This is a genomic window from Novipirellula artificiosorum (assembly GCF_007860135.1).
Taxonomy (GTDB): Bacteria; Planctomycetota; Planctomycetia; order Pirellulales; family Pirellulaceae; genus Novipirellula_A; species Novipirellula_A artificiosorum.
Genome location: NZ_SJPV01000004.1, coordinates 115,343 through 230,685, shown reverse-complemented (window position 1 = coordinate 230,685; position 115,343 = coordinate 115,343). Strand labels below are relative to the sequence as shown.

Sequence of the window (115,343 nt, the reverse complement as noted above, 5' to 3'; positions counted from 1 at the left end):
GCGTTTGAAGGCCACGGAGGTGATGTCATTACGCATGGCATCCCAGACTTCGGGGAACCCGTCGGCAGTGACCTTCAAGCGGAACGTCTTGGCCTCGTTCTGGTGGTCCTGGTTGCAGATCAAAAAGACGTCCTTCCCCTCCTTCACGCGGTGCAGAACATGCAGCCAGTTGTTGGTTTCGCCTTCGAGGACCTCGACGACCGGTGGGATGCCGGCATCTTGGTGGAGAGCCGCGGAAATCGAGTTCACGTCTGGTTTTTCTGGCAGAAAATAGGACCTACCACCGGCGTCGTTTGTACGACAGGCCGTCGTACCCGGTTGCGTATCGCTTCCCCAGATGGCGCGGCGGAGTTTCATGATCTCTGATGAGGGTTGGCCGACGCTGCCCGATTTCGTCGGCAGCTGACCATAGCCGATGACCACGCCGCCCTGGTCGAAGAACGCCTTCGCCTTCGCCAAGGTGGCGTAGGGAATGACTTCCGTTGGCGGCACGATCAGGACCTGGTAACGTTCCTGGTGCAGGTTGACATGCTTGCCGTCCAAGGTGGCATCCGCCTCGAACGCTTCAAATGGCAACCAGTCGCAATCGTAGAGCGCGTCTTGCAGGACCGTGGTCATGTCTTCGGGCGTCACATAGTTGCCGACACGCTTCGCGTTGCCGCTGAACAAGATGGCAACGGGGCAAACGTGCCTACCGCCGGTCAGCATTAGACTCAGCCGGCTCGTGTAGTCGGCATAGACACGATAGAGTGGCCATCGTGGTTCCTGTCCGTCGTTGTAGAAGTAGGGGGGGTAGTCGCGATCGTTCGGTGCTTTCGGATTAAACGAATGCGGGATCATGAAGTTGATGCCGCGGATTTGGTGCTGGTCCGTCAGCCATTTCATCTGCGGATAGGTCAGGACTTGATTGTATCCACCGAAGATCTCGCACATGGCAACATCATCCTGCTTGCCGTAGACGTGTGAGATGGAGCTACCGAGTTTGGGCGTTTGGTAGATGTCGTGTGGCCGCTGGCCAGGATACATTTGCCGAACCACCAGATCGATTCCGCCCATGTCGCTGTATTTCTGCAACCGCATCATATCGCCGGCACAATAGTCCGGGCGCAGATAGAGGTACCCTTGCTCCATGAAGTGGCCGATCGAGACGACATCATGTTCATGGCACCACTGGGTCATGCCGCCATACATGACACGGCCCCAAGCCTCGGCAATGGCCTCCATGTATTGGTAGCGGGCTGCAAGATCGTCGTCGCCGGCAAGTTTGAACTTGTAGGCCACGTAAGCCTTCTTCCAATCAACACCCCATTCGTGAAGGATCACATTGAGCTCGCTTCCCCAATCCCCCTTCGTCTCCGGTTCGTCATAGAAGAACCCAGGAATGGCCTTGCCGAAGTCGCCCTTGAAGTGATCGTAATGCGGCTGATAGACCGTTTGGAGGAACCAGTCGGTGCAATCCCGGCTCGCCCCGTCCACACTGAGTTCCTTGCCGCCGCGTTGTCCAAGACCAGGCGCCTGTTGGTGCGTGAACTTGATCATTTTCCAATTGCCGGCCGGCGCGTTCCAAGTGAGCTTGCCGTCGGTGATGAAGGGAGCCAAGTCAAGCAGACTTTCACCTTCGATTTCCTGTTTCGCATTCCGACGCCCGGCCACCGCCGCGATGTAGCGTTCGCCGTTGTATCCGTCGGCCTCGAATACCATGGGGCCTGTGATGTCCACGGCCTCGGCCACCAGGGTTTTTGCCGCATAACGGGGTGGGACCGTGCCACCGATCGATTGGCTAGGCCACCACTTCTCGTCAAAGATCCACATCTTTAGATCGAGCTGCTTGGCTTTCTGTAAACAGACATCAAGGTCCTTGTACCAGCGGGGTCCCAGCCAATCGCTATGCGGACGTGACTCCGCGGTGAAGCAGCCGTTGCCCCCCTCGGCGACCTTTTCGACGTACGCTTCGAGTCGCTGTGGTGTCTCGTTGTCGTCGCCATGCATCCAGAACAGGGGGCCGGTCAGCCGCCGTGCTTCCATGGGCAGTTCTCGGAACTGCCGCTCTAAAGGATCATCGGCACCGAATACGGACAACGCGGATTGCAGCACCAGGATACTGATCATGGCTCTCATCATCGTCATTTGTCTTGCTCCTCTCGGATGCTTAACCGGAAAAGGTGTTTCATCACTTTGTGAATGGATCGATCTCGGATGGTTTGCTCAAGTCGTCTCGGATGAAATGGCGACGGTGTCGAAGGGGATCTCCATCATCGTTGCAACTCGGCTCAGGTCTGCCATGTTGTGACCCACACTCATGGCGGCATGGTGTGTGGGAGCCATGGCAAACCACTGGTTCATCGTCTGCGTCGGACCTTGGGCGAACTTGACGTGCGTCATCGTATTGCCGATTTTCAAGATGGGCGCTTCGATGGCCTCGCCTTGATTGGCAATCAAACGCAACTTGCCGTCGCCGGTTTGAGTCAAGTTTAATAGCGTGACCGGACCTTTGCGGACGGTTGCTTCGACGCTGACGCCCGTCCCCCATTTGCCGTGGTACAGTCCCATCCCACGCAAGATCGGCTTGCCGTCGGCGATGGCGATATGGAACGGTCCGTCGTGGCCGAGGATCAGGGTGCCGCGGTCATAGTCCGCTGCGACCATTTCGCTGTAGCTACCGCCAACGCCTAAGATGTCGCAAATCTTCATCGCGATGGCCGTCTTCATGTCACCTTCGCCACTGCAGGGGATTCCTTGTGCGGTCAGTAGGGAGTGCCCCAAAATGAACGCTTCCTGGAGTTGCTCGTACGGGTTACCGTCGCGGCCGCGGTAGTAGTAGGTCAGGGCGTCCAGGTCGAACTCGCGAACCATCTTCTCTTGCGCGACCGCGACCCGACATGCAACGTCCAATTGTTCCGGCTGCGGCTTCCGCGCGAGAGGATCCGACGGTGAGTCTTCACTGACCAGGAACATCTCCTTCACCTGATCTCGTTTCTCGCGTATCTCGGCCTCCGTCACCGACTCGGCCAGTTTCGCCAGATCGCACATTTCCAAGATTTCGACGTGCATGCCGGTCTGGGCCGTGATCATCGTGAAGTCGCTGTACATGTCCAACATCCCCGGATAGGTGTGGCCGAGAAAACCCATTCGACCTTCACGCAACGTACGCGCCACACCCGCTGCCTTGATCCAGCGATGAATCTCTTTCCATGCTGCGATCGCTTCGGGATGACCGGCTGTTTCCTCACAGGCCAACGAAATGGCGGGTGTCTGTTCTAGTCCCAAGAGCCCCGACACCAGGTGGAAATCGATACCATTTCGATTGAAAGCATTCGAGATTTCCGGAACACAACATCCAACACAATGTGCCAACCATTCACCGGTGGTTGTCTGTTCGTAGTTCATGGACGCTGCCGGTTGCAGATTCAACACGACCACGGGCCGGCCGCAGTGTTTCGCGATCTGCAGATGCGAGGCGCTCATTGCGTAGGTTGCGGCATGACAAAAGATCAGATCGACATTTGCCGCACGCAAATCCTCAGCTGCCCCCCGCGCATGGCTCTCGCCGTCGATCATTCCGACGTTACAAACCTCACCCCAGGCTGACATCCGCTGAGCCACAAAACGGTTGTAGCCCAGCAGCCGATCCCGCAGCCCCTTGAACTGATCCCAATAATGGGCGTGCCCCACCGAGTACAATCCGATGCGCGGGCGTATGGAATTCTTGATGGGCTCTTGAGTTGTCATCTGTCCCTCACTCAATCCGCTAAGGGTTTCCCGAATCAATGCTTGACGACCAATGCGGATTCTAAACGACACGGCGTAGGCGCAGGGATTTAATTAGCCCTTGTTTTGCGGCATTCTCTGCTTAGAATGCCGTTTGCGATCGATCCCATCAAGCCGCGTAAGGAGTCACGGACCATGGCCGACTACGATGGCTACTATCACTATCTGCCTGTCAACGATGACGTCATGCGTTGGGGCCTTTACGTCACCGGGGCGGGCCGCGGTGTGATCCCTGCCGGTCAGGACTATCCTTGTGAGGGTCACCCGGGGCTGTATGATTTTCAGTGGTCACGCGGCCGTGTGTTGCCCGAGTTTCAGATCATCTTGATTAGCGAGGGCCAGGGCATCTTCGAGTCAGAGCCGACCGGAGAGGTCGCCGTCACGTCCGACAGTTTGCTGTTCCTGTTTCCCGGCGTTTGGCATCGGTATCGTCCCGATCGATCGACAGGCTGGACGGAGCGTTGGATTTCGTTCCATGGCGAGTTGACTCACCGCTTGCTCGAACTTCACGTCTTGCGACCGGAGGCCGCGGTGCGTCGCGCGAGAACGCCCAAGATGCTTTCCAAGGCATTTGACCGACTGCTTCAACGCATCCATCGAGATGCGAACCAAAACTCGATCCTGCTGTCGATGCAGACGCTGTCGCTGATTGGAACGGTCGTTGAAAACGCTGCGGCGCGGGACGAGTTGCCAGGGGGGCATCGGACCGTTCGCAGCAAAGACGTTCGCGACCCGCTGGTCCGGGACGCCTTGGACCTGATTTGGACACATAGCCATCGTTCGCTCTCGGTCCAGAAAATTGCGGATCGATTGGCATCCAGCCGACGCGCGCTTGAACGCCACTTCCGTCAGGAACTGGGGCACACCGTGTTGGACGAAATCGGGGCCTGCCGGATCAGCCGGGCAAAGCGTCTGCTTCGCGAGACCGAGTTGGGTGTCAAGACCGTGGCGCTTTTGGCGGGCTTCCCAAGCGAAGAGCGGATGCGGGTTTCCTTCATTCAAGTCGAGAAAACCTCCCCCACCGAGTATCGCCGCAATTCGCTGCAGAGCCGAAAACCTCGCCCAGGCCGACCCGCAAGTGCGGAAATCTGAAGGGGCGGCCACCGTGCTCGCCTCCGGTCTTTGAACAGACGGCGTTTAAACACATCCCCAAATTCACGGTAAGATAGCGGAACCTCTTCCCACCGTATCCAACGAAATATCAGGCTGACCTCGAATGAATACCAAGCCCCTATTGCACCGAACGACCGGCTTTCTGCTACTGCTTTTTTGTTTGCAAATCGTCATGATCCTCACCACGGGGCAACGGATAAAAGGTGAGGAATCGATTCCGAAGTACAATGTGTTGTTCGTGGCCATCGATGATTTGAACGATTGGGTCGGGTGCTTGGGAGGGAATCCTCAGGTGAAGACACCGAATCTGGATCGTTTTGCCCGCGAGGGAGGTATCGTCTTCACCCAAGCGTATTGCCCATCCACGGTTTGCTGCCCTTCCCGTTCGGCGCTGCTAACCGGCAAGCACGCTACTCATACCGGCGTCTATGGGAATGGACAGAATCTGAAGCACGCGTCCAAGGCAAAGGATCTTGAAACATTGCCCGAGTATTTTGGCAACCGAGGCTACCACACGCTTTCGGCCGGCAAGATATTTCACAAGCATGGTGACCCTGCTGGGATGGACGAAGGTCAGTGGGCGTTTCATGAACACGTTCATCCGGGCGGCGGCAACAAAGGGTTTTCATGGGAAGAAGAACCCAAGATCGATGGCATCAAGGCCGGAGGGACCAAATTTGCATGGGGCGCCACCAAGGCTGCGACCGAAGAAACCAAAGACTTCATGGCCTGCAAGTGGGCGGCGGATCAACTCGATCGCGATTTTGATGGCAAGCCTTTTTTCCTCGCGCTCGGTCTCTCCAAACCGCATCTTCCCTGGTACGTGCCCCAGGAGTTCTTCGATCTGTATCCGCTGGATCAAGTCGTACCGGCTCCGTTTCGACGCGACGATCTCGATGACATCGTTCGAGACAACAGCAGGCCGATCTTCGGACCCGGCGATCGCTTCCGGTTGGCCGATGGCACTAAGATGCACGCACAAGCCAACCGTGCCTATCTCGCGAATGTTAGCTACGCTGATCATTGCATCGGAGTGACATTGGATGCCCTTGATCAGAGTGATTATGCGGACAATACGATCGTCATGATCTGGGGAGACCACGGATGGCATCTCAGCGAAAAATTACAGTATGGAAAAACGAACCTATGGGAAGAATCTGCGAGAGTTCCTTTCCTCGTTCGAGTTCCAGGCTCCGTGCACAAAGACATCCAATGCAACGGCGTCGTCAACCTGATCGACATCTATCCCACACTCCTAGAATTGTGTGGTCTACCGCCCAACAACAAAAACGATGGCCGTAGTTTCGCAGCATTGCTGGCCGATCCGGCTAAGGAGTGGACCTACCCGACGCTCACAACCTACCAATACAAGAACCACTCCATCACCGACGGGCGTTACCGGTACACGTGGTACGGCGGTAGAGCCGAGGGTGCCGAGGAATTGTATGATCACACCGACGACCCGCTGGAGTACACGAATCTGGCTTCCAACCCTGAATATGAGAATGTCCTTGTTCGGCTGAGAACTCATCTGCCCTCGCACCACGAACCCGACAGCCCAAGCAACCCGTACAACGAACTCAAGAAGTCAAACACCAAAGGAAACTCATCGGACCTGTAAAGGATCGCATGGGACGCATCGCGGACGATCACTCGTAGAGTTCGAGTTCACGGATCGCTGGCGAACCGCCGTAGCATGCGGTGATGCGCAGGGAGAAGCGACTGCAGCGAATCGTTGGAAAGCGGAGGATGAGTTGGTTTTCAGCATAGACTGCATCCCTCACTTTGCCGATCGGTTTGCCGTCAGCGAGCAGCGTGAAATCGCAGGGCGAGAAATCTTCGTGACGCCAACCTGTCATGCTCAGAACCGACAACGATGTCGGCTCCGTAAAGGTGACACTCAGATCATACTCAGCTGCGCCGTCGCGGTCGTCCCAATACGTTTGTGGGTTTCCATCGATTGCTTTGTCGGGTGTATCGGACGCTTGTTGAGCGGGAACATCGTCGTCGCTGGTGGCCCGAGAAGCTCGGGCAAGGTTGACGGCTCCCTTGGGAGTGTTCGGCAAGATCGATAGCCCGGCGGAAAGCGCCGGCGATTCCGCTTGCGGCTCGCCGAAGTCGGTGCCGGTGACAAGCGTCCCTCGCACAGCATCCACATGGGTGGGCGGCATGTCCACTCGCGGCCAAGTGTAAAGTCGCGACTGCGCCACCCGCATGCCGCGCAACATCGTCTGGTAGTCGGTATCGCTCGAGTCAGCAAAGACGGGCTTCCCATCAGATTGCTGACACAGCCCCCAACCGCCGGCTTGTTTTGCCAAGGGTGCAAGCAGCATCGCGCTGTTCTCGGGGTGCGTCAAGTTGATCCGAAACTCCGGGCCGTAAAGGATACTTGTGCCATACCGAGCTGTCGCCATGTGGGCGCAGAGCCCGCGGTCTTCCCACAGCCGGCTGGTCACTGGCATTGGCTTGTCCATCGGGCCGCCACCGAAGCCCCAGGTTCCACCGTTGTAAGCCTCACGCACGTGGCAACTCATGCAGCGTTTGTCGAACACCGTCTTCACGCCGTCATAAAACCAGTGTGGTCGCCCCCCCGAAGACCGCCGCCAGCTTTTGGCATCCCAATTGCCATCGGTCTGCCACGAACAACGCGCACCGGGGCCACGTGTGATCAGGTTGCTGCTGGCGTCTGGCAGCTCGGCGTAGTCGTAGGTTCCGTAGTAGGGTACGTTCGCGTCGATCCACGCCCACACGCGTCGGCGCATCTCAGGCGGAATGGTCTTGCCGCAGTGTTCTGGGTCTAGCAAGTAGAGCCGGAGTCGGCTGATGATCGCACCGACGGTCTTGGGCGAGTTCTCGTCGTAGTCGTTCGCGAACGGTTGGAACCAATCCACAAGCGCGCGCTCGACGAGATGATCGTACGATTGGCAGAAAAATCGCGTTCGGTCGCCGCTCAGGTCGATCCCCGCCTCGGGCTGCTGGCCGCTGTGGCAAGAAACGCAATAGGCATCCCAAACCGGTTGCACGACTTTTTGGTAATCGATGATGCCGTCGGTGCCCCAGTCGGCCATGACCGGAGTGACCGGCGGGGACATCGCCGCGAGCGGCTGACGTGCACGTGAAGAGGGTGGCACCCCCCCGCTTCGATTCTCATGGCAACCGATACAGCTTTGCATCTCGCCCGGCATGACGTGCATGTCGGATCCCATCCGCATCAGCGCCATGCCCTCCTCGTCCAGCACGTTGAGCGAAAGGCTTCGAAGTGCGGGGACCGTGAAATGAGCCGACCCGTCGGCCTCGATCGGAACGAGGCCCACTTCGCGGCGAACGTGAACCGTGCCGCGAGAGATGATGGGTGTGTGTCCCCAAGCCTCGCCATCTGCCATACGGCGAGACTTTTGGACCTGCTCCATCACCTGGATCCATTTCGCCTCGCCTCTGGCGACATCGGGTGCAATTCCTTGATAGACATCGTAAAGCAGTAGCGTGCCCGTATCGGAATCGGGGTGGAGGTTCATCTCTTCTGGATCGCGGTATTGCCAGGGAACCGGAGTGCAGGTTTGGGCGATGGTCGGTGGCACCGCCGTCGGAGCGAGACGGATAGGATTCCAGCAGCCCAGTTCGCCCTCTGCCTCATAAAGACACTTACGGTTGCCACGGTCATCCAGCAAGTACAGCCGATTCTTGTGTCCACCGTCGCCACCGTAACTGGCCAAGAAAAGACGCTCGTGGACCGGAAACAGGTCCTGCCAACCGTAGGGAACCGTGGTATCGCCGAAAAAGGGTCGCTCGGTGGTGATGAACCGGAAACCTTCGCCGCGCGGCGCTTCGGGACCGCGCCCATTCCATACCAATCCGGCCATACCGGCGTGGTAGTTATGATGTGGCCCGAAGGCACACACGATTTCGGGTCGCCCCGGAACCGGGCGCGCTTCCCAGAACCCACAAGGGTCCTCGATGGTGTTACCGAAAAACAGCTTCATCTCGGTGCCGTCCGGGTTCATGGTCCACAGCGCGTGGCGCGCATCGACGTTCTTCTCGATGCCATAATCCCAACGGGTGAATAAGATGCGTCCATCGTCCATGATCTGGGGCGAGTGATCGCTGTCGATGTTGCCGGAGAGCCTTCGAATGTCGCTTCCGTCTCTGGCACAGGAATAAAGAAGGGGCGCGGTATGGGCTTGGCACTGGACAAAAGTGCTGGCCCGATCCGAGATGAAGACGATTCGCCCATTGGGCAGCGGCAACGGGCTGATGTCCGAACTCGGTCCCGAAGTGATCTGACGAAGGTTCGATCCGTCCACACCAATCTCGTACACATGCCATCCTCCCTCCACGCCGCTGCGTCGAGCCGAGAAAAAGAGGGTGCGAGCATCGTAAGAGAGGTTCATGTCGAACAAACTCAGCCCCTCTTCCTCAAACACCACACGCGGCGCGTCCTGCGGATGCTCAGGATCCCAGACACAGATTGCAGAGGGCGTTGCACCACCCGACGTGTGCGGAGCGATGGCGTTGATTCGGTAAGGTGGATGTCGCATGAAGAGGATTGGGCCACAAGCACGGCTTTGGGCAATCCAGTGGCTCTCGACCGCCTCGTTCGCATCGCCTAAGGCTGCGTCCGAGGCATTCCGCACCAGGGCTGCGGTAACCTGCGGTCGAAGATCCCGTAGCGAGCGAAGATAAGCCTCGGCTCCGTCCGACGGAGGCAACTCACTGCACATCTGTTCCATCACGGAGTGTTCGGGATCGAACATTGGCTGCTGTTCCACCTCGAAACGGATCTTGCGCAGCCGTGCGGCGTATGCCGCGTCATCGGATGGCTCATCGGCATGCGTCAAGTTCAGTGGACGGTCGGCGGGGCTGAACAGTGGCGGCTGTTTCGGATCCAGTCGGATGTGTTCTTTGTCCCAGTCGGTCGGAAGCAGCGGGTTCGAGACGGTCACACCATCCAGAGCAAAAGCAAATCCATGCGAGCCAAACAGGCAAGTGATCTTGACCAACAGACGGTTTTTACCCGGCAACAGATTCAACGGTTCTACGACAGCACAAGGGCGGTGCTCGGGACCGTAATTGCGAATCGCAGCGCCGACCTTTTTGCCATTCAGCCAGACGGTCACGGCATCCTCGGCATACAGACGCATGGTGACGCTGGTCGACTCTGGAACCGTGAGTGTGCGGTACAGATAAACGGTTTCATGACGTGAGGGGGCGGGACCACGCGGCAGCAAATGACGCCAACCGTCCGACCATTCGGAATGTTTCTGCCACGCGAGTGAAGTCAACTTTTCATAGCCAGGAAACGACGGCAACGCGTACTGCCGCGAAAGGTCGGCAGCGTCGCGACCGCATGACAACACATCCGCTTCGGCGTCGAACAGGTGACGAGAACTCGTAACCAGACTGCCGAACGCCGCGTCCTTGAACGGACCAATGCAATGCCAAGGGTCCATGCGAAGGCTCGCATCCGATTCGGCAGCACGAAGCGAAGCCAGCGGCGCGATCAGCAGCAACGTGATTCCAGCAATAGCGGACCGTGCGTGCGCTCGTTTACAAGGTTTCATTACGGATTCTCCTGTTCGCTGAGCGTGATTTCGATGTGCACCGGTTTCTGTTTCGTCAACGTGAGTTTTTGGCAATTCGGCGGGGTGCTGGTGGGATCCGCCAGCAAGCGGAGACGCTCAGGAAATCGCAGCGTGACGGTTTGGTCCTTGTCACTCAACAAAGTGAGGTTGACCTTGCCGCGTGGGATATCCCAAGTGAGTTGTTGGACTTGGATTTGACCTCGTAAAAGCACGCCGCTGATGGAACCAGTGGGCCACTGTTCCGGAAGTGCTGGAAGAACGTCCACAATGTCATTGCAGGCGAACACCAGCGAGTTGTTGAGCACGTCGGGAATCGTGCCGATGGGATCAAATCCGAAACCTTTCAAATCAGGCCAGTAGGAGATCATGAAACTAGGATAGACGTAGTTTCGCGTCACCATCCTCGACAGGACGTCGTAGACGATATCTCCGCGGCCAAGACGTGCAGCACATTGTCCCTGATTCATCATGCCATGGGTGATGTGATTGCTATTCGGTTTCGGGCCGTTTAGCCAGTGTGTCACTTTCTGCTCGAACGCCAATTCGCTGGCCTTCCAAAGTTCAGGCGTTGAATCGCGGTCAAACTCACAAAACTGGTACAAGGGCAGGAACTGCGAATGATGCCTTTGGTTGTAGTCTTCACCCACGCCTGGCCATGACCATTCCTGCAACTCGCCCGCGTCGTTGGTCAAATAGGGCGGCATCTTGTCGAGCATCGCTTGCCACTTCGGTTGGCTTTGCTGTTCAATGCCGAGCTCTTGACAGGCAGTGAGGAGCGTGGTGAGTACGTTCTTAGCGATGGAGATGTCAAAGGTCGTGTTGGCGTACAAGCGGTGCTCGGGTGAATAGCCCATGTAGAATTGGTACTTCCCACTTTCATCTTCGGTGCCCGAAAGGAAGTCCTCGTAAAACAACGCGATCTCCTTGGCCAGTGGGACGAAACGCTGGGCGAGAAAATCGCGGTCGCCCGTAAACAGATAATAGTCATAGTAGAAATGCAGCATCCAGCCAGCGAGGCCGATCGCCGCCTGCTCGCCCGGCCACTGACTGCCCCAATGCAGCAACAGGCAAGTGTTCGAAGCGCGAGCATTGGAAACGACGCCACGAAATCCATAAATCTTCTTTGCGTTGAGCCGCCACTCGGGGATCCACGAGTCAACCAGATCGAAGTAAGACGCCATTAGCTCCGGCATGTTACAACTCATCATCGATTGCACTTCGAGCTGCAGATTCGAATCGAGTGTATAATCGCCGCTCCATGCTGGGTTCCACGTTCCCGTCCAAATGCCCTGCAAATTTGGCGGTGTGTCGCCGCTGCAGCAAATCGTCAGGTAGCGGCAAGCGTTGTAGAGACGTTCGGCGAGTGCATTGGACATCATGCCCTGCTTCGCGGCACGTGCCAGAAGCTCCTCAGACGTCAGGTTGCGTAACTCCCGATCGCCGCCCAAGTCCAGTTGGATTCGGTTGTAGAGCGAGCCATGTGCTTGAGCGTGAGGAACGAACAGCTTTTCGTAATCAGGCTGCAATCCGGCGAGCGTTTCTTTCATGCCTGGCAAACGGTTCGTCGCATGCGGAAGCTTTAGATCAGGGTGATTTGGCGAATACGCCCACGCCTCGCTTTGCTGTTTTGGTAGCGGCGTTTTCCACGGCTTGACTTGCATGATCAACAACACGCGATCGGCTCCGTCAATCGCCAGTCGATCAGCATGCTGCGACATTCGGCCACCTTGAGGGACAACCCGGATCAGATTGTCGTAGCCACCCTTGCCTTGCAGGTAAGTGTTGTGTGTGCCGAGCCAACCTTCCTCGAGCTTCAATTCCGATTTCACCTGCGGGTGCTCGACTTGCATCGTCAGCTCGCAATTGACCTTGCCTTGTGGTCCGTCGATGGCCATCACGACGACATCATCGGGGCGAGACACGAACAGTCGACGAGACCAGTTGCCCTGATCGTCAGACCAACGGACTCGAAGTTCGCCTGTCGCAAAATCCTCTGTCATCCGATAGTTCGTGACGGTGTCGGGATCACCTTGGGAAGCGATCCGCAACTGAAACGCTGGGTGAAACGGATCGGTATTGATCAACTTGTGATCGGTCTTTTCCAACATCAACTTGTGGACAGTCGCCGGCCCGTCCTTGCCCGCAGCAAGCCCCGCTTTCTTGAATTCATTCTTGAAGTCAGATAGATCTGGCAAGATTTCTTTCGAGCCCAATGGCAGGTAAAGTTTGCCGTTGACAACGAGTTTCTCCTCGTAGGGATCGCCGCTCATGATGACGCCCATATTCCCGTTGCCGGTCAGAAAGCTGGATGTCCAATCGGGGAGCGGCTGAGTGGAAACGGCGCAGTGGGCGGCTGCGGGACCTTCTGCTGCTTCACATTTTGAAAGAGAGCCAGCCACAACGCAAAGCGACGCAATGCAAAGAACCCACAAGGTTAGGGTCCGAAGCGAACCGCATGAAGGAGCCCTGCCAAGGGGCTGAATAAGTACGGGAGTCCACAATGCAGTATGCATCCGTGACCTTAGGGGTGGGAATGATTTGGAGGGAAAGTGACGTAAGCTTCCAGCTTACCGAATCAAGTCTAGTTCATCCGCTGAGTCTTCTGAAGTGCCTGCTGAGAGGCTTAAGGTCGCACCGGAACGAGAGTGAAACTCCATTGGTAACTTCGGTCGGTTTTGATCCGATACGGTTCGTTAACCGGAAGTCCCCAAGAATTGTCGCCTCCGACGCCCATCTGAAGATGATCCAGGTTGACCGTGATGAAGTCTCGCTCAGGCAATTCCGTATTATGTTTTGCGTTGACGAGATCGTCCATAGTGTAAGGCCATGCGCTCACCGAAAGCGGAGAGTCCGTCGGGGCGTCGACATGCAATCCGATTCCACGCTCGTTGGTCAACCGAAGCCAACGCACATCACAGCGGTTACCGTTCTCTTGAGGATGCACATAGGGCGTCACCCATTTCGCGACCGTTGACTCGTAACGACCGATTGGCGCCGAGGTCTTCCGGTCCCAATAGTTCTCATGGGGTCCGCGTCCATACCAGGCGACACGACCGAAGGTACGAGGGATTGCGAACTGGATACCCAGTCTCGGGAGATCGGGTTTCCAAGGCTCGCTGAGAACCTCGAAACCGATTGTTGTCTTCAACCGTCCTTCCGCTGCCACGGTATGCTGGATCGAAATGCGTGTCTTCGGATTCGGCAGCATAACCACAACGTTGATGACCGGTCGATCGTCTTTGTTCTCCGTCAGCTTGATTGACTTGACCACCGCCGCGCTGCCCGCATCCTGCCACGCGCGCATTTTTTCGCCAACCTTCCAGCCATCATCGTTGTCCGTCAATGCGCGCCAGAAATTCCATCGCATTGGCTGCACAAGCAACTCTTGGCCGTTCATCACGTAAGAATCCGGCAAACCGGTGCTCGCAGAGATGCGCACCGAGAACCCTTCGCCTTCGACACGAATTCCGCTTTCCGTCTGCTTTGCGGTTGCGTCGCCCAAGGGCAATGGAGCTTGAAGGATATCTTCGTGCGGCCACGGAAATTGCTCCCATGCCACGACGTGTCCCAACTTCGCCCACAATGCATCCTCGATCAATTTCAGCTTGAATGTGACCATCACCTCTTGGTTTCCCAGAGCATACTTCTCTACAATCGCACTCACGGCGGAAACATCGATCGGCTTTGACGAATGTGGTGGCACCACGACGGCGGGTAGATGCCCTTGTTCCACCCGTTCGCCGTCGCTCTGAATCTCGTAGCACAATTGGCACTCGCTGAGATCGAGAGCCGAATAGCGATTCGTCAACAACAGAATGCCATCGGTGAGCCTCGCACCATCAAAGTGGACCGGTTGATAGACTTTTTGCACTTCGAAGTAGTGAGGATGCGGTTCTCGGTCTGCCCCGATGACTCCGTTCACGCAAAAGTTTGTGTCATTGGGGATGTCACCGAAATCTCCTCCATAGACGAAACCTTGAGTTGGATCCGTACGGTCTCGGTACAACGCCTGATCCACCCAGTCCCAAATGAATCCGCCGCTCAAGATCGGCTCGGAATGAATCAAATCCCAATAGTCTGCGAAATTTCCGATGCTATTGCCCATCGCATGCGCGTACTCGTTCATGACAAAGGGACGTCCGGACGGGTACGGACCATGCTGTTCTTGCGAAGAAATTTTACCCCTTTCCCCCTTTCGCTTTGCCGCTCCTTGAACGTGTTGTTTGAGCCATTCCAGATCGGGATAGGTTTGACTGTCCACGTCTCCAGCGAGGTTCATATCGGCATACTGAATCAGCCGTTGTTCTGGATCGTTTGAACGACACATATCGCTCATCGCCAAAAACGACGTCCCATACCCCGCTTCGTTCCCAAGCGACCACATCACGACACTCGGATGTTGGCGGTCCCGTACGACCATCCGCTTCATTCGTTCGACGACCGCTGCCGACCAATCTGGCTGATCACCAGGGAGCACTCGCTTGTGATAACTCAACCCGTGGGACTCGACGTTCGCCTCATCCATTACCAACATGCCGAGTTCGTCACAGAGCGAGTACCATTGGGGGGCATTTGGATAGTGAGCGGTGCGAACGAAGTTGATATTCGCCTGCTTCATCAATTCCAAATCGCGCCGCATCAAATCGGCCGTCATGACATAACCCGTTTCTGGATCAAATTCGTGTCGGTTGACGCCTCGTATCTTCAGCGGCTTTCCATTCAGCAGCAACTCCGGTCCGGAAACTTCCAATTTGCGAAAGCCCACTGGCAAGCGAAAGACTTGGCCGATTTTTCCGTTTGAGCGAACCTTGACGATCGCGGTGTATCGCCATGGCTGCTCGGGATACCATAAGTCGACATCATTGACTTCGATTCGGTCCGCTCCAGATCCAACCTCGTTACCCTTGCGATCCAGCAACGTAAGCTCAACTTGTGGTTTGGCCCCCTTCGCCACCGCTACGGGCATGGGGGTTGTATGCAAGGTCACGCTCCCTGCACCGGTTGCCAAATCGACCTCCGGTTGCACATACGCATCCCATAAACCGTCCGCAGGCATCGCTGCAAGAAACACATCTCGATAGATGCCACTCAGACGCCAAAAGTCTTGATCTTCGATGTAGGATGCATCACTGAATTTGTAGACCTCCACAGCCAATCGATTCGCGCCACCATGGACGAATTCAGTGACATCAAATTCGGCTGGCAATCGAGAGCCCTGGGAATAGCCCACCTTTTTTCCGTTAACCCAGAGAAACATTGCGGACCGCACGCCGCCGAAGTGCAAGACGATCCGCATCCCCTTCCAATCCTCGGGCAAGTCAAATTCACGAACGTAAGAACCCACAGGGTTACGTTCATGGAAAGAAGTAAAGGATTCGTCCGGTTCCCCCATCACGCGCGGCGGATCAACATGGAACGGATACTTGATGTTCACGTAGAGAGGCGTTCCATAACCCTCTCGTTCCCAGGTCGACGGGACGGGGATCTGAGCCCATTTGCTGGTGTCGAAATCCTGCTCAAAGAACTTCAACGGTCGTTGCTCTGGCCTTGGACTCCAGCAAAATTTCCAGTCTCCGTTGAGTGATTTCACCCACGGCGACTCGCCGTCGATCGAATCCTCGGCACTCTCCAAACTTGGATAAGACCAGGAATTGCCACGAGGTGGTAGTTTGCCCAATTGAGTGATCGCGGGATTTTCAATTTCCTCGGGAACGGGTTGCTGACTTATAGCAGCTGGAACCGTGAGGAACGTGACCACGAGCCAGGGAAGCATTCGTTTCATCTTTACTTTGTTGTGCAAGGAGAGAGGGGAGGAAGGGTTGAGCTTACTCAATCGCCTGGAAAACGTTTTGGTCGAATGCCGACCGCTGGTGAGGGCTCGAGGTGGATTCAAGGAGTTCCATCATAGATGTTTTTCATTTGCCAAGCGTCAAGCGACCGCAACTGCGCATCCTGGCCTTGGGCTCGGAGCGAGACGCCCACACTATCCTCCCGTCCCGGATAGACCCGCAACGCGACACATTGCTTGCCGTTCACGAATACTTCGACGACGCTCTTGTCGATAAACACTCGCAGGTTCACCGGTTCGCCCTTTGCGATCGAAACTTGTGCCATTTCCGGTGGTCTTGAACGTACATCCGGAAGGATGGAGGAACGCGTGTTATCAAGCATGATCACACTCGGCAACGGTGCATTGCGGGAACGGTCGCGATACCCTCGTTCCCTTAGCAGTGCGATTCGCGTGACTTCCTCTGCGCCTGCGGATCGCAAGACATTCAATTCCACCATCGGCGCACCTTTCGGATCGATCTCGGCGATCAGTTCCATGGCGTTGCCACTGACCCCTTCAAGGACGATCTCCTGGTTGGCCGGAAGGGTCAGAGCGTCAAGGTGTGTCCTCTCGCCGCGAACGGATTCGATGTCTCCCGCCGGCTCGATTCCTAATTGGTCCTTGCCAATCAAAGTCAGACGCCGGGGCAACGTCATGATCTGATTCCATTGCTGCGTTGGCTTTCCGGGGTTCATGTTGAAGATCGCGATGACGCCGTCCTTGTCGTCCGGGCAGGCAGATGGCGCATGCACACCGCCCGGTCCACTGGGACCAAAGTTGAAATCGCTGCCGTGCGTGACAACAAACTTATCTCGATCCGTATCGTAGTCGCCGAGAAGATACTTGCCGCCGCTGGTGTGGCTGTAGTGGAGCAAGATATGCCGATCGCCGATGGGCCAGAAATACGGGCAGGCCCCATCGTCGCCGATCAGGCCGTATTGATCATCCTCAAGAAATGGATGCAGGTATTCCCAGTTAGCAAGATCTTTCGACCGATGCAAGAACTCAGCGCGAATCGGCTTTCCACCGGGGCCTTCGTTGACCGTGCCAGCTGTCAATGCGTAATACATCTGATCGCGTTTCCAGATGCACGGGTCAAAGATGTTGTAGGGTAGCGGAGGATCACCCGGATTCGGCAAGGGGATCACGGCGTTGCCCGTAACTTTCTCCCAATTCAATAGCAGTGGATCGGTGGCGACAGCAACCATCGTGCCAGCCGCGATCCCGTGGTAGATGGCGATCACTCGATCTTTTTCAACGAGTGTCGAACCAGAAAAACACTTGTCCTCTGGGTTTGGGTAGAGGGCCAGCGGCAGGTCACGCCAGTGGATCAGATCGTCGCTCACCGCATGGCCCCAGTGCTGGCGAGTGTCTTCCGGCGGATACGCCTGGTAGAACAAGTGCCAGCGACCCTGCCAGTAACAGAGACCATTGGGATCGTTCAGGCGTCCTTCCGGGTTCACGTAATGATAGATGGGCCGATGTGGATCGCCAGCCTGAGCCAACCGCGATGCCGTCATGCGTTGCAGCCATGGATTCGTTCGGAGTTGTGCTTCCTGCGCCTGCAATGTCTCGGCAAAGGTGTATTGTGGAACCCGAGAGGCCTCGCCCGTCTTGGGTCTCGGCTTGACTGCAACCCATTGGGCTACGGAGGGCTTGCGAGGCGTGTCCGACTGCACAATCTGATCGACGTTGATATGGCCCCAACCGTCTGTCGCGTTGTCAACGATCTGGAGGACGGCCTGTTTACCAACCAGTTCTTGGACATCCCACGATTGCCAGTCGAGCACCTCTTGATTGTCCGCTTTGATAGCCGGTCCAACCGCGCTGCGGACGACCTTTCCATCAATCACAAGGTTCATGCAGGTCGTCTCGATAAAATTGCCTGCCCCGATTAGAAAGTTAATGTGACGACGCTCGACCGTGAACGGTGGCGAGGTTAGCGTTCCCGTCGATCGATCGCCGTCCAAGTACGTATTGACCAGCCCTTGGCCCTGATGGCCCGTCACGCGATTTCGTGGTTTCACATTGGCGCGAGCAGGCCTTTCGCCAAACGCATCGCCGGTGGCTGTCCACGAGCCATAAGTCTCACCTTCGAAATCGGCGAGCAAAATGTCATTGTTCGCCAAGACCACGGAAAAGGTAGACAAACTCAATCCGAGCAACAGACAGAGAAATCTCATGGTGGATGTCCTTCTTTCAATGGAGCAGGCAGGTTTTTTTTGCGGGAATCCCTACTATAGAGGATCGGATGTCTCTTGTGGCTGCGGTCGAAGATTGACGAACGAGTACGATTGGAGCGACGCTGGCCGTCACCTTACGCAAAGTCATCCGGCCCCGTCCCTGGATTTTGAACGATCTCTTTCAACACGTTCATCGCTTCGTCAGCCTGGTCAAGGGGGACAAAAAGGTGATCATGAAAGTAGGCTGAGATGGCGTTAACGCCGATGCCTCGCTGAGCGAGATTTTCGGTAACGACAGCAAGGAAACCAACGGCTTCAAGGCTGGAGTGAATTCTGAGGGTGATCATTCTGCAAGGAAACGAGCATGCGAGTTCGTTCGCCTCGGCTTCGGCCTTTGCAAGAATCAGCGTCAAGCCCTCGCTTTCAAGGAATTGACCTCTGGGAGAAAGGCAAAGTCCAAACGCGGCTGCGGGTTCCATCGTGCAAAATACGAATTCGCCATCTTGGAGTTCGGGCTGCATGTTTTGCAGCAAGGTCCGTAGATTCGTTTCACCGTTCATCGGTAAAGCATTTGCCTTGAAGGGAAGGAGCTCTTTAAGAACGAAACTGTATGGCAGATTGCATGACGGTGTGAGTGCCGTCCAGCGACGGCTCTCTTTCATTGCCAAAGCTCAAGGGAGTTCCCGATCAAATTCAATCCGGATGGGGTAGGCGATTCCATAATCAGGTCGTTTGGGCATTTCGATCTTAAGGCCGTCGTTCATGGTCTGCCACGTCAACGGTTGTGGGATTCCTAGGAGCCGCACTGCTTGGATGCTCGTCCGATCGACGCCGGCAAGTGATGGGATGCTCGCCTCTTCCCCAGGCCAATCCAAGAAAGTTGCGTAGAGGATTGTATTTGTCTTGTCGCGGGTAAAGCGAATGTTGCCCTCCCGGGCGATCGTCCAGGGACGCGTGCCATAGATCGCCTCGCCATTGATGCGAAGCCAGTCGCCGATCTCCTTAACGATCCGCCGCTGCTCGGCATCGATCGTGCCGTCTCCGCGAGGGGCCACGTTCAATAGCATGTTGCCGTTGTTCGCGACGATACTGATCAGATGGTGAATCACTCGTTCCGCCGAACGGTAACGGTCATTTTTTCGGTAGTGCCAACTGCCTAGTGATGTGTCCGTTTGCCACGGATGCTCAAACGGCTTGTCCGGATCCTTCATCTCGAAGTCGTTGACGACGGCACTCGACAGCATCTCTTCCATCAAGGGAGTCGCAGCAACGTGTTTGATGTTGAGCACGGCTTCCATGCGTCCGTTGTTCCATTTTAGATTGGAATTGTAGTAGTGCGCCGCAATCTGAGGCAGCAGGTCGGGCATTCCGAGCACGGCGTTCAAACGCAGTGATTCGTTTTTGTCGAGTAGATGGTAGACGGCGTCGTCGAAATAGAGCAGGTCCGGCTGATAATTCTGAATCAGGTCATCCACGCGTAGCAGGAACTGCTGGACGAACTCAGGGCAGGGCTCGTTTTCCTTGTGGATCGGACCGTAGAGGTCGCGGGGATCGAGACCTTCCCACGGCGTCCCTTTGCCGTCCGCCTTGGCGGCGACGGCGCCATCATAGGGAACGCCCGCCATGGTCCCGCTGCGATCGCAGCCGTACCAAGCCGGCATGAACGTATTCCAACATCGGTAGGGCGTGTTGTGAAAGGTGACCCCGAATCGTAGGCCATGCTTTCGTGCCGCATCGGCCCACAGTCGGCACAGATCCTTTTGGGGTCCGATGTTCACGCTATTCCACGGCTGATATTTTGAGTCCCAGGAATCAAAGTTGTCGTGATGGTTGACCATAAAGGCGAAGTAGCGGGCACCGGCTTGTTGATAGAACTGGATCAGTTCGTCGGGATCGAAGCGTTCGGCTTTCCACTCACACATCAAGTCCTTCGCACCATGCTTGGATGGGTGCCCGTACGTTTCGACGTGATGTTGGTATTGCGGGTGTCCTTCGATGTACATGCTTCGTGAGTACCAATCGCCGGCTTCCGCTTGAGATTGTGGTCCCCAGTGCGCCCAAACGCCAAACTTGGCGTCGCGGAACCATTCCGGACAAACATAGAACTTGCGCAGGGAATCCCAGTTGGGTGCAAACGGGCCGTCCGCGATTTCAAACTTAGGCATCGGCACGCTCGGCCAAGCAGTCGCCCCAGAATCGGCCGTCACTTCGGAGGGTTTGTTTGGCGTCTCCGCCAAGCAAACGCCGAACCCCATCCCTGCGAAACATGCGATTCCGGCGACACCCAAACCAAAAATACGATTCTTCTTCATATCGATACTTCAAGTGGAGACAAGTTCAAAATCGTCAACCTCATGCCGAATGTACATTTGGCATCCTATCGCTTTCTCTCGTACATTTCGGTGGCGAATTCTATTGCAAGCTCCGGGAACCATGAGATCCGAGGCGATGGCTACTCGGTTTGTCTTTGGCGCGCAACTTCGATGGCACGATCGCGTTGAGCTTTGCTCAATTTTTGATTGAAGAACAATTCGACAGGAAAATAGACGTGATGCTTTTTCATGGCGGGATCGTTCACATCCAGGCTGAGGTCGCAGTCAAATCTTGCCAAGATTGCGTGATTCGCCTTCCAGTCGCCGGTGGCATTGGTGAAGTGCGAGAGACCCCAGGTGATTCCGCGGCCATCGGTGGTGTTGGTGAATGCATCGGCAATGAACGGTCCGCCAGCATTGGGCATGAGCTCCACAATGGATTGGATCTCAAAGTTGACCCAATCCTCGGCATATTGAATCGTGTTGTGCTCGTTGCCATCACGAATCACTAGCGCCGCCACGCCGCTTTTGAACGGGAAGAGTGTTGTCTCATGTCCAGAACCCATAACCGGATTGAGCGGGTGTTTCTTGAAGGGGCCCAGCGGGTGATCGGCAATCGCCAGTCCATGCATGCGAATGTTTGGTTTGCCGTTGCTGTCGGACTTGTAATAGAGATAGATTTTTCCGTCATGCACCAACGGATAGGGATCGTGAATCGAATACTGATCCCATTCGCCTTTGGCACCGTTCGGGATCACGATCTTGTTGCTGGGTATCCAGGGGCCATCGGGTGAGTCGGCCGAGGAGACCGCCACGGGACAGTCATCGCCACGCAGACCGCTGGCTTCCATGAATCCCTGGTAGTAAAGGTAGTACTTGCCTTCCCAAACGAGGATGTCGGTCGTGGTCACGCTGCGCCAGCCGACATTGGGTTGGGGCGGACGCGGCACGGCGACTCCTTGTTCTTTCCATAGAAAGCCGTCTTCGCTGGTGGCATACCAGATATCCGACAGATCCCAGTCGGCTGAGGGAATCGTGTCGGTGCTGTTCTGCGCTCCCTGGGGTGGCGTGGGTGTATGGCGTTTGGTGTACCAAACGTAGTACTTGCCATCGGCGAAGATCACCTTCGACGGATCACGACGCGAGATCGTGCCGTCGCCGCCGTTGTAATCGAATCCTTCGAGTCGCGTGTATTTGAACTGCGTGTAGAGTTCATTGTTCTCGGGGCGAGCCGCGGGGTACACCGTGTAATTGCGTTCCAACGCAGCGCTCAATGGGCGATCCGGTTTTTCATCGGGGAACTTGTAGGGGAAGCCTCCCTGAGGATGATTCTGCGCGACCAGTTGGCCTGACAGGACGAGCATTGCCAGAGTCATTCCACACCATCCACACACATTCTTCATATCGATTCCCCTGTTCCTAAAACCTTGTTCTGACAGATTCTCACTATTTATGGTTGCCCAGTCAGCTTAGCATCGTACGAGAAATCACTTTCGAATTTCCATTTGTGAGCGGCAAGGCGGGAGCCCAATACCGCTAAATCGAGGTCCAGTTTTAGCGGCACGGCGCAAACCGTCCGGTATCGAGGCCTCGCCAATTCCATAGTAAAACCGGGCGGCTCGCGCCGCTCCGCTAACAAAAAAGCATCTCGATTTAGCGTCATTCCGCTCACTTAGTTCCCGCACGTTGCCTAGCCGTCTGTTCCAATTGACGCTGCCGTTGTTTCTTGCTCAACCCTTGTTGATAGTGCATTTCCGGGGTGAAGTCGATCTGATGCCGCTTCATTTCCGGGTCATCAACGTCTTGGCTGAGGTCGCAGTCGAATCTTGTGAGCACGGTGTGATTGCGTTTCCAGTCATTGCCGGCGTTGGTGAAATGGGAAATCCCCCAGGTGATACCGCGACCGTCTTTGGTGTCGGTGAACGCGTCGGGAACAAACGGGCCAGCGGCAGTCGGCAGCAGTTCGGTGATCGCCGCTATCTGAAAGTTCACCCAATCCTCAGCATATTGTATGGTGAAGTGCTCTTGGCCATCACGGATTGCCAGACACGCCGCGCCCTTCTTGAAAGGGAAAACCGTCGTCTCATGGCCGGAATTGACGACCGGGTTGAGTGGGTGCTTGTTGAACGGGCCGAGCGGAGTGTCCGCAATGGCGATCCCATGGCAGATCCACACGTTGCCCGGTCGGTTGAACGCCGACTTGTAGTAGAGAAAGATTTGACCGTCGTGAACCAGTGGGCACGGGTCATGAATCGAAAACTGATCCCACTCGCCCTCAGCTCCGTTTTCAATCACGATTTTGTTCGCAGCCGTCCAAGGTCCATCGGCGGAATCCGCCCATGACACCGCGACCGGACAGTAATCACCTCGCTTGCCGCTGGCTTCCATGAAGGCTTGATAGTAAAGATAGAACTTGCCTTTCCATTTCAGGATACCGGGCGTTGTCACGCTGCGCCAGCCCGGTTCAGGTTTGGGGGGGCGAGGCACGGCCACGCCTTGTTCTTCCCAGTGGAAGCCATCTTCACTGGTGGCATACCAAAGATCACTCAGGTCCCAGTCCGTCGAGGGAATCGTTTCGGTACACCCCATCGGCCCCATCGGCTTGGTCGGCGTCTCTCGCTTCGTATACCAAACGTAGTATTTCCCCTTCTCAAACAGCACTTTGGTCGGATCGCGGCGGGAAACCGTGCCATCGCCACCATTGTAGTCCAATCCCTCAAGCTTGGTGTACTTGAATTGCGTGTACAGCTCGTTGTCATTGATGTGCGGTGCTTCATGCCCATTGAAGGTGCGATCCATCGCTGCGCTGAGTTCTCGATTGCGAGCCTCCTCGGTCACCGCATACGGGAATGCCTTTGTAGACTCGTCACCCGACGATGGGCTGACACAGGCTAGGACGGCAATCCAGGCCATTCCCAAAAGGATGGTTTTCTTCATTACGCGACGCCTCACCGATTGGAATCTTGGACACAGGGAGAATACGATTGCATCAGTATTCATTCGCAGTGCAACGTTAATTACAAGAGTCTACTGAAAATACTCCGAGGTGACACTCGACCATGTTTTACCGATGCGAATGTTGTTAAGTTGAATGGGGGCACTGTTCCTGGCAATCAGTGTGCTTCCCTGACGTTACGAGCGATGCAGCCCGGCATCCTCTGGATCAAGGGGTTGCAGACAGGCAGCCAGGGAGCCCTCAAATACAACGAAAGAAGCGTACCCATGAAAAAACACCTCGAGTCACTCCTACGTGGCGTCATCGCCTGGACCATCGGATCCGTTTGCGTTGTCGCAGACGAACCTCCAGTGCGAACCGGCGTGCAGATACCGGCGATCGTCGGTGACTACACTTTGATCTACAAGCCGCAGCCCGATGTGTACTCAGGACAGGATACCCAAAACTACAAGAACGGGGAAACCTACACTCACTGGCAGACGAACGACCACACCTATATCAAAGGCCCGGACATGGATGGCTCAGGCGATCGGTGGCATTGCTTTGGCATCACCCGCCCCGACAAAGCTGAGAATGATGGCGTCCATGAGGGAGAAGGGACTTGTTTCCATGCGCTGGCACCGATTGGGAAACTGGCGACTGCAATGCGTCCGCAGGTTTGGATTGACCAACCGAAACTCGATGTAAGCGGTTGTGGCTGGGCACCTCATTGCATCAAGATCGGCGAGGCTTTCTCGCTCATCAGCTCAACCAATGGACGAGCCGAATCGATCGATTTATTCGACTGGAGGGACAAAGGCAAACTCAAGGTCAAGGGAGAGAATACGCGAGATCCCGATGTCTTGTTTTGGAATGGGACCTATTACCTGACTCGCTGCAGCAACCGATCCGTGAGCCTGGTAACGTCGGTGGATTTCGTGAATTGGACCGATCCGGTCAACATCTTCACCGCGCCGCAGGAAAGCTGGAACTGCGAATCCCCAACCTTGGTTGAGCGTCATGGAGTCTTCTATTTGTTTTGGTGCTTGTGGGATAGCGCAGGTTCAGGGGAGCAGCTCGAGGCATTGTATGATGGCCATGACCCGTCCACCTACGACTATCGTACGTTTGTCTATGCTTCGGATACACCGATGGATTTCCACGATCGGGATCCCGTTGCTCAGCTCGCAGCACACGCTCCCGAGATCATTCAGGATGAAGAGGATCGCTATTTTATTTCCAGCGCAGACTATCCACAGCGGGGGATCAACCTTGCGCGGCTGGTGTGGATACCTCGTAAACCGAGCTCATGACAAAGGGCCTCTTCGTAGATCGTCTCCAGCAGACCAGGGCCGAGAATGCGATGCACTTCGATTGCTGCGCCAATGATCTTTTCCGTCAATTCATCGCTCATTTCTCTGTGCCCTCGGTGATCTCTGTGGCTACCCTGAAGCCCGTACTCGATTCTTTCACGCATCCCGTCCGAATGACACTCAATCAACGTCGCAAACTTCAGTCCGCTGCCAATACCGATACGAGCATGCAAGCTTGTTTTGCCACAGAGACCACGTAGGTCGCCCACCCGGTATCGATTCACGGTGGGGAGCCATCGTGCTTCGTTCTTAACGCCTCAAATCCAGTTACGACGTCGAGCAACTCTTCGGTGATCGCGGATTGCCGCAGTCTATTGAAGTCCGATTGTAGCTCATCAAGCCGTTCTTCAATGTTCTTCTCCGCTGCCTGCATCGCAGCAATCCGGCTGGCGTTCTCACTGGCCAATGATTCCGCACAGACGCGGTAGAGAGAAACAAGCAAGTACTGTCGGGCAAGCTGCGAGATGAGTTGCCGACGCGGAGCAGCGAATGTGGGTAGTGATCGCGATTGCCACTTTCTCTCTCGCCAAGCATCGACTCGCCCGGAATCGATCGGCAGCAGTTGACTGTGTTGCGACTCAAAGGACGATGCCGCAGCACGGCGATTGGAATAGGTATGAATCGCGCCGATATCGCACTCCGTACGCAATTGTTCGATCCTCGGAATCATCGCTTGCACCAAGTCATTGATCTCCGATACCGATGTCGGCACGGAGTAGGTTTCATCGACCTTCCATCCGACGTCAATGAAGGCCGCTCGGGCGCGAGCACCAACAACGAGCAGACCCGTGGGTGGATCGTCACTGGCTTGTCGATGATACTCGATCGCGAACTCAGCGATCCGTTCGTTGAACTGGCCGCACATCCCTTGATCGCTACCGAAGACGATTGCGCCGATCTTGGCGGCCGGACTGGGTTGGTCGAGTGCCCGACGTTCGCCTCGCAAGGCGATTTGAAAGCCGAGTTCGACTGTGCGGTTGTAGTCGGCCAGAGCATCTGCGGCCTGTTCGTACTGGTGAATACTGACAGCGGCCAACGTCTTCATCGTCGAGACGACCGAGTTAAGATCGGTCGCCGTGTCGATTTGTCGGCGAAGGTTTTCTAGGGTTGTCATGGGCAAACGAAGTTGAAAACTGCATGGTGAAGAAACTTGCTCGGACGAGACTCCGTAGTTTTTCACCACACATGTTTCACCTTCCCTCCGTCAATATTACCACGTCATCTTCGGACAGTTTTCCCCCTTCCAGGATCCTCGCCCCCAACTCTGGAAAGTCTTTCTTCATCACATCTTGCACTTCCAGTTCCGCTCGCCTGATCTCAATCGGATCGACCTCGTCGAACCGACCGCTTGTGACTGCCAGCAACGACGCAATTTGCTCTGGCACTTCCAACGGTTGGAATTGGGGTTGTTTCAATATCTCTCGGATTCGTTTTCCACGCTCCAACGTCTTTCGAGTGTCCTCGTCCAACTGGCTACTGAAACGTGCGAATTTTTCTAACTCTTCAAATTGCGAATACGTTAACCTCAAGTCGCCAGCGACCGCTCGATAGGCGGGCAACTGAGTCTTTCCACCGACGCGTGAAACGCTGCGACCGACATCAACCGCTGGCAGGATTCCTTTGCGGAACAGGTTCGGCGATAGATAGACTTGTCCATCCGTGATCGAAATTAGGTTCGTCGGAATGTAAGCCGACACATTCTGAGCTTCGGTTTCGATAATCGGAAGAGCCGTCAATGAGCCTCCGCCGGCGTCTGTACGCAAATGCGTTGCTCGTTCTAGCAGTCGCGAGTGAACGTAGAAGATGTCTCCTGGAAACGCCTCTCGCCCAGGCGGTCTGCGCAGCAACAAGGAAACGTGCCGATACGCACGAGCGTGAGCGGTTAAGTCGTCATAAACGATCAATACGTCGCGACCTTGCTCCATGAAATTCTCGCCAATCGTCGTCGCTGCATAGGGGGCGACGAACTGGACGCCTGGCGGTGCGTCATTGGCACCGATCACGACCACTGTGTTTTGCAGTGCATCATGCCGCCGCAGATTGTCGATCACGCGAGCGACGTTGGTGCTTCGCTGGCCAATGCTACAGTAGATGCAAATCACATCACGGCAGCGTTGGTTGACAATTGCGTCCACTGCGATCGCTGTCTTACCCGTTTGGCGGTCGCCGAGTATCAATTGACGTTGTCCGCGTCCAATCGGGATCAGTGCATCAATGACCTTCAATCCGGTTTGCAGCGGCACGGTCACCGGCGCACGCTGTATGATAGGCGGTGCATCACGTTCGCATGGCAATCGTTCCAATGCATCGAGCGAGCGACCACTGTCGAGCGGACGACCGATCGGATCGATAATGCGACCGAGTAAGCCATCGCCAACGGGCGTGTCCAGTACGCTGTGCGTCCGCTCGACTCGTGTTCCTGCCTGCAATCGCTCGCTATCATCCAGCAGCACGCATCCCACCTCGTCACGATCCAGGTTGAATGCGTAGCCGCGCAGGTTTCCTGCGAAACGCAGCATCTCGTCCGCTTGAACGTGCGGCAACCCATGCACGCGAGCGATGCCACGTTCGACATCGCTGACCGTCCCCGTCTCTCGAACCTTCAATGTTGCTGTGTGTTGGTCGATAACTCGGTGAAGTTTGAGCGATGTGTCGTCGATCGCATCCTGGTAGCTAAGTTCGCTCATCCCATTTTCAACGCTTTGCTGAATTGTTGGTCGATTTCATTGATGAACTCCCCCGCGTTCCACGTCAAACTGTATCCGCCAGCGACAAGCTCGATGCCACAGATGAGTTCCTCGTCGATCTCAAAGTGAAAGGCGATTCCTGGACCGAGTGAGTCATGAACGGCATCGCGTAATCGCAGCTGCTCTTCTTCCCCCAATTCGCATCCACTACGGATGACGATCGTGTCTTGCGAATCCTTCAAGTTTTGTAAAATCTGATCGCGTTGTTTGCTGTCGATGTCGCTGAGTCGGCGAATGAATTGGCTAACCATGCCGGCTTGCAACGGTGTGTCGGCGAGTAGTGCGAGCGTTTGCCTGGCGATGGCGGTTGCCAATTTTGCTGTTTCTCGCTGTGTTTCATGTCGCTGCTGTTGCTGGTCACGTTGGAACGCCTCGGTCCACTGGTCGCGACGTCGATCGACCTCGCGGCGTGCGTTTTGGATCAATTGTTTGCGTTGATCGTCGGCGTCTTGTTTGGCTTTCCCGAGTAGTTCTTCGCGGCGACTGTCGAGATCAGAAGATTTCTGTTGGTAGGTTTGCTTTTCCTGTTCCGCTTGCCTTCGCTGCCGATCCGCCTCGTCCAAGCGATCTGCGATCCTTTGTTCCCGCTGACTCATTGCCTTCGTGATCGGGCCATAAAGTAACCATCGCAACAGCCCGACTAAGATCAGGAAGTTGATGATTTGTGCGACGAAGGTAAACCAATCGATATCCATCTTGAAGCGGGGGACGTTGGGTTACTGTGCAAAATGGTCCCAATACGGATTGGCGAACAATAGGATCATCGCGACGACGAAACAATAGATCGCGGTCGATTCGATCATTGCCAATCCAACGAAGAGAGTCCGTGTGATGGTGTTGGAGGAATCGGGTTGTTGGGCAATCGAGTTGAGTGCTTGCGAAACCGCGCGGCCTTCCCCGAGTGCTGGGCCAATCGACCCGATCGCGATTGTTAAACCCGCCGTAATGATTGAGGCCAAAGCGACCATCGTATCGCCGTCCATCGTGTTCTCCTGTGTTTGAAACAACGCCAAGCGGCTTGGCCGAAAAAATACGTGGCCCAGGCTTCAAGCCTGGGGGTGATGCAAACCCAGCTCGAAGCCTGGGCTAGGTCCCTGACGACGGGGGCCGCCGCGCCACGTTTGCCGACGCGATATAGACCATCGCCAATACTGCGAAGATGTAGGCTTGGATCATTCCGGTCAACAACCCGAGTGCTTGCATCAACACCGGCACAAAAAATGGCACAAAACCGATCAAGATGGCTGCAATCACCGTGCCGCTCATCATGTTGCCATACAACCGAACCGCCAACGCCAAGGTCCGAGACACCTCTCCAATCGCATTGAACGGTAACATCAAAAGGGTCGGTTGGACGTAGTGCTTGAAGTAGCCGCCGATTCCCTGTGACGCGATTCCAAACAACGGAACCGCGATGAAGACACAAGTGGCCAATGCTGCGGCGGTCGAAAGGGAACCGGTAGGCGGTCGATAGCCAGGCACGATACTGAGCAGATTTGCCATCGCGATGAACAAGAACAGGGTTCCAACAAACGGCAGGTACTTCCCTGGCTCTTGTCGGCTGACATCGCGAATCTGGTCCCGGATCCCAGTCACGAGCACTTCCAGTAGATTCTGAAAGCGCGGGATATCGGTCCCCGTTGTCAGTCGCCGCGTGACGAGCCATGAACTCGTCGCCAAAATCGCCATGACCAGCCAAGTGAACACGATCGTGGCGTTCAGCTTGACGACTGGCCAGATTTCCCATTGCCACAGTATCCAATTGTCGGGCGAGATCTGAATACTATCCACTAGAGTGCCTCCTGCGCGACCCATCGCACACCAACTGTGCGAATCAGCACAAAGCCGAGAACGCCTGCAAGCAGCAATCGCCAATCATCTTGACGTGCCAAAACCACGAATCCAGCGAGCAAGACAAGCATCCGCACGATCAAACTCGTGAAGTAGAACGACCACGGCAATCTCGTTTTCGGCAGACGCTGGACCGTCCACCACAGCGACCCGAGGAAGAACATCCCCAAGGCTATACCTGATAGAAATGCGAATGGGATTGACATCATGATTGCACCTTGTTTCGTAGCGGATTCCGTTAACCGTTGCGACCGCTCGGGATCACGGTTCCGAACATCTTGACGACTTCCCCTACGTTTCTTGTTTGATCCACCACCATGCGTTCAAACAACCAACGGCGACGCCCATGACCAACAGCATTAGTGTCCACGAAAACCGACTCGGCCACTGCTTATCGATCCAAAGCCCCAACATGATACCCAGGAGTGTCGGCACGGTGACCGACCAACCGACCAACCCGAACATCCCCAAACCGAACCATGCCGAACGCTCTCCTTCGCTTCTGGCGGCCATCTTTCGAGTTTGTTTCGTATCGACTTCTCGCTGCAAGTCAGCCTTCAGATTTGAGCGTTTCGAATCTTGGGTGTTCACGGCGTTTGCTCAGCGAAATCCATGTACCGGCGTAAGAAACTCGCTTCCAACTTTGCGGTGGCGGCATGAGCGGCTCGTTGCCGGTCATCCAACGTTGCAAATTCTTCGCGAACGGTTGTCTTCAATTGTTCCAAGTTTGTTCCCGCTGTCGCCTGGGCGGACGAAACGAGTACCTCGTTGTCTTGTTTCACCAAGACTCCATCCCCAACAGCGGCAAAATGCTCAACTCCAGCCTCGTCCTCCCAACTGAGCAAACCAGGGACCAACGCAGCAAGAAAATCGACGTGCTGAGGGAGCAAGCAAAAACTTCCGTGCGTACCTTCAGCGACGATCTTGGTAACCGATTGATCGACGACCCTTCTCGCCGGGGTTAGTAGTTTTAGTTTCATGATGCTCCGATCGATTGCTCTTCGCTACCTTTGCCCCACTTCATTCACACTACCGACCATATACAACTCCCGTTCCGACGTCTCTTCAAATTCGTCATCCATGATCCGTTCACAACCATCCAAAGTCTGCTCGATTTCAACCGTCCGTCCCTTGTGTCCGGTGAACTGTTCGGTTGTGAAGAACGGCTGTGTCAGAAACCGCTCCAAGCGGCGTGCTCGATTGACTGTTCTCCTGTCATCTCGCGACAATTCTTCCATGCCCAACATCGCGATAATATCTTTCAGATCATCGTAGTTTGCTAACGTGTGTCGAACGTCGTTCGCAGTCCGATAATGACGATCTCCAACCACGTGCGGCAACATCATTTCCGAACTGGACTTCAGTGGATCGATTGCTGGATAAAGCCCTTCCGAAGCACGTTTGCGTGACAAAACCACGGTCGCCGACAAATGCGAGAAGGTATGCACGGCACTCGGGTCGGTAAAGTCGTCCGCTGGCACATACACCGCCTGGACCGACGTGATTGCGGCGGAAGACGTCGTGCAAATTCGCTCCTCAAGCTCCGCCAGATCATTCGCTAACGAAGGTTGGTATCCCACTCGCGATGGCAACTGGCCCATCAAACCCGAGACTTCCATTCCTGCTTGAACGAAACGAAAGATATTGTCAATCAACAGCAACACATCCTGCTTCGCCTCGTCGCGAAAGTACTCTGCCATCGTCATCGCTGCATGTCCAACACGGAACCGTGCTCCCGGTGGCTCGTTCATCTGCCCGAACACCATCACCGTGTGATCTCGTACGCCCGCTTCGCCCATTTCGCGGTACAACTCCTCCGCCTCTCGGCATCGCTCACCAATCCCACAAAACAAACTGATCCCTTCGTGCTTGCCGACGACATTGTTTATCAACTCGGTGATCAGCACGGTCTTTCCCACACCCGCTCCACCGAACAGTCCCGCTTTGCCACCCCGTTCCAAAGGCGACAACAAATCGATCGCTTTGATTCCTGTCATGAAGACTTCGGATTTGGTAACACGGTGATCGATCGCGGGTGGCGATTGATGGATACTCTGTTGTGTGACGTCCCGAAGAGGATCGCCGTCGTCAATCGTGTTTCCGAACACGTCTAACACGCGGCCTAACAACGGCTTGCCCACGGGGACTTGCATTGGACGCCCGAGGTCACGGATCGTCGCTCCTCGAGCCAGGCCACGCAGTGACGTAAGTGCGATCGCCCGAACGGTTTTCGCGTCGAGCTGGCTGGCGACTTCCGCGACAACATCGCCATCATCGCCGACTCGCAATTCGTGATTCATCCGAGGCAGTGTTTCGGGAAAGACGGCGTCGAGAACGCTACCGCGCACCGCCACGACCCGCCCCTCGTTTGGAGGTTCCGTAAATCCCGGTTTGATCATCTTCTTGTTACTTATGAGTCATGAGAAAGGTGAAAAATGGGTGGTGAAGCGTTGCCTTAGTCAGTTCTTCCTCATTTTTGCCTTTCCCGCATTGGTACCGAAGTTGCATTTTGTGTGCCAAAGATCACTACACACCAAAGGAGTGTCTGTATCGCCGCCTGAGACATGCTCCGAATTAATGTCTGGCAAAGGTCATGCCGTTCGCTACACGGCATCGGACGACGGTGCCGCCATGCTTGCCTGGTTCGATTTGTAATTCAGCTTCAATCAAACTGGCTCGATAACGTATCAACCTGTTGCATCGTTCACCGAAGCCATTCGCACGATCCTTGCTGGTGAGGTCCTTCACAAGCCTTCGGACGTCGCGCAATGACATAGCTCATCGATGTCGCCAAACACGCACCCCGTTCCCACGGACTTGATTCCGCAGTGATCTATGGAAATGTTTAGCAAGAAATCGATCGGCGACTGTTGATGCTGACAACACCTCGGCCTGCGTCAGTCGAAGCAGAACCGAAAGGCCAATCACCGATTTGCCGACCTCGGTTTGACATTGTCGAGTCGGAAAATGAGCTGGTTTTGTATGGCGACATGCCCGGCGTCGAAGACAACAACCTCGATATTCGCTATGAGAATGAACCGTTGACGAATCACGGAAAAGCTCCGGCGCGGAAGGAAACCGCGGCCATGCTCCGGCAAGAGTATGGCGTGGGCGACTACCAAAGAACGTTCCTGATCGGCGAGTCGATCGACGCAGAGAAGATCACCGCTGAAATCCATAATGGTGTGCTGGTCGTTCAAGCTGAGCGCAAGTCCGAAAGTAGTACGGATCCGGGCAACACGTCTTCGTACGGCAAGGTCTACCGAAGCATGATCGTTCCCAACGGGATCGAGGCGGGCGAGATCCAAGCCACCTACAAGAACGGAGTGCTGGAAGTGCATTTGCCCAAGGGCGAGCACGCCAAGGCAAAGCGAATCGCTGTTCACTAGGATGGCCGGTTCCCGTCGTCCAGTGATGGATGGCGTGCTCGTGATGGCTGGTGGGGACCGGCCCTACCCGATCAACCGCACTGCCAACAATAAGGCGATCCCGAGACTGAACGCGAGGTAGTGGATGATGTTTGTCTTGATGCGGTGGTGATGTTTGATTTCTGGAATCAAGTCCGCAGCACCAATGTACAAGAAATTTCCTGCCGCAAAGGGAACCAAGAACACGACATTGATCTGATTGGAAACGGCGTACGCCAAAATGCCTCCTGCCAAGAACGTCATCGAGCAAAAGAAATTGAACGCCAGTGCTTTCGTTGCCGTCCATCCACCATGCACCAAAACGCCAAAATCGCCAAGCTCCTGTGGCACCTCATGAGCTGCCGCAACCAACCAGGCGGTGACACCCAGCTGCACGTCCACCATGAAACTTGCTGCGACAAACATGCCTCCGATCAGATTGTGAATGGCATCGGCAATCAAGATCAAGTACGTCAGCGGAGGCGTGTCGTCCGCCGTTGCACTGTGTGTGTGATGCCAGTGCAGAAATTGCTCCAGTCCCAGGAACAACATAAAGCCGGCAAGAAGCCAGAGGTAGATCGAAAGACGATTGTGCATCTGGTCAACTGCTTCAGGAATCATGTGTAGCACCGCACCGCCGATCAATGACCCCGCGGCGAACGCGACCAGCGGCAAGAGCAGTTTGTCGAGCGTTTCCTTCTTGATCACCCACGTCACCGCACCGGCGAGTGAGATCACGCTCATTGCAATGCTGGAGACAACAATCCATGCGAGCGTGGTCAACGTTGAGCTCCCTTGGCGACCGGGTGGACGACTACCGCTTCATTTTCGTGAACGCCCCAAGGCCCTCGCTGCATCCAACCCTCAACATGCGCCTGCCATTCCCGGTTTACCCGACTCATTCTGTTTGCCTCCGAAACGGAATCAAATTTGCTCCTCATCACGATGTGCTTGCTTCGAGCAATCAACGTACCAAGCGATTTTCAATTCGGTGGTGGTCGATGCGAGGGTCCGGCACTTGCACTTTGAGAATCACACACAATGGTCATGTGCAATTCCGCACACATTCGTCCCACGGAGAGGACCGAAATGTCACACTCGTTCCTGGTCTATCAGACGGTTCACGGCGTCGACGCGTTCCAAATCGAATTCAACGACGTTTCCAAAGAATACTCGGGAGGAAATCGAGCGATGCAAGACTTATCTGAAATTCGACAGCGTCTGCAACACAATCTTCAAGAACATATCGATCGAGTTGAGAAACTTGAAAACCGCTTGCGGCAACCGGGCGACGAAGATTGGGAGGAACAAGCTTCGCAGCGGTCGAACGATGAGGTTCTGCAATCGTTGAGTACACAGGCTCGAAAGGAGATCGATCAAATCCGGCGTGCGATAGGCCGTATTGACGAGGGTAGTTACGGGCGCTGCACTAAGTGCGATAAGGCAATATCCCCAGAGCGGTTAGAGTTGCTGCCCTTCACAACGACCTGTGTCGATTGTTCTACGTTATAGAGGAGAATCAAATGAAACCGCAACCTGCACCGAATGCCAACGAGTTGATGACGGCGGTTCCACATACGGTCACACCCGAGATGCGATTAGCGGATGTGATTGCTTTCCTGGTTCGACACGATCTTGCCAGCGTCTTGGTTGCTCGTAACGAGAACAGCAAGAAAGAATTGTTGGGATTTATCTCTGAAGGCGATTGTTTAGAGCACCTCAGCAATGAGCTGTTTTATGGAGCGCCGATGCCGATTCAGACTGCCGCCACAATCATGAAGCGGCACCCTCTTTGCGTGACGACTGACACCGATATTTTCGCGTTGTCGTCGATTTTCGTCAGTCACAACTATCACTATTTGCCAGTCATCGACGGGAAGTTTCTAGTGGGCATGGTGTGCCGAAGCGATGTGCTACGGTTGTTGGACGAGTATTATCGTCGGTGGGTGAAGCTGCGTGAGGATGAACGAACATCGATCGACGTTCACGAAATCATGAATCACCGGTTTCTGGTCAAATCTTAGCCTTTTTTGTTCGCTTTCCGGCCGGGAAAACTCAACCATCCACCACGCTGGTGGATACCAAAGTCCCAGGCAATCACGCGGTTCGAGCGGGTCGGCTGCCCCGTTCCTGTCCCTCGGCGCCTGGCAAATGGAGAACGTCTTTGGATAAACCTGCGTAGCGAATCCCCAGACCGGACAACCACCGCTATGATAAAAGAACGTTTTGGAAAAACACTCAATCTCGGGCATGGCGTGCTTTCCCCACCTAAGCAAGGTGCGGGAAATCAGTGGGCGGAATGGCGCTAAACCTGGTGAATGAAGAGAAGTTATCCAGCACAGAGTCGGCGGCTAACGCCTTGCCGCGTCATGTTCGAAGTCATCAAGGAATTACTTATGTTATTGAAACGATCTCGCTGCATCGCTCCAGCCGCTATTCTGCTGTTGGTGTTGGCTCCCTCTGCGGTTTCCGCTGAACGACCGAACATCTTGTGGATCACCATCGAAGATTGGTCGCCCGATCTTTCATGCTATGGTACGAAGGGGATCGAAACGCCGAACGTCGACAAGCTGGCCGCGGAAGGGATTCGATACGAGCGAGCCTTCACCACGTCGCCGGTCTGTTCGACCTCGCGTTCCGCGATGATGACGGGCTTTCATCAGAACTACTTGGGTGCCCACCAACACCGCACCGACGACAAGAAACCGTTGCCCTTTGGCATCCGACCGATTCCGCATTTGCTCGCCGATGCTGGCTATTTCACCTGCCTGATGAGCAGGAAGACCGACTGCAACTTCCTACCCGACAAGAAGGAGGAATTGTTCATGGGTGTCGACTGGAGCGAGCGAGAACCGGACCAGCCATTTTTTGCTCGGATCACGTTCGGTGGCACCCACCGATCTTGGAATCGCGATCCGCTGCGGCCAATCGACAACGCGGAGGTGGAATTGCCACCCTACTATCCCGATACACCGTTCATCCGTCGTGACTGGGCCAATGGACTCGAGCAGATGCAGATTGTCGATCGAGAGGTCGGTGAACTCTTGAAGCGACTGGAGGACGAAGGGTTAGCGGACAACACCATCGTTTTCTTCATCGGCGATCACGGTCGCTGCCATATCCGCGGAAAGCAGTTTCTGTACGACGAAGGCACTCGAATTCCAATGATCCTACGTTGGCCGGGCAAGGTCGATCCTGGTCAAGTCAACGATGACTTGGTGATGTCGATCGACATTTGTGCGACCGTTCTCGATGCAGCCGGTGTCACTCCGCCGGTGCCCTTGCATGGCAAAAACCTATTTAGCGACGAAGTGAAGCAACGGAAGTACGTCTTTACCGCCCGGGATAAGATGGATGATACCCATGACGCCATGCGGAGCATCCGGTCGCGGGACCACAAGTTGATTTTGAATCTGATGCCAGAGCGTGCTTATTGTCAACTGAGCTTTTACAAAGAGAGTGCCTACCCGGCGCTCGCCGAGCTGAATGTGTTGAACCTACAAGGAAAGTTGACGCCGGAGCAAGCTGCGTTCATGGCGCAGCGCAAACCGGAGGTGGAACTGTTCGATCTCCGCAACGATCCACACGAAGTCCACAACGTGGCGGACGATCTGAACTACGCAAACGTCAAATCGAAATTGCTGAGCGAGTTAGAATCTTGGCGAACGACCGTGATTCACGACCAGGGTGTTTCGGATGATTTCCGAGCGGTTGGCGTTTTTCCCGAAACTTGCCCTCTGCCAACGGTGGGTCAGTGGGCTCAAGAGCACGTCGACGACTACGACTTCAAGAAGTTCGGCGTCCCAGGATGGTTCCCTACGAGAACACTCGAAGAATGGCAGGCGGTCAAAACGATGTGGGAACCCTGGGTGTTCCGAGAACCGACGAGCAAAATGAAACGCCCCGTGATTTCCTACACAAAGAAACCGAGCCAAAAAACGAAGCAGGTAAGCCAATAGATGGTCCGAATACACATGATCAAACTTCTGCGAATCACCCGCACCTCTTGGCTTCTGGCTCTGCTGTTGGCGTCGTTTGGCGTTGGGGTCACGGCCGAGCGGCCGAACATTGTTCTGATCGTTGCCGATGATCTCGGCTACAGCGATGTTGGGTTCAACGGCTGCAAGGAGATTCCAACGCCACACCTGGATGCGATCGCAGAAGCGGGTGCTGTCTTTTCGTGCGGCTACGCTTCGCATCCCTATTGCAGCCCAAGCCGAGCCGGTTTGCTGACAGGCCGCTACCAGCAACGCTTTGGTCACGAATGCAATCCGCAACCCGATGCGGAGTTCAAAGAAGGTGAAGCAACGGGGCTACCGTTGTCGGAAACGACGCTTGCCAACGTTTTGCAATCTGCAGGGTACGCGACCGGAGCCATCGGCAAATGGCATCTCGGCGATGCGAAACCCTACTGGCCCAATCGACGCGGATTTGACGAGTGGTTCGGATTCAGTGCGGGCGGGATGAGCTACTGGGGCGACACGGGAAAGAAGGCGGCTGCTCTTGGCGTTCATCGCGGCGACGATCCTGTGGGAAAAGATTCACTGACCTACCTGACCGACGACTTTTCAACGGAGGCAGTTCAGTTCGTCGACCGGCATCGAGATCAGCCATTCTTTCTCTACTTGGCATACAACGCTCCGCACTCGCCCGATCAGGCCACGAAACGACACTTGGCGAAAACCAATCACATCGAATACGGCGGCCGTGCTGTTTACGGTGCGATGGTGGCTGCGATGGACGAAGGGATCGGGCGAGTGATGGCGAAACTCAAAGAAATCGGGGCCGACGAGAAGACGCTGCTGATTTTCTATAGTGATAACGGCGGGCGAAGGGAACACGCAGTGAACTTTCCCTACCGCGGCCACAAGGGAATGCTGTTCGAGGGAGGAATTCGAGTGCCGTTTGTGATGAAATGGCCGTCGCGCGTTCCCAAAGGAGTCACAATCAAATCGCCGATCTCTGCTCTCGACATTTTCCCGACGGTGTTAGCCGCCGCGGGTGTTTCGCCGGACCAGGCCGATCAACTCGATGGCATTGACCTGCTTCCAATGCTTACGAGCGGAAGGCCGTCTCAAGAACCACGCACCCTGTTTTGGCGATACGCGATGGGCGATGGTCAATACGGCTATGCCATTCGCGATGGCGATTTGAAACTTGTGCAAAGCGGATACAAAAACGAAACCTTCTTGTTCGATCTTGCGGATGACCCCTGGGAGAGAACCAGCATCGCCGCGGACCGACCCGATACCGTCAAGCGATTGGAGCAACGGATCGCCCAGTGGGATCGAGAAAATATTTCGCCAAAGTGGATCGACGCGCATGGTCAGAACGTGCGAAACGAAGAAGAAACGCGTCAGAAAACCATCGATGCGGCATCTCGTGGTGAAAAGCAGTCGCCAACCTCGATTTCAAATCGATGATCTCACCCGTTCCAGCTTCCGCTAAGTTCATTGACAACCGCTACTACATCCGGGGCGGCAGTATGGTGCGCGACGCCGATGGCAAGTGTCACTTATCTTTACAGTCGCTGAAGAAACCGAAGAAAAGACTCACTCTTTCAACATCCCGATCCCTCTGAGTCTTACGAAATAGGAAGAGACAGAAATGCAGAACCCGTTTTCAATGAAGCAACTCTTTCTTTTGCTGGCACTGGTGTTGACTCCAAGTCTGGCTCGTGGTGTGCCGAATGGTCCTCCCGATGTTCCCTCGATCATGACTGACGAGAAGAGTTTCCGCACGCTAGGGTTTGTCGAACGCGCTGGTAAGGCGTTTCGCGTCGACCTAAAGCAGACGAGTGATGCCGGACGGAATGATCCGAAAGTCGCTGCGTCGTTGGCACCGTTCTTGGTAGCAAAGCCACAACCCCAAACCGAGCAGGAACCCAAAGCCAAGAAGCCATCCAAGCGACTCGGCGGATACCAATCGCATTGGGAAGGAACTCGTCTCTGGATCGGTCCGGATTGGTGGGCCAACCCGATGACCGATTGGGCGTTGCGCAATGGCTCGGTGATTGCGCCAGCGTTAAAAGATCGTACGCTTTGTCTTTTGCCAGCCGAGTTGAGCGGCGACGGCGAAGCGTTCGAGGCAAGCGTCGAAGTCGAGGCGTTGGGCCAAGGGGCCCAGAAAGGCGAATCGGCTGGCTTTCGAATCGGACGCCGTGGAGGTATCGATGACTTCCGGCACGCCTTGATTCACGCAACGCATTGGATTGATGCCACCCTCCGCGAAGACGGGCGGCTTCGTGTGGGCATATCCATTTCCGACAAGAGCCTCTCGCTCCAAAACGGTCCCGTCGTACTAAAACTATCTGGCCAGCGTGATGGTGATACGGTTGAGCTTACCCTGACCGCGACTCAGGGTTCCAACACGATCAGCACGCAGCAGTCATTCGCCACAAAGGAGGTGCTCGGTGGAGTGGCACTTTTATCGAACGGTCCTTCGCTGCGAGCCGTTGGCGATGCAGCGACGCAGTTTGCGTTTCGTGACTTCCAAGTCAGCGGCGATCTGGTGAAGGAAACTCCGGATCGATCGTTCGGGCCGATCCTCTGGTCCCAATACTCGCTCAGCGACGATCAATTACGATTGCAAGCGCAATTCGCGCCACTTGGGATGCGGGCCGATTACGAAGCCGAATTGTGGACCGCTGATGTGGAGGGGACTCCTCAATGGGCTAAGATCGCCACAGCGCCGATGGACAAACGGAGTCGCACGGTCACGTTTACCGTGAACGATTGGCCGAGCACGACAAGCAAACTCTATCAGGTTCGATTTGGATGGCGAGGCAAGCCGTACGTCTGGGGCGGTCGAGTGCGACGTGAGCCGAACGCGGACGAACCGCTAAAACTTGGTTGCTTTTCATGTGATAACGGCTACCTGTTTCCGATTCCCGCGATGGTTGCGCAAGTGCAGGAGCAAGATCCGGACATGGTGTACTTTGCGGGCGACCAAATCTACGAGAGCTACGGTGGGTTCGGAGTGAATCGCAGCGACGATACCGAAGCCGCGATGGTCGATTTCCTGCGCAAGTACTATCAATTTGGTTGGACGTGGCGAGATGTGTTGCGGGATCGTCCGAGCGTCATCCTTCCGGATGACCATGATGTTTTCCAAGGGAATTTGTGGGGGCACGGCGGGCGAGCCTTACCCGCCGGCGATTCCAAGAACACTTGGACCTTAGGCGGATATGTGATGCCAGGCGACTGGGTCCAAGCCGTTGAAAAGATACATGTGGGGCACTTGCCCGCTCCCGCTGTGGACATGGAATCCGCGATCGGCATCAAGCCGTACTTCACCCAGATGACTTACGGCGGAGTGGGATTCGTGATCCTGGAAGATCGCAAGTTCAAAACTGGGCCCCTGTCGCTTCCGGAGGCGACAAGGCAAGAAGGCGAAGGTGCAGACCTGCTGGGCGAGGCGCAAGAGGCGTTTCTCAAACGCTGGGCCACCGACTGGACAGGACAGCAAATGAAGTGCGCCCTTTCCCAAACCATCTTCTGCACGGCCGCAACGCACACGGGGCACAATCTGAAACGCACACGCGGCTACTCCGACAGCGGCGCTTGGCCCAAGGCGGCACGCAATCGAGCGGTTCGGATCCTGGGAGATTGCAATGCGTTGGCCATTCACGGCGACCAGCACCTGGGCGTGTTGCTGCGTCACGGTGTCGATGATTTCGACGATGCCGGATTCGCGTTCATGGTTCCAGGTACGGCCAACGGCTTTCCCCGTGCCTGGTGGCCGGGTGTCAACAACGGAGCACCGCAACCCGACCAGGACTTTACGGGCAAGTTCCATGATGACGCAGGCCATCCCATTAACGTGCTGGCGGTTGGCAACCCGGAATACGCCAGCAATCGATTGCCTAAGTCCGAAGATCCTATGATGATCGGATACCGCAAGGGAAGTGGCTACGGGATGGTTGAGTTCAACAAGAACGAAGGCACGGCGAAGGTTTCCCTGTACCGGCTTGGCAACCAAGGAGAGATGTTCCCTGGTTTTCCGCAGACAATCGCCGTCGGCGGCAAGCCGTAGCAAAAAGTGTTCAAGCATGCATCACAAAGAGACAACACCGCGAACGAGAAAGTAACACCGAAGTCGAAACTCAAATGAAGCATTTTTCCTCTACCCTTCTCGTGATCACGACGCTTCTTACTTCCGTTGCGGTTGCGTCGGAAAAGCCCAACATCCTTCTCGTTTACGCAGACGACATCAGTGCGAGGGAATTGCCGATTTACGGTTCTTCGGTGTGGAGTCATCCGACGCGAGGCGACACGACCGATGAAAAGGTGCGTGCAAAAACGCCGGTTCTGGATCAAATGGCCAGCGAAGGCTGTTGGGTCAAGACCGCGTGGGCGTCGGTTGTTTGTTCCCCGAGTCGCGCGATGATGATGACAGGCCGTTACGCGCACCTGCACAAGTGGTGGAACAATAAAGACAAGGGCCAATACATCGACGAAAATGGCAAGCTGACGGTTTGGCCGCTGTATCGGAGTTCGCCGCGATTGATCGGACACGTTGCACAACAGGCCGGATATGGAACCTATTGGGCCGGCAAGACGCAAATGGCCGGTGATTTAAAGGCGTTCGGGTTTGACCAAGGTTGCTTCACCCCCGGCAATCTTTCGGACAACGACAATCCGTTCACCGACTTCAAGATGCGTTATAAGACGGAAACGGGGAAAAAGCTGCTGCTGAATGCAGACACGGGCCAGCCGATTGACTCCTACTTACAGCACGGTTGGTACTTCTATCCGCACGTCCGATTGATGAATCACGACGACCGGGACTTTCAGTGGTGGCCGAACACGGCTGAGTCTGAGAAGTCATTCGGGATTGGAACCTACGGACCTGACGTCGAATTGGATTTCATTTTCGACTTCATGGAGCGGCAGCACGAGCAGGACAAGCCTTTCTTTGTGTACCACACCACGCACCTGGGGCATGACGCTTTCGACTGGTTGAACCCCGAATCAGAAAGCCGTTGGCCGGGAACGCCGGTCATCCACTGGGACGGCACGGGTTACACGCGGACGCAGCCGAATATAACGGGCGACCATGGCGTTTACGACTCGCACGGCACCGTGACCGAACCAGGCATCCACACGCACATCAACTATCTCGACTATCAGATGGGGTTGTACCGCAACAAAATCAAGGAAATGGGCATCGAAGAAAACACCATCGTGATTTTCTGCGCTGACAACGGCACTTCCGGGTACGGCAAGAATAGTTCCGATCGGCAAAAAGGAACGCACGTGCCGCTGATCATCTACGCACCTGGCATGACGAAGCACGGCGAGCAAGATGTGCTGGTCAATCTGTCAGACATGTTGCCAACCATCGCGGAGTTTGCAGGCGTCGAACTTCCTGTGGATTATCCAATCAACGGCGAGAGTCTGGTGCCGTTCCTGATGACCGATAAACCAAAACATCGTGATTGGATCTATGCCTACAGCCGAGCGCATCAGATCATCCGAGGCGAACGCGTCATGAAGGACGGATTCAACAAATGGTGGGACGTTTCCACGCAGCCGGATGACCTGATCCGTTTCAACCAGATCACGGATTGGGATACGGTGTCCGCCGAGCACCGAACCGAGCGAGACCTGCTGAACGAGGTGCTACCAAGATTCGATCTTCACGCTACGGAACATGACGCGCCGGGCGTGAAGCTGACTTCCGCTGCGACAAAAAAACGTGCGAAGCAAGCAAACCTTACAAAGAAACCCAATGTTATCTTGATCGTTACCGATGATCAGGGTTACGGCGATATGTCCTGTCATGGGAATCCATGGCTGAAGACGCCAAACCTCGATCGGCTGTCGCAACAGAGCGTTCGTTTGGAAGACTATCACGTCGATCCTGTGTGCACGCCAACACGGGCGGCGTTGATGACGGGCCGTTACTCAACGCGAGTCGGAGCGTGGGATGTCGTCCAGGGACGGCAGTTGCTTGGCGCAGATGAAACCACGATGGCGGATCTGTTTTCAAAATCCGGTTATCGAACCGCCATGTTCGGAAAATGGCACCTTGGGGACGCATGGCCTTACGCACCCCGTTTCCGCGGTTTTCAGAATGTCGTGCGGCACCTTGCCGGCGGCATCGACGAGATCGGCAACCCCATCGGCAACGACTACTTTGATGACACGTACTATCGAAACGGCACGCCAGAAAAGATCGCCGGCTATTGCACCGACGTGTTCTTTCGGGAGTGCCGAAGATTTGTCAGCGAACCATCGGATAAACCGTTCTTTGTCTATCTGCCACTTAACGCGATGCACAGTCCGCACACGGTTCCCCAGAAGTACTCGGCTCCGTTCCGAGCACAAGGGCATGCGGAGATGCGATCCAAATTCTTTGGACAGATCGTTCACTTTGACGAAAACCTCGGACGACTTCTCGATGTGATGGAAACGAACAAACTCACGGAGGACACGATTGTCATCTTCATGGGAGACAACGGATCAGCCGCAGGCACCAGCGGCAGTTCCCCAGACGATGGTTTCAACGCCGGGATGCGAGGAAAGAAAGGTTCCGTCTTCGAAGGCGGGCATCGAGTCGCTTGCTTTGTGCGTTGGCCCGTACGGTTAAAGGCGGGGCATGTCGTTGACGAACTCACGTCGTGCCGCGATTGGCTGCCGACACTGGTGGATTGGTGTGGTCTGCAATTGCCCAAGAGCACCCGTTTTGACGGACGAAGTTTGCAGCCTCTGATCGACGAGAATGCTCACAACTGGCCTGACCGTACGTTGTTCGTGCAGCGACAAGGGGACCAACCCATACTGCGGGAATCGGACAAGCATCACGGCGCGAAATCACACTACGCGGTGCTCACCGAGAACTGGCGACTGGTCGATGGCCAACTGTACGACATCGTCCGTGATCCAGGACAAACGAGCGATGTCGCGAACCAGTACGCCGAGATTGTCCGCGATTTGCAACGCCAGTACGAAGATCACTTTGCGGAGGTGTTTGCCGACGGTGAACCTTACGCACGCTTTCAACTCGGTGCGGCTGACGAGAACCCCACGCTGCTGACGGTCCGCGATTGGCATCCAACGGTAGGGAATGTGATTTGGAAACAAGACCAACTGGGCGATGACTCACTCGCCATCAACGGCTTTTGGGCCGTCAATGTTGTGCAGGCTGGGCACTATTCGATTCGGCTGTCAAGATTCCCCGACGATGCACCCCAGTCGATGAGTGCGACCAAGGCCATCTTGCAGATCGGCGATCAAACGTTGGAAAAGAAACTCGGCGGAACAGAAGCGTCCGTCATGTTTGAAGTGGACCTGCCCAAAGGTCACGGGTTGCTGCAAACTTGGCTGAGCGGCGCGGATGGCAAAACCCGCGGGGCCTATTTTGTGCAAGTCCATCACGCGACCAAGAAGCCCGTCATCAAAAAATATTCTAACGCGTCGGTTTGGACGGACGCCAAATTGGCGGCGAAGGAGTTTCCTGGTTTCGCATTCATGGGCGAGTACATGCGAGGCAAACAAGCCATGCAGGTCGTACCCAGCGAGGGCAAGTTTTACCTTTCGACCTACGGAGGCGGCTTGCCTGGAAGGGGATGGGACGGCGACGATGTTGCTCATGCCTGGGTTGATGCCGACGCCATCGAAGCGAGATTGAAGGGCTGGGATAAGATTGATCGCAGCAAAGACGTCGTGGGTGTAAGACCTCCCAAGGACGCGATCGTGCTGTTCGACGGCTCGGGAACCGATGCTTGGAGTCATGCAAAAACGGAGGGAGGACTGTTGCAAGCGGGTGCCAAGACCAAAGACGAATTCCAGGATTTTACTTTGCATCTGGAGTACTTGCTTCCGCTGAAGCCTGAGTTGCCTCTCAGCCATCCGCATCGAGGAAACAGTGGTGTGTTCGCGGTCGGAGCTTACGAAGTTCAGATTTGCGATTCGTTTGGACTTGACCCCAATTCGAATGCTTGGCAGAACATGGTTCTGCTCAAACCCGTCAGTACATGGTGCGGTGGCATTTACGGAATCCGCGAAGCGGACCTGAACATGTGCCTTCCGCCGCTTGCTTGGCAGAGTCTTGAAATCGAATTCACGGCGGCCCGTTTCAAGGGGGGAGCCAAGGTTTCACCAGCGGTCATGACCGTGATCCAAAACGGCGTGAAAGTTCACGACAGAGTGAGTTTGCCCGGAGGAACCGGCGGCGGTCCCGCGGGGCCTCGTCCGGAAGTCGCCAAAGGCCCTGTATACCTCCAGCATCATGGCGATCCCAATCAGTTTCGCAATATCTGGATCGTACAACACTGAAGCGTCGTCGCATGGCGCGGGCGTTAGCTGGCAGCTGACGACGGATGCCTTCGTCTGATTTGAATCCATCCAACCGTTCCAAGCCGAGTTCTCTGGTCGCAACGGCAGAGGTTCGATGGGCACGCAGCAATCTTTCGATCGGCCACTGACTATCGGGCAACCGTGCAAGTGCCAGTGAATAGGATCCCGGTTGACAACCCTCCAATTGAGTGGACAGGGTGTAAATCTTTATGCCGATCCAGCGGAGAGTGTCTTCGTTGACGCCGCTGGCCAACGGCGCCAGCTCTCTCGACCCTATCGCAACAATCTTCTCTATTGGGATTCATTCACTCGGATGGACGACGCGTACAGACGCGGCGGACAACTGCGCGCCTTTGAAGCTGTGTTCAGTCCGCTCGATCCCGATGGACAACCAGCCGAGATTCTTGACCGCAAGACGGGGCTCGTCAATCACGCCGTCGCCGAGCAATGGAAGGCCTACGATATACGACAAGTTCTTCAGTCTGACTGGGAAAGACTGAGACCAAGACTGAGGGGAAAAGTCCACCTACTCGTCGGTAGCGAAGACACGTTCTTTCTGGAGGAAGCTGTCGACGATCTGCTGCAAGGATTACCCGAATTCAACGACATCGCCGAAGTTGAGATTCGTGAAGGGCAAACCCATATGAACACGCTGACATGGTCCTATTTGATCTGACTGCCAAAGACATTCCTGAATCGATGACTCGACTGCCGACACACAAGGCGCGAATTCGAGAGATCAATTTCAGTTCAGATGGGCGCTGGTTGCTAACCGCAAACAGCTCGGAAGCCAGGGTCTTTGATCTGTACAAACTCTTCGGTACGCCAGATCAAGAGTAGATCCCCGAGCGATACGTGCTTGTATTTGCAACGTTTCCGCTCCAAAATGGCGCTGTCCAGCTAAACCGTTCCGGGTTCGGGGCTTTCCCGACGCTCCCTCTCTTCTTTAGAAGGAACCAACATGAGTTTGATGCGATGGATAAGGAGTCGGCTAACGCACCGCGGAAAGGCTCTCTCGCTGTATCGAACCGGTATGGCGAAGGCAAACAAACGCGATTACGTCGGTGCGATCGCCGCATATTCTGCAGCGATTCGGGCAGCGGACATTCCGATCGATGTGAAAGCCATGGCGATTTACAATCGATCGCTCGCGTATACCGCGATTCATGAGGACGAGAAAGCGGCGGACGATCTTGCGGCCATGTTAATCATGCCAGGATTGTCGGAAAGCATCAAAACAAAAGCACGCCAACGGCGGGAACGGATAAAGCGGCGTGATAAGGAAATGGATCGTTCTGTTGATGGTGGTTAGACCGCGCGTAACCTTGATCCAGAGCGCAGATGGGGATGGCTTACGCCTTCTGAATGAACTCCGAATTGACCTGGAAGAAGTGACCTGCCAGTAAACCAGGGTTTGGATTTCTGCTAAACTACCAAGTGACCAATCGAAACGGAACCTGTCAGTCGGTTTCGGGCAACGTGTCGAAATTTCTTACGAGCAGATCCGGCCATGATCAGTCGACGACAGTTTGCGTTGAAAAGCACTGCGATGCTCGGTTCCGCGATGGCTCACTTGGACCGCTGTGCCGTGGCCGAACAACGTGGATTGACGGAGCAACGCTTGGTTCTGCTTGGCCTTAATGCGCTGGCAAGGGCTCCCCAGCGAAGCTACTTTGCGGACGGACATCGCGGCGCATCGATGATCTCTGCACATCTCATGTGCGTCGACAATGGACTCGATGAAGCGACAACGAATCGGATCATTGAACTTTTCGATCGAAACTGGGCCTCGTCCGAGTTGTGTGAACCGTTTTCAGCAAGCGATCCGGTCGACAACGCGGTCCAGCGCGTCGGCAAAGCGCTGGCCGAGGGTGGCGGCACGCTGCGTGAAGTAGGTCACGATGCAATTTTTGCGATGCACGCGGTCAAGGGGTTTCGCATGATGCCGGAATCCGCGACGGAGGAACGCGTCGACGGCGTATGCAAACTTCTTGCTGCGATCAAACCATGGCGTGACATTGCGCCCAGCGACGAGGTTCAGCCACCTGCGTTTGCAGACGCCGTTGCTGCGTCACGATTCGTGTTGAAAGAAGCCAGTGATGCGATCGACCGGTTCAAAGGATTTGGGCAAGGATTCGCGGGTCACATGCTGACCTTTGGGCAATCACTGATTGAGCTCGCTGCGATTGGCGAGGTTGAGTGGGCCGAAACATGCCGCACGGCATTTCGCAAGTACGTGACGGTGACGCGAATGGGGCCACAATCGGGCGATCGCAAGATCAAGGATCATCGCAACAGCGAACTCCGACCCGATGACGCAAAGTATTGGCAACAAAGGGGCGAAAAGACGCTTGGCATCGGCCACGTTTTTAAGTACCCCTATGCTTACTATGACTTGCTGGCTCGCGCGAACGATCCAGAATTGGAAAGGGAAATCGATGCCAAGGCATGGCAGATTTTCTAAGCCACGCGGTTGGTCTCAATTCCTTTCATGCCCTTTTCACCGCAAGCAGCGAAAGCTCTCAAGGCACTTACCCTCGACCGATGCCAGCCGTTCCTCAACGACAACCCCGGCACGCGTGTTTGACTGGCGACATTTAAGAATGCGATTCCATGAGCGTGAGAGGCGTCCCTGCTTCACCGAATCATTCGAAGGCAAACCAAAGTGACACTTCACCAACTTGGCGGTCCGACTCGAATCATTATTGAGATGATTGTCATGGTATGCATCGCTTGTCCGTTGCCTGCCCAATCCACAACGCTCGCGATGGTTGTCAAAGATCCAAGCGTCGATAACCGGGGAAAGGTCACGATTTCGATCGACATCGATTCTGATCTCGGGAAACTCAATGAGTTCTGGAGTGTCTTCCCCGTCACGATTCAAGCTCCTTTCAAGGACAAGCAAAAGCATGGTGAGCTGCGCAAGCTTTATCCCGTTGCGAAGTACATCAACTGCGTTCGATTTCTTGGTGGCAAAGACTTGACGAAGGACGACTACTTTCGCGGCATTGACGAAGATGGCATGGCGATCTGCGATTTTAGTGAAGCGATCGAATTGTTGAACGGAATTCGCGAATGCGGATTTACACCCTGGATCGTTCTCGATAACGTTCCTGCCGCGATGAGTGCCGAGTCGACCCAGAATAAGTACGGGAACACCGAACCGCCTGCCAATCCGACGGTTTGGACAAGCTATGTTCGCCAATTGATTCAGACGCTCGTCGATCGGTTTGGCCGAGACGAGGTGAGTGGATGGAGATTTCGCGTTGGCACCGAACCGGATCTGTCACCGGGACATTGGAGCGGAACGAAGGAAGAATACCTCAGGCATTATGACCATACGGTCGCAGCGGTCCTGGACGTCTTGCCCAACGCCGACATCGGACCGGGTAACATCTTGGATCCCGTCAAGCACAAGAAACGCGGTTGGGGGATTGAGATCGTCGACCACTGCGCGACGGGAACGAATCACGCGACGGGAAAAATCGGCTCGCCGATGGCGTTCTTTGCATCTTCGTATTACACGTCGGTGGGTGTCACGGACGAAAGATTCGATAACGTTGTCGAAACCATGCGAGCGAGGCTCCGGCAGTACCCTCAGTTCGCAGAGGTTCCTGTCGAGATTCACGAATTTGGCATCTTGACGGAAAATGGCAAGTTGATTGCTGGCGAGGGCACGGAGTTCGGTGGCTCATGGATGGCCCACATGGCTAAAAAGATCCTTGACCTTCGTGTCGGGCGGGTTTATCAGTGGCACTGGAACACCACCAAGGCAGGGGCACTGCCAATCCCCGTAACCCATGTATTGCGAATGCTCGAACAGATGGTCGGTGAAACACGTTTGTCCGCGATCACTTCGCAAAAGAACGAGCTGGATGACATCGGTTGCATCGCCACACGAAGCGACGAGCACATCGACCTGCTGATCTTTCGGCATCTCGCCACTCGCGACAATGGCCAGCCAGTATCTGCGAGCGTTGTGATCCATGGTGCTAAACCGAACGAGCAACTCTGGACAATCATGCGAGGATCGTTGATTGACCGCGCCCACTCGGGGTTTATGCATGAAATGGAAGCTGATCGCGAAAGAATTCGAAAAGAGCTTGGCGAGGACGCGGATCCGTATTCCGTTGCCATTAAGGTCATGATGCGTCACGGTGAGAAATACAAAGCAATGACCGGCCTCAGCAGCCTTGATGAGTTTCCTGAGCTATCGCGAAACGACGACGGAACACTGCAATTTGACCTTGAACTTTCCGGTCACAACGTTGTCCATCTTCACTTGACTAAAACGAAGTGATCGAACACCTGTTGTTCCAAGGCATCCAAGTCAAGCTCGGCCCACGCGGCCGGTTTGTTCTGATGACCCGGGTCGGCCCACGTATCGGAATAGTGGAAGTCCAACATGATCTTGGCATTGGTCGCCTTGATCCGTTTGGCCAGCTCAAGGGTGTAGGGCAAATCATTGACCACCACGTTCTCGCCTAAGGGATTCACGAAGAGTCGCAACCGAAAACAATTGGCACCGTTGTCGGCCAGAACACGGATTGCGTCGTCGGCTTTCCCATGGCTTTGGAAAACGCCGCCTGCCTTCTCAATGACGGTCAAAGCCGAAATGTCGCCTCCGAATAGAAATGTGTCGCGATCCGGTTCGGCTGCGTAAGCAACCGTCGGTGAGACCACAGCCAGGAGGACCGAGAATAGACAGATCATGAATGGTTGCAGCACGCGTGCAACAACGGGAAGAGGGGCCATGTCCATAAGAAACTCTTGATCAACGAAGAATATCATCCGGTCCTGCCATTCAGTAGACACCGATGCGGTTGGTGCGAACAAGCCCTGTGCGACTATGGTAGATTGTGAGGAAGTTGAACAGCTTCCGCACTCTAACGACTTTGAAGAACGACAAATGAAATTTCGGTGGCGTTATCTTACGGGCGTTTTATTCTTAATCACCGTGCTGTCTCCCCCGTGTTGCGCCAGGGAGTACCGCATTGATTCTCAGCAGCAGTTCGACGCACTCAGCACGCACACTTTTCTGCCTGGGGATCTCGTTCTTTTCAAAAGGGGGAAGCGATACTCGGGTATGTTCGCGCCTTCAGGTAGCGGGACACAGCACGCTGCGATCAAGATTGCTGCATATGGGGAGGGAGACCGTCCAGGCATCGATGCGGGCGGAGAACATCCCGCTGGCCTGCTGCTACAGAACGTGGCCTACTGGGAAGTCAACGGATTGGAAATCACCAATACCGATGGAACGGACGAGGACCAGGGGAATTTGTTCGGTATCCGCGTCCTCGTGAAAGGCGTCGAAGGTATCTACCATCACATTTACATTGACGATTGCTTCATCCACGATGTCAATGGTTTGGTAGCGGGGAAGAAACGAGGAGGGATTCATGTTCACGTGGAGGACTGTGAGGCGACGAAATTCCATGACCTTCGTCTGACAAACAACCGAATTGTCCGAGTCGGCGGCGTCGGGATTGGCAATTCCTCGTCCTGCGGCCGCGTCGAGTTCCAAGCAGATCGTACTATCTCGCATCACCTCTGGACCAAGGTTTATGTGGCCGGCAATTTCATTGACTCGACCGGACGCAACAACGTCATTGCTCGCGTCAGCAAGGACGCCGTCTACGAACACAATACGCTTGCCAACAGCAGTCGATGCGACACAGGGCACAGCATCTTCTGCTTTAACACTGACGGAATCAAAATCCAATACAACGAGGCGTACGGGAATCTTGGAGAAGAAGGTCAGGATCGCGGTGGCTACGATGCCGACTACAACTGCGTCAATACCTTCATTCAGTACAACTACAGTCACGACAACATGTGGTTTTGCGGAATCATGAAGCGACGCAACCGCAACGTTGTCATTCGGTACAACATCAGCCAAAATGACAAAAAGGGGATCTACTTCTACGGGTTCGAAAGGAACCGGGAAGCCGAGAACGTGCACATCTACAACAATACTCATTTCATTCGTAAAGGCCTCGATGTTTGTGTCTTCCCCGAAGATCGCACTCCCCTTAACTCGGTTTTCGAGAACAACCTTTTCTATTTCGAAGATCAAGGAGCGTGGGGGAAAAATGCAGAAGGCATCAACACGTCCTTTCGAAACAATCTGTACTTCAATCTTCCGGTGCCCTCAGCGGATCCCAATCCGATCGTGGCCGATCCACTCTTTCGCCAACCCGGCTTGGCGGGAACGAACATCAATCTGAAGTCGATGGCTTCGTTGCGGGGTTACCGTCTTCGACTCGCATCACCCTGCATCGATGCTGGAGTTCCGATCATGGCTAACGGCGGGAAGGACCTGTTGGGGACCCCGTTGCAAGGGGACAAAACCGCCATCGGCGCATTGGAACCGATTCGGTGACAGGGGGGTGGAAGAACCAAGGCACTCCGGAGGGCTAGCAGCAATCCTGATGCATGAAACGCTTCCGCTAAATCGAGCAATAGAGTATCACGCTGAATCGGGGCGTATTGAATGCCCAGTCAACCTAGACGGAGTCAAATATGAATCGACGCTTGCTTATCGTTATGGCTATTTTGAGTCTTGGGGCGGGTAAAGTCGTTGCGGAACAAGAACCGCTCAAAGTGTACATTCTGGTTGGCCAATCCAACATGCAGGGGCACGCCCAGATTCGCACGTTTGAACACATCGGCATGGATCCAAAAACGGCTCCGCTTCTTCTCGAGATGCAGGGAGAGGACGGCATGCCAAAAGTCTGTGATCGGGTTTGGATCTCTTACCTATCGAGCGGGGGCGAGAAACAGGGGCGACTGAGCGCCGGTTTCGGCGCGGATTCCAACAAGATCGGCCCCGAGTTCACTTTTGGCATCACCATGCAGAAGATCCTGGACGAGCCGATCCTGATTATCAAAACCGCTTGGGGTGGCAAGAGCCTGCATACCGATTTTCGACCACCGAGCGCTGGACCCTATCAATTCAATGAGACTCAGATCGAGCAGTTCACGAAGCAAGGCAAGGATCTTGAGGCCATCAAAGCCGACAAGCTGATCGCAACCGGTCACTACTACCGCCAAACGATCGACCACGTAAAGAAGGTCCTGGCGGATATCAAGCAAGTCTACCCCGACTACGATCCCCGCCAAGGCTATGACCTGGCGGGCTTGGTTTGGTTTCAGGGTTGGAACGACATGGTCGATCGCGGTACCTATCCAACTCGAGATCAACCGGGCGGTTACGACCAGTACAGCGAAGTGCTGGCCCATTTCATCCGCGATGTTCGAAAAGAGCTGTCGTCGGAAACACTGCCGGTCGTGATTGGCGTGATGGGGGCAGGAGGCCCCGTGGAGCAATATTTGCCCGATCAGCAGCGTTACGCATCAACCCATCGCAATTTCCGCATCGCCATGGCCAAGGTGGCTGGATTGCCGGAATTTGAGGGAAACGTTGCCAACGTGCTGACCGAGGCCTATTGGGATCAAGAACTGACCCGGCTGCGGGCAAGGGAAGCAGCGATCAAGCAAAAATTAAAACAGTCCTTATCGGACCGCGAACTCAGTCGCGAGGAGAGCAAAGCGGCTGAAGAAGAGGCATTCGCAGAGGCGTTTACAGACCGAGAACGAAAAGTGTTGGAAACGGGAGTTTCCAACGCTGAGTTTCACTACCTGGGGTCCGCGAAGATTATGGCTCAAATCGGCAAAGGTTTTGCCGAGGCGTTGGCTGATATGAAAACAAATTAGATGACCCTATTCTCCGACGTTCTCAGCGCCGCTTTGGAGGTGACCGGGGGCACGACGCATAAATCGAAAGGCAAACAGAATGAAGTTGCAAGTCGCGTTGACGATCCTGTTCGGCGGTTTTGTCGCGGGGAGCCCGCTTTTCGCCGATTCAGCACAGATCAAGAACGTACTGTTCATCATTTCCGATGATCTCAAGGCAAGTGTACTGGGCTGTTATGGTGACCAAGTTTGTCAGACACCGAACCTTGATAAGCTTGCCAGTCGCGGGATGGTCTTCAACCACGCATACTGTCAGGGAACATGGTGTGCACCGAGTCGTCAATCATTCATGTTCAGCAGGTACCAAGGCAAAGGAGATCTCAACCTCGGTCAGCATTTCAAAGAACAGGGTTACTACAGTGCGCGAGTCGGCAAGATTTATCACATGCGGGTTCCGGGCGACATTATTGCCGGTACAGACGGGGAGGATGTTGCTTCTTCATGGACCGAAAGATTCAATTCCTCCGGCCAGGAAGCTCACACACCTGGCGATTACGCTTGCCTGAATCTCAATATTTTCACTGACGAACTCGAGGGTCGCCAGTCGACCAAAATGCCACATCGGATGTTTGTCTCAGTGGAATATGATGGTGATGGCTCGGATCAACCCGATCACAAATCTGCCACCAAAGCGATCGAGTTGCTGCAACAACACAAGGAGGATCCCTTTTTCCTGGCGGTCGGTCTTGTACGTCCGCATTATCCCATGGTGGCTCCGCGGCAATACTTTGAGCCGTATCCATGGCAACAAATCCAGATGCCTCCGTCGGTCGAAAACGACTTGGACGACATCCCGAAATTGGGTTGGGCAGGCACGCGCAATGCCGTCAATGAAATTGGAAAACACCCCGAGAATCAGAAACGTATGTGGACAGCCTATTATGCGGCTGTGACCTTCATGGACGAGCAGGTGGGACGGATTCTCGATGAACTCGATCGACTGGGGCTGCGCGACAATACGGCAATCGTTTTCACGAGCGATCATGGCTATCACCTCGGCGAGCATACTTTCTGGCAGAAATCGAATCTTCACGAAGAAGTGTTGCGCGTGCCGATGATCATGTCGGTTCCTGGCTTGAAGCCTGGACGAACGAACGCGATGGTTGAATTGACCGACATCTATCCAACGCTTTCCGAGTTAGCGGGATTGGAAATACCAGAGGAGGTTCAAGGAAAGAGTCTGGTCCCTGTCTTGAAGGATCCTGACAAGACCGTTCGAAAGGCAGCGATTTCGATTCATAACGGCTTGGCAATCCGAACTGCGAAATGGGCATACATTCGATACAACGATAGCTCGCAAGAGCTGTACGACATGGAACAGGATCCCAGCCAATTCACGAACGTTGTTTCTGCGGTTGAAAATCGTGAAATTGTAAGCGAGTTGGATGGCATGATGAATCAGATTTCGAAGCAAAAGGACATCCAAATTGGCAAGAAAAAATAGTCCTTTGTTGACTGTTTGTCATTTGCCTCCTCAGCAGAATCTGTAGAGCCTCGAAGACAAGCTGGCGGTCTTGAGAGGCATGCTCGCGAGAAATAGAAATGGGAAGGCTGGTGATACCGATTGGAGTCAAATGATCCGCTCGACTCGGCATGGCTCCGTCAAGCGGAGGCTGGCTTTGCTGCGGAGCAACCAGCCTTGAGATAACGGAACCAGAAATGGTGTCGATGAGCCAAAATTGAATCTGGCTGATGCACTAGCTTCGGGAAAAGCTAAGGCCTCCGTTGGTTGCGCCTTCTAGCTTGAAGGTGAAGTTGTTGTCGCTTCCGGTCCACGTTCCCGTCATTTGTTGGAGGTCGTTGGATCGCACCAAGGTCAGTTGACTGTTTTCAAGGCGGAATTGACCACTGAAACTACTGGATTTGCCCTCTTTTGTCGCGGTCCATTCGAAGCTGCCGTCGTCGTTCAGAGTCAGGTCAACGGATTGGTTTCCTGGCAAACTAACTTTCCAACTGCCGACATGGGTGCCGACGGGCTGTGATTCAGCTGCGGTGAACTCAGGGATCTGCGACGAGGTGGTTGCCGCGGGTTCGGTCGCTGCGTTACTCAACGACGCCAACATCTGCAACGCGGACACTTCGGCGGATGGATTCGATGGTGTCGCGGTTGCAGCCGGACTCGACGTCAAGGCGACCGATCGTCCTGAGGACGGGCTAACAGGTGACGTTTGCTGCGGCTGCGAACTCGCTCGTACGGGTTGAACTGCTTGCGTTTGAGCCGACGGTGTTGGAGCCGGCTGGAATGGTGAGGGTGCGTTTTGCACGGTAACCGATTGAAAACTTGCTTGTGAAGTGGGTTGAGCGTAGATCGGCTGCGGGTACGAAGGTTGTGAGTAACTTGGCTGATGGTAGGACGGCTGCGAGTAAGACGGCCGTGAATACGAGGGACGCGAGACGGACCGGCGAAAAACGCCGCCTCCGCCACCGCCACATGCTTGTGCGGACGGGATACCGAAAGTGGTCATGGAAGTGACGGCCGTTAAAGCGACGACGATGTTTTTCAATGAACGTTGCATGGCTTGGAGTCCTGATGGTTAGTAGTAAGTGAGTTGCGGCGAGTCACGGTGTTCTGTCATCGCCTTCTAAGACACCAAGCGAAAGTCCAACCCGGGTGTTACAAAATTTCCACAGAAATTCTCTTCTGCAACTTCGAACCTATCCGAAAAGGGGTCTGACCCTCTCTTGGTCTGAGCGTATCGGTAGCGATTCCATTGGAAAACAACGAGTTCTTGAGCAATCGAAACGTCGGTCGACAAAGGGTCAGACCCCCTTTCGGATAGGTTCTTATTGGCAAAATGGCACTACGTCTGACAAAGCACTTCCTCGCGATGGCCGGAGGGAACTGGCCCCACTTCCCTACTTGGCCAGCCAGGAGGCCAAAGTTTCCTTGGCTGTTTTTTCCTCGGTCTTGGGATTCAATTCCTTGTTCATCGCTGACGCGATACGAGCAACATATTCAATCGTTCCCTCCAGAGCCTCATCGGGAGCCGTGGCATCAAGCTTGGCGACAAAAATCACCAAATGTTCACCCGAGTCATTCTTTTCAACTGCCCACGATCCAATCTTGGTCGCTGAACTTTGGCGTAGCAGCCGCATCATCAACTCCGAGGTCGGTGCTTCCTTGGAAACCGAAACCAAAGACCAGATTTTCCGGACATCCGCTCGCTTGAAATACTCGGTATCCTTGGCCACGAAGACCACTTGCGACTTGCCACTGGACAGCGGCTGCTCGATTTCATAGTGACCCGTCGTGTGCTTTTTGTGCTTGATGTTCGCAGAATCGAGCAATTGCTTGGTGGGAAGCGGCGCCTGTTTCCAGTTGCTGCTCAGGAACGATTTGATTTCCGTGACGTCGACACAGTAGCTAACCAGGGCATTTTGCGGCGAAAAGGACTGGGCGATCGCGATCAGTTTGCCTTCGCCGTCGACCACGGGCCCACCACTGTCGCCCGGCTTGATGGGGCTTTGGATCTCGACGGCATGGAACTCGTGCTCGCCATGGTTTGACTTAAATTTCTTGTCGTAGACCGATCGAACGGTGCCCGAGCTGTTGACCCACAACACATCGCTGCCCCCTGGATTGCCGATCACGTCGACGGCAGAACCTGTTTTGGTGCTCGATTCCGCCAACTCAATCACCTTGGCTCGCTCGGGGACCTTGGGCAGCTGGATCAAAGCGAGGTCCAATTTGCGGTCAATTGCGACCACTTTGCCCGGTTGAGCGAGTTTCAGCACGTTATCGAGATAGTGTTTCCGTTTGACTTTCGGCAAGTCGTTGACGAGGTCAGGAAAAAAAACTACTGCGGAGCGACTGTCGCCGACAACATGTGCGTTGGTCAAAATGAGTCGTTTTTCTTTGTCAACGAAGACGCCGGTTCCCGTGGACGTTTCGTCATCGGCATCGCTGGTGATGATCCACACCGTCGACTTCAGCGTTTGTGAGTACTTATCCGCATCGGCTCGAGCGCTCTGCGTCGGCATGGCGAAAAAGGTCAACGCAAAAAGGCCGCAGAACGCTGGCGAAAGTATCCGTTTTGAAAGACGAGTGCTCATCGAATCACCTTGGAGTGTTTGTTCGGACAGGGTTGGGTTCTCTTATTCAAAGCGGAAAAGGGGCGAAAGTGTTACAGACGGCTATTTGGCTTTCTTGAAATCCAAATTCACCGCAGCGTTTCCCTTCGCATCGATTACCGACAGCCGGAATTTGTCGGCCGAGGAATTTGAGACCTGGCAATTGAGCGTCGTCTTGTCGTCACCTGCCAAAGTCAAGTTGTTTCCCGATCGCGACGCTTTTCCTTTCGATACGGTCGATTTACCGGATTTGAGATGGACCAACTGAAAACGGGCGTCTGAACTAATCTGGATTGCGAATGCTTCGCCACCGGGAAGCGAGGCTGACCAGGATCCCACGAGGGAAAACCACGTGTTTTCCTGACTGGAGTTGGTTTTCGGGGAGCTAGCCGCGTCACGTTCCTGCTTCGTCGGTGACCAAAGCTTGGCGTTTTGATCGGCGAAGTTCGCCCGCTTGAGCACGGCCGTTTTTAGATCGGTCGCCGTTAGCCCGCGATTGTCAAACGACCATCGCAATTGGATTCTTTTGGATTCTGGCTCGTAGGCGAAGAACGCGCCGCTGGCGGCATCACCCGCGGTCAGCAGTTGCAGGAGCGTTTCCTTGTCCAGGGGCTGGTTTTCATCGACCTTGGCAAGCGACATTTCACAGCCGATTCGATCTTGATCCACGTTCACGGTCATCGACACGGGAAACAGCCATCCGGCATGTTTCAGCTGAAATTTCGCCTTATTGTCAACCGCCTTCGCGTCGAACCCCGCAGCCGTCAAGGTTCGCACCAGTAACGCCGTGCTGGTGATTCGTCCGATTCGTTGGTCCTTGTCGATCACCGCAACCTGTTTCACGGTTTCGATGTTTTTCTCGAACACCGATTCCATGGCGACTTGTGAGAACAGGCTGTCGTCGGCGCGAACGGAAACGATGGGGCTCAGCAATGTGATCAAAACGGCGGTGAAAAGTTGGAAACGCACGGGCACACCTTTGGATGTTTTAAGTTCATTCACTCAGTAAGGAATCGCGTGACACGCACGCGTTACTGTTAATCCCAAGCGAAAAGGGGGCTTGGATGTTACGCAGCGAGAAAGCCAAAAACCTTTTCCGATTTTTCCGTAACACCTTGGCGAATCGTTCGCTTGGCCTGTTAGTCAAGCAGACACGGCAGCGAAAGAGGGACAACGGCAGACCTCTCGCTTGCTTCTATTCCAATCCTCTGCCAAACACTTGGAGAACAGTACAATGTTGAATCGAATCCTCTTCGCAGTTGCCCCAATGATCTTGGTCGCCAGCTCGGTTGTCGCTGAGGACAATCTGTTGTCAAGAATCGCAAACATGGAGCTGAGTGACTCGGTCGCCGCGGTCGACGACCGTGACGATCTTGGTCAGGCTGATGTCGAATCCTTATTGAACGAGGGTGAAGAATCGAGTGGTGAAGAGGCAATTGCAGCTTGCTTCCGCCGCATCGGCTACGGCTATCGCCACAGCGGCTACCGCAGCTATCACAGCTACTACCGCCCTTGCTACAACACCTCCTACAGCTACGGCTACAACTTCTCGTCATCGTACTACCCACGCTACCACAGCTACGCTCCGTGCTATAGCCACTACACACCGGTTTACACCAGCTACTGGGGATGCTGGTAACCGAGTATTTGCGAAACCACCCAACGATCCATCTCTCAAGCCCGGCCACCCGAGTGCAATCGCGGTTGCCGGGCTTTTTTCACCGGAAAACAAAACTCCTTTCAAAAGGCAACGTCATGAACCGTTCCATTCTTCGTCTCGTCGTCCTCACCGTTGGGCTATCCATTGGCATCTCGTCACAGGCTCATTCACAACAAGTCAATGCCTCCCAACTCTTTGGGAACGTTACCCGCTGTGATCACGTGATCGACCTGATCGTCCAGCATGGTGTCAACAACTGTTTCAATCGATCGTCCTCGCTGCTGCAGACCACGCCCTATGGGGCATTCGAGATCCAAAGCCAGGAATGGGGTGATCTCGAAATCATCAGCGTGAACCAATTGGCGAGTAGCGATTCCAATTGCGGGCCAACCTTCGCGGTGGTCATCCAAAACCAAAGCACACGAAGCGTTTCCAACTTTCACGTCTCCGCAGTCGCCGTTCTCGGTCGAATCGGCCCCACCTCCCCCAACGTGACGACGAAAGTGGACTGCATCAAAGCGGGCGAAGCAACCGAAGTCCACCTGCCACTTCCAATCGACGCACTCGCGATGGGCAATCACAACGGGCAACCCGTCGGTTTTCAGCGATTGGTCATCGCGATCGACAGCTATGATGAACTGTTGGAAACCGATGAAGCGAACAACGTGAAAGCGTACGAAGCGGCTGCGATCACGATCGTCGCGACAGGATCGGAGCCATCGATTGAGGCCGTTACGGACGTCATTGACACGGTTCAAACGCAACCGCAACCAAGTGTTCCTCTGACGACGTCGCCTCCAATCGCTACAGCTGTGGTCGAGGCAACACCCGACGAACTTCGCTCGGCAATCAAAATGCTTGACACGGTCACCGCGGTCAGCGCTGCTGCCAATCGGATGTGAGCCCTGTAACCTGAAAAAGGTGCAGGCCTTGACGGTGATACGAAACGCAGGCCGACGGCCTGCAAATGACCTTGAAATTCGAGAACGCGTGCTTAGGAATCAACCTCACCGGGAACCGACGATCCTTTCCTGGATAAGACCGTTGCCATCATACGCCACGCGTTGACGATCACACGGTAGGCGAAAAAGGAAGCGAGCAGTCCAAGTAAGGCGGCTCCGATCACGGTCAAACGAAAGCCCTGAGAAGCGGTTTCGCTCAAAATCATGAGCGTCGCACCGAGTAGTGGAATGACGGCTGCGATCAACAAATAGTATTCGCAGCGACGCTCCATTTGTTTCGCACGCTGATCAAATTCGCGGTCCTGCATCGTAGCGCTCAAACAAAGCGGATAAAACACGCGTGTCGACAACCACGCCATACCAAAAAAGGGATAGATCATCGCCACACCGCCACAAATCATTGACGAGAGGACGAAATGCACAGCCTGTGTCCATACAAACTCGTGAAACAGCGTCGCCATGACAAGCGAAAACACGATGCCCGACACCAACCAGAGCGAGCCACTTAATCTCGCCGCACGATGCCCCAGTTCCAACACTTCGCCTAAGTCGGCGGAATCGACTCGTACGCCGCGTCTTGCTGCGTCCACTGCACGAACGATGCGTCGCGAATACCAAATCACAGCACAGGCGGCAAACGGAAAAACCGTCAGGTTGACGAACCAAGAGACTCGTTGAAGTCCATCACGCATTCCCTCGGTCGACATCACGTGTTGGTAGTTGTATTCGTAGTTAAGAATTCCGGCGGCCATGTTCGGAAGCAAAATGACGGTCGACGCAATCACCCAAGGAGGCCATTTCGCGACCCAGGCACTGAACGAGTTCTCAGCGGGATCAAACAACGCAGCCGCTTCGGGATGAAGAGACAACCGCAATCGCCCCGCCATTTCGTCGCCATCGACAAAGCGTTCTTCAGGTGAATGCGATAAAGCCTTGCGCAAGACCTTTTCCAACACTCGTTCCGATGCATTGCCGGATTGCCGTGGAGCGTTCAACGGTTTGCTGCGTGATAACAATTGCGATTGCACCGCATCGCTCCACGATACCGCGTGACGATCACAATCAAACGGCCGCTCACCTTGCCATAGTTCCCAAAGCAGAATCGCGAGCGAGTACAGGTCGGCGCGTTCTCGAACATTCTCTGGTTGATCAAGTGCTGAGGCACTGATTGCGCGCAAATGCTCAGGCGCCATATAGCCGATCGATCCACCGAAGGAAGCTGCCGCGCCCGCACGGCCAGCGGCTCCAGCGAAGCTGACATTAAAATCGGCCAACTGAGGGATGCACTCTGCGGTCAACAAGACGTTTGCCGGCTTGACGTCGCGATGGAGAACACCGTGACGATGCGCTTCACCAAGCGCCTTTGCCATCTGGACTCCCATCCAAGAAACGACCGCTGGCCACGAAGCGGATCGAATCCATTGTCGAACCAAGGACCGCTCGGGGACCGCCTGAGCGGCTCGTAACAGATTCTTGTCAACGGCATCCACCAATAATCGACTATCACATTGCCCGTCTTGGCAGTCTCGGGCGGCATAAACCACATCGGACAAGGTGCCGCCGGGATGGTACTGCATGTAGAGCAGATGCAGATCTTGTCCCAGCTCCGTTCGCTGGTCAAACACACGAACGATATTGGGATGGTCGAACTGGGCAAGGGCTTGCGATTCGTCGCCACCGCCACGAGAAATTTTCAATGCGACAAGACGGTGCATGGAAACTTGGCGTGCCAAATAGACATGGGCGAACGCACCTTGCCCAAGTTTTTGTATCAGCAAAAAGTCGTCAATCTGGCTGCCGATGGGAAGCTCAGGCGGTACCGAACGCGTTCGAACGGCCCCGGTCACTTCCGCCGAATCGAGTAGCGGACGCAGCAGCTCTGCGAATTGTGGGAACCGTTCACAATAGTCAGCGTGGGAGCAAGCCTGTCCTGCATCCTTACGCAATTGGATTTCTTCCATGACTAAATCGAGCGGCACCGTGGCAACCGATAAACCGTTGGGCATGGCTTCGGTGTAATCCTCAATCCGCTCGATCACGCCCGCATCGGCCGCCAGTGCCATGTTTAGCTTGATCAGCTCGATCAGAATAAAGTGCTGAGTATCCGGGTTGGACGCGGGTAACCTGTCTTGCAGCCGCGATCGCTCCCCACAATGCCCGTCCCGTGCCAAGCCTTCCAACGCCATTTCGAGGAGCGCATCGGTACTCGCTTCGGTATCGAACTTCGCCTTTTCTGAGGAAACAACCGGTTCCATCATGTGTGAAGTGGTAAAGGAGGAGACGAGAAAGCGTTCAATCAACAGGTCGGAAGCGACAAGGTTTTGCGAATTCAAGTCTTTACTGTAAGCTGTTAGGGGGATCGGAGCCACCTCCTAATAGGGTATAAATCAATGGACTCAGCGGACCAATCGGATCTCATCGATCGGATTAAAAAGCACGACGCCGACGCGTTGGCAAGTTTCATCGATCTCCATCGCCAGCAATTGATGGGATTTCTCAATTCGATCACGGGTGATCGCCTGCTTAGCGTCGTGGAGTTGGATGACCTCGTTCAAGAGGTCTCCACGGCCGCACTGACCGGATTGAGCACTGCGCCATTGGACCAATACGAACCGATGCAGTGGATTCAACAGATCGCTCGCCGCCGCGTCGTCGACGCTCATCGCTTTCATTTTGGTGCCCAAAGACGGGATGCAGGACGTCAAAAATCAATTCATGCTGATGACAAACAAGGTTCGTCTGCGGTGGGACTTGAGCAAATGCTGGCCGCCAGCATGACATCGCCTAGCGCCGCGTTCAGTCGCGATGTGCGAATGAATCGAATGCAACAGGCGATCGAGGAATTGACGGATGAACAGAAGTCGGCGGTCCGGATGCGATATGCCGAAGGACTACAAACAAAGCAGATTGCAGAAAAACTCGGCAAAACAGATGTCGCGGTGCGTGTTTTGTTATCACGCAGCATGCGGCAATTGGAAAAGCGTCTCGAAGATGTTAAACCCACTCGCCAATAGCAAGGTCGCGCTAGACAGCTGAAAGTGCCCCAATCGGTACGGTACATTGGACGATCGTTCCGCCATCCTCACCTCGTCGGAAACGGAGCACTCCGCCGATCGAGTTGGCTCGATAGTCCATGATTCGCAATCCCATGCCGGACGTGGCCGAGGCGTACTGGTTGGGTACGATCGCATCAAAGCCTCGCCCATTGTCACTCACCTCCAACACAAGGGCATCCAATTTTCTTACAAGGGAAATGCGGATTTCGCTGGCGGAACCGTGCCGCACCGCATTACTGAGTGCCTCTTGGGCGATGCGATACAACTGGGTTGCGACGGTTGTATTGGCCACCGCGATGGCACCCGAACAGTCAAAGCTGCAGCTGACGGTCTGTTGAAGATCGGTCGCCTCGGCGAGGTCGATCAACGCTGACCTCAGACCTTCCGAGTCGAGTTGAACCGGTAAGATGCCATGCGAGAGCTCATGTACATGCCGACTCGCTTCACTCAAACCGTTGGCCAGCCGCGACGCAGCTTCCTGGATTTGCACAAACACCCTGTCCTCAAGGATCCAGGAAACGGGACCTTTGTCCTGGTTCGATTGTGGAACTTGTCTTGATGCTGAGCTCAAGACGCTGACCATTGTCCCGGCGAACAACGACAAGGCGGTCAATTCTTGCTGAGTCCCATCGTGTAATTCTTGCCCGATCCGTCGCTGCTCATTGGTGGCAATTTCCAACACGTGCGATTCCAAATTCTTCCTTGCCGTAATGTCTCGCATCACACCCGTGAAAAGGTCCAAACGATCGACCTGGCTAATCGAAAGGTCGACATGAAACGTCGATCCGTCCTTGCGAACCGCCGTCACTTCGCGACGGTTGCCGATCATCCGTCGCTCTCGTGTCTCGAGGAACCGTTGCAGGTAGCCGTCGTGCTCATCACGCAGTGGAGGTAACATCAACATCGATACATTCTGGCCGACGATCTCGTCGTCGCGGTAGCCAAACATTTTCTCGGTTGCGGGGTTAATGCTATCGATAATCCCCTGGTGATTGATGGTGACAATCGCATCGGGTGCTGTTTCCAAAATTGCACGCATGCGTTTTTCGCTTTCTTGCAATTGCCTTTCCAATCGATTCCGCTCGGTAACATCCCGGTGGGTCGCGACCACGGTTGTCTCCGCTGCATCCTCGCCCTTCGAAACGGTCATCGAAACGTCTAAAATGCGTCCATCCTTCGCTCGATGTCGCGTTTCGAACGATTCTGATGATTCCCCAGCCGAGATTCGATGGATCGCTGCCAAAGTTGCATCCATTTGCCCATCAGGAACCAGGTCGCAAGCATTCATGGTCATCGCTTCGGATTCGCTGTAGCCATACATCTTTTCGGCACCGCGATTCCACGACGTAATACGCCCATCCATCGCTTGCATGGTGACAGCATCGTTGGAGTCATGAAGTGCAATGGACAACAGCCGCGATTGTCGCTCGGCCACGACTCGGTCGGTGAGATCCAAAAACGTAATCACCACGCCGCCGATCCGATTGTCGCCCGTCCGGTAGGGCAAAATACGGCGCAGGTAGGACTGCGACGAGTCCGTCTGAACCTCACGTACCATTGGGGCCAGGTTCGTCAGGACTTGCTGGCACTCTTGGTGCATGGAGCGATCCGAAAAGGGGTGTGCGATATCAGCAAGCGGACGCCCCACGTCGGTAGGCAACAGATTGAACAACGGAATCACAGGCGGAGTGAAGCGTTCAATCTGCAGGTCGTTGTTTAGAAAGATCGTGGCGATATCGGTACTCGCCATCAAGTTGGTGATGTCGGCGTTGGTCTTGTCGAGTTCACTAACCTTATCAACAAGTTGATTATTGACGGTACTCAATTCCTCGTTCAACGACTGCAGTTCTTCTTTCGAGGTTTCGAGTTCTTCGTTGGCAGACTGAAGTTCCTCATTCATCGACATGATTTCTTCGTTCGATGCTTTCAGTTCCTCATTCGCGCTTTCCATCTCCTCAATCGTGCTTTGCAGATCCTCACGCGTCGACTTCAACTCAAGTTCAAGTTGTTGGACCAGTGGTGTTTCATCAACAAACACGCTCCTCATTCCCGTCGACTGATCCTCATTTGGGACGGGCGAGTTCAATGCATCGCCACTGGTTTGAACAGGGTCGGGCCTAAGATCTTCAAACGTGACCAGCATCAATCCTTCAGCTTGTTTCGGTTCCGTCAAGGGACGCACTGCGATGGTGCAATGTACATACCCTCCGTTACGTTTAACGCGTGCGCAGCAATCGGCAACCGGTTCGTTGCTGCGAATCGATTGGTTGCAGATCGCACGGATCTTTGTCCGCAATCCTGATCTTGCCATCGCCAACAGATCTTTGGAAAGTTCGCCCATTGGAAATTCGAGATAGTCGACCAACGGGCCAGCGACATACAGAATTTCGAAACGCCGGTTGATCAACACGGTGGCCGGCGCAAACTCGCTGAGGATCAGCTTTTCCGCCAACTCCTTGAAACTTTTACGTTGTCCCGAAGTGGCCGGATGATGTGCGACCTCGCGCAATCGATCCTGGCGACGCACGAGTGGTATCTCAATCAAGTCTCGACGCTGGGGTCCGATTCGTCGAAACAGACGCCACTTTTTTGACACCGTCACGAACATGTCAACGGCCCGTCCAATCGTCTCGGAGGGCCCCAGCAGCAAATGCCCATCTTCGGCCAGCGCGAAGTGAAACAGCGCGATCAACTTTTGCTGAATTTGCGGTTCAAGGTAGATTAGGAAATTGCGACAGGAAATCAGATGGAGCTTCGAAAAGGGTGGATCGCTGATCAAGTTTTGCTGCGAGAAGACAATCGACTCGCGAAGCCGCTTATTGATTTGGAAGCGCTGGTCATCCACCTTGACAAAGAATCGTTTGAGTCGCTCGGCCGAGACATCGATCGCAATACTTTTAGGATAAATACCGCTCCGCGCTACTTCGATGGAATCCTCGTCGATGTCACTGGCAAAGATCTGAACATTGCAAGGTATATCATTCGCCGCAAAGCCTTCGAAAAACAGCATCGCAATCGAATAGGCTTCTTCGCCCGTCGCACAGCTGGGAACCCAAACACGGATCGGGAATTCACCCGTTTGACGGGCGATCATCGCTGGGATCACTTCTTTCTCAAGGACTTCAAACGCTTCCGGATCGCGAAAGAATGCCGTCACTCCGATCAACAGATCCTTGTACAACGCCGTGACTTCTTCCGGCCGATCTCGCAACAGAGCCAAGTAGTCATCCAATTTAGCGATGTGACACAATCCCATGCGGCGTAGGACACGGCGCAGGATCATCGCTTTGCGATAATTTCGAAAATCGTACTTAGAACGTGTCCGCAAAACGTTTAAAACCCGAGCCAGTTGCTCCGCTTCCTCTTGCGAGGAAGCCAACATCTTCTGGCTGCGTTTGAGATACGGTTGTGCGATATACTTGACCAACGCCGTGGCCATTTGGTCGGGCGGCAAAACGCAATCCGGCAACCCCGTTGCGATCGCGCTGAGAGGCATTTGGTTGTACTCGGCCGATTCAGGCGATTGAACCACGACCATTCCACCCATCAATTTGATTTCGCGAATGCCGGGTGTTCCATGACTGCCGGTGCCCGAGAGGACAATGCCTATCGCTCGTTCCCGTTGGTCCGCAGCCAACGATTTTAGAAAGCAATCGATCGCCGTTTGCCACCCACCCCGCTCCGGTGGATCGATCAGTTGCAAGACACCATGGGAAATGGTCAGGAAACGATTGGGTGGAATGACGTACACGCGGTTCACCTCGACGGTCATGCCGTCTTCGGCTTCAACCACCGGCATCGACGTTTGGGTCGACAGCAGTTCGACCATCAAGCTTTCATGCGTGGGATCCAGATGCGGAATCAAGACAAACGCCATCCCATTGTCAGCCGGCATCGGCTTCAGGAATTGTTTGAACGCTGCAAGCCCACCTGCCGAAGCACCGATTCCAACGATCGGAAAGCAATCTGCGACCGAGTCAGCTTCCGGATTCTTCGTATTGCTTTGCGTGTCCGTTCTGTTTTTTTTCTTCTTGGCCATGTCTACCGCGTTGTTCTCAGAGGGAAGCGTAGCATTGCCGCCTCATTTGTCGCGCGGCGACGAGGTTGGGCAGCGAGTGCCGAGGGAACTCTGTTTCCCGAAAAAATCGGCAGATTCCAAGTGTTCAGGCAGTCTAGCAGATTGCGACCAACCGCGAATCACTAGGCCCATCGTTTCTTGATTGCATCAGGCGCAATCGCAAGACGAGTAAGCTCTGATACTTGGGGCAATGGGCTTCTTGAACAAACGTCAAACGAGCAATTGACCCACCTTGGGTCGCCGCACTATTCTGAATCTCATCCAGGCCGAGATTCTTCAAGGGGCTTCGCGGTGCCGTCGGCGCGTCGTTTTCTTGAGCGCAGCGGTTAAACGGATAACGAAACCGCTTCATCAACCGTCAGAGATGACCCTGTGCCGTAGTTTTTTTGAGCATCGTTGCTGCCTGGGCGATCACCAGCTTTATCGCCAACGCCGTTGAATCCATTGGAAATACAAAATCATGAACACAAGCTACTTCCTGCGTCGTATAGTTGGTGCCCTCTTCTTTGCGACCGCATGGTGGATCTGCTTGCCAACGGACACATCGGCTGCCAAGCCGCGTCTTGTTGTGATGACCGACATTGGTGGGGACCCAGATGACGAACAGTCGATCGTCCGCTTTCTGCTCTACGCCTGTGATCTCGATGTCGAAGGCTTGTGTACCGGGTTCGGGCACGGACATTACAAGGTCACGCACCCCGAGCTACTACACAAGGCGGTGGACGCCTACGGACAGGTGTTGCCCAATCTACTCCAGCACCGCGAAGATTTCCCGTCGCACGATCAGTTGAAGAAGCTGATCAAAGACGGCTCGAACGGTGACCCCCACACGGTCGGTCCTGGACGAGACTCGGAGGCATCGGAGTGGATCATTCGCGTGTTGGACCGTGATGATCCTCGGCCGGTGTGGTTCTCAATCTGGGGCGGACCGCGTGAACTTGCTCAAGCCATCTGGAAGGTGCAAAACACACGTACCGCTGAGCAACTGGCGGCCTTCAAACGCAAGATTCGTGTTCACTCGATCGCTGACCAAGATCACACGGCCGAATGGATTAAGAAGAATCATCCGGACATCTTTTGGATTTATTCTGACGGCCAGTTTCGTGGTATCTGGAAGGAGGGGGACCAGACAATCGTTGCGCCCCAATGGCTTGAGCAAAACGTCCGCACCGCGCATGGCGCATTGGGGCCAATTTATCCGGCCAAGGCGGCTGGCAAGGTTGGCGTCAAGGAAGGAGATACGCCTTCATTCTTCTATGTGCTGCCCGATGGTTTGAGCGATCCCGAGCATCCTGGATGGGGCAACTGGGGTGGCCGCTTCGAGCGTAGCGGGAGTGGGATGGAATTCACGAGTGCCAGCGATCTTCGCGAACATGTGCCGGATGTGCTCTACCCTGTCCACCGCTGGCGTGATGCCTTTCAAAATTCGTTTGCGGCCCGCATGGACTGGTGCGTCTCCTCGTTCAGAAACGCGAATCACGAACCGATTGCAGTGCTCAATGGCGACCAGACTGGCCGCGTGCTGCAAATCGAGAGCGATGCCAATCAGGACGTCCGACTCTCCGCCGTCGGCTCTTCCGATCCGGACGGACACGCCCTGCAATTCCGCTGGTGGAATTATGTCGAAGCCGGGAGCCACTGGCTCGCTGCGCCCCTTCAGGGTTCCGAAACCGCCGAGACCGTTATCACAATTCCCAGCAACGCATCGGGCCAGACGATTCATGTGATCCTGGAAGTGACCGATCGAGGTGAGCCAGCGCTGACCTCCTATCGCCGCGCGATCTTGAACGTGGGCGGTGAGCCGATCGAGCCGCCTCCCGGCGTCTGGCTATCGTCTGCCGAAGTCGTACCACCGCTCACTGAGTTCATCCCCGCTCCCGATGGGCCGTGGGTTTTCCAACGAGCGGTTAACGTTAATGGGCCACCCGTTCAGATCGACGGTCGGCAGTGGCAAGGTGAGGATTCGCGGAATTTTGATTGCAATGGCAAGGCACTGGTGACGAAAGATGTCAAGCCTCAACCAGCCGTTGATGCCGATCACACAACGATGTTGACCTCTTTCCGTTTCAGTCGGGATTTGGAGGTATCGTTCAACCGCTTGCCGGTGGGAACGTACGCCGTGTTTGTGCATGTCTTCGAGGACAATCATTCGGAGCAACTCGACTTTTTCCTGGAACGCCACCCGGTGACACGCAACTACGCCAGCGGCACAGCTGGCCACTGGAACCGCCTCGGCCCCTGGGTCGCTCGCGTGGCCGACGGTAACATCGTACTGACCAGTGATGGCGGCGCGGCAAACCTCGCCGGTATCGAGTTGTGGAAACTCAACGAAACAGCTGATGGAAAAGATTAGCGAGGACTTGCTTCTACGGTTCGTTATTGAGTCGACTCGGGAGTGAGAACCAACAGCCGCACGCTGTGTCCCGGCATGTCAATCGTCAGCTGCACGGCACCATCCGCAACCGACAAAGGTTCTTTCTGCTGCAGTTCGGCTGGCCTGGCCCGTTGAACGTAGGTAGACCGGTTGCTCGCCAGGATCTTGCTCGCGGCGGATCCAAAACGCAGCGCCACGTTGCCGCCGTAGAGAGGCGAATCGGGCAACGGCAAAATACCCGCCTGCTCGCAATCCGCGTACAACTGGTGCGCAAACACGCCGTGATCCTTGTCGATTCCCCACTGCGAGACGGTCCACTTATCGCCGGTCGCTAGACGTTTGGCTTTCAAGGTGAGATCGATCTGTTCAGGAATCGAGGGTGTGCGCCAGGGGCGGTGGTTGTAGAGCAAGATGTAGTAGCTGCCATCCTTAATACATCCCAGTGCGCCTGCTCGCGCGGCACCGTCCGCCGCAACCGTCACCGACAACCGCTGCCCACCTTGCATGCGCTGCAACATTGCAATCACAGAGGTTCGCGGATGCAAGATGCCAGCGGTTGCTTGAGCCCACTCGTGAACTTGCGGGACGTCTAGCTCGTAAACTTGGTCCGCGATGGCGGCATACCAACTGGCGCCCCACTCGGTGATGTCGCCACTGTACAATCGGCGTCCGTGCTCATCCTGCAAAATGGCGAACTCGGCAATCGACACGGGCAAGTTGGACAGCTTTGGATAGCGTGCCAGCCGGTCTCGCATCCGCTGGATCGCCACATCCAGCGAGTCGATGGATTTTCCAACGGCACCATACCAGGAGCACTCGAGAAAACAAATTCGGGTGCCGACCTTTCCCGTCCAGGTATTCGTTCCCGTCGCACAGTGATCCACGATGTCCAAGCCCCACGGCTTCTGCCCGGCCCCGTTCACTCGATCTGCGTGAGCCGGATTAAGAACGTTACCGGGCCCGATCTCTACGTTGGGCAATACCGAGCATACCGCATCGACCGTGCAATCGTAGTGATGTAAGTACTCCTCTTTTGTGCCCTGCCAGTGCCCAGGATACAGATCGGGCTCGGTGCCAACACGAAACCTCCACTCCGAGACGGTCTCGACGCCGAATGCATCGACCATCGCTGTTACCGCTTGCCGCACGTACTCATGCCAAACCTTCAGATCTCTCGCGGGCCTCGTATTGCCGTATTTAGCCAATGCTCCCGGCTCGCTCATTGCCGTAGGGATATTGTCCAACACAATGCGCGGCGTGTATCCGGCATCTTGGATTCCACGCAGGTACTGAACCATTCCAGAGAATTCGCAGTCCAATTTGCCATTCTTATCAACGCCCTTAAACCACTCGTTCCGACCATCTTGTCGCCCACCGAGGAGTCTTACGCAATTCACATACTTCATAAACGGCTTGTCGCGCCGCGCGATTTCCTCGTATCGCGGGTCCGCAAACATGTGCTGGCTGGTGTAGTTGCAAATGGACCAAAAATTGTGGCACTCACCCACCGCGCTGTCGCCGTCCACGATGATCTTGCGTTGGCCGGGTTGGAGTTCCCGGGGCAGGGCAAACGAAGTGGAGAGGCTGATCCGTTCGATCAAGCCTTGCCAAGCTTGGCCCTGCCGGCGAACTCCCACATATCCGGTTTTCGGCCATGGGTCGATCAAACGCCCGGTCTGGCGGCCGACAAGCCTGCCATCCAAATCCAGATAGAAATTGACCGACTGGCCGTCGGCTTGCCAGCGGAACGTTGCGGTGTGCCAAGACTCGGCCTCCCAACGTGCGGGCTCGGTACAGTTGATTGCGGCATAGTGCTCCTCACCAGCCTTGTAGACTGCGGTCATTCGACCGCCCGTGACGAACAAGGTCACATGAACGTTGGATCGGTCGCCAACATGAAAAAGTGTTCCACGTGTTTCGATCGGCCAATCAGACGAAACCTGAAACCGAACGCTCACGGTCCCCGATTTCGCGCTCAACGACGATGAAAGTGGAACAGTGATTCCTTCGTTCTGGAACCGCAACGCTCTGGAATTGCCGACCTGCACGCTGTCGACAGCCTGCCCGACGCGTATGCCCAGCGGTGTTTGTTCCAGACAAGTTGCGTCGATCGTCAGGTCGCCGTGGACGCGACGTACCGGCAGCCCAACGCCACACAGCATCACCCCCAAAAGCAGCCAAGTGGGCAGAACGCTTGTTTGCCGGTGTCTCATCGGTGAGGATCCGTTTCGAAATAGGAGTGCATTTCGGTGTCAACGAGTCCAGGTCTGCGGGGAAAGCTGTTTGCCTCGCATCGTGAACCTCCGTGAAGGACAATCTTACCAAAGTCGCAGGAAATTCGGATGACCCCTTGGTCGAGACCTGAACGCTTTGTCGAGACCCTCGCGGAGATGAATCCTGTTATTCCAGATGCCATCGGGATACAAGGTGCCGTCGTGCCTTCGACGAGCGACACAGAACCGCTGCGCTCAGACCCCTGGGCTGAGCGTCAGCCCTGCTTGGGCACACCATCGCCGAACGATTCCTCGTTCTTGCTCTTTCATCAAACGATTGCTCCGTCCACGTGCCTGGACAATCGTTCGGGACGTCGGTCGAACTTCGATCGTGATCCGTTTATCAACTTCGGTGTTGGTTTCTACTTCGAGAGTCCATATCGATGTGCCTCCACGAGAGCAGCTGCTGGCGTATGTGGCAACGCAGTGGTTTAGGTTGCGACCTTCGACGACCAATGATCGGGAGCAGAGAAGTTCTCGAATGGTCCAGATCTTTGCGTTTCCGGATGTTTCGTTACCTTCCATGAACTCAAATCCGGCGATCCCAACCGGTTTCCAATTTGCGATCTGAATTCGATTGCTTCCCGCCAAGGCGCGATGCCACGCCTCGACTTGCCGTAGCAGCGAGTTCGCTGTTCTTCCCTTCATCGTGAAGTTGGGCTCTGCGGGTTGCGGATTTTCGTGGTCCTCTAAAATGCCAAAGACTCGTTGCGGCACGAATCTTTGATGGTGAATGTAGTCAAGCATGGGTCCGATCTGAACGAGGTCCAGCATCGACTGCTCCATCAGCCAACGAAGGACCGTTGTCCAGAAATCGTCATGCTCGAAGTCGTCGGCTAAGCGGGTTCCTGCCACCGCGCGAGCCAATCGCTCGTCCCCACCCAGTCCGATGACCTGCGCCCAACGTAACGCTTGAGGAATGGTGACATCCGCCGGCGCATCCTTGAACTGGTGAGCCATGCGTTTAGTAAACTTGAGTGGCAGTCGCTGATCGCGGAGGCTTCGTCCCACACCAAGGTGGAGATACCAATCGCGAAACTCGACTCCCTTTGGGTCGAGTCCACCACCAGTTTGAGTCCCCATGGTCCAGGCATGGTCCATGAACAGGGGAACCTCTCCAAAACGATCAAAAAGATGCCGAAGCAGCGAGTGAAACTGACGCTTGGCGTTGTGAGTCCTTGGTTTCCAGTCACCTAAGGGACGGACCCATTGAGGGCGAGCATGAGCGACCAATACTAACGACTCCAAAATCGAGATTCCACCCGGCGAAAGGCTGCGATGACGATTTGATTTGTCGTGCAACTTGCAACCGACGGACTGCAGATGCTCGAGCAGAACGACGAGGTCTTTCCTACGAAAGACTGGCTTGCGAAGTTCTGTACGATGGTTGTGCTGCACCAGGTGCGATATCAACGCGGCAAATCGTCCGACATGCGGATCCGCGATGGAGTCCTTCTCGATTTCACCGCTTGCGATTCCAGTCAACAGCTGTTTTTCTGAAACTTGATGCTGACGGCGCATGTGCATCGCATGCTTCGCCGTCAGCGATGCGGCATGGTCCCGCTCTCGCCTCAACATGCGATTCGTTTTTTTGGGCCCCAGCCCGAAACCATGCTCAGTGCACCAATGCTGGTACTCCTCTACCGAGCCCAGCCCTAGGCGTTGGACGTGGTGGATTTGCCTCCTGGACGGGGACTCTCGATCCGGATTCTTGCTTTTCTTTCCCATCTCTTTTTCCCTACTTGTAGCGAGTCGCGCCCGTTCGGCGGGATCAACACGGTCGGTAATGAGAAATGCAAGGACATAGGGTTAACTCAGCGAACAAAGGTAAAGAGATGGCAGAAGCGGCAAGCTCGATGGGTAGAGAGACACCGATTTGGCCAGCGGGTTCGCAGGACGCAGACATCTTGACCGTTTATTCACGAACCCGCTTTGCTTGCTGTGCAGCGCCGTTTTGGTGAAGCGTCAGGGCGTAGGCCGGGCCTTCGGCGCGAAGATGAAACTCCAATTGTGCATCGACACCGCGGTACGACCACTTCGTTGGTGAATCTGCAAAGACTTCCTGCGTCGGTTGGTTCGTGATGCCAACCATCAAGTGACCGTCTCTGAGGTTCACGTCAAAGATAAAGTTGGGAGCGAGTTGATATCGGCCGACCAGCCGCTCAGGTGTGACCACCTTCGGCTTGGTTTGAGTTGTAGCGAGTTCCATCATTAAGTGACTCATCATTGCGTCGCAAGCTGAATACGCCTGCGATTGCCCCGAATTCGCGCAGACGACGGCAGCGAAGTCTGACTCGGGTAGCACCCAAATCAACGCATACGCATTCGTGTTGGATCCCGTGTGATTGAGAGCGGGACCGAGTCCCGTATCCATGATGATCCAACCACAACCGTACTTTGCACCTGGCAGGGAGTAGTCGACCTGGGGCTTGTGGAGATGATCGAAGGCGTTCTGGGTTCGAAGCACCGGCGAAGGCTTGCCTGCTAAGTGCCATCTCGCATATTTCGCATAGTCCTCGGTTGACAAGTGAACCGTTCCTGCTGCGGCATAGACCGTTGGGTTTTCAGATCCCGCCGTTCTTGGATCGACGGGATCGCCATTGGCAGCTTGATGGCCCCACAACAATGGCGGCTGACGTTGCTTTGCTGATTTCATCGAACGAAAGTCTGCCGAACCCATTTCGAGAGGGACGAACACGTGTTGCTTCATGAGAGACTCAAACGACACACCAGCGCGAGTCTCCAGCATCGCCGAGGCGATCGCATAACCGAGATTCGAGTAAGCGAACTGCCCCTGAGGCTGCGACGGTTCTTGGGAAAGCACCAAGTTGAGCATCCGTCGGCGTTCCAATGGGGGCGATTGTTTTTCGTCGAAGAAGCCAGCCCAAGCCTGGCCTGAAAGATCGGAAATGTTGCCAGGTAGCCCACTTTGGTGGGACAACAATTGGTCCAAGGTTACCGTTCGCAGAATCGGGTGAAGATTGTCGTCCGTTGCTTTGGGCCAAACGTCACCGAGGGTCGTATCCCAGTCGATCTGCCCGGTTTCCACCATCACGGCCGCCAAGGTTGCTGTCATGGATTTGGTATTGGACCCGATCGGAAACCTGTCTGACAGCGTAACCTTATCCGTCGTTCCCCGTTTTCGATTACCAAAGCAAGCCGCCTTCACCGGTCCATTTGTGTTGACCACTGCAACCGTCATTGCTGGCACGTCATGCTTACGAGAAATCTCCGCGAGCTTCGCGGCCATCTCCTTAGCCGAGTCTTCCGCCGAGGAGCTTGAGCAAATGCTTGTCGCTAAGAGTGTTGAGATAATAACAATCGAGGAGGTGCACTTCATCATTTGAAATCCAAGCGTAAATAGAAAGGGATTAGGTGTCAGTCGTTAGGATACGCAATAACGCGACGTGCGTCTGAGTTATCCACAACGGATGTTGACCTCGAGATCCCGACTCGGTTAAAGTTTGGTTAGCCAAATTAGACTAGCCAAACCGCGGTAACGGAACGCCAATATCGCAGGGAAGTTCTGCGTGTCGATTGATTGGAGTCCACAACGCATGAAGATCGGCATTCTCGCTGACATCCACGAGCACGTCGAAAACCTGCGGTCTGCACTGGATCGGTTTCAATCATGCCGTGTCGACCAGGTCGTCATTCTCGGTGACGTCTGTGAGGTCGGTGAACGGATACGGGAGACAGTCGCACTGCTGCGCAACCCAAACACGGTCGGTGTTTGGGGGAATCACGACCTTGGACTCTGTGTCGGTCCCGATACAGAAACCTTCGGGAAATTCGGTGAAGATGTTCTCGAGTTTTTTCAAACCCTCAGGCCACACCTTGAAATCGGGGGCGTACGATTTTCGCACGGGATGCCGACGTGGGATGCGACCGACCCCGGAATCTTCTATCTCGGCGATCCACCCTGGTCTGGCGAGAGCCTTTCGTCCGTCTTCACCACATTTCCGAATCATGCTTTTCTAATCGGTCACTATCATCGCTGGCAAATGTGGACTGCCGATCGGAAATCGGATTGGGATGGAACTCGTCCGATCGTGCTCAAGCCGCAAGAACGCTCTTTCCTAATCGTTCATGGTGTTCTTTGCGGGTGGTGTGCGGTGCTTGATACGGATACGGGCGAGTTCACCCCGTACTTCCTTCTTTAATCTTTCTGTTGCGACGCCGCAACCAATAGGCCCGTGTAAGTCGCGTAAGGCAGAAGCATCACGACACCTTCGGCTCGGCTCACCGAAGCGTGACTGACGAAAATCGGCAAGCATAAGAGTACAGTCAGAACCATCGCCTTTTTCGATAGATCGATATGTGCGCGGCCAGCTCAAGTAGTAGAATGGCAGGATGAATCTCGCATCCGCACATCACAAGGCGTTGTCTTTGTTCCAAGCCAACCTCGATCCGTTAAGCCCGAACTTGTCATCTTCGGAGCATGGTTCCAGCAACCAACGGGAGCGGTCCGACGCGCGGCCGAGCGGTCGCTCGGTTCGTTGCGTTCGCACCGCCCTGCAATGCGTCGGGTCCATCCTTGGAGTACTGCTGATCAACATCGCTTACGGGCAAGCCACGTCAAACGGGATCTTTCACTGGAAGGTCGGCCCGCCACTACTGGCGGTCAACCAGGATCGGCTTCCCCCGTCGCTTGAACATCCCTGGTTGGCCGTCAAAGACCCGAGTGTTGTTCGTTTCGATGGACGATGGCACTTGTTCTGTACTTTGCGGAAGGCAAAGCAGGGCGAGGGTCGAATCCGAATCGGCTATTTATCATTCGCGGATTGGTCTGACGCCAACAATGCTGACTGGACCGTTCTGGATTTGACCATGGGGTATCACGGAGCGCCGCAGATCTTCTACTTCGAGCCTCATCAGAAGTGGTATCTCGTTTATCAAGCAGAGGACACGACGCGGCAGCTCAAGTACGGACCCTGTTTCTCGACCAATGACGACCTTGCCGATCCGCACGGATGGACGTTACCCGAGCCCCTTTATGTCGTTAAGCAGGGTGCAAAGGCGGGACTGGATTTCTGGATTATCTGCGACGACACAAAGGCACACTTGTTCTTCACTTCGCTCAACGGACAAATGTGGCGAGCAGCAACCTTGATCGATCAGTTTCCCAACAAGGGATGGACCGAACCGAAGGTGGCGTTGCAGGCAGATATTTTCGAAGCAAGCCATACTTATGCCTTGCGAGGCCAAGACAAATTCCTGACAATCGTCGAGGCTCAAGCTGGCAAACGACGTTACTTCAAAGGCTTCGTCGCCGACACACTGGACGGTACCTGGACTCCCTTGGCAGCGAGTCAAGACAAGCCGCTGGTCTCGCCTAACAACGTCGTCAACCAGTCCCAATCATGGGCGACATCCTACAGCCACGGAGAGTTTGTCCGTGCCGGCGTCAATCAAAAACTTGAGATCGATCCCGACAATCTAGAACTGCTGTTTCAGGGCGCCAGTGACGAAGAGTATCAAAGCGGCGACTACGGTCAAATCCCATGGCGACTCGGGACGCTGAAGTTGAACTCACCCGCGCACACAAAGTGAACGCGTACGTTCGGTCGTTAAGTTATGACCCTCATGACACAAGAAACTAGAAACATTCACGTTCACTTGCCATGGATCAAACCATCTTAATCGCAAGAATCGAATCTGGCTTGACGACGATCGTCTCACGAAAAAGGATCGTGACGCGGTTGCCTGACTGAGTGAACTTGGGGGCGACATCGGTTGCTCCTTTGATGGTAACCGACGTGACCTTCTTTTCCTCTGGCACCTCAAGCGTGAATTGGTTCAACGCCACCGAACCCCACTTCACCTTCAGTGTCGCCGTTTGTTTCCCGTCCGCTCGCGTTTGGCAAAACGTTCCCCATCCTTCTGCCGCCGAGAAAAAGCAACGAAATGCTTCGGCGGCTTGTTTGGGAGCGAATCCAATTTGACCCTTCGGTCCATGATAGGAAAACCCGCTGACGCCCAACAAACATCCCCACGACGCCAAGGCTCGAGCGTAGTGATCACCGCATTCAATTTCGTTCCAAGGGTTATGGTCGATTCCGTCGTAACGTTCATGAATCGCTCGTACGATCGCGAGGCCCTCGGTAACCATGCCTTCATACAGCATATGTGCAGCAACTTGATACTCGGTTCCCGTCCAAACTTCATCACGGTAACGCACCGATGTTGGGCCAAGGTGTTTTGATTTCGGCCAAGTACACATGAACAATCCGGCTTCACCCGGGCGACAATACCAACGCTCGGGCGGATGCTCTTGGTTCTGTGGAGCAATATCTGGTGCCCAGTTGTATTTCCAAATCGAGTTGACTGTCTTTTGCACGGCTTGCTGCGGATACAAGTAGCCTAAATTCAGCTGGTGGGCGAACGATTGTCCGAAAAGTTGATCTGCCAGACAGCCATCGCCCTGTTGATTCTTCGGATGCTTTGCCAAATCAACATTCTGAACGAAATATCCGTACTCTTCATTCCAAATTTGCTTCATCGTCGATTCGGCCCCCTTCTTCGCCAGGGTCTGGCATTGCTTTGCAAAGGCCCGGTCGCCGACGTCCTCCGCCATCTTCTGTCCGGCCTTCAAAGCGGCAAGATACAATGCCCCCACAAGCGTATTGGCGCCGTAATAATCAATGTCATAGGTGTTGTGCTGCTTGCCCTGAATCAGACCATCAATGCTTCCGTCTTCGCCGTCGAGTCGCATCAGAAATTGAATGGATTTCCTAATTTGAGGCCAGTATCTTTTTAAGAATGCGTCATCTTTGGAACAGGTGTATTCGCGGAAGGCTTTCAGGATATATCCGCCCATGGCATCGCCAGCCCAGCCACCGGACCAATCCACGACCTGAACGCCTCGGAAAAAGATCGCTCCATCTTGTTCACGATACCCGCGTTTCGGATCAAAATCCTGGAACTCACGAACGCTCCTTTCAAGCTCAGGAAAAAGCCTCGCCATGCCCTGTGCGTAGTTCCAAACGTGACCACAATTTCCGGAGCAACAACCGACTCCCTCCCACGCCCAGAGGTAACCGTCTTCACGCCAGGTGACCGTTTCGGTCGCCAGATTCGCCAATGGCATTCCCACTCGCTGCAGAAACCAGTAGGGCAACGATGAATCGAAGTAGGTATCCCGAAACAGAGCCGTTTCCGTCGTGAGCCGTTGAAAATGGTCAGCCAAATACTTGGCAACCTCCTGAGAACTGGAGTACCATTGGTTGTAGCGATTTCCAACACGTTCACCGGCGTTGGCCTCACCACCCCAGCCGGCCCGACCGTTCGCGCCTCGGTTGGGGAAATACCAGGTGAGGAGAAAATCAATGGTCGCTTTCTCGCCCGGAGCGAGAGTCGTTGCGGAGCTCACTCCAGCAACTCGCGTAGCGCCGAGTTCATGCGTCGCTTTCACCACACCCGAGAGTCGAGCGGATTGGCCAAATGCGCGAAGGAATTCTGCGCGACTTTCAAATGCAGCCACTGCCGTCGAATTTTCGGCCAAGGCGGTGAGAGAGACATCTCCGGCATGGCGGTGGTGAGGGTCGTACGGTTGTCTCGCGAGTGGGTTTTGATCCGAGAAGTAAATGTGATCAACGTTAACGTGTCCCCAGCCCCCAGTTTCAGAATCGAGGATTCGGATGCGAGCTCTTTTTCCAACCAGATCGGTGACATCCCAGTAACCCGTCTGGAGCGATTCGCGGCTCTTGCCCGCTGTTGATTTGACGACGGTGTCATTGACCAACAATTGGATCGCCGTCCCTTCGTGCGATCCGCCGCCGATCAGAAAGACAACGTACGGCAATTCGATCTCAAACTCACTTGAAGTCGCCGTGCCCGTTTTCCCGTCATTCCCGCCAAGGAAAGTGTTCACCAGTTTCTTTCCACGAAATCCAGACACCCGCTGTTGACCCGGCAGTGTCCCATCCGCTGGGATCTCACCAAAGGCCTCCCCTTCGATGATCCAGTTTTCATAGCCCGCCTCAAAGTCCTCAAACAGCTTCACGACAGGCTCCGCTTCGACCTCCTTTGGCTTTTCAATGGCGCACATTTGCACCGATTGTTTTCCGTCCATGTCAGTGACAACGTTTTGATTGAGCGCGTGCCAATTCGATAGGTCACTAAGTCCAACGGGGTTTTGCAACCAGCCGGCAATCGCAATTTCCTGTTGTTCGTCACTCGTGTTTTCGACCGTATAGCGAAGGATCGTTGCGGGGTTCGCCGAGTCTCGGGCGTTTAAGGGAATGAAAGGCGAAAACACATCGGCTTCGACTTGAACAGGCAAGGATTCGTTCTTGGAAAGGTAACGAAGGGTTGCAACCGGATACTCCCCGATGAATTCAATGTCATCATAGTCGTTTTGGTTGAGCTGTCTTACCGAATTGCCGACACGAAGTGCAAAGCCCTGGTCTACGGGTGCAGGGGGTGTAAAAGGTTTGTCCGGATAACAAACCGGGTAGGTACCCATCGGCGTCTCCAACTCATAGCTTTTGCCATAGCCCGTGTTGTGACTGTTGTTGGCAATCCACCAGTACCCCAGGGAACCGTCACCGAGAACGTAAAGTTGCCCCGCAGCAATGCCACCACAGGGCATGCCGATCGTTTGCAACTCCTCCTCTCGATACGGTTTTCGCTCCCCCTTGGCGGTGAGCAAATGCAACCACTCTTTGGTCAGCTGTTTGTCTTCGGGAACAAAGTGATCAGCCAAGTCGTTCGATGGCCTCTCGGCGTAAGTTCTGGACGGAGTGACACCGGAAATCCCCACCACGCCTGCTCCGGCACCAACGAGGGTCAGGAATTTGCGTCGCTGCAACCCCGAATCCTGCGAGCACTCGCAGGAGGAGGATTGGCAAGTTTGTTGTTCGTTTCGCGGATCGCTATTTTCTTTCATCGTTTTCACACTCGGTTCGTGGTTCACATTAAGGAGGCAAGGGGCGATCAACGGTAGAGACGAATCGCAGGGAAGTAGCAAATCCTCTACTATCATTGCATAAAACGGTTCGTTCGGTGCGCACCTGCTGCCGACTCGATTCCTTGATAGCTGCGACCCCAGCATGACACCGTTGAACCATATCAGACGATCCTCGACACAGGCTACCAAGGGGAGGAGCAATTTAGATCATCGGGACGAAGGTGAATGGATGGCCGGACCGTTCTCGGTTAGACTTCTACGAGCGTTTCCTACGGTTGCCCAGATTCTTTGTTGACGAAAGAGTCTGCAAACACCGAATTCAAAGACTTGTTTCCGCGGCACAACCCCCGTGCCCACCTATCGCATTTCCGGCAACGTCTCGAGGCATCTCTTTTCCACTTCAAACGGCTTTTCGATTTCAATGACACAACGACTTCGCTTTCGTACCAGTATTGTTCTTTCCTGCTTCGTGGCTACCAACGCATTGGCTCATGAGGGCCATGACCATCCTCACGAAGCAGCAAGTGCCCCGCAGCAGATGGTAGCCACCGCCGCTGGACCTGAGGCCAACTCCTTTGTTGCCGATGGAGTGACCTATCAATGGAAGCACCGACCCGACTTGGGACTGCAACCCGAAGCGATGGTCGCCGCAGCCAAACCGGGACTTCATAACAACGCAGATGAAGACCCGGAAACAGGCGAGGTTGTGACCGTGGTCGCCAATTATGGCTTAGTCAAACTTGACCAACAAATGAAATCTTGGTCCTTGGTGGACGACCAAGATCCCCACTTTGCCGGTGGCATGAATTCCCACGGCATGGATTGCTTTACGATCGATGGCGAAGTGTACTATGCGTCGGCATCGACCAATACGCAAGAAGTTGTCGTTTCAAAGCGTGGCAAGGTGATCGCGCGTCTTGAATCCCCCAAAGGAACGGAGTTTGATAATCCCGGCGTGAACGCGTACTACAAATCAGGTGGACGATTCGTTCCGTGTGATGTGGTTTGGGTTCCAACGGCCAAACGATTGTTGGTGGTGACGGGCTACAGCAATGGTGATTTTGCGATCTCGGCTCGGCGAGTCGACGGTGCATGGAAGTGGGATGGTGTCGCCTTTGGGGGACGAATTCAGCAAGGCGGCCCGTTTCTGACAGGGCATGGAATTGAACTCAAGATAACCGAAGATGGAATCGAGACCGTTCAAATTGCTTCGCGAGGACATGGCCGTTTGTATGGCTTCACCCCGAACGGTGCAATGATCAATCTGAATGCTACGGAGGGCCAATACTACGCTCAGCTACACAATGCAGCGCGACCTTGCAACCTAGACTTCCAAGGTGATTTGACGTTCGTCCCGCTTCTTGACTCCTTGCCGTCGACTAACGGCGTGGCTCCTGTGATGGTGCTCAAGAACTTCGAATCGACCGGTTCGCTGATTCCTGCAGAATTTGACGACCTCCAATTCATGCGTCACATGCATGGATTGAAAACCGTTCGCCGTGACCGTAAACTCTTCGCGATCACGTTGTCTTGGCGGAATGGTGGCGAAAATGGTCAAGGGAAACTCAATGACGGTCAGATCGCAATCTTCGAAGCCGTGGCGACACAGTGATCTGTCTTGATGAAAAAGACGGAACGAACGAAGGGAAACGACGATGCATCTTTGCAATGTAGTCTTTGCGGTAGCTGTCACGCTTACCCTGTTTGCGTCACCGACCGACGGAGAAGAGACGCTCACGCCCGTGATCGATGGCCAGTGGTGGCAAGTTGCAGGTGACCCCGATTTGGGCGACTACACCCGACCGGGACAGCAACCGGTTGATTTTGGTGTATGGCAAGCCGCAGATGGCACGTGGCAATTGTGGTCCTGCATTCGTGGGACCGGTTGCGGCCAACACACTCGGCTCTTCTATCGCTGGGAAGGTCAGAGTTTGACCGATGAACATTGGAAACCAATGGGCATCGCAATGGAGGCCAAACCCGAGTTCGGAGAAAGCCCCGGTGGTCTGCAAGCACCTCACGTCGTTCGCTACAAGGGCCTCTACTACATGGCCTATGGCGACTGGAACAATATCTGCTTTGCGACCAGCAAAGACGGAAAGGCCTTCGAACGCGTGATCCAGCCCAATGGAAAGACAGGTGCCTTCACCGAGGGGCCCGGTTGCAATACACGCGATGCCATGCTGATCCAGATCAATGGATTGTGGCATTGCTACTACACCGCTTTCCCGAACGGTCGTGGCTATGCGTACTGTCGAACGTCGCCTGATCTGATGACATGGAGCGAATCCTCCGTGGTCTCCTATGGTGGCAAGGTTGGGCCAGGCGCGTGCAATAATGAGTGTCCTCATGTCGTCGAAGTGGAACCAGGACAGTACATTTTCTTCCGAAACGAGACCTACGGTGAAAACGCTCGAAACTGGGTCTATTGGTCCAACAATCCACTGAACTTCGGCATCGACGATGACAGTAAACTGGTGCGAAGTTGGCATGTCGCGGCGCCCGAGATCATTCACCACGAGGGCCAGTACTACGTCGCCTCGCTGCTGGACAGCTTGAAAGGAATCAAAATCGCTCGTCTGAAATGGCTGAAGTTGCCTGAATTGGGCGAGCCCGTCTTTGACTTCAATTCCGCTGACGAGCGTGAAGCCTGGGCCATGAAGAGCGGCAGCCTTGCTTCGGTATTCACTAATTCCTCGCGGCAGGACTTCAAAGCGAAAACAGCGTATTTTGTCGCAACAGCGGAAGTTGGGCAGGGAAAATTCGACGACGGACAAACTGCTGTCGTCCAATCGCCTGAGTTCATCTTGGACAGCGAGGGCTACATTCTTTTGGTCTCTGGTGGCAACGATTTGCAAAAGCTGTACGTAGCTCTTGTCGAATCCGAGTCCGGCAAAGAGCTCGTGCGTGTAACCGGCAAGGACTCCAATGCTCTGCAAAAAGTGTTCGTTGACTGTACGGGATTGAAAGGCAAGCAAGCCTTTCTGCGAATAGTCGACGATGCGACCGTTCGCTGGGGGCACATCAATTTTGGCGGGATCTATCAGGATCCGTTGAGGTCATTCAGCGAATGATTCAACGTGGACGTCGATCTGCCTATTTTTTCGCATTCGACTTCGTTTGCACTGGCGTCGAACCGAACAGCCATAACACGACAACTGCCAGCGTTTTGGTCGAGATAGGTAATCGTGATGCGTGATTCCTAATTTCAGGCCGTTCCCTGACGTTCAGGTCGACAATCTGGTTGCCTACACGAACGCTGGATCCTCGGTATGATTTGGGGGACATCACTCCAACCAACGCCAATTGTGAGCGTTCCCGGCTTTACAATCGCTTTCAGAATACCGTCATGATTGGTCTTCGAATGGTCAACGTAGGTTGGGGTTGTGCTCAGCCCCGTTCTCGCTCCGCGTTTGTCTTCCATGCTGCGTCAGAAACTCATTCCTTTAATCGGCTTGCCCGTTTCCGTATCCACCGCCTTTAACACTAACATGCATCCGGAAGGGACGCGAAGGGTCATTGCGGTATCGGGCTGGATGCACTCCCCGTCGAAGACATCCGCTTGGGGGTCGCGTGACGCCCGAGATTTAGAAAAAGTTGATGAGGTACTCATTCCGCTGCACGCGTATTTTTGTTGCGTTGCCTGCATGGTCAAACAACACCTCTCCCTCGTGATCCATCGGAACGTAAACCCATACGTTACCTACGCCCACAGGAATTTTGATAATCTCCGTGCCGTCAGTATAAATGTCTAGGTCCACGCGTTGCGGTAGATTGAAAGATTGGATGTTCAGCGATTTCAGCGTTAGCAAATCGACGGACATGTAATTCAATCGCGGCAGATTGCGAATGATATCGCCCGCCTCCTCTGGTAGTTGGCATTTCTCGACCTTTACCGCTTCCAAAGTCTCTGAAGCTGCCAGGTCCTGCAATACCGATTCCGATACAACGCAACTCTCCAGGTGTAGACGTCGAAGTCGCGGAAGCGTGAACGCCTGCCGGAGTTCATCATCGTTGGCTTCTCGCAAACGAATGGCGTAGATCTCGCCTCGTTTGATCCATTCGTTCAAGCCAAAGAACTCCTCGACTTTGTAGAGCAAGCTTTCCAAGGCCGAATCAAACACCTCTTCCCGACGAAGCGACAAGATGCCCTTCTCCTTCTGAATCCCGGAGTGGCGCAATGGATAGAGGTAGCACGCATAAATGAGCAACAACAAAAAGACGATCAGGATGGTAAATTTCGCTCTTCGGATTCGCCTGTGGGAATCCCGGGGGACCGAGATAACGAAGGCAATGGTCACCATGATCCCTACCGCGGCGTCTGCGATCAGAGCCGGCCACGAAAGTGAAATCGTTTCATAAACATCAGAATCGACTTCGATCCGCTGCAAATAGGTCCAGGGGATTCCCGCGCCAAGCTTTCCGGGCCAGAAACAGACGGCACCAACGATGAAGGCGATAAACAGGGTACCCACAACCTGCATTGCCCCTCGCGTGATACGACGGGTCGCCTTTTCGGCTGTCGGCGTCTCCGGCACGGGGAATCGTGACGAAACGACGTCACGTCTTAAGACGACTCCACAACATCGCATCAACACAGCAAATACCGGGATCGAAACTGCAGATAGAAAAAGAGCAGTCTGGTCATTCTCCCAGTAATACTTGTCTTGCCAGGAAAATTTGAAGCTGCCTCCAATGTCCATCGACCACCATCGCACAAATAGATTCAATTCCAACACCGCGTAAATCAGAAGTAGCGAGGAAAAGAACGCAAGGGCAAAGCGACCAACGACTGCACGACCGCTGGATCTCGATATCAAACGCATCGATACAATGCCGGCAACCGACCCGGCAATTGCCATCGCCACTGGATCGGTCGCCTGCCCCCAATAGTTAAACATCCGATCCGTATCAACATCGACGGATTGCAACGTCACCAATGTCAGAGCGAAAAATGCTGACAAAAACAGCATGTCAGCGATGCTGCCACGCGATGGCCCCGAGCGGTCGCCAGGATCTGATTCGCCAACGTAAGCAAGCGAATTGCGTGAGAACAACCGGTAAAGAATGGGAATCAATCCGCCTGCCGCGATGGCACCGACCAGCTGCAAAGCGTCTTCCTTCATGTGTACTTGAAGTACCGGTCCACCCATGCTGAGTGAATCGAGATAGCTAAGGAAGATCATGAAGCACAGTATCAGAACGACGATGCCAATAGGGATCGCGGCGATCAGATATCGCGACCGACTGCGAGGATGGCGTAACCAAAGCCATACGTGTAGCAGCGAGAAAGCAATCGGAAAGAACCCAAAACCGAGGAGAATACAGATCCCCGCAATTGGTGCTGCGTTGACGACCCAATCTTTCGGAATCGCTAGCCAACGCTTCTTTTCTGGTTCTGGCATAACCCGTGCCCGTAATGTTTGTCAGGAATCGTGATGAGTCCCTTTTCCTGAATCAGGTTTTCAACGTCATCAAGATTACCCGTGACGCCCTGCTAAGCATCGCTGGTGGCGATCTCAGCGGCTTCTTTTTCGACACCCGAGCTTCCTCAACTTCGCCGACTGTGCGGATGTGAGCATACTGACACAAGCAAAGTGGAGCGTTATTCTAGCCAGAAAGCCGTCGGGTGCGAACGTCTGGGGCAACACCGGAAGCGATCGAGCGAAGATGAGACCTTTTCGTTTACCAGACACCCTGATCGGGGCTCGTTTCCGCTTTGCCAATGACCGTGGTGGCAAGGACCGATTATTCGGCGATCCCGGCGATGAGACGTTGCAGGGAGGCGAAGGCAACGATTTGCTTGAAAGTGGACTCGGCGAGTTCGTGCATGCTATCGCTGCTCTCTCGTGACATGTTGCGGAACGGCGAGCTATATTGAATGGCTCCCGACATCGACGCACCTCCGTTCCCCTGGGCCTAGCATGAGAAATTTTTGGCTCATCCGGCGGAAGCGTGCGCAGGAGGTTTTCGAGGCATCTCTCCGGTGTCCCATCATTGCTGGCAGGAGCTATTTTCACTTGTTATAGTGCAGTTGCCGGTAGAAACGGAGTCGAGCTCTGCAGAGGTGCAACTTGACAAGGGATATCCCGGTCGAAGGTGCGCCAAGGGTGCTACCGGTTCCCGGCGGACGACCGACCGTCGGGGACTCTTTTCTAAGAGATCATTGGACACCGGAGCCATACCTCCAAAAAACCTCGAGTCTGGGTTCCGCGCGCTTCCGTCGGATGAGCCAAATTTTTGTATAGCCACGATGTTGCTGCTTTTTCTGAGTGGCGTCTCGCAAGTCTTCGGCGACGATCAAAACTGGCCTCAATGGCGGGGACCGGCGGGCAGTGGGCTCACTTCGACCGTGGGCGATGACGTCTTGATTCGGACTGACCAAGTACTTTGGTGTTTCGCGGAGCAAACGGCTGAGATGTAAGCGACGACAACTGCCAAGCAAATAGAGATAAAGAAACGAAACAAGCATTTGCAGCATTTCCTCGCCTAACTTCATAGGATCGCTGATGAACAAAATCTTACTGCTATCTACAATTATCGCCCTCTGCTGCAGCCTGAACGTCTCTGCTGAGGACAAGCTGGATGTCCTGATCATCGGTGATTCCATTTCATTGGGATACACGCCACATGTCGTCGCAATGATGCAGGATGAGGCGAATGTCGTGCACAATAAGGGCAATGCCCAGCACACCGGCACCGGCGTGGCAAAGATGGATGCGTGGCTGGGCGATACAGATTGGGACATTATTCATTTCAATTGGGGCTTGTGGGATCTCTGTTATCGTCATCCGGAATCGAAGGTTCAAGGTCAACGAGATAAAGATCGTGGAACCCTGACCACTTCGCTTGAGCAATACGAGCAGAACCTGGATCAACTCGTCCGGCGGCTACGCAAAACCCATGCAACCTTGATCTGGGCCAGCACGACGGTGGTTCCTGAGAACGAAGCGGGTCGAAGAGTCGACGATGACTTGAAATACAACGCTATTGCCGCAAAGGTGATGCAGAAGCACGGTGTGAAGATCAATGACTTGAACAAGCTCACACGCACTTTTGCCCCCGAGTTGTTCAAGAGCGCGGGTGACGTTCATTTTACAACCGAGGGATATCAGCAACTCGCCGAGCAGGTAGCCCAGTCAATCCGATCGGTTCCTGCCCGAAAAGCATCACAAAGAAAACTACGGGCACATCAGCATTGATTGAGCTCCGCCCGCACCTGTGGCTACACTCGAAATCCGTGACCTCAGCGGCGACGTGCAATTGCAGCACCAAGTGAAATGGACTCCGTTATCAGACGGCTAAAAGGCTGGCTAACGATGACCAAGACTAACCTCACAACCGCGTCTTGAAATTCATGTCGATGTCGCGGAGCGGGCCGGAATCGACGCTCGAGGAAATTGAAAAGGCGAGATTGACTCGGACGCTACCATTTGTTTTGGTGCAGCCGTTCTTCGTCGTAACGATACTCCGGCGTCAGCACTTCGTTCGGCACGCCCATGGCCAGCAAGGCGAACGGAGTGATCGATTGAGGAATGCCGAGAACTTTCCGGCAGGTTTCGACTCGATCGTCCAACGGATAGATTGCAATCCAGACGCAGCCAATGCCGATCGCGTGGGCAGCCAACTGCATGTTCTGTGCGGCGCAGGAACAATCCTGGGGCCAGAAACCGGGATAGATTTCTTTCGACTCGTCACCGCAGACCATCACCATGAAGGTGGATTCCTCCAGCATTTCGGTTCCGCCCATTTGGGTAAACTGCTTCGTCACCTCGGGTTTGTCTATGGTGACAAAATGCCATGGCCGGGCATCAGCCGCTGACGGGGCGTTCATGGCCGCCTCCATGATCGTCTTGCGCTGCTGCTCCGTAACCGGCTCGTTTTTCCAGCTGCGAATACTGCGTCGTGTCATCAGGGCTTGGATCGCTTCCATCTCAAATTCCTTTCCTTCACTATACGGAATGAATCGTAAACTGGCTGCTAGGAACGAGCGGTCTGAGTACCCGATCGTGAGATCACGATACCGAAAACGGTCTATGGCTTCCAGCTGGCTGGTAACAATGGGTGGGTTTCGAGCTCCCTTGATGCTCAGTTGACGTTCGTGATTGGACGGATGACGTGTTGAACCGACAGAGTCAACCCGTTGCAGTACGGAGAAGCTTCCTTGAGAATGGTCGGTGAAGAGGCATGGATAGGGAGTTGGATCGCTTGAAGGGCGTCGCGAGTTGTCCGGCGCCTCAACCGATGCATCCCACATTCTGAGTTCGGGAAAAATACGACGCGAGGTGACGCGATGAACTGCTACCGAACACAGTGGAACACTTCTTTTTGGCGCGACTTCATTCCATGTTTTGCCGCGTTGGCGACGCTAGTCTTCTCCGGCACCCTGCGTGCCGCCGATCGGCCACCGAACATCATCGTGGTGTTCATCGACGATCTCGGATGGTCGGATTTGGGCTGTTTCGGCAACGACCAAGTGAGCTCACCGAGATGGACAAACCGTTGCGTTTACTGTTCGACTTCGTCCGTGGAGACGATGAGTTGCGAAAAAACACCTTGATCGTATTCTGTAGCGACAATGGTCCCGATCCAAAGACGTTTGCCCCGGGGACAAAACCGTTGCGGGGCTCCAAAGCAACACTCGATGAAAACGGCGTTCGTTCGCCGCTTATCGTTTGGGGGCCCGGCATGGTTTCGACTGAAAAAGCGGGCACGCGAGATGCCCAGACCGTGCTTGCCGCGTTCGACTTGGCCCCGTCGCTTTTAAGGCTGACCGGAATGGAACCATCGGAAAAGCACTCCTTCGACGGTGAAGATATGCTGGATGCGATTCTCGGTCATCGGTCCCTTGCGCGAGCAGAGCCACTCTACTTTTCTCGACCGCCAGACTTCAAAGATTTCGGCATCGAAAAGGGGTTGCCGGACCTGGCGATTCGGAAAGGCAACTGGAAGTTGCTGTGCGACTACGACGGCGGACGCCCTCAGTTGTACAACCTCGCAACGGACCCCAGCGAGTCTCGAAGCAGTGCCGACCTCAAACCCGAGCTCACGAAAACGCTTGTGAAAGAACTGACTCGCTGGTACCAAGAGATCCAGCCATCAAAAGTAACGTCGACAAACAATGAATAAGATGACTAACAAACGAACCCTTCGCGTGGGCTCCGTACAATTCGAGGCGAAACCAGGCGACAAGGATGCAAACTTCCGAAAGATCGAAGCGTTTGTTGAACGAGCTTCGAATCAAGGCGTGCGCCTGATCGTTTTCCCCGAATGCTGCATCACCGGCTATTGGTTCATTCGCAATCTGTCGGTCGAACAGTTGTCGCAACTTGCCGAATCCATCTCGAATGGCCCGAGCACGCAGCGGTTAAAGGCGTTGGCGATTCGCTACGGAATGACGGTTGGGGCGGGGTTGGTCGAAGCGGGTGAGGAAGGCGATTTTTACAACAGTTACGTCGTGGCATTGCCTGACGGCACCGTGCAACGACACCGCAAGCTGCAAGCCTTCGAGCATCCTGCAATTCGCAGTGGCACCGAGTACACCGTATTCGACCTACCCGATGGATTTCGCGTTGGCGTTTTGATTTGTTATGACTGTAATTTGATCGAAAATGTCCGCATTACTGCGTTGTGCGGAGCCGATCTTTTGATTGCGCCACACCAAACCGGAGGGGTGCGCAGCAAGAACCCGAATCTGATGGGATTGATTGACCGACGTGTTTGGGACAATCGCCATAACGATCCAGAGGCAATCGAACGCGAATTTCGTGGTGATAAGGGCCGCGAATGGTTGCTACGCTGGCTGCCCAGTCGTGCACATGATAACGGGATGTTTCTGGTCTTCAGCAACGGTGTCGGCGTCGACGATGACGAGATACGTACGGGAAACGCAATGATCTTAGACCCCTACGGACGCATTCTGGCTGAAACGTGGAAGGCTGAAGACAGCATGGTCCTTGCCGACCTCGACGCCAGCCTACTTGAAGATGCAACCGGCAGGAACTGGATTCGTGCGCGTCGACCGGATCTGTACAAGCCACTCACCGTGCCAACGGGACGAGAGTGCGATACGCGAACGTTGAAGTTCAAGGAATAAGCTCCGCGTGGGTTAGCTTCTCCCCGTTGCACAAGGCTTGTCACTGATTGTCCGTTTGTGTCCGCTGCAGGATGCAATTAGGTGAGCAGATTGGCAGTATGCCTCCGCATCGAGTGCTAAATGGTGTTGCATCACGAGATACGACCTGTCGATTTCTCGATCGTTGTTGGGCTCGCAACGTCAAACCTGTATACTTCGGGGATGAATCAACCACCCGACAAAAAAAATGAGGCGACGATCGGTCGTGTTACGTCCACCGGAGGAGAACAGGGACGGTATGAGGTGACCGCAAGATGAACCGATTTGTTGCAGTGGGGGACATTCATGGATGCAGCCAAACGCTGGCCAAGATGCTTGAAATCTTGGAACTGGGCCCCGGCGACACTTTCCTGTCAATCGGCGATCTGTCATCCAAGGGTGAGGATTCTCAGGGCGTTCATAGCCAGTTATTGAGCCTCGAGGAGCGAGGGGTCAATCTCATTGTGTTGCTGGGAAACCACGAGGTGATGCTGCTTGCAATGCAGCGGCTGGCTGGTGCAAACGTCGACCTGAGTGCATTCCCTGAATCCATTTTTCGTGGAGCCGACATCAGTTGTTTGATGCGAAGCAACGAAACATGGGCGACGCTGAAATCCTACGGTCGCGAGGTTGCCGAAAGCCGCGAGTTCTGGGCGTTTCGGCATGACCACCCTGTAAAACACTTTGAAGCCGTATCGCAGAAACTCGATAGCGAAGATTGGCGACTTCCTCAGGATCATCTGGATCTATTGAGTCGGTGCAAGACTCATCACATCGCTCGCAATTGCTTCTTCGTGCATTCGGGAATCCGTCCGGATATCATTCGGATGGACAGCGCTCAAACCGCGATCGACTCGCAGATCAAAGAGGACGCAAGGGATCTCTGCTGGAGCCGAGAGTGGTTGGGACAAGAGCCTGGTTTCCCGGAACTCGTCGTGCATGGGCATACGCCGCTATGCTATTTGTATTCGTTCGTTCCCGATACAACCCCTTGGCGAGACGGCGACCTGGTCTTCAAATCCGTTGTCCACAATGGCGCGCTCAATTTGGATAGCGGTGTCTTTCTTGAGGCGGGGCATTTGACAGCGGTGGAAATCCCTGAAAGTGGATGTCCGTCACAGTTTCGGTTCCTACGCGTCCCAAGATTGGACCCCGTTTGCAAGGACCGACTGAGCCATTTCAACTACATTCGGTAATGAGAATCCACTCGCCAACCCAGTGGTGGGCACCAACTTGCCTCCCTTTGCGACCCTGTCGTCTGTGTACGAGACGATTACCGCCAACTGCCCCGGCTCCACCGACCGGCGGCACTTTCCCCTGCTCACTCACCCTTTGCGATTTCTGCGCCGAAGATCGGTCTGCCAAGACATCCGTGAAATCCGAAAGCTACCTCCTTGATCGATTCCGTTCTTGGCAAAGTTTGCGGCTGATGCAGCTGGCAACCACGCGTGCGAATGCGTCGGAATAATTTGGAGCGTGTTTTGCTTGATTATCGTAGGCTGTGGTTCATACTGAATGTAGCTGGCGATGATCGATACCGGCAGCCATGTGCCAAAGCGAAGAGCCCACCCAGCCAAGAGAGATCCGAAAGGTGAACCAAGGGCTGAGGCCTAGCGCTGACCGCCAACGTCTGACGCCGATCAAGTCGCTTGCTAACCCGCGTGATGATGCGCACATCACGCGTTCTTTTTTTCTTCGCCCATGGCTGATCCCCACCGTGGTTTTCCTTGCGGAACTTCCCGCTGGTGTTTCCATCCGTCGACGGTTCGACCGCTACCTTCGGTTTGGGGCGCAGTCCGCCTGAATGCTCACTCAAAGAGTTGCTCGAATCGCGAGATTCATGTTCTTGCTCCTGAATAATCAAGCACTGCGCGCCGATATGCGGGGCAGCTCGAAGAGATACGGGCACCGATTGCTTTCGTTGAAGAGTCAGCGAATTTGGGCATTCTCGATTTCGTCGAGCGCTAGATATGCGGTGGCGATGCTCTCGCCAGCAAGCTTGGTTCGCCACCATTCGGAGGACGTGTTGCTGGATCTTAGTGCTCGCCAGTACAACCAAACCGAGGCAACAAAACCGACGATCCCGACGACTAACGAAGGGATCAAAGAGAAAGGATGTAGCACGACGTCGAAGCCGAAGGCAACGACAACGGGAATCCACATCAGCCACCAGATAAACCCCGTGATGACACCGGCACGCAGGTAGCCGGATCGAACGCTGTCGAGTTTGCTACGAATGTCATCAACGGATTTCGAGTAGTCGATTCTTCGGATTCTGGTGCAGACGAGCAATGATTGAGATATTACGATCACGCCGTAAACGTGCAAAATGGCTCCATTCACAACGCGATGCAGAATCTGCGTGTTTCGTGCCCAGCATTGCACTCCGATCGCTATCAGTGCAATACCAACCAGTACTTGCAGCAACTGCCATCGGAAAAGCGGTCGCAAAGATGCTTCGACGCGATCCATCAACTGACGACGATTCAGTAACAAGCGTCCGGCCAATTCCTGTTGTTCCAAATTCGCGGAACTAGGTTTTCCTCTCACTCCGGGGGAACTCGAATCGTGGACGATCGTTGGCGCCAAAGCCGGATTCTTGGTCGAAGCAATCGATTGCACGTCCGATTTAATCTGACTTGCATGCTGGTAGCGGCGCTGCGGCTCCTTCTCAAGCGTACGCAAGACAACCTCATCAAGCCGTACGTCAATTTCGACTTTCTTTGACGGCGCTGCGAAGCGTCCAATCGGGAGTTCGCCGGTCAGCATTTCGTAAAAGACGACACCTAACGAGTAGATGTCCGCGCGGTGATCGACGCTGTGCGAACCTTCCATCTGTTCGGGAGCCATGTAGCGTGGCGTGCCCATGACCTGATGGGTGCCTGTGAGCATCTCTTGTTGGCTCTCGTTTCCGAGGATTCGCGAAAGACCGAAATCGGCAATCTTGACCACGCCGTCAGTGGCAATCAAGATGTTCTCAGGTTTGATGTCGCGATGGATAATGTGCTTGTCGTGTGCATATTGCAGCGCATCGCAGAGGTGCGGCACGATGGCCAGCGCGTGTTGGGGCGCCAATTGGCCTGCTTTGATCACGTCACGAAGCGTCGAACCGTCGACGAATTCCATCAGGAAGTAATAGATGTCTCCAACGTTTCCGAATTCATAGACGGATACAATGTTGGGGTGACTCAGTTTTGCCAACGTCCGAGCTTCCCGCGTGAAACGGAGTGCAAATTTGACGTCATGACCAAATTCTTCGGGCAGAATTTTCAGTGCGACAAGGCGGTCAAGCCCTGATTGGCGAGCCTTGTATACGGCGCCCATGCCGCCTGCGCCAATGAGCTCAATGATCTCGAGCGTCGGAAAAAGCTCAGCCAGACGCCCCACGGTCGGCGGCTCAAACACGCCGGTCCGTTTGTCGCCCTCGTCGAGCGCGTCGTAAATTGCTTCGGAATTTCCTGGAAAACGGTGAAGGTAATCCTGCTTTGTCGGTGATTCACCACGACGTCGTCGATAGTCGATGTCCAGTACGATGAGTTCCGCCAACAATACGTCTCGCTCGATTGGAGAGACCTCTTCGGAAAGGTAGGATTCGATCGTCGGTGGCTCGTTCGATTGCCACTTTCGTTCAAAATCTGCGCAGAGGTCATCAATGCGTTCCAGAGCTGCGATCGGTAGTTTTTTCTGACGGATGCTCATTGGGGCGTCCAATTCCTGCTGACATATTTCTCGAATCAGGTTCAGACGACGTTCGATCGCCCGTTCAGAGCAGCCGAAACGTCGAGCGAGTTCCGCGTTTGTCTACCCTTCTAACTAGGCAACCGCCAAATGCCAGAGCTGCCCGACACCTGAACAGGAAAAATGTTGCTTCACTCATCATTGCCACATCATCAGCACCAAAGCAATGCAATGCAGCGGCTGACATTTGTGGTTTTAAATCTACGGGACGGCCGATCGATGCAAAACGGCCAGGCAACCGAGGTGCGATAACCCAATGGTACCACACATCCTCCATCGTCATCGAACTTGGATGTCGCCCGGCCAGACACAGCGGGACCTCACCGACAAGACGCAGTTTTCGTACGCCACACCCTTTCAATTCACCGGACACCGTCTCGAGTCATGTTTCGCATGGAGATGTAGATGCATTTTGACTCGGAGTCTTCGTCTGGATTCGCAGTTGGGCGCGTTGCCTCTTTGATTCGTTCTGGAATGGCATCGGTGCTGAAGGGTGCAGGTTGGCCACGGATGGACACCGATCTTCAAGGACGAAGGATGGGAGTCCTGCAATCTGGGTTGCCGGTACTTGTATAATTTCTCGTTGACCGTACACTCAAGATAACTTTAGACCTTGTCTCTGCGCCGCTTCAACGAGTTTAGCGTCGGCATTGAGCGGTTGAAGTTCCGTTTTCTGCGTGCCGCATTTGATGCGTGCAACGTTTCTTAAAGAGACCGTGCGTTTTTCTTTGCCGATTCTGGTGAACGAATCAGAACGCTTCGGTCGTTGCAGCCATTGAGTTCTTCGAGAATGGCGGCGAATCAAAATCGAAGAGAGTAAGAGATAGCGAGATCGTGGCAAAGTACCGTCATAGAACTTTTGAGATGTTTGACTTATTCGATGAAGCGAACGATGCGATTGCGTCCAAGTCAACTCGTCCCACTGCGGATTGTGACGAGCCGGAGTCGTGGTCGTTTCAACATTTGATCGCTTCGCGAAACGCAGGAGTGATCCATGTTCAATTCAAGAAAAGGGAGGGTTTGGACACAGAAATTCCCAGTACACTCCGCCAGGATTTCTCGCAGCTATCAGACTCCTTGGTGAACAACAGTCGCATCCTGTTGGACTTTGAGTGCCTCAGTGAGTTTAGTGCCCCATGCATCAAGGAGCTGAAACTGTTCAATGAAAAGCTTCAGTCGAAAGGCAGCCGGATGGCGCTGTGTCATCTCGAACCAGCGGTTCAAGCCTCCTTTTTTCCAGACCGCATTGTAACTCCAAAGCACTGAGTTGGGCCAGCTTGGCGACATCTTTGTGCAGCTGCCGTTCGTCTTATTTAAGGGTCGCGAGATTCGGATGGCTGCCTGGTAAAAGCGTCCTTGCGCTGAGGCATCTTTGGCTGCACTCGACCAACGTGCCATTTCCCGAAGGCGCCAGTTCGGTAGCCAATCTGCTTCAAAAACTCGGGCAGGATCCTTTGCTTTTTGGGAAGATTCCAGTCATTAATCGGTGGATCGAAATCGACCGCATCCCGTTTGACTCCGGAGAGAATTCGACCGGGAAGGACGTCGTAGCATCTCTCCGGTGTCCCATCATTGCTGGCAGGAGCTATTTTCACTTGTTATCGTGCAGTTGCCGGTAGAAACGGAGTGGAGCTCTGCAGAGGTGCAACTTGACAAGGGATATCCCGGTCGAAGGTGCGCCAAGGGTGCTACCGGTTCCCGGCGGACGACCGTCCGTCGGGGACTCTTTTCTAAGAGATCATTGGACACCGGAGCCATACCTCCAAAAAACCTCGAGCCTGGGTTCCGCGCGCTTCCGTCGGATGAGCAGTCCACAGAAGAACCGCGTGACTCTTGTCATTTATGCTCTTTCAACTTTCGAACGATTTCCTCATTCCACTGGCGAGCGTTGGGCCAATCATTAGATTGGGATTGGACTTCCGAACAGGTTGCTAAAACGTTTTCCAGCCAACGCGAATTTCTCCACGTGTGAAAATCGAGAGGGTTCACATAGCCGTGACTCCCAATGAACTCTGAGGTTGCCATGAGGAAGCGTCGGAGCGTATCACCATTTGATCGGGTTTCTCGAAGCCACTCGATCCAGTGTTCGCTCTCGCCTGCTTGCGGATCCCGCCCCAGCATCTCCACAAAGGCGAAGCGGACAACCGCCCCTTCGCCTCCGAAAGAAAGCATGGGTTCCTCCGCTGGAAACCCTTATTTACAGCACCTTGCATAGCACGATTCATTGAAAAAGAGTTTTAGGAAATGCAATCCCTACTTAATTGCATGCACATAACCATCACCGGCTAGGACATACACTTTGTCTCGATAGATACAAAGGGTCGCTTCCTCAACGCGCTGTCCGAGCTTGTAGATCCATAGCGGTTTACCGCTAGCGGCATCGAGACAATAGAACAACGGCGTATTACCGGAACCGATATAAACGCGATCGCTGGCGATGGCCGGGGCAGAAAGCCCGCCACCGTCGGGGAACGTCCAGTGGATTTTCGCGGTAGCGGAATCCACGCAATAGACGCGCGACGCCGTCGGTACTCCGTGGAGTCCTGTTCCTACACGGGCGGTGTAGTACGCTCGGTCGTTATGGAATGCGGGAGTTGCGTTGAAGTTGGTGAACTGGCCCTTTTCTTCTGGGTTCATATTTCCACGGCTCAGAATTTCTCCGTTCTTCGCGTCGAAATACATGAAGACGTTGGCGTGGTGAGGTAAGTAGATTTTCCCATCGTTGGCTATCAAGGTTCCGGAGTCCAGGCCGATGCCGTTCTCTTTCCAAACGATCTCGCCGGTTTTCTTGTTGAACGCGTACAGCGAATGGCTCCAAGAACCGAAATAGACCAAATCACCATCGATGGCGGGTTCGGCCGGTACGGACTTGGCCGTGGGATACATCCAAATCATGTGACCGGTTTCGGCATCGAGGCAAACCGCGTGGCCATCGACCGTAGGGATGTAGACCAATCCATCATCGACCGCCGCGGAACCCCAGACCCAACCTCCCGGAACGGTCTGCTTCCAAACCAGTTCACCGGTTTCAGCATCGACGCAGTAGAAGAAACGTTCGCCACCCTGCTGCCCCGCAAACACCTTTCCCTCAGCGATCGCCGGTGCGACAGAAATCGCGCCGCCCATCTCGAACTTCCAAACTTCCTTTCCCGTTTCAGCATCGATGCTAAACAGGAAACCCGCTGGGTTGCCAAAATAGACTTTTCCATTCGCGGCCGTGGGTTTTGACTGATAGTAGGTGCCCCCCGAGAGGACGTCGGTAAAGATCCGTTCGCAACGTTCGTTTTCATAGGCTTTCAGAAGACTTTTCTTCCAAAGGAGATCTCCTTGGGCATTGATGCAGCGCAACCATAAATCACTATCGTTGACCAGAACCGAATCGCCGGCGGAAGCCAGATCGGCATAGATCGGGTGTGTGGAAATCTTCTTCTGCCATTGAACTGCACCGCTCGTACTAAGGCAGGTCACCGTCCCATCGACGCTGGCAACGACAAGGCCTTCCGAAGTCATCACTGGCTTGGAACGAATCCAATCGGTCAATTCAGTCTCCCACAGCACTTTTCCAGAGTTAGCATCCAGGCAATAGAAACACTTGTTCGCAGATCCGACATACAGCTTGCCATCAATGACCAACGGCACCGTAAACTGCTTGCGAGCTCGTTTCTCAACAGCGTCCAGCGAAGTTTGCCAGCTCAGGGATCCATCGGCTTCGTTCAACGCATACAACACGCCGCCGTTGGATCCGAAGTAAACCGTTTCGCCCGCCAGAGCCACGGCAGTATTGACCGCGCCATCGGCCCGAAACTTCCAGGCGATTCGGGCGTCATGAGGTCCCTCCAAGTTGAACGAATAAAGGTATCCTTCCATCGTCCCCTGCATCACACGACTCTCGGTCATCACCGGCTCGGCCAGTGCATCGATGTCGCCGGCATTGAAGTCCCATAATCTACGCTCGTTATCAACGTCCGCACAAATCAACCGGTTCAGGTTCTGACAGATGGCTGGGGAGCCGTAAATGTCATGAACCCCGAACGGATAGACCATGAACTTTCCGTTGCTCTGTACCGGCGCCACTTGCGTTCGGTAGTCGATGTGCCCCGCGTATTTTCTGGAGAGAGTCTTTCCGGTTTGCTTATCGATATAGACCAGGTTCTTGGCCTGCCCTTCGTTACCGCCGTGGCTATTGACCTCCCTCAGCACCATTCGGTCCTTCAGGATCACAGGCGTCGACATCATGGCCGGGTACTTGTAGATACCGAGCAACGGATGGTCCTGAGTCGATTTCCAGATCTCTTCACCCGTCGCGAGATCGAGGCAGAAGCTGGTGGTGTGCATGCCGGGTGAGGCGACATAGACCCGATCACCCTCGATCACGGGGCGGGCATACCATCCCAGTCCTACGGGAACCTTCCATGCGAGCTCACCCGTCTTTGGGCCCGGTGCTTCTGTGTAGCCATTGTTGTGTTTGTTCCCCTGGAACATGGGCCAGTCCGCTTCCATGTCCCCGTCCTTCGGAGCCCCGGCGAGGCTTCCGATGAATGGCTCATAGATCGGCCCCTTCTCTCTCAATTTCCGGAAGATGCTTTCAAGCACCTCGAACCCTTCATCGACGGTCTTGCAAATGCTTTGAACCGCTTCTTGTTTCGCAGCGCCGCGACCATGGATCGTTTTGCGTTCCAGCTCGTAGTATTTCTTGTCCACGTCAAAGAACGGATGCGTATCGGCGCTTTGCTGCTGTAGACTTCCCAGCCATGTGAACAGCAGCAGCGCCCGTCGTTGGTAGTTCTCAGCCGTCGTTGGAGTAACACACACTTCGGCTCGGACACGGTCAATGTCCCTGTCGCCGCTGGTCGGCAATTGAACTGCTGAAACGACGGATGGGAGGAACAACGCAACGACGACGACACTGAGAACATGTTTCGAGAGCGGGAGGGTGCAATCTTTTTTGAAACTCGTTTCCGCAAAATCAGTCGGAACCCGATACCGTATTGCAGTAGTAGTCATGAGGACCCTCGCAGTGATTGTTTTCTTCGGTAGGCCAGGTGATTACAGTTCTATTGTCCGACTCGCGTGATCTCATACATCGAATCCAGCAGCTCAAGATTGCCAAGCACCAAACCGGCAAGTGTTGCAATCAGCACTCCGATGATGGTCAGCAAGGCAGCTCTCGTTTTCGGAGCGGGATCCTTGAAATAGAACACGCCCCAGAGTGCGTTGACGACGACGCAGAGCGAAGCGATGGTGTAGCCTGGGCCGGGACCGATCGCGTTGACGGTCAACAGCATTCCGAAATTTCCCAGCGCCCACAATCCACCCGAAGATAGCGCGCGAAAATAGTCCAGTCGGCTTTCCAGCTTCGGGGCCTTGCGAGTGATCGCAACCATCACTGAGGTACCGATCAGCATCCCAACGGCCAGCGGCAACACCGAAGCCCAGGCGGAAACTTCCGACGCTCCCTCGATGGTGCGGGAAAGATACGCGGATGGAATATAGTAGGTCCCCCAAAGGATTCCGGCCCCAACCGCGCCCAATAACCCCAGCGTCGTCGACTTGCCAGTCTTGTCCGTCTCATCTCCACCTGAGAAAAGAATCATCAGAATACCGACCGTTACCAGAGCAACGGACTGCAGCGCCAACAGGCCGATCAGTAGCGAGCTGTCACGGAACTGGCCGAACAGGGTCAGGCTCCAGATGAAAGAAACAATGATGTTGAGCGGTGCCCAGATGCCAAACGCCTTGGCGATGCCGATGTGATTGCAGGCCACAAAGGCGCAGTAAGCGCTCACCGACCAGATCAGACCACCCACCACGGGAATCCAAGACCCGGCGGAGGAGAGCTGCCCAAGTTCGCCGCGAGCCAACACAATGATCACGGTAACCACGGTCGTACAGAGAGCGACAAAAAAAGTTTTGGCCTGCTCGTTGGGGAACTTGACGTTCTGGGAGGGCACCAGCCATGACCCCCATGCCATGACCGTAATGATTGCGTAGATGATTCCTACTGTATCCATTGTGCTTCACTCTCTTAAGACAAAAGGCAGGGCCGGTTCCCGCCGGCCGCGGGTGGTTGGCCGGTAGGAACCGCCCCTACGCGACTTGAAGATATCGTTCCTATCACCACCAGGGTTGGCGTTTCCCGAGACTGAGCAACACGCTCTTCTCTTCGGTGTATTCCTCGACGGCCTTCCTTCCCAGCTCACGACCGAGACCGCTCTGCTGGTAGCCGCCAAACGACAACTCGGCATGGCCTTCCAACCAAGTGTTCACCCAAACGGTTCCCGCCCGCAAACTGCGTGACGCTTTCATCGCTTGGTTGTAGTCGTTGGTGAAGACGCCAGCCGATAGTCCGTAGTCTGTTCCGTTGGCGATGGCGATCGCTTCATCCAGAGTCTTGAAGCGGATGATGGAAAGAACCGGACCAAACACTTCCTCCTTCGCGACAGAGGAATCTGCTGGAACATGATCGAGCACGGTCACTTCGAGAAACCGTCCGGTCTTGGTTGCCATTTTGCCACCGCCCATACAGACCGTCGTGCCGGCGGCCTTCCCAGCCTGGATGTAGCTCAGGATTTTCTGTTCCTGTGTTCCATTGATGATCGCCCCCAGCTTTGAGTCTTCTGCCAGCGGGTCACCAACCTTCAATTCAGCGGCAAAAGCGGTCATCCGCCGGGAAAATTCGTCAGCGATACCTTCTTGGACCAGAATCCGGCTGCTGGCGTTACAGCACTCGCCCATGTTGAAGAATGCGCCCAGTCGACCGGCATCGACCGCCGCATCAAGATCGGCGTCGTCCATCACAATCAGAGGATTCTTGCCTCCCAGCTCCAGTGATACTTTCTTTAGATTGCCGGCCGCGGATCGGGCGATCGCCTTGCCGACGGCTGTCGAACCGGTAAACGAAACCATGTCGATGTCGTCATGCTCTGCGATGCAGCGGCCCACCGGATCGCCGTAACCCGTGACGACGTTGATGACGCCGCCTGGCACACCTGCCTCAGCACAGATCTCTGCCAACAGCAACGTGGTCGCCGAAGTCATTTCGCTGGGTTTGATCACGCAGGTACAGCCGGCTGCTAGCGCAAAGGGTAACTTCTGGCTGATAATCAACATTGGGAAGTTCCAAGGGGTGATCAGGCCGACGACGCCAATCGGATCACGCAAGGTCATGGCAAGCGTTCCTTCGCCCAATGTATTGCAGCTATCACCATGTAGATTTCGACTTAAGGCGGCCGCATACTCCCACAAGCCGGCTGTCCACTCGACTTCGGCCCGCGACTGGGAAATCGGCTTCCCGCTTTCCAGCGTTTCCCAATAAGCCAACTCGTCCGAGGCGTTACGCACTCGTCGCGCCACGTCCGTTAAGACGGTCGCCCGCTGGGATCCCATCGTCCACGGCCAGGTACCTTTTTCAAACGCAACGCGTGCCGCCGCGACCGCTCGATCCACGTCGGCTGCAGTGCCCGCCGGCACTCGCGTTACGGGAACCCCGTGCCCCGGGCTTTCTCGCTCAATCCAATCGCCTTCGCTGCTGCGGACAGACTGACCGTCGACCCACAACTGGAACTCTCGCGGTGTATTTGGGAGCTGCATTTCTCGTTTCCTTTAGGAGAAAACTGGTAGGCCAGGCGAAAGCTGGCGGGATGTTGCGCCAGACTTCACCTGGCCAACAAAACTATTGAATATTCGCTTTCAACGCAGCCAGCGCCGTTCGCAGCTGGCCATCTTGAATTGCGCTCACGATCTGTTGATGCTCGGCGTGACTCTCCATGAGCGACTCATGCCTGGAGTAGGGAAGTCGCATGCCGCCCATCAATGGCAACCACACGGATTCCAGAGCAGGATGCCCACTGAGAGTCAAAAGGAGCCGGTGAAAACTCATGTCCAGCCGGACCACTGCCGACAGATCTTCGTCGCGGCAAGCCAACTCAAAATGCCGCAAGTTCTCTCGAAGCGGCGACAGATCAATTTCATGTTCCTGTGACATCAATTGTCGAAGCGCCAACACCTCGATATCCCGACGCACTTTGACCATGGCCGGACGCGTGCTTTCATCCCACACACGACCCACCCTCGCTCCTCGATTGGGCCTATCCTCCACCAGCCCCTCGCTGGCCAATTGCAGGATGGCGTCACGGATGGGGCCACGGCTAACATCAAATCTCTTCGCCAGCGGCAACTCTCGTAGCGGTGTGCCTTCACTTAACTTGCCGCAGACAATCTCTTCTCGCAGGCGGTCGACGATCTGATCACGAAGTCGAAGGCTTTGAATTCTGGTCACTCGGTTATTTCCTCTCGTGGTGTTGTCCCTTTTTGCTTAGCAGAAGCCGTCGAGACTTTCGTATTAACCCCGTCGCGCCCGAAAATCGTGACGAGTTCGCTATGGAACACTTTTCAACGTTGCCCGGTCGGGCGAACGGAATGGGTCGTCGCCTGCTCCCCGAACACACCGCAGAAGCGACTCTCGAGTCCTTGCTGACTTGACCTTTCCCGATATTCTCATGATCTTCTATTGTTAACACGTTCACAAGTAGACTGTTGGCAAGTTTTCTTGTAATTTATGTGCAGCCGAACAAGGGCCGCAACTTTCGGGGAACGACAATCAAACAAAAGGGTAGTGAAATCGTGAAAATCACGGATATCAAATTGCATGTCCTGGGGCGTGAGACCGAGGCGCTCGTGACCAGCTTGGATGGCCTTTTCGAAGACACAGGCCCCGCGGGCAAAATTCAGTACAGTCTGGTGCGAATCCTGACGGACACCGACATCGAAGGTCATTACATCGTGTGGTCGGAAGTCGCCACCGGCCGACCGCACGCATTGGCGGAGGTGCTGCGGCACTTCAAGCCTCACCTGATCGGCCAAGACCCGCTCAATCGGGAACGCATTTGGCAAACACTCGGGGCATTTTGGTACGGACAAAAAGGTCCTGCCCTAGCTGCGGTGGACATCGCCCTTTGGGACATCGCTGGCAAGGCGGCATCGATGCCAATCTACAAACTGCTGGGAGGCTATCGCGATAAGGTCCGGGCGTATGCGAGTGGCAATGTTCAGCACGATCAGGACGAAGTGATACGAATCGGACTGAAGATGAAAGAACTGGGCTTCACGGCGCTGAAGCTGCACCCGATTCCCATTCAGCTTTGCGGTCGCTTGCGTGAAGAGGTCGGTGATGACATGGACCTGATCTATGACGCGGTGTTTGCGCACACTCGCCATGAAGCAATCAAGGTTGGGCGGGAGCTGGAGCGACTCAACTACTTCTGGTACGAAGCCCCTTTGCCACCAGACGATGTGGACGGGTATGCGTACCTTTCGCAAAGGCTCGACATTCCGTTGACCGTGGAGTTGCTCCACAAAAACCAATTTGCCGAATACGTGCGTCGCAATGCCGTCGCTTACTTGAGGACACTCAGCGGTATTCAAGGCGGCATCACGGAGATGTTGAAGGTGGCTCATTTGTGCGAGAGTTTTGGAATGAATTTTGAACCGCATGCGTATGGAGGCACCATGTACCAGGTGGCGAATCTTCACGTCATCCTCGCCATCAAAAATTGTGCCTTGTTCGAATTCCCCATCCACCATGGCGAAGTCGGTTGCTGGGATGTGGGAACAACGGATGTCCTTCGCATTGATAGTGAAGGCTACGTCCATGGCCCGACCAAACCGGGTTTAGGAATCGACATCGATTGGGATCAGGTTAAGGCAGGGCAAGAGTTGAAGATTTAGGTTTGAAGTTCGTAGACCAGGTGAAGGAGATAAAGGACATGGGAATTCGACACAGTTCTGCAGGGAAAATGATTTGGCTTTTGGCGTTAGCCTCTCTGATCCACGTCAGTTCGCTCGAAGCAGCGACCGCGGAAACGGTTAAGCAGAAGCCCCCTCGTCTAAATATTGTCTTCATCTTCGTCGATGATCAGGGATACTACGACCTCGGTTGCTACGGAGCGACCGAGGTCGAAACACCACGAATCGACACATTGGCACAGAATGGTGTTCGGTTTACCGACTATTACGCTGCTGCCCCCATTTGCAGTCCCTCGCGAACTGGGTTGCTGACGGGATGTTATCCGCGTAGGACCGGGAATGAAGTTTGGGTGCATCGCCCGGACTCAGGCACTGGGATCCCGCCATCTCAAACGACCCTTGCTGAGTTGTTCAAAAGCGAAGGATATGCCACAGCGTGTATCGGAAAATGGCATTTGGGATTTAGCGAACCGTACCTTCCCGCCAATCAAGGATTTGACCACTATTTTGGAATCTTGCACAATTTGGATTCCTACGAAGTGGCTCACTTTGAGGACCAAGGTGGTGTCCCCTTGCTACGAAATGGAGAGGTCGTCGACCGAAATGTTGATCCCGGCAAGTTGATAAAACTGTACACGGAAGAAGCCATCGGTTGGATTGAAGAACGAGTCGCTTCAAGACATGAGACGGGATCCTCAGAGCCTTTTTTTCTCTACCTTCCTCACACGATGCTGCATGAACCTCTTGGAGTCAGTCCTAAGTTTGATGGCAGTTCCAACTGGGGCCTGTACGGCGATGTCATCCAAGAACTTGATTTCTATACGGGCCGTCTTGTTGACGCCCTCGAGCGACTTGGAATTGCTGACGAAACCTTGGTCATGTACGTATCGGACAATGGACGCGGTCCCGGTCGCAATCAGCAGCAGCCGATTCGAGGATCAAAATTGACGACGTTCGAAGGCGGGCTGCGAGTTCCCTGTATCGCCTACGGACCAGGGATTCGTGAAGGGCATGAGTCCACTGTCGTCGCTCACGCGATGGACTGGTATCCAACGCTGGCTTCTCTCGCTGGGATTTCAATTCCAAAAGAGTTGGTGTTGGATGGAAGAGACCTAAGTGCTCTTCTGTTAGGAGAAACCGACACCATCCCGGAATTCAATCAAAAAGTATCCCTGAATGCCGAGGTCCCTTTGCGCCGTGAGTTCCATCAGGACCTCGAATGGGAGCGCATTTTTACGAGGCAGGAATATCTGAATGCGTTCTTCTATCACGGGAGCCACGGAGCGCTGGCGGCTGTCCGCAGCGGAAAATGGAAACTGGCCCTCAATCCCTCGTTAACACTGTATGACCTGGAAAAGGATCCAGGAGAAAGCCATCCGCTGAACAGCTGGGAAATCAAAACGAAATTGCGAGGAATGGCGATTCGCTTCCAACGGGAAATGATCGAACAAGGCAACTCAAACTAAACACAATAACGAGATCTCAAATGAACAGAATAATCTTCACACATGCTCTGAGTCTCGTTGGACTCTTGGTCTTCAGTTCCGGTTTGAACGCGGCACAGGAAACGCCCAACATCGTCGTCATCCTTGCGGATGACTTGGGCTATGGCAGCGTGAATTGTTACGGTGCGGACGTCCAACACATTCGCACGCCCAACATCGACCGCCTTGCGAAGGAGGGCATGAAGTTTCTTGATGCAAACACTCCTGGTTCCGTTTGTAGCCCGACTCGCTATGCATTGTTGACTGGACGTTATGCTTGGCGAGGCCGTTTGAAACATGGCGTGTTAAGTCCACCGGAAGGTCCGCTGTTGATCGAGCCGGAGCTGTTGACGCTACCGAAGTATTTGAAGGAGCATGGGTATCAAACTGCCCAGGTCGGAAAATGGCATCTCGGTTATACGACGCTGGACATTGTCGAGGATCTGTCCGCCCAGCCACTGGCCCCCGGCCCTCGCTCCTTGGGGTTCGATTACCATTTCGGCGTCCCCAACAATATTGATTGGTTACCCAAGGTCTATGTCGAAAACGAAACCATTTGGGGACTGCGTTCCAAGGGGAAGAGTCCCTACGGAAGAAGTTCGTACAAGGGACAGCCGTATCATGGATATGACGCGCCGCAGCGTGTGACCACAAAGGTGAATCAAGACTTGTCGGACAACGCCCAAAACTGGATTGCGAAAGCCGTGCGACAGAATCCTGAGCAGCCGTTCTTTCTGTATTTTGCTCCAGTTGCCGTGCACAACCCAATTGCGCCCAGCGAAAAATGGAGAGGAAGCAGCGGCGTGGGAGCGTACGGAGACTACATCCACGACGTGGATCACAGCGTTGGGGAAGTGCTAGACGCGTTGGCCTACAACGGCGTGTTGGATGAAACCATCGTGATCTTCACCAGCGACAATGGTGGTGACACCGGTCAAATTGAGGAGCAGCAGGCGCGTGACAAGGGCTTCAAAAACAACGGGGCCCTTAAAGGAGACAAGCACACGATCTGGGAAGGTGGCTTCAAGGTGCCCTTCGTGGTGCGCTGGCCGAATGTGATTCCTGAAGGAGCTCAGTCGGACTCGATGATCAACATCGTCGATATCTTTGCAACGCTGCAAGAAATCGTCGGAGGCAAAGTGCTCAATCCGCAAGAAGCGGGTGCTGATAGCTTCAGTTTTTCTTCTACATTGCGTGGTAAAGACGCGGAACAAAGTGGTCGACCAACGATGGTACTAAACGATGTGTCTGGTGTGGTTGCAATTCGGAAGAACGAGTGGAAATACATCGAGGACAAGATCCTGAGGCCGACCCCTGGCGGCAAGCCGCCCAGAAAGCCCGTCCCACAGCTTTATAACTTGAAACAGGATCCCGAAGAAGCAAGCGACGTGATCGCCGAATTTCCTGAGATTGCGGAAAACATGCAGGAAACGTTGGACCGCATCCGGGCGCAAGGTTCAGAACGCTCGGCATCCGACGCGGGAAGAAGATGACTCCTCCGAGCCACCGGGAGCGGGCCAAGGCCATCTGAGCGACAGCTCGCTTCGCTACGTCCGCACCGCCGTATGAGACGATTACATGAAAGGTACCGTGATTGATGATCGCTCTATTACGACTTCTACTGCTACCGGCAACCTTGCTGCTGAGTGCACATCCGGTTTTGGGTGTCGAGCAGACGGGTCGACCGGAGCCCGGTGTTCCGCGGCTGAATCGAGTCCAGTTTGATACGCAGGATTACGTGATCTCAACTCACGATGTGCGTGACTACGGTGCGACTGCGAATAATCAGTCGGATGATACCGAAGTGTTTCAGAAAGCCATCGATGCCTGCGAGCAGGATGGCGGCGGCGTGATTTTCGTTCCGGCGGGCCGCTATGTTTTTCGAAACCGGTTGGTCTTAAAGTCTGGGGTCTATCTTCGCGGTGAGTGGAGGAACCCAGAGACAGGCCCCGCCGCGGGTACGCTACTCTGCATCTACTACGGCAAAGGCGAGGCCGACGCGCTGCCGTTCATCTCCATGGGATACAGCAGCGGGCTGAAAGATCTGGCGCTCTGGTATCCGGAACAGAGTTTCGAAGATCCGGTACCGTATGCCTGGACGATTCAGCAGATTTCCGGAATGAGCGCCGGGCTAGAGAACCTCACCATCTACAATGCCTGGCAGGGCATCCAGACTGGCCCCCAGGGCAACCAGCTGATGACGATCAAGAATCTCTTTATGACCGCTCTCCACATCGGGTTCTTAAGAGATTCTGTCTATGACTGCCAGAAGCTGCAGAGGATCAGGATGAGTCCGCGATACTGGACGGAATCCGGCCTGCTCGGTGCTCCGGCTGAACCGCAGGAAAACGTCAAACTGAGGCGGTTCCTTCTAAGTGAATCCACCGGGGCGGTGCTCACACACTATGACTGGACATGGATGTATGACTGGCGGATCGAGGGGTTCCATACCGGTATCCGAACGCAGAGATCGCTGGTCAAAACCGAAGATCGAGGCCCCAACGGCGGCTTTGTGAATTTGAAACTGATCGACAACTTTATCGGCATGGAGATTGGGGACATTAACCGCTGCGGATGGGCCGACACGGAAGTTCTTATCCGTTCGAGTCTGAAGAATGCAGTCGGAATCAAAGTTACCGCGCCACTCAAGAGCGTGGCTCAGTTTCTAAACGTGAGCTTTGAAGGAACGTTTCAATACTGTGTGCTGTCGGAAGCGTCCTACGGATGCATCACCATGGCGGGATGCACCTTCAATAACTGGTCCGAGGATGGATGGGACGTGTACGCAGAATCCGGCGTCATTGGACTGTTCCAGAACTCCTTCAACCGTTCGAGCAAGCACGTCTATCTCGGCAACCGAGTGCAGAGCGCGGCCTTGATTGGGAACCGCTTCGCCGGGTCACCTGCGATCGAAAATGATGCGTCCGGCTCTGCGGAGGTGATGATTGACCACACGTTTCAGGATCTGAAAATGTGCGATCTATCCGCGTTCGACTATCCCGAAGCCATCGATAAACCGAAAAAAGCCGAGCTATTCAATGTGCGCGACTTCGGTGCCTTGGGCGATGGCACCACGGATGATCACGTGGCGTTTGCCAGAGCGTTGAAGGCGGCCGGGGATAACGGCGGCGGCACCGTTTATGTCCCGGCCGGCCAATATGTCTTGAAGGAAGAGCTCACGGTTCCGGAACACACAGAGCTTCGGGGTGTGTTTGATAATTGCCACCACACAATCGGCTATGCAGTTCGAAACGGGAAGAGTCAACGCAACGGCCAGAGGGGCAGTGAGATTCTTGCCTATCCGGGAAGAGGAGAAGAAGATGGAACTCCCTTCATTACCCTAAAGCATGCCGCTTCACTGCGTGGCTTGACCCTTGTCTACCCCGAGCAGAAGTGGTCGGACTATCTGGAAACGAAAACCTTCACGCCGTACCCCTGGACCCTTCAGTCACAGGGCCGAAATGTTCGGCTCAAAGACGTCCTGCTGGTCAATTCATACCGGGGTGCGGACTTCGGCACTTACGATAGCACCGGGCATCGAATTGATTACCTCTGCGGAACGGTTTTGAAAACGGGTCTCTCTATCGATAACTGTTTCGGGAAAGGATACGTCAAGAACGTCCAGTGGAATCCGTCGTTCTGGGGCTGGTCCAAGTACAACCATGGACCGGGAGGCCGTGACGGCAGCAGGGTCGTTCGTGATGCAGTGAAGCACACCCTGACATCATTTGTTCTCGGCTATGCCGAACAGGAAAACATGTTGCAGAACTTCTCCTTCGGGTCCAAAACCGGTATCGAATTTATCAATAACCCGAAGCACGGAGGGGTCAACGGAACCTTGATCGCCCACGGGGTCGACTACAGCGCAACCTCCATGATTGTCAACGATGTCGGCAAGGATGCCCAGTTCGTGAATTTCCAGATCGTATCGATGGACGTGGAGGCGCGGCGGAGATACTTGGACATCAAGGACGCCGTTAAGGGCCGCGCGGAATTCTACAGTCTACTTGGATGGGGGCATGATCCCTGTACGGAAACCGGAATCGAGATGGAAAGCGGTGACTTTTACTTTCTGTTATCCAGTCTGGCCAGCTTTGGGCTGGACTATGGAATCAAACAAACTGGCGGCAAGTTGCAAGCAGTCGGCATGCGCTTCGGTGAGGCCATCGAAAGCCCGATTGCCGGGGGATATCGATCGGGACGATACGGCTATTTCGGTGAAGGAATCGATAAGGCAGATTTAATCGGCGCGATCAAAAAGAAAGGCAGCACCGTTGGGGAGGCTTTCGAAAGCAAAGCTGGTTCAAAGCTGCGGATCCTACACTCAATCCAGCACGACGGTTATTAAGGAACCAACAACAGAGATAGAGAGAACGCCTTCACGCGACTTGTGCTGGCCATTGGATCTGTCGCATGGCCCACGCCTGTTACTGGCCAAAAAACGCTTCTAGCGAAGTTGGAAACGCAATCGCCTAGAAAAAATCTACCGCTTCGACCGCTAAACCCATTCAGACTTGAACAATGTAACGGCCATTTCAGACAAGAGAACACGAAAAGGTTATCAGATTAATGCCATTCTTACTTCGCGAACCAGATCGGTTCCGTCGCATCTGGCGCAATGTACGGTGGTATTGAAGTGGCCGAGTACTTGAAATTGGGTCTGCCCTGATTACATTCGCGAGATGCCACTTGATCAATCTCCCGGCTTCATGATGGGATCGGATGGCTACGTTTATCGGAAGAAACAGAGCACTCAAAAGAAAAAGAAGAGTTAGCATGTTCTGGCGGTACAAGGAATGTCCGATGTCGATGCCATTCGTGCCAAGGTAAAGAACGTACCGACCGCCCGCATTGGGGTGTCGTGCTTTGCTAAACGCTGTTAGCCGCGAGAAGCGGAAGCAAGCTCTGCTCTCAAGCAACTTGCCGAGGAATCTCTCGTTCGGAGTGAGCCGCAAGGCAGATCACGTTTTGGCAAGCAGGTTTGGTAGAAGAAAAAAGAACGCGTGATGTGCGCACCATCACGCGGACTAGCAGACCATTTGATTAGCGTCAGTCGCTGGCGTTCAACGCTAGGCTCCAGCCCTTGGTTCACCTTTCGGATCGCTCTTAGCTGGTTGGGCTCTTTGCTTTGGCACCTGGCTGACGGTATTAATCGTCGCCTGCTGTACCAAGTATGAACCACTGGCTAGGATAATCAAGCAAAACACGCTGCAAATTGTTCCGGCACACCTAGAGGCAAGGTTGCCATCTGCATCAGCGGCAAACTTTACCCAGAAGGGAATCAGTCAAGAATGTCGCTCAGTGGATATCTCGGAGGTCTTGGCAAACTGAGATGCGCCGAGCAAGTCACCGCTGAGCACTTTGCGAGGGCCGCGGCCATTACGAATTCATGGCCACGATTTGGAATCTCGACGAGGGCGGATCGCCTAAGAACTCTACGGCAGCGGCAGTATCCGGGCATTTCGAAGTGGACCATCAATAACACGAACTCAATACCACGAACTCAATACCACGAACTTCTTTTACGGTGGTGGCCGAGATCTCTACCCACAATCATCCTGGATCGACCGCGTCTTCACCCGGAGAAATCCAGGTTGCGAAGATACACAGAAACACAAGCATCACGGCACACCAAAGGTCTTGTTCATACTTCACGTAGTCCCACCAAGTGACCGGCGACACAACCGCGTTGGCATGGGGCGCCCCCCACGACACAATCAGTCCGATGGGTGGTCCGCGAAAACGGTCGATTGATTTAGCTAGATCCATGTGCGAGTGATGCTCCTCACCCGTGGAGTGTCCGCCCGTCGTCCACATCCCTCAAAAATCACTCGTGATGTCTCGGAAATGTCGCTTTCGCTACCGAAAATTTGGCCCTATCCACCCGAGCAACCGCGAATCTCACCGGCCGAAAAGCTTGTTCGAAACCTTTGACCCCACGGGGTCGCCGGTGCCTCAGGTTTGCCAAGCGATGCAAGCTTAAGAATGGTCCGTCACGATGTTCAGTTGTTTTTTTGACGACACGGCATGGTAGCTGTCTACAAGAATAGTAGGGAACTAGGGCAGCTTCCACGGATCGCGATAGGGACGCCGTAGCATTTCATTGGCCTGGTCGTCGTTGACAAACACTTCATTGGAGGGATCCCATTGCAGCTTTCGTTTCAGCCTCATCGCGATATTGCCGGCGTGACAAATACTGACGGTGCGATGCCCCACTTCCACCGGTTCGATCGGCTCTTCACGCGACTTCACGCTGTCGAGAAAGTTACGGTAGTGGTCATCGCTGATCGATAGCTGGATCTCGCTCTCCGCAATGACGGAGTCGAGGATTGCATCGGAAGATGCTTCGATCTTGTTATACGAGTACTGAATCCATCCTTCGGTCCCCTCAAACCGAGCACCGAAACCGGGTTCCTGAGTTCGACAGACGAATTCAATGCCATTGGCATAGCGAGCTCGAAAGTGAGTCTCCATCGCGGTCGTGTAAAGATGCCCTTCCGGCGGCCAAATGGCCCCCTGGTCTTCAAACTCAACCGGTCCCGTGTCATCGGTACCTAATGCCCATTGCACAATGTCGATCGCGTGGGCACCTGTGTTGGTGACTTGGCCGCCCGAGTAATCCAGATGGAAACGAAAACGATAAAGGCAACGGTCGATGTGGTAGGGTGCTTCGGGCGCCGGGCCGAGCCATCGGTCGTAGTCGAAGCCTTCAGGAACGCTCATCGGCATCCAACCGGGGCCGGGGCCTGCGGTGCTGGAGTTGATGATTGCAACAACGCGTTGCACCTCGCCGATTCGACCGTTGCGGACCAGTTCGCACACGCGGCGAACCGTCGCGTTGGAACGATATTGGCTGCCGGTCTGCAAGATACGATTGTGCTTGCGAACGGCCTTGACCATTTGCTGGCCATCATGGATCGTCAGCGACAATGGCTTTTGACAATAGACATCCTTTTTCGCTTGGCACGCTTTCACCGTTGCCAGAGCGTGCCAATGGTCGGGAAGCGTCACCATGACCGCATCGATATCCTCACGAGCGAGCACCTCTTGAAAATCGCTGTAGGCATCGCAACCGTCGTATTGGGATGCCCCCGTTTTCTTAGCGTAATAATCATTGACTTGCTTCTGCACCGGATCACGGCCCAGAAAGTGTTCAGGGCGAGAATAGCCGTGGCTGCCGCGATTCACATCGCAGACCGCAACGACTTGAGCGTCAGGCTGTCGAAGCATACTCGGCAAATCCACACGGCTCTGGTTTCCACAGCCAATCAAGGCGATGTTAATCCGGTTACTCGGTGCGTAGACCCCCAACGCGGAACTTCTGACGACCATCGGCGCAATCACTGCACTACTGGCGGCAACCGCAAACCGTCGGCGGCTAAGCTCAACATGGCTTTTGGATTGAGAACGCTTGTCCGGTGAAGTACTCATGAGAAAAACATCGCGGTTACGGGAGAACGCGGGCGGGTTGCGAGAGGTGTGCTCAATGATTATACGGTGAAGAGACCAAAGCGGGGCCAGGGTGTAGCTTGTTTTAGCGTGAGAACCTCTTATTCCCAGGCGGGCCTTTTTCGTGACAATAGCAGCCAGAGCGAGTCAATCGTGATTCGCCTCGGCTTCCGAAACGCTTGATGGAGATGAATCGTGCGTCCTATCGTCTTGGTTTTTGTGTTTTTCTTTGGCGTCGGGCATACGTTCGCCCAAGAGCATGGCTACGACTCGCTTCGCGTTGGCGATAACAAAGGCGTGACGGTCGTCCCCACGAACCAAGTGCTGTCGCCAGCAGGAAAGCAGGTGGCTTTCAGCGGCCGACCGACCGACTTGGTACTCAGCCCCGATGGTCAATGGCTGGGTGTGCTGGACCGTAACCACGTGGCAATCATTCATCCTGAATCAGGCGAAGTCGTAAGCCGGGTCAGCCATGGAGGCGGCAGCTACGCAGGGATTCTGTTCACGGAGAATGGCAAGACTCTTTTGGCTTCAAGCACCCGAGGCTCGATCGGAGTGTTTGATGTTTCCCAAGCCGGCAAGCTTACCGCCAAGACACCCATCGCATTGCCCTTGAATCCAAGTATCCGTACCGAGAATGTCGCCAACGGTCCGACTGGCCCGCAATCACCAAACTCGCAACCGGATTCTCCGGGAGCCGATGCCAAGAACGCCCTGCCAACCGGCTTGGCACTCGACAAAGACGGCAAAACCCTGTGGGCGGTGCTCAATCTACGCAACACGCTTGCTCGCATTGACCTGGTGGAACAAAGCGTGGTGCGTGAAATCCCAGTCGGCAATGCTCCCTATGGGGTGGCGATTGTCGGCAGCAAAGCCTACGTCACAAACTGGGCGGGTCGTCACCCCGGCGAGAAAGATACGGCCGGTCCCAGCGGCGCGGGAACGCCTGTACGGGTGGATCCCAAGCGAAACATTGCGTCGGAGGGATCGGTTTCGGTCGTCGACCTGCAAACGGACCAAGAACTAAAACAGATTCTTGTCGGGCTGCATCCCTGCGACATCGTAATGGCACCCGACGGCAAGCACGTCGTTGTCGCCAATGCCAACAGCGATTCGCTGTCCGTCATTTCCACGGAGCAGGACGAGGTGGTCGAGACCATTTCCACGCACCCAACCGAGAACTTGCTTTTCGGCAGTGCTCCGAATGCGTTGGCTTTTAGCGCTGACGGGCAACGCATCTATGTTTCCAACGGGACAAACAATGCCGTCGTGGTGATCGGTTTCTCTGCTGGCAAAAGCCGTCTGCTGGGAGCGATACCAACAGGCTGGTATCCGGCGGGCTTGGTGATTGATGAACAACGACAAGCACTCTATGTTGCCAACATCAAGGGTACCGGTTCGCGTAACGTCGACTGGAAGGGAAGTCGCAAGGTGAAGGGTGAGGAGGTGTTTGGTTACAACTCGCATGATCACCAGGGGACCGTTTCGCTCATTCCGATTCCCGACCCGGCTGATCTGGCAAAGCAAACGCAAACGGTACTGACCAACAATCGCTTGACGGAATCGATTAGCGCACTGGCTCCGCCGCGAAAAAACGTTCTGCCCAAACCGATTCCCATGCGGCATGGCGAACCATCGGTCTTTAAGCATGTCCTCTACATCATCAAGGAAAACCGGACCTATGACCAAGTGTTTGGTGACATTGAGCGGGGCGAAGGAGACCCGGCACTTTGCATCTACGGACAAGATGTGACGCCCAACCATCACAAGTTGGTGGACGAGTTCGTGCTGCTCGACAACTTTTATTGCAGTGGGGTGTTGAGTGCGGATGGCCACCAATGGACCAACGAGGCCTATGTCACGGACTATCTTGAAAAAGCTTTCGGTGGTTTCCCGAGAAGCTATCCGTATTGGGGTGGTGATGCAATGGCCTACGCCAGCAGCGGCTTCATCTGGGACAATGTGCTGGAGCATCAGAAAACGCTGCGCGTTTATGGTGAGTTCGTCAAAGCGACGATCCAATGGAAGGACGGTCGAAAGGGGCGTCCAGATTTCCTGGACTGTTATACGGATTTTGTGCGACAAAAAAACGAAATCGACATCCGAGCCACCGCCGCCATTCAGACGATCGATCCCTACCTTTGCCCCACCGCAATCGGCTTTCCCAGTGTTGTTCCCGACATTCATCGGGCGGATCAATTCATCCGCGAACTCAAGGAATTTGAGACCACGGGAGATCTGCCCAACTTCATGATCATGCTGCTGCCGAACGAT

At 54.7% G+C, this 115,343-nt stretch carries 80 protein-coding genes and 2 pseudogenes (2 of these 82 running past the window's edge); 39 read left to right on the top strand and 43 right to left on the bottom strand.

Features of this window, described 5'->3' with window-relative positions:
• Positions 1-2,127: the 5' portion of a glycosyl hydrolase gene (locus tag Poly41_RS13380; protein ID WP_146526684.1), read on the bottom strand. The gene continues 963 nt to the left of window position 1, outside the view; only the first 2,127 of its 3,090 coding nucleotides appear in the window; its start codon is at positions 2,125-2,127; its stop codon lies off the left edge, out of view.
• Positions 2,128-2,205: 78 nt separating this feature from the next.
• Positions 2,206-3,729: an L-fucose/L-arabinose isomerase family protein gene (locus tag Poly41_RS13375; RefSeq protein WP_146526683.1), complete on the bottom strand. Its 1,524-nt coding sequence runs from the start codon at positions 3,727-3,729 to the stop codon at positions 2,206-2,208.
• Between the two features lie 174 nt (positions 3,730-3,903).
• On the opposite strand from Poly41_RS13375, the gene Poly41_RS13370 reads away from it, so the two are divergent.
• On the top strand, positions 3,904-4,860 hold the full coding sequence (locus Poly41_RS13370) for an AraC family transcriptional regulator (RefSeq protein ID WP_146526682.1): 957 nt from the start codon (positions 3,904-3,906) through the stop codon (positions 4,858-4,860).
• Positions 4,861-4,984: 124 nt separating this feature from the next.
• Complete coding sequence (locus Poly41_RS13365) at positions 4,985-6,502, top strand: sulfatase (protein WP_197231308.1); 1,518 nt, start codon at positions 4,985-4,987, stop codon at positions 6,500-6,502.
• A 28-nt stretch (positions 6,503-6,530) separates the two neighbouring features.
• Here the strand turns inward: Poly41_RS13365 and Poly41_RS13360 are convergent, their stop codons facing one another.
• The 8 genes from Poly41_RS13360 to Poly41_RS13325 form a co-directional block, all read right to left on the bottom strand.
• On the bottom strand, positions 6,531-10,439 hold the full coding sequence (locus Poly41_RS13360) for an HzsA-related protein (protein WP_146526681.1): 3,909 nt from the start codon (positions 10,437-10,439) through the stop codon (positions 6,531-6,533).
• A complete protein-coding gene (locus tag Poly41_RS13355; protein WP_197231307.1) occupies positions 10,439-12,892 on the bottom strand; it encodes a glycosyl hydrolase family 95 catalytic domain-containing protein in 2,454 nt (817 codons plus the stop codon). Before Poly41_RS13355 ends, Poly41_RS13360 begins: the two co-directional genes overlap by 1 nt.
• Positions 12,893-13,083: 191 nt before the next feature.
• The gene (locus tag Poly41_RS13350) at positions 13,084-16,242 is read right to left on the bottom strand and encodes a glycoside hydrolase family 2 TIM barrel-domain containing protein (RefSeq protein ID WP_146526679.1); all 3,159 of its coding nucleotides are present in this window, start codon (positions 16,240-16,242) and stop codon (positions 13,084-13,086) included.
• Between the two features lie 107 nt (positions 16,243-16,349).
• Complete coding sequence (locus Poly41_RS13345; RefSeq protein WP_197231306.1) at positions 16,350-18,473, bottom strand: glycoside hydrolase family 32 protein; 2,124 nt, start codon at positions 18,471-18,473, stop codon at positions 16,350-16,352.
• Between the two features lie 134 nt (positions 18,474-18,607).
• Entirely contained in the window at positions 18,608-19,033 is a 426-nt protein-coding gene (locus Poly41_RS13340; RefSeq protein ID WP_146526678.1) for an ACT domain-containing protein, read from the bottom strand.
• 111 nt (positions 19,034-19,144) lie between these two features.
• Complete coding sequence (locus Poly41_RS13335) at positions 19,145-20,785, bottom strand: alpha-L-fucosidase (protein ID WP_146526677.1); 1,641 nt, start codon at positions 20,783-20,785, stop codon at positions 19,145-19,147.
• Positions 20,786-20,925: 140 nt separating this feature from the next.
• Positions 20,926-22,161, bottom strand: coding sequence for a glycoside hydrolase family 117 protein (locus Poly41_RS13330; protein ID WP_197231305.1), 1,236 nt, complete (start codon positions 22,159-22,161; stop codon positions 20,926-20,928).
• A gap of 292 nt (positions 22,162-22,453) precedes the next feature.
• On the bottom strand, positions 22,454-23,722 hold the full coding sequence (locus Poly41_RS13325; protein ID WP_146526676.1) for a glycoside hydrolase family 117 protein: 1,269 nt from the start codon (positions 23,720-23,722) through the stop codon (positions 22,454-22,456).
• A 285-nt stretch (positions 23,723-24,007) separates the two neighbouring features.
• Between Poly41_RS13325 and Poly41_RS13320 the strand changes: the two genes are divergently transcribed.
• Positions 24,008-25,033 (top strand): glycoside hydrolase family protein, encoded by a 1,026-nt coding sequence (locus Poly41_RS13320; RefSeq protein WP_146526675.1) that lies wholly within the window; start codon positions 24,008-24,010, stop codon positions 25,031-25,033.
• Here Poly41_RS13320 and Poly41_RS13315 read toward each other — a convergent pair.
• From Poly41_RS13315 to atpD, 10 genes are all read right to left on the bottom strand, one after another.
• Entirely contained in the window at positions 24,970-25,134 is a 165-nt protein-coding gene (locus Poly41_RS13315) for a GxxExxY protein (protein ID WP_231615664.1), read from the bottom strand. The genes Poly41_RS13320 and Poly41_RS13315 overlap by 64 nt on opposite strands.
• Before the next feature lie 179 nt (positions 25,135-25,313).
• Entirely contained in the window at positions 25,314-26,207 is an 894-nt protein-coding gene (locus Poly41_RS13310; RefSeq protein ID WP_146526674.1) for a F0F1 ATP synthase subunit gamma, read from the bottom strand.
• Between the two features lie 76 nt (positions 26,208-26,283).
• A complete protein-coding gene (locus Poly41_RS13305) occupies positions 26,284-27,780 on the bottom strand; it encodes an alternate F1F0 ATPase, F1 subunit alpha (RefSeq protein WP_146526673.1) in 1,497 nt (498 codons plus the stop codon).
• A complete protein-coding gene (locus Poly41_RS13300) occupies positions 27,777-28,535 on the bottom strand; it encodes a F0F1 ATP synthase subunit B family protein (RefSeq protein WP_146526672.1) in 759 nt (252 codons plus the stop codon). Before Poly41_RS13300 ends, Poly41_RS13305 begins: the two co-directional genes overlap by 4 nt.
• Before the next feature lie 21 nt (positions 28,536-28,556).
• Complete coding sequence (locus tag Poly41_RS13295; protein WP_146526671.1) at positions 28,557-28,823, bottom strand: F0F1 ATP synthase subunit C; 267 nt, start codon at positions 28,821-28,823, stop codon at positions 28,557-28,559.
• A 103-nt stretch (positions 28,824-28,926) separates the two neighbouring features.
• Positions 28,927-29,631, bottom strand: a complete 705-nt coding sequence (locus Poly41_RS13290; RefSeq protein ID WP_146526670.1) for a F0F1 ATP synthase subunit A — start codon at positions 29,629-29,631, stop codon at positions 28,927-28,929.
• Positions 29,631-29,900 (bottom strand): N-ATPase subunit AtpR, encoded by a 270-nt coding sequence (locus Poly41_RS13285; RefSeq protein ID WP_146526669.1) that lies wholly within the window; start codon positions 29,898-29,900, stop codon positions 29,631-29,633. The genes Poly41_RS13290 and Poly41_RS13285 overlap by 1 nt, the downstream gene beginning before the upstream one ends.
• A gap of 82 nt (positions 29,901-29,982) precedes the next feature.
• Positions 29,983-30,282 (bottom strand): AtpZ/AtpI family protein, encoded by a 300-nt coding sequence (locus Poly41_RS13280; protein WP_146526668.1) that lies wholly within the window; start codon positions 30,280-30,282, stop codon positions 29,983-29,985.
• On the bottom strand, positions 30,279-30,671 hold the full coding sequence (locus Poly41_RS13275) for a F0F1 ATP synthase subunit epsilon (protein ID WP_146526667.1): 393 nt from the start codon (positions 30,669-30,671) through the stop codon (positions 30,279-30,281). Before Poly41_RS13275 ends, Poly41_RS13280 begins: the two co-directional genes overlap by 4 nt.
• A gap of 24 nt (positions 30,672-30,695) precedes the next feature.
• Complete coding sequence (atpD, locus tag Poly41_RS13270) at positions 30,696-32,090, bottom strand: F0F1 ATP synthase subunit beta (RefSeq protein ID WP_146526666.1); 1,395 nt, start codon at positions 32,088-32,090, stop codon at positions 30,696-30,698.
• A gap of 474 nt (positions 32,091-32,564) precedes the next feature.
• Here atpD and Poly41_RS13265 point away from each other — a divergent pair, with 474 nt between their 5' ends.
• Complete coding sequence (locus tag Poly41_RS13265) at positions 32,565-33,080, top strand: Hsp20 family protein (protein ID WP_146526665.1); 516 nt, start codon at positions 32,565-32,567, stop codon at positions 33,078-33,080.
• Between the two features lie 63 nt (positions 33,081-33,143).
• On the opposite strand, the gene Poly41_RS13260 is transcribed toward Poly41_RS13265, so the two are convergent.
• Complete coding sequence (locus Poly41_RS13260) at positions 33,144-33,881, bottom strand: ZIP family metal transporter (RefSeq protein ID WP_146526664.1); 738 nt, start codon at positions 33,879-33,881, stop codon at positions 33,144-33,146.
• Between the two features lie 306 nt (positions 33,882-34,187).
• Between Poly41_RS13260 and Poly41_RS13255 the strand changes: the two genes are divergently transcribed.
• From Poly41_RS13255 to Poly41_RS13205, 10 genes are all read left to right on the top strand, one after another.
• Positions 34,188-34,610 carry a TraR/DksA family transcriptional regulator gene (locus tag Poly41_RS13255; RefSeq protein ID WP_197231304.1) on the top strand — a complete coding sequence of 141 codons (423 nt, stop codon included), beginning with the start codon at positions 34,188-34,190 and terminating at the stop codon, positions 34,608-34,610.
• 11 nt (positions 34,611-34,621) lie between these two features.
• On the top strand, positions 34,622-35,122 hold the full coding sequence (locus Poly41_RS13250) for a CBS domain-containing protein (RefSeq protein ID WP_146526662.1): 501 nt from the start codon (positions 34,622-34,624) through the stop codon (positions 35,120-35,122).
• 372 nt (positions 35,123-35,494) lie between these two features.
• Entirely contained in the window at positions 35,495-37,057 is a 1,563-nt protein-coding gene (locus tag Poly41_RS13245; protein ID WP_146526661.1) for a sulfatase family protein, read from the top strand.
• A 15-nt stretch (positions 37,058-37,072) separates the two neighbouring features.
• Positions 37,073-38,521 carry a sulfatase-like hydrolase/transferase gene (locus Poly41_RS13240; RefSeq protein ID WP_231615640.1) on the top strand — a complete coding sequence of 483 codons (1,449 nt, stop codon included), beginning with the start codon at positions 37,073-37,075 and terminating at the stop codon, positions 38,519-38,521.
• A gap of 184 nt (positions 38,522-38,705) precedes the next feature.
• Positions 38,706-41,132 (top strand): alkaline phosphatase D family protein, encoded by a 2,427-nt coding sequence (locus Poly41_RS13235; protein WP_146526660.1) that lies wholly within the window; start codon positions 38,706-38,708, stop codon positions 41,130-41,132.
• 74 nt (positions 41,133-41,206) lie between these two features.
• A complete protein-coding gene (locus tag Poly41_RS34910) occupies positions 41,207-45,379 on the top strand; it encodes a sulfatase-like hydrolase/transferase (protein ID WP_231615639.1) in 4,173 nt (1,390 codons plus the stop codon).
• Positions 45,380-45,569: 190 nt separating this feature from the next.
• On the top strand, positions 45,570-46,076 hold the full coding sequence (locus Poly41_RS13220; RefSeq protein WP_146526659.1) for a hypothetical protein: 507 nt from the start codon (positions 45,570-45,572) through the stop codon (positions 46,074-46,076).
• A 285-nt stretch (positions 46,077-46,361) separates the two neighbouring features.
• Positions 46,362-46,712, top strand: coding sequence for a hypothetical protein (locus Poly41_RS13215; RefSeq protein WP_146526658.1), 351 nt, complete (start codon positions 46,362-46,364; stop codon positions 46,710-46,712).
• A 198-nt stretch (positions 46,713-46,910) separates the two neighbouring features.
• Entirely contained in the window at positions 46,911-47,864 is a 954-nt protein-coding gene (locus Poly41_RS13210; protein ID WP_146526657.1) for a hypothetical protein, read from the top strand.
• Positions 47,865-48,065: 201 nt separating this feature from the next.
• Positions 48,066-49,700, top strand: coding sequence for a GH39 family glycosyl hydrolase (locus tag Poly41_RS13205; protein ID WP_146526656.1), 1,635 nt, complete (start codon positions 48,066-48,068; stop codon positions 49,698-49,700).
• Here Poly41_RS13205 and Poly41_RS13200 read toward each other — a convergent pair.
• Complete coding sequence (locus Poly41_RS13200) at positions 49,679-50,191, bottom strand: glycosyl hydrolase 53 family protein (protein WP_146526655.1); 513 nt, start codon at positions 50,189-50,191, stop codon at positions 49,679-49,681. The two genes, Poly41_RS13205 and Poly41_RS13200, sit on opposite strands and share 22 nt — an antisense overlap.
• Before the next feature lie 295 nt (positions 50,192-50,486).
• On the opposite strand from Poly41_RS13200, the gene Poly41_RS13195 reads away from it, so the two are divergent.
• The 3 genes from Poly41_RS13195 (at position 50,487) to Poly41_RS13185 (ending at position 54,599) form a co-directional block, all read left to right on the top strand.
• Positions 50,487-51,782: a right-handed parallel beta-helix repeat-containing protein gene (locus tag Poly41_RS13195; protein WP_231615638.1), complete on the top strand. Its 1,296-nt coding sequence runs from the start codon at positions 50,487-50,489 to the stop codon at positions 51,780-51,782.
• A gap of 140 nt (positions 51,783-51,922) precedes the next feature.
• The gene (locus Poly41_RS13190; RefSeq protein ID WP_146526654.1) at positions 51,923-53,116 is read left to right on the top strand and encodes a sialate O-acetylesterase; all 1,194 of its coding nucleotides are present in this window, start codon (positions 51,923-51,925) and stop codon (positions 53,114-53,116) included.
• A gap of 79 nt (positions 53,117-53,195) precedes the next feature.
• Positions 53,196-54,599, top strand: a complete 1,404-nt coding sequence (locus Poly41_RS13185; protein WP_146526653.1) for a sulfatase — start codon at positions 53,196-53,198, stop codon at positions 54,597-54,599.
• Positions 54,600-54,852: 253 nt separating this feature from the next.
• Here Poly41_RS13185 and Poly41_RS13180 read toward each other — a convergent pair whose 3' ends face one another.
• The 3 genes from Poly41_RS13180 to Poly41_RS13170 all read right to left on the bottom strand — a co-directional run bounded on the left by Poly41_RS13180 (position 54,853) and on the right by Poly41_RS13170 (position 58,195).
• Complete coding sequence (locus Poly41_RS13180; protein WP_146526652.1) at positions 54,853-55,671, bottom strand: hypothetical protein; 819 nt, start codon at positions 55,669-55,671, stop codon at positions 54,853-54,855.
• 340 nt (positions 55,672-56,011) lie between these two features.
• Positions 56,012-57,208: a S1 family peptidase gene (locus Poly41_RS13175; RefSeq protein WP_146526651.1), complete on the bottom strand. Its 1,197-nt coding sequence runs from the start codon at positions 57,206-57,208 to the stop codon at positions 56,012-56,014.
• A gap of 81 nt (positions 57,209-57,289) precedes the next feature.
• Positions 57,290-58,195, bottom strand: a complete 906-nt coding sequence (locus tag Poly41_RS13170) for a type III secretion system chaperone (RefSeq protein ID WP_231615637.1) — start codon at positions 58,193-58,195, stop codon at positions 57,290-57,292.
• 265 nt (positions 58,196-58,460) lie between these two features.
• Between Poly41_RS13170 and Poly41_RS13165 the strand changes: the two genes are divergently transcribed.
• Both Poly41_RS13165 and Poly41_RS13160 read left to right on the top strand, forming a co-directional pair.
• The gene (locus Poly41_RS13165) at positions 58,461-58,865 is read left to right on the top strand and encodes a hypothetical protein (protein ID WP_146526650.1); all 405 of its coding nucleotides are present in this window, start codon (positions 58,461-58,463) and stop codon (positions 58,863-58,865) included.
• A gap of 116 nt (positions 58,866-58,981) precedes the next feature.
• Positions 58,982-59,788 carry a hypothetical protein gene (locus tag Poly41_RS13160; protein ID WP_146526649.1) on the top strand — a complete coding sequence of 269 codons (807 nt, stop codon included), beginning with the start codon at positions 58,982-58,984 and terminating at the stop codon, positions 59,786-59,788.
• Between the two features lie 92 nt (positions 59,789-59,880).
• Here Poly41_RS13160 and Poly41_RS13155 read toward each other — a convergent pair whose 3' ends face one another.
• Complete coding sequence (locus Poly41_RS13155) at positions 59,881-62,181, bottom strand: serine/threonine protein kinase (protein WP_231615636.1); 2,301 nt, start codon at positions 62,179-62,181, stop codon at positions 59,881-59,883.
• A gap of 57 nt (positions 62,182-62,238) precedes the next feature.
• Here Poly41_RS13155 and Poly41_RS13150 point away from each other — a divergent pair, with 57 nt between their 5' ends.
• Positions 62,239-62,862, top strand: coding sequence for an RNA polymerase sigma factor (locus Poly41_RS13150; protein WP_146526648.1), 624 nt, complete (start codon positions 62,239-62,241; stop codon positions 62,860-62,862).
• Positions 62,863-62,872: 10 nt separating this feature from the next.
• Here Poly41_RS13150 and Poly41_RS13145 read toward each other — a convergent pair whose 3' ends face one another.
• Positions 62,873-66,943: a PAS domain S-box protein gene (locus tag Poly41_RS13145; protein WP_146526647.1), complete on the bottom strand. Its 4,071-nt coding sequence runs from the start codon at positions 66,941-66,943 to the stop codon at positions 62,873-62,875.
• 499 nt (positions 66,944-67,442) lie between these two features.
• Here Poly41_RS13145 and Poly41_RS13140 point away from each other — a divergent pair, with 499 nt between their 5' ends.
• Positions 67,443-69,335: a DUF1593 domain-containing protein gene (locus Poly41_RS13140; RefSeq protein WP_146526646.1), complete on the top strand. Its 1,893-nt coding sequence runs from the start codon at positions 67,443-67,445 to the stop codon at positions 69,333-69,335.
• 23 nt (positions 69,336-69,358) lie between these two features.
• Here the strand turns inward: Poly41_RS13140 and Poly41_RS13135 are convergent, their stop codons facing one another.
• The 3 genes from Poly41_RS13135 to Poly41_RS13125 all read right to left on the bottom strand — a co-directional run bounded on the left by Poly41_RS13135 (position 69,359) and on the right by Poly41_RS13125 (position 74,819).
• Positions 69,359-71,569, bottom strand: coding sequence for a GH39 family glycosyl hydrolase (locus tag Poly41_RS13135; protein WP_146526645.1), 2,211 nt, complete (start codon positions 71,567-71,569; stop codon positions 69,359-69,361).
• Positions 71,570-71,824: 255 nt separating this feature from the next.
• Positions 71,825-73,207, bottom strand: a complete 1,383-nt coding sequence (locus Poly41_RS13130) for a PcfJ domain-containing protein (RefSeq protein ID WP_197231302.1) — start codon at positions 73,205-73,207, stop codon at positions 71,825-71,827.
• 337 nt (positions 73,208-73,544) lie between these two features.
• The gene (locus tag Poly41_RS13125) at positions 73,545-74,819 is read right to left on the bottom strand and encodes a serine hydrolase (RefSeq protein WP_231615662.1); all 1,275 of its coding nucleotides are present in this window, start codon (positions 74,817-74,819) and stop codon (positions 73,545-73,547) included.
• On the opposite strand from Poly41_RS13125, the gene Poly41_RS34905 reads away from it, so the two are divergent.
• Together Poly41_RS34905 and Poly41_RS13120 are read left to right on the top strand one after the other, a co-directional pair.
• On the top strand, positions 74,704-74,976 hold the full coding sequence (locus tag Poly41_RS34905; RefSeq protein WP_231615667.1) for a hypothetical protein: 273 nt from the start codon (positions 74,704-74,706) through the stop codon (positions 74,974-74,976). The two genes, Poly41_RS13125 and Poly41_RS34905, sit on opposite strands and share 116 nt — an antisense overlap.
• A 183-nt stretch (positions 74,977-75,159) precedes the next feature.
• The gene (locus Poly41_RS13120) at positions 75,160-75,792 is read left to right on the top strand and encodes a metallophosphoesterase family protein (RefSeq protein ID WP_146526642.1); all 633 of its coding nucleotides are present in this window, start codon (positions 75,160-75,162) and stop codon (positions 75,790-75,792) included.
• On the opposite strand, the gene Poly41_RS34070 is transcribed toward Poly41_RS13120, so the two are convergent.
• Positions 75,789-75,926 carry a hypothetical protein gene (locus tag Poly41_RS34070; RefSeq protein ID WP_197231301.1) on the bottom strand — a complete coding sequence of 46 codons (138 nt, stop codon included), beginning with the start codon at positions 75,924-75,926 and terminating at the stop codon, positions 75,789-75,791. The genes Poly41_RS13120 and Poly41_RS34070 overlap by 4 nt on opposite strands.
• 56 nt (positions 75,927-75,982) lie before the next feature.
• On the opposite strand from Poly41_RS34070, the gene Poly41_RS13115 reads away from it, so the two are divergent.
• Positions 75,983-77,182, top strand: a complete 1,200-nt coding sequence (locus Poly41_RS13115; protein ID WP_146526641.1) for a non-reducing end alpha-L-arabinofuranosidase family hydrolase — start codon at positions 75,983-75,985, stop codon at positions 77,180-77,182.
• A 76-nt stretch (positions 77,183-77,258) separates the two neighbouring features.
• On the opposite strand, the gene Poly41_RS13110 is transcribed toward Poly41_RS13115, so the two are convergent.
• The gene (locus tag Poly41_RS13110; protein WP_197231300.1) at positions 77,259-80,519 is read right to left on the bottom strand and encodes a GH116 family glycosyl hydrolase; all 3,261 of its coding nucleotides are present in this window, start codon (positions 80,517-80,519) and stop codon (positions 77,259-77,261) included.
• Positions 80,520-80,961: 442 nt separating this feature from the next.
• Here Poly41_RS13110 and Poly41_RS13105 point away from each other — a divergent pair, with 442 nt between their 5' ends.
• A complete protein-coding gene (locus Poly41_RS13105) occupies positions 80,962-82,152 on the top strand; it encodes a hypothetical protein (RefSeq protein WP_146526639.1) in 1,191 nt (396 codons plus the stop codon).
• 43 nt (positions 82,153-82,195) lie between these two features.
• On the top strand, positions 82,196-83,614 hold the full coding sequence (locus Poly41_RS13100) for a glycoside hydrolase family protein (protein WP_146526638.1): 1,419 nt from the start codon (positions 82,196-82,198) through the stop codon (positions 83,612-83,614).
• Between the two features lie 513 nt (positions 83,615-84,127).
• Here the strand turns inward: Poly41_RS13100 and Poly41_RS13095 are convergent.
• A complete protein-coding gene (locus Poly41_RS13095) occupies positions 84,128-85,945 on the bottom strand; it encodes a hypothetical protein (RefSeq protein ID WP_146526637.1) in 1,818 nt (605 codons plus the stop codon).
• A gap of 265 nt (positions 85,946-86,210) precedes the next feature.
• Between Poly41_RS13095 and Poly41_RS13090 the strand changes: the two genes are divergently transcribed.
• The 3 genes from Poly41_RS13090 (at position 86,211) to Poly41_RS13085 (ending at position 87,742) form a co-directional block, all read left to right on the top strand.
• Complete coding sequence (locus Poly41_RS13090) at positions 86,211-86,393, top strand: hypothetical protein (RefSeq protein ID WP_146526636.1); 183 nt, start codon at positions 86,211-86,213, stop codon at positions 86,391-86,393.
• 400 nt (positions 86,394-86,793) lie between these two features.
• The gene (locus Poly41_RS34065) at positions 86,794-86,964 is read left to right on the top strand and encodes a hypothetical protein (RefSeq protein WP_197231299.1); all 171 of its coding nucleotides are present in this window, start codon (positions 86,794-86,796) and stop codon (positions 86,962-86,964) included.
• 85 nt (positions 86,965-87,049) lie between these two features.
• A complete protein-coding gene (locus Poly41_RS13085) occupies positions 87,050-87,742 on the top strand; it encodes an SGNH/GDSL hydrolase family protein (protein ID WP_146526635.1) in 693 nt (230 codons plus the stop codon).
• Positions 87,743-87,966: 224 nt separating this feature from the next.
• Here Poly41_RS13085 and Poly41_RS34060 read toward each other — a convergent pair whose 3' ends face one another.
• Positions 87,967-88,473, bottom strand: coding sequence for a nitroreductase family protein (locus Poly41_RS34060; RefSeq protein WP_197231298.1), 507 nt, complete (start codon positions 88,471-88,473; stop codon positions 87,967-87,969).
• A 557-nt stretch (positions 88,474-89,030) separates the two neighbouring features.
• Between Poly41_RS34060 and Poly41_RS13075 the strand changes: the two genes are divergently transcribed.
• From Poly41_RS13075 to Poly41_RS13065, 3 genes are all read left to right on the top strand, one after another.
• Entirely contained in the window at positions 89,031-89,669 is a 639-nt protein-coding gene (locus Poly41_RS13075) for a sulfatase-like hydrolase/transferase (protein ID WP_197231297.1), read from the top strand.
• 1 nt (position 89,670) lies between these two features.
• Entirely contained in the window at positions 89,671-90,636 is a 966-nt protein-coding gene (locus Poly41_RS13070) for a nitrilase family protein (protein WP_146526632.1), read from the top strand.
• A 293-nt stretch (positions 90,637-90,929) separates the two neighbouring features.
• On the top strand, positions 90,930-91,850 hold the full coding sequence (locus Poly41_RS13065) for a metallophosphoesterase (RefSeq protein ID WP_146526631.1): 921 nt from the start codon (positions 90,930-90,932) through the stop codon (positions 91,848-91,850).
• Positions 91,851-92,583: 733 nt separating this feature from the next.
• Here Poly41_RS13065 and Poly41_RS13060 read toward each other — a convergent pair.
• Positions 92,584-94,443, bottom strand: a pseudogene (locus tag Poly41_RS13060) (protein kinase domain-containing protein); the annotation flags it as partial.
• 354 nt (positions 94,444-94,797) lie between these two features.
• Here Poly41_RS13060 and Poly41_RS34900 point away from each other — a divergent pair.
• Positions 94,798-94,899: pseudogene (locus tag Poly41_RS34900) on the top strand (MarR family winged helix-turn-helix transcriptional regulator); the annotation flags it as partial.
• Positions 94,900-95,256: 357 nt separating this feature from the next.
• Positions 95,257-95,658, top strand: a complete 402-nt coding sequence (locus tag Poly41_RS13045) for a hypothetical protein (protein ID WP_146526630.1) — start codon at positions 95,257-95,259, stop codon at positions 95,656-95,658.
• A gap of 47 nt (positions 95,659-95,705) precedes the next feature.
• Here the strand turns inward: Poly41_RS13045 and Poly41_RS35680 are convergent, their stop codons facing one another.
• From Poly41_RS35680 to Poly41_RS13015, 6 genes are all read right to left on the bottom strand, one after another.
• On the bottom strand, positions 95,706-95,987 hold the full coding sequence (locus tag Poly41_RS35680) for a sulfatase-like hydrolase/transferase (RefSeq protein WP_146526629.1): 282 nt from the start codon (positions 95,985-95,987) through the stop codon (positions 95,706-95,708).
• Between the two features lie 241 nt (positions 95,988-96,228).
• Positions 96,229-96,564 (bottom strand): hypothetical protein, encoded by a 336-nt coding sequence (locus tag Poly41_RS13035; protein WP_146526628.1) that lies wholly within the window; start codon positions 96,562-96,564, stop codon positions 96,229-96,231.
• Between the two features lie 81 nt (positions 96,565-96,645).
• The gene (locus Poly41_RS13030) at positions 96,646-99,396 is read right to left on the bottom strand and encodes an outer membrane protein assembly factor BamB family protein (RefSeq protein WP_146526627.1); all 2,751 of its coding nucleotides are present in this window, start codon (positions 99,394-99,396) and stop codon (positions 96,646-96,648) included.
• Positions 99,397-99,446: 50 nt separating this feature from the next.
• On the bottom strand, positions 99,447-100,403 hold the full coding sequence (locus Poly41_RS13025; protein ID WP_146526626.1) for a GRP family sugar transporter: 957 nt from the start codon (positions 100,401-100,403) through the stop codon (positions 99,447-99,449).
• Positions 100,404-100,506: 103 nt separating this feature from the next.
• On the bottom strand, positions 100,507-101,982 hold the full coding sequence (locus Poly41_RS13020) for an aldehyde dehydrogenase family protein (protein WP_146526625.1): 1,476 nt from the start codon (positions 101,980-101,982) through the stop codon (positions 100,507-100,509).
• A gap of 82 nt (positions 101,983-102,064) precedes the next feature.
• Positions 102,065-102,670 (bottom strand): GntR family transcriptional regulator, encoded by a 606-nt coding sequence (locus Poly41_RS13015; protein WP_146526624.1) that lies wholly within the window; start codon positions 102,668-102,670, stop codon positions 102,065-102,067.
• 344 nt (positions 102,671-103,014) lie between these two features.
• On the opposite strand from Poly41_RS13015, the gene Poly41_RS13010 reads away from it, so the two are divergent.
• The 4 genes from Poly41_RS13010 (at position 103,015) to Poly41_RS12995 (ending at position 109,968) form a co-directional block, all read left to right on the top strand.
• Positions 103,015-104,118: a mandelate racemase/muconate lactonizing enzyme family protein gene (locus Poly41_RS13010; protein ID WP_146526623.1), complete on the top strand. Its 1,104-nt coding sequence runs from the start codon at positions 103,015-103,017 to the stop codon at positions 104,116-104,118.
• Positions 104,119-104,156: 38 nt separating this feature from the next.
• A complete protein-coding gene (locus Poly41_RS13005) occupies positions 104,157-105,602 on the top strand; it encodes a sulfatase family protein (protein WP_231615634.1) in 1,446 nt (481 codons plus the stop codon).
• Between the two features lie 20 nt (positions 105,603-105,622).
• Entirely contained in the window at positions 105,623-107,113 is a 1,491-nt protein-coding gene (locus Poly41_RS13000) for a sulfatase family protein (protein WP_146526622.1), read from the top strand.
• Between the two features lie 104 nt (positions 107,114-107,217).
• A complete protein-coding gene (locus Poly41_RS12995; RefSeq protein ID WP_146526621.1) occupies positions 107,218-109,968 on the top strand; it encodes a glycosyl hydrolase family 28-related protein in 2,751 nt (916 codons plus the stop codon).
• Between the two features lie 1,205 nt (positions 109,969-111,173).
• On the opposite strand, the gene Poly41_RS12990 is transcribed toward Poly41_RS12995, so the two are convergent.
• Together Poly41_RS12990 and Poly41_RS12985 are read right to left on the bottom strand one after the other, a co-directional pair.
• Positions 111,174-111,389 (bottom strand): hypothetical protein, encoded by a 216-nt coding sequence (locus Poly41_RS12990; RefSeq protein ID WP_146526620.1) that lies wholly within the window; start codon positions 111,387-111,389, stop codon positions 111,174-111,176.
• Positions 111,390-111,677: 288 nt separating this feature from the next.
• Positions 111,678-113,051: a Gfo/Idh/MocA family protein gene (locus Poly41_RS12985; protein WP_146526619.1), complete on the bottom strand. Its 1,374-nt coding sequence runs from the start codon at positions 113,049-113,051 to the stop codon at positions 111,678-111,680.
• A gap of 213 nt (positions 113,052-113,264) precedes the next feature.
• Here Poly41_RS12985 and Poly41_RS12980 point away from each other — a divergent pair, with 213 nt between their 5' ends.
• A protein-coding gene (locus tag Poly41_RS12980) for an alkaline phosphatase family protein (protein ID WP_146526618.1) crosses the window boundary here: on the top strand, positions 113,265-115,343 show its 5' portion. It continues 579 nt past the right edge of the window; only the first 2,079 of its 2,658 coding nucleotides appear in the window; the start codon lies at positions 113,265-113,267; its stop codon lies beyond the right edge, outside the window.

Bases quoted from the DNA above. Each gene is read 5' to 3' on its own strand.
- Poly41_RS12985 (WP_146526619.1), bottom strand. From the start codon at position 113,051: ATGAGTACTTCACCGGACAAGCGTTCTCAATCCAAAAGCCATGTTGAG.
- Poly41_RS13005 (WP_231615634.1), top strand. From the start codon at position 104,157: ATGGGAATTCGACACAGTTCTGCAGGGAAAATGATTTGGCTTTTGGCG.
- Poly41_RS13240 (WP_231615640.1), top strand. From the start codon at position 37,073: ATGATCAAACTTCTGCGAATCACCCGCACCTCTTGGCTTCTGGCTCTG.
- Poly41_RS13065 (WP_146526631.1), top strand. From the start codon at position 90,930: ATGAACCGATTTGTTGCAGTGGGGGACATTCATGGATGCAGCCAAACG.
- Poly41_RS13190 (WP_146526654.1), top strand. From the start codon at position 51,923: ATGAATCGACGCTTGCTTATCGTTATGGCTATTTTGAGTCTTGGGGCG.
- Poly41_RS13200 (WP_146526655.1), bottom strand. From the start codon at position 50,191: ATGATATTCTTCGTTGATCAAGAGTTTCTTATGGACATGGCCCCTCTT.
- Poly41_RS13215 (WP_146526658.1), top strand. From the start codon at position 46,362: ATGAGTTTGATGCGATGGATAAGGAGTCGGCTAACGCACCGCGGAAAG.
- Poly41_RS34910 (WP_231615639.1), top strand. From the start codon at position 41,207: ATGAAGCATTTTTCCTCTACCCTTCTCGTGATCACGACGCTTCTTACT.
- Poly41_RS13365 (WP_197231308.1), top strand. From the start codon at position 4,985: ATGAATACCAAGCCCCTATTGCACCGAACGACCGGCTTTCTGCTACTG.
- Poly41_RS13305 (WP_146526673.1), bottom strand. From the start codon at position 27,780: ATGAGCGAACTTAGCTACCAGGATGCGATCGACGACACATCGCTCAAA.
- Poly41_RS13195 (WP_231615638.1), top strand. From the start codon at position 50,487: ATGTTCGCGCCTTCAGGTAGCGGGACACAGCACGCTGCGATCAAGATT.
- Poly41_RS13165 (WP_146526650.1), top strand. From the start codon at position 58,461: ATGTTGAATCGAATCCTCTTCGCAGTTGCCCCAATGATCTTGGTCGCC.
- Poly41_RS13310 (WP_146526674.1), bottom strand. From the start codon at position 26,207: ATGACAACCCTAGAAAACCTTCGCCGACAAATCGACACGGCGACCGAT.
- Poly41_RS13275 (WP_146526667.1), bottom strand. From the start codon at position 30,671: ATGAAACTAAAACTACTAACCCCGGCGAGAAGGGTCGTCGATCAATCG.
- Poly41_RS13185 (WP_146526653.1), top strand. From the start codon at position 53,196: ATGAAGTTGCAAGTCGCGTTGACGATCCTGTTCGGCGGTTTTGTCGCG.
- Poly41_RS13235 (WP_146526660.1), top strand. From the start codon at position 38,706: ATGCAGAACCCGTTTTCAATGAAGCAACTCTTTCTTTTGCTGGCACTG.
- Poly41_RS13045 (WP_146526630.1), top strand. From the start codon at position 95,257: ATGTTTGACTTATTCGATGAAGCGAACGATGCGATTGCGTCCAAGTCA.
- Poly41_RS13295 (WP_146526671.1), bottom strand. From the start codon at position 28,823: ATGGACGGCGATACGATGGTCGCTTTGGCCTCAATCATTACGGCGGGT.
- Poly41_RS13140 (WP_146526646.1), top strand. From the start codon at position 67,443: ATGAACACAAGCTACTTCCTGCGTCGTATAGTTGGTGCCCTCTTCTTT.
- Poly41_RS13370 (WP_146526682.1), top strand. From the start codon at position 3,904: ATGGCCGACTACGATGGCTACTATCACTATCTGCCTGTCAACGATGAC.
- Poly41_RS13335 (WP_146526677.1), bottom strand. From the start codon at position 20,785: ATGAAGAAGAATCGTATTTTTGGTTTGGGTGTCGCCGGAATCGCATGT.
- Poly41_RS13245 (WP_146526661.1), top strand. From the start codon at position 35,495: ATGTTATTGAAACGATCTCGCTGCATCGCTCCAGCCGCTATTCTGCTG.
- Poly41_RS13330 (WP_197231305.1), bottom strand. From the start codon at position 22,161: ATGACTCTGGCAATGCTCGTCCTGTCAGGCCAACTGGTCGCGCAGAAT.
- Poly41_RS13320 (WP_146526675.1), top strand. From the start codon at position 24,008: ATGAAAAAACACCTCGAGTCACTCCTACGTGGCGTCATCGCCTGGACC.
- Poly41_RS13145 (WP_146526647.1), bottom strand. From the start codon at position 66,943: ATGGCCAAGAAGAAAAAAAACAGAACGGACACGCAAAGCAATACGAAG.
- Poly41_RS34065 (WP_197231299.1), top strand. From the start codon at position 86,794: ATGTTGCTGCTTTTTCTGAGTGGCGTCTCGCAAGTCTTCGGCGACGAT.
- Poly41_RS13030 (WP_146526627.1), bottom strand. From the start codon at position 99,396: ATGACTACTACTGCAATACGGTATCGGGTTCCGACTGATTTTGCGGAA.
- Poly41_RS13020 (WP_146526625.1), bottom strand. From the start codon at position 101,982: ATGCAGCTCCCAAATACACCGCGAGAGTTCCAGTTGTGGGTCGACGGT.
- Poly41_RS13110 (WP_197231300.1), bottom strand. From the start codon at position 80,519: ATGAAAGAAAATAGCGATCCGCGAAACGAACAACAAACTTGCCAATCC.
- Poly41_RS13375 (WP_146526683.1), bottom strand. From the start codon at position 3,729: ATGACAACTCAAGAGCCCATCAAGAATTCCATACGCCCGCGCATCGGA.
- Poly41_RS13360 (WP_146526681.1), bottom strand. From the start codon at position 10,439: ATGAAACCTTGTAAACGAGCGCACGCACGGTCCGCTATTGCTGGAATC.
- Poly41_RS13300 (WP_146526672.1), bottom strand. From the start codon at position 28,535: ATGGATATCGATTGGTTTACCTTCGTCGCACAAATCATCAACTTCCTG.
- Poly41_RS13105 (WP_146526639.1), top strand. From the start codon at position 80,962: ATGACACAACGACTTCGCTTTCGTACCAGTATTGTTCTTTCCTGCTTC.
- Poly41_RS12995 (WP_146526621.1), top strand. From the start codon at position 107,218: ATGATCGCTCTATTACGACTTCTACTGCTACCGGCAACCTTGCTGCTG.
- Poly41_RS34905 (WP_231615667.1), top strand. From the start codon at position 74,704: ATGGATTTGGTATTGGACCCGATCGGAAACCTGTCTGACAGCGTAACC.
- Poly41_RS13315 (WP_231615664.1), bottom strand. From the start codon at position 25,134: ATGAGCGATGAATTGACGGAAAAGATCATTGGCGCAGCAATCGAAGTG.
- Poly41_RS13000 (WP_146526622.1), top strand. From the start codon at position 105,623: ATGAACAGAATAATCTTCACACATGCTCTGAGTCTCGTTGGACTCTTG.
- Poly41_RS13255 (WP_197231304.1), top strand. From the start codon at position 34,188: ATGTCACACTCGTTCCTGGTCTATCAGACGGTTCACGGCGTCGACGCG.
- Poly41_RS13350 (WP_146526679.1), bottom strand. From the start codon at position 16,242: ATGAAACGAATGCTTCCCTGGCTCGTGGTCACGTTCCTCACGGTTCCA.
- Poly41_RS13100 (WP_146526638.1), top strand. From the start codon at position 82,196: ATGCATCTTTGCAATGTAGTCTTTGCGGTAGCTGTCACGCTTACCCTG.
- Poly41_RS34070 (WP_197231301.1), bottom strand. From the start codon at position 75,926: ATGGTTCTGACTGTACTCTTATGCTTGCCGATTTTCGTCAGTCACGCT.
- Poly41_RS13070 (WP_146526632.1), top strand. From the start codon at position 89,671: ATGACTAACAAACGAACCCTTCGCGTGGGCTCCGTACAATTCGAGGCG.
- Poly41_RS13340 (WP_146526678.1), bottom strand. From the start codon at position 19,033: ATGAACGGTGAAACGAATCTACGGACCTTGCTGCAAAACATGCAGCCC.
- Poly41_RS13250 (WP_146526662.1), top strand. From the start codon at position 34,622: ATGAAACCGCAACCTGCACCGAATGCCAACGAGTTGATGACGGCGGTT.
- Poly41_RS13130 (WP_197231302.1), bottom strand. From the start codon at position 73,207: ATGTTGAGGCGAGAGCGGGACCATGCCGCATCGCTGACGGCGAAGCAT.
- Poly41_RS13095 (WP_146526637.1), bottom strand. From the start codon at position 85,945: ATGCCAGAACCAGAAAAGAAGCGTTGGCTAGCGATTCCGAAAGATTGG.
- Poly41_RS13090 (WP_146526636.1), top strand. From the start codon at position 86,211: ATGAGACCTTTTCGTTTACCAGACACCCTGATCGGGGCTCGTTTCCGC.
- Poly41_RS13285 (WP_146526669.1), bottom strand. From the start codon at position 29,900: ATGATGTCAATCCCATTCGCATTTCTATCAGGTATAGCCTTGGGGATG.
- Poly41_RS13345 (WP_197231306.1), bottom strand. From the start codon at position 18,473: ATGAGATTTCTCTGTCTGTTGCTCGGATTGAGTTTGTCTACCTTTTCC.
- Poly41_RS13075 (WP_197231297.1), top strand. From the start codon at position 89,031: ATGGACAAACCGTTGCGTTTACTGTTCGACTTCGTCCGTGGAGACGAT.
- Poly41_RS13265 (WP_146526665.1), top strand. From the start codon at position 32,565: ATGCTGACAACACCTCGGCCTGCGTCAGTCGAAGCAGAACCGAAAGGC.
- Poly41_RS13115 (WP_146526641.1), top strand. From the start codon at position 75,983: ATGAATCTCGCATCCGCACATCACAAGGCGTTGTCTTTGTTCCAAGCC.
- Poly41_RS13210 (WP_146526657.1), top strand. From the start codon at position 46,911: ATGATCAGTCGACGACAGTTTGCGTTGAAAAGCACTGCGATGCTCGGT.
- atpD (WP_146526666.1), bottom strand. From the start codon at position 32,090: ATGATCAAACCGGGATTTACGGAACCTCCAAACGAGGGGCGGGTCGTG.
- Poly41_RS13035 (WP_146526628.1), bottom strand. From the start codon at position 96,564: ATGCTTTCTTTCGGAGGCGAAGGGGCGGTTGTCCGCTTCGCCTTTGTG.
- Poly41_RS13025 (WP_146526626.1), bottom strand. From the start codon at position 100,403: ATGGATACAGTAGGAATCATCTACGCAATCATTACGGTCATGGCATGG.
- Poly41_RS13150 (WP_146526648.1), top strand. From the start codon at position 62,239: ATGGACTCAGCGGACCAATCGGATCTCATCGATCGGATTAAAAAGCAC.
- Poly41_RS13180 (WP_146526652.1), bottom strand. From the start codon at position 55,671: ATGCAACGTTCATTGAAAAACATCGTCGTCGCTTTAACGGCCGTCACT.
- Poly41_RS12990 (WP_146526620.1), bottom strand. From the start codon at position 111,389: ATGGATCTAGCTAAATCAATCGACCGTTTTCGCGGACCACCCATCGGA.
- Poly41_RS13135 (WP_146526645.1), bottom strand. From the start codon at position 71,569: ATGAGACACCGGCAAACAAGCGTTCTGCCCACTTGGCTGCTTTTGGGG.
- Poly41_RS13160 (WP_146526649.1), top strand. From the start codon at position 58,982: ATGAACCGTTCCATTCTTCGTCTCGTCGTCCTCACCGTTGGGCTATCC.
- Poly41_RS34060 (WP_197231298.1), bottom strand. From the start codon at position 88,473: ATGGAAGCGATCCAAGCCCTGATGACACGACGCAGTATTCGCAGCTGG.
- Poly41_RS13085 (WP_146526635.1), top strand. From the start codon at position 87,050: ATGAACAAAATCTTACTGCTATCTACAATTATCGCCCTCTGCTGCAGC.
- Poly41_RS13175 (WP_146526651.1), bottom strand. From the start codon at position 57,208: ATGAGCACTCGTCTTTCAAAACGGATACTTTCGCCAGCGTTCTGCGGC.
- Poly41_RS13325 (WP_146526676.1), bottom strand. From the start codon at position 23,722: ATGAAGAAAACCATCCTTTTGGGAATGGCCTGGATTGCCGTCCTAGCC.